Below are 115,343 nucleotides of genomic sequence, written 5' to 3'. Positions count from 1 at the left end.
GGTTTGAGGTTAAAGGAATTACATCCTGTAAAATGGATTGCTGATTTCCGTGACCCGTGGACAACAATTGGCTACCATAAAGAATTGAAACTTAGTGCTTCTGCCGAAAAGAAACACAAAGACCTTGAAAAGAAAGTGCTTACCGGTGCTGATAGTATTTTAGTTACGAGTCCAACAACAAAGTCTGAATTTCAGCTACTTACCGATAAACCGATTGATGTTATTACGAATGGCTACGATACAGAAATAGTAGCCAAACAACCTTTGGATGAGAAGTTTACACTAGCGCACATTGGTTCATTCCTTTCAGAGCGCAATCCGCAAATGCTGTGGAATGCGCTTGTAGAATTACTAGCCGAAATACCCGATTTCCACACTTATTTTGAACTGAAACTGATAGGTGCTGTTAGTGCTGAAGTACTACAATCTATTGATATAGCAGGGCTTTCGGGTTATGTAAACAGTCTTGGGTACGTTCCTCACAGCGTTGCCGTAGCAGAACAGAGAAAGTCTCAGGTGTTACTCTTAATTGAGATCGATTCGGAAGATACAAAATGCATAATTCCGGGCAAGTTATTTGAATATATGGTTTCTGAAAGGCCAATTTTAGCAATTGGTCCTGAGGGAGCGGATTTTGCATCAATAATTAAAACTACAAATACTGGAGTGTTTTCGTTATACTCTGATAAAGAATTAATTAAAAAGACAATTCTTAGTTATTTTAACCAATATAAAGAAGGTAATCTGAAGTCATATGCTATAGGTTTACAGGAGTTTTCTCGTAAAAACCTTACTTCTCAGTTAGCCAGTATTTTACGAAAATAATATTACGCTTTTTGCTCTCAAAACGTCATTTTTGTGCGTAATATTAGATTGTCTAATAGTCTGATATCTAATAATCTAAAATATTATATTGCACTTTTTGTTTTTAAAAAAAAGGTGTTTTTTGAAAGCTTTTGGTAGCTGATTTTTAGATTTTCCAATTTATAAATCTTCAATTTGGCCTAAAAAGTAAATCCCGCCATTCTTGTGAGAATGACGGGACTTAACAAACCAACCAACCAATTATTAACAAACCTCAAATCTTATGATTGTGAGATTTATAATGACAAAGATACAATTAATGTGCCAAACTCAAAATATATTGTAATTTTTTTTATGTCAGTTGGTTACAATTTTCTTTGAAAGAATTTCATTAATAGTATGTCAAAGTCAATAAATACGCACTATGCGTGCATATTAATACAGTTTAATTCCGAATATGAAAAATGTAATTTGTACTGATTCTATATAATTACGTATTGAAAATCATCTTTTTAATAAGGACTATCTGCCCCAGGTGATAATGAGTGTGTTCAATAATTCCAACAAGATTCCTAAAATAGATACCATATTTGCCATCTATAAATTCCTTGTAAATAATTTCTTCAGGGAGTTTTTCAATCAGGGTTGCAAATCTTTCTGCTTCTGTCCAGATTTTTCCCTGCAATAGCAGCCAGTCTGCCTCTGAAGCAACAACCGGATGATCAAAACTGAACTTGTCGTGGGCATCCAGTAGGCCACCTTCCAGTACTTTAAGCACTGCAGTCACGTAATACCCAATATGATAGGTTAGGGCTGTAATAGTATTAAATGTAGATATCTCAGTGTTGGCCTGTTCCCAGGTTATATCCTGTAAAGTGTCTTTTAGGTTTACGGTACACCAGTTCCCGCCAAAGATAACTTCACGAAAATGCTTTGCTATTTGTGTTGGAGCGTTCATGTACTACTTATTAAACTCCCCGAAATGCCATAATATCCCTGAAGGATCATGTACAAAGCATTCCTTTCCCCAGTCCAGCGTACGAACAGGGACAAGTTTTACGGAAGGATATTTATCGGTGAGATTTAGGGCGGTAAGCTCATTCCAGAAACGGACAGTATCATCTACTTCCATAAAGATCATGGTATTGTCTACCCAATCCTTTACATAGGCATCCTGCAAATAGAAAGCCATTGCTCCCGATGTAAAAACCGACATATTTGTACTTAAAACTGTCTCTTCAAAGCCCAGGTCACGATAAAAGCTTCGTGATGTTTCAAAGTGTTTTGCACCTATAAAAGGGCGTATGGATTTGGCGTTGTGGTTCATGGTCTTACTAGTTTTTTGTAGGGCCTTTTCTTCCTGAGCCAGTTGACATAGAAGAAAAAGAATATTAGCCACGGAAGTAATAATGTTAACAACATGGTGGTTTGGATTTGGATTGCCTAAATATATAAAATATTATAAAACAAAGCTTTATTTACTGTAAGTAGAATAAATCCCGATAGCAAACAGCAAAAGAATCAAAACAAAAAGAAGTACGGTTGTTAGTGGCGGCATCTCTTCATTATCCTGTACGGTAGTTTTTGAGGCTTTTGGGATATCGTGATTTTCAGGAGTATTCAGGGTTTCAATCCTGCTGAGCATGCGGTTATTGCCATCTGCCAGCTTTTTCAGTTTGGGTTGTATGGCGGTTTTGTCGTCCTGGGTGAGGAAAATGCAGCAGGTAATAAGCTCGTCTACGATAAGACTGTTTACGGCTGTATCCCTTTCATAAAGCAGGAAATTGATATTTTCGTTGGTTAACAACTCATCCAGCACTTTAAAAAGCGCCCTTTTATTCATATGGCCGTTGGTATTCAATACGGCATCCTTGATCTTTTTAAAGTGTATCAGGTATTTTATAGGTGTCGGCTTACCATTATCGGTTTTATGCCTGAAACCCGGTTTTGCGCCCCTTATGTAGTCATATTCGGCGCGGGTATCGGTATCGCTGAGTACGATATACGATTCCAGTATCTTCTTAAAGAGTTCCTCGCTATCACTGTTTCCGCTGTTCTTGTCGGGATGGTGCTGTAAAGCCAGCTGCCGATACGCCTTTTTTATGTCAGCCTGTGAACAGTTGGGCGCAACACCCAGTATTTGATAGTGGTTCTTCATGTAAGCAATCGTTCGGACTGTAAATGTAAGGAATAAATGGGTTATCGGGTTATTGAGTTTCGGGTTTGGGGTTACTTGCTTTATACGTTCTGTCATTGACTCCGTCGAACCACTTTGTTAGGTTTGCGAGCGAAGTGAAACGGAGTGTGGCAATCCCAGATTGCTTCGTTCCTTGCCTATGCCGGCAGGCTGGCTCGCAATGACGGAACAGTATTTAATGAATTGTAACTTTTTAGCAGTATTAATACCAAACCTCTAAATCCCCCGTTATCCTATCACATTCCTTACTTACAATGCTTTTCAGGATTACCGCTTTACTTATTACATTTATTGTATGCCAAAATGCATTAGCCCAATCGGCTGTTGATACAGCCTACATAGCGCAATACCCTCAAAAGATGATGGTAAAGGCTTTTGTTTCCCAAAGCGGGATAGAGATAGAGCATAACAAAAAAGGCTATTCTCCCAATAATCCTACCCGTTTGGGCGTTGGATTTTCCCTAAAGAATACCGTTATAAACCTGAGTTCGAGTTTTGGTGTGTTTCCTGTCGAGAAAGATTTGGGAAAAACCAGGTCGGTTGATTTCCAGATCCATAATTACGGGCGGAAATTCCTTGTCGACCTGTTCTATCAAAAATACAAAGGCTTTTATAACGACGATGATAATGATAATGTAACGTTATACCCTGATACCTCGGCACAACTGATAGGGGGAGAGCTGACCTACGTTTTTAACCACGATCGCTTTTCGACAAAAGCAGCTTTGGAGCAAACAGAAAAGCAACTGAAGTCTGCCGGGAGCTTTCTGATTGGAGGTGGTGCCTATCATTATAAATTACGCCTTGAAGATGCTTTAGGAGCAACAAAAAATAGCGTAAACAACTTCCAGTTGGGTGTTAATGCCGGTTATGGTTATTCGTGGGTCATTGACAAACACTGGCTACTCTCCGGTATGGCGACTGTAGGTGTCAATGCCGGAAATGAGGTTAACGTACTCGAAGATGGCAAGATAAAATTGTACCCCACAGCCTTTGCCCGTGGCGGTGCCGGATACCATAAAGACAGTTGGGGCATTGGTATGTCATTTATCGTAAATAACAAGCTGGTGTACTATACCTCCGATAGCTTTAGCCTTACCTCCGTAAATTTACAGATTACCTATGTAAAGCATTTTGATAAGTTTTTTTAAGCACGGATTGCAAATCCGCCTTTACTTTGTTTTAGATAAAAAAGTATTATTTGTGTTTCAAATTCAACCTACTACCAAATTGTTTTTCTAGTCGTCTGAGATGTTCATCAGTGCCTTTTCTTTGAGAGTCAAATTCAAATATATTAAGTATTGGTTTTGTATCTATCTTAATATTGTCAAATGTCTTTCCTATAACTTTAACTAGTTTATGTTTATTGTTAAGATTAAGTTCAATAATGTTCTCATAAACTTTGTTGTAGGATATAAGTATGTCTTCTCTATATTCGTGTAGGAGATTTTCATATATTTTCATTTGTGCAAATACTTTTGGCTCTTTTTTTGATCGTATATCCGAATTTTTAAAATGTTTTGCTTCATGAAAAACCAATTTAGTGCTACCATTAATATTTTCAATAGTGACGTAATCAATATATGCACGTGGTTTTCCAAATCCAACTTCAATATCTAAGATACATATGTCTTCATTATCCAAAGCATGTTTTTTTACTTGTTCTTTTTCCTCTAGTTTGTATTTTTCAGCATTTAATTTTAATTCTTCAATTTTCTCTAAGTAAATTCCCGTGTTTAAATATCCATTTTCGTTTATTCCGAAATATTTTTTATGTGATATCCACTTTATTTCTCTATTTTTTTTATTAAATGATATTTTACAAATACTTTGGCCATAATAGTAAACATTAATATACTCCTTACGAATAGCAATAAATAAATCTTTATCTCGAACCATATTCTGAAAATGCTGATTTTTATTTAATGCTGTAATGAAATCGGGATTTTTGATGCCTCTTTGGAATTTATACATTATATATTTTTCTATAAATTTAAAAAACAAACTTTCTCTTACAAACAAAAAAAATCCCCATTCAGTACGAACGGGGATTCATATTTTACTTTTTGCTTTGCTCTAAAACAAACATGGTGGGTGTTCCGGTGTTGATGACGATCCTGTGTATCGAACTCATTTCACATAATTGAAGCACATCTTTTGAAGCCAGCATTTTGTAAGGCATGGGTTTTTTAGCCCAGTCAGATAAAGTCTCTTCATCTGTAAATACGCATAGTGTACGAATGCCTTCGTGATTAAATACACTGCTTAGCTTTAGGGTTTTGGTATGCCCGGCTTCAGCAAGGGCTTTTTGCTCTTCGGGTGTGTCATTGGCAGAAGGCAGCAACAACATCGAATTGCCGTTTATAAGCTCCTGTATTACATTCATGTAATTGTCTTTATTTTCTTCCTGCTTGTGGTAGGTATTTATTAGATCTAAAAGTTTAGTGTTGTTTGGGTTCATAGGTTTTAATTTATTGAATAGCCCCATTCGGTAAGAACAGGGCTTGTTTGTATTTATAAGAAGTTTTTCGTCATTGCGAGCCTGCCTGCCGGCATAGGCAGGGAGGTACGACGAAGCAATCTAAATGAGATTACCTCGTCCATTCTGCTTCAGCGTCAGATTGCCACGCTTCGTTACACTACGCTCGCAATGACAAAACGTAAGAGTAAGTCACTCGCAACTCGAAACCCTAAACTCTATAACTTTTCTCGAAGATATTCCCCCGTAATCGATTTAGGGTTCTTAACGACTTCCTCCGGCGTACCGAAAGCTACTAAATGGCCACCGTTCTCGCCGCCTTCAGGGCCTATGTCGATGATGTAGTCAGCGCACTTGATAAGGTCAAGGTTGTGTTCGATTACGATAATTGAGTGGCCTTTATCCAACAGTGCTTCAAACGAAGCCAGTAGCTTTTTAATATCGTGGAAATGCAGACCCGTTGTAGGCTCATCAAATACAAACAGGGCTTTCTCTTTCGTAGCTCCTTTTACAAGGAATGACGCCAGCTTGATACGTTGCGCCTCACCACCGGAAAGGGTAGAAGAGGACTGCCCTAATTGTACATAACCCAAACCAACATCCTGTAGCGGCTGTAGTTTGGTCATAATTTTCGTTTGCTTATGCTCACTGAAGAATGCCACAGCATCGTCAATGGTCATGGTCAGGATATCATCAATGTTTTTGCCCTCAAAAGTCACTTCAAGCACCTCTTTTTTGAAACGTTTACCGTTACAGGTTTCGCATTCCAAATGCACATCGGCCATAAACTGCATCTCTATGGTTACTTCGCCTTCACCTTTACAGGTTTCGCAGCGTCCGCCATCTACGTTAAACGAGAAATGCTTGCTCTGGTAACCGCGAATCGATGAAAGCTTTTGCTTCGCAAACAAGTCACGGATATCGTCATACGCTTTAATATACGTCACCGGATTAGAACGCGAGCTACGCCCAATCGGATTCTGATCTACGTATTCAATATGCTTGATGTGTCCGTAGCTGCCCTGTAGTTCGGTAAATTGTCCTGCCTTTTCACCCACACCCTCAAGCTGTTTCTGCATGGCAGGGAATAATATCTTTTTTACGAGCGTACTCTTTCCGCTACCCGAAACTCCCGTAATCACGGTAAGGCAGTCCAGCGGGAATGTTACGTCGATGTTCTTCAGGTTGTTTTCGCGCGCGCCTATAACATCCACATGATTCTTGAACTTGCGGCGTTTCTTAGGAACACTTATTTCAAGTTCCCCGTTCAGGTATTTGGCAGTAAGCGAGTCTGATTTCAGTATCTCGTCATACGTACCCTGGGCCACCAGTTCACCGCCATACGTACCTGCTTCGGGACCAATATCAATGATCATGTCGGCCATTTTCATAATGTCCTCATCGTGTTCAACCACGATAACGGTATTCCCCAGATTACGAAGTCCTTCCAATACTTTGATAAGCCTTTCGGTATCTTTAGGGTGAAGCCCGATACTCGGTTCATCTAGAATATACATCGAACCCACAAGGCTACTTCCCATAGAGGTCGCCAAGTTAATACGCTGCGACTCACCACCCGAAAGCGTCGCCGAACGACGGTTCAGTGTCAGATAATCCAATCCAACCTCCTGAAGGAATTTCACGCGGTTGTTGATCTCTATCAAAAGGCGTTTTGCTACTTTTTGCTCAAACTCTGTTAGTTCTAATGCAAGGAAGAAATCCGCCAGGTTTTTGATAGGCAGGTCAACCAGGTCAGAGATGGTATGGTTGCCTACTTTAATATAGTTTGCCTCCGGTCTCAGGCGTTTGCCTTTACAGGTAGGACATTTTGTCTTTCCGCGGTAGCGTGACAGCATCACGCGGTTTTGTATCTTATAGTTTTTCTCTTCCAGTTCGGCAAAGAAATCGTTCAGTCCGGTAAAGTATTTGTTACCTGTCCAAATCAACTGCCTGTCGCTTTCCGATAGCTGGAAATACGGCTTATGGATAGGGAAGTCAAATTTATGGCTGTTCTTAACGAGTTCGTCACGGTACCAGCCCATGCTCTCACCACGCCAAGGGTAAATAGCATTCTCATACACCGAAAGCGCGGTGTTAGGCACTACCAATTCCTCATCAATGCCTATGATGCTGCCGTAGCCTTCGCAGGCAGGACACGCCCCATACGGGTTATTAAAACTGAATAGGTGTACGTTAGGTTCAGGGAAGGTTATGCCATCCAGTTCAAAATTATTGCTGAATGAAAGTCGGTTGCCGGTTGCCACATCCTGAAGATACAGTTCGCCCTTGCCTTCGTAAAAAGCCGTCTGAACAGCATCTGCAAGACGGTTGTAAAATTCCTCTTCGTCTTTTACTACCAAACGGTCAACGATCAATAATACTTCTTTGTTTGCCAAATCAGCACCAGGAAGTTCGTCAAGACGTTTGGTTTCGTTATCTACAAGCACACGGGCAAAACCCTGTTGCAGTAATACACCAAGCTTTTCATCTAGCGTACGGCCTTTCTCGATATGCACGGGAGATAATAGTAGCCAACGGCTATCAGGCTCGAAAGCTTTAACCTCGTCCATCACATCAGTAACGGTATGCTTTTTTACCTCACGGCCTGAAACTGGTGAGAAAGTACGCCCAATACGGGCAAAAAGCAGTTTCATGTAATCGTAGATCTCGGTACTCGTACCTACGGTAGAGCGGGCATTGGTAGTGTTTACCTTTTGCTCAATGGCAATGGCGGGTGCAATACCTTTGATGTATTCCACCTTTGGTTTATCCAAACGGCCAAGGAACTGGCGTGCGTACGATGACAAACTCTCTACATAGCGGCGCTGGCCTTCGGCATAGAGGGTATCGAACGCAAGGCTCGATTTACCCGAACCCGACAGCCCCGTTACCACCACCAGTTTATTGCGGGGTATGGCAACGTCTATGTTCTTGAGGTTGTGCAGCTGTGCACCTTTTATAAGTATGTTTTTCTTAGGTTCTAATTTAGAAAAATCGGTCTTTATCATGGCAAAAATTGAATAGGCAAAGATACGGATTTACAGGCAGATTTTTGTTAAGGGAAATGAAAGGGATTTTTATTTGTGAAGAGAGAGATTTCTTATATTTGGATATGACTAAGAAAGAACAATATGGACTGAGCTTCCTGAATTGGGAGAATGAGGATAAAACAATTGTAAAAATTTGCAGAAGAGAAATTGTTGATGAATATAGTGAACTTCAGGTTTTAAACAGATTCAATATTACGTTGAGCAAATCACTTATTGATCAAATTGATAGAGTGTTAAATAATGAATACTTTGAAGAAATATTTTCTTCAGATGCTATAGATGATAACTCTATTGAAATCCATCCGCCATTTATAATTATAAATAATATACTTCAAATGAGAATCGTGGATATGAAGGCACTCCTTGGTGAGTGGATTGCTTTTTTAAGTTTGAGTGAAGCTAGTTCCCCTCTTGAGAGGGGCTAGGGGTGTGTTACTGAATAATCTATGAAACGAAAAATAATACCATACAATCCTAATCTGAAAGAACTGGCAAGGCAGCTTCGTAACGGAAGTACTAAAGCTGAAATTGTTCTTTGGCAGAAATTAAAACGAAAGCAGATGTATGGATATGATTTTGACAGACAAAAGCCTGTAGATAATTATATCCTGGATTTCTTTTGTCATGATCTGATGTTGGGGATTGAAGTTGATGGTTTGGTATTACGGTTCTTCGGTTTAGTGATTATCAGATTATGAAAGATACTGAGAATGTTATAAGAGCAATTGAGCAGTATATCTTGGAATTTGAAGAACGTACAAAACAAGAAGATTGAGTTTCAAATGTATATCTTTGGATAAATCAATAAATATAACACACCCCTAGCCCCTCTCAAGAGGGGAGCCAGCTTCACTCATACTCTTTAGCATCGTTTTAATCGGCAAGAGTGGAGTTCTCTCCGCAGTGGTGGAAGAGGCTAGGGGTGTGTAAAAGAGTTAACAATGACACCACCATACCTTTCACCCGGCGATAAGGTCGGGATAGTGAGTACCGCAAAACGTTGCGAACCACATGAAATAAACGATGCTCTTGGCATACTTAACAACTGGGGACTAGCGCCTGTAATTGGGCGCAATGCGTTCTCATCCGATGGCTATCTTGCCGGTACGGATGAAGAACGCCTGTCTGACCTTCAGCAGATGCTGGATGATACCGAGATTAAAGCTGTTTTCTTTACCAAAGGCGGCTATGGTACACTGCGCATTATTGACAGTATCGACTGGACAGCGTTTAAAGCCAATCCAAAATGGCTTGTAGGTTATAGCGATATTACGCTGCTGCATTGCCATGTTCATAACTTTGGGATTCAGACACTACATGCGGTAATGCTACAGGGCATGCCCGGGAGTACGCCGGAATCATCCGAAAGTATCCGAAAGGCACTCTTTGGCGAAAGCCTTAGCTATGAAATCCCTGCATTGCCTGAAAACAGGAGCGTAGATGCTATTGAAGGCACGCTGGTAGGGGGTAACCTGTCGATGTTGTATTCTGTGTTGGGCTCTGTAACCGATATTGATACGACAGATAAAATCCTTTTTATAGAAGAGATCGACGAATACCTATACCATTACGAACGCATGCTTCTTGCGCTAAAAAGGGCAGGGAAGCTGTCAGGGCTTAAAGCAGTGATCGTTGGCAGTATGGTCGACATCAAAGAAGCTACCTTGCCTTTTGGCAGGAATGATAGGCAGATCACGCTGGAACATTTTGACTGTCCGGTGTACTTTGGTTTCCCTTCAGGGCATATAAGCGATAACAGGGCACTTATTTTGGGCAGGGAGATTAGGATAAGTGATAAAGGAGATACAGTTAAATATGAATTCATTTAACCACAAAGGCAGCAAAGGTTACACGGTGTTCACAAAGCTTTGTGTGCCTTGTGAACCATTTTTGTGAACCCTGTGGTAAAAAATAAAATATGGACGAACTTTTAACCGATAAAGAATACCAACTAGAACGCTTTCCGGGAAAGGGAGGGTGGACGTATGTTTTGTTGCCGGAGATTCCCAAAGACCCTGAGGCTGCTTTTGGAGTCGTAAAAGTAAAAGGGACTATTGATGATTATGAGTTCAGCGACGTGTCGTTAATGTCTTTTCAGGGTGTACTTATGATGGCGGTTAAAGCTGAGATACGCAAAGCAATAGGCAAGGAGGAAGGCGATACTGTGCATATTACTTTATACAGGGACACTGGTGTTTTTCAGATTCCTGAAGATTTTAAGCAACGATTAATGGAAGAAAGTGTGTTTGAAATCTTTAAAGGATACAGAAAATGGGAACAGCGCATGTGCATAAAGTGGATTTTTTCTGCAAAGCGTGAGGAAACTGTTAAGGAAAGGATTGTTAAAACAATTTTTAAGCTAAAACGCAGGGAACGAATAATTTAACAATTGTTTTGCTATAAGTCTAAAACACTGAATTTTCTCTTGTATTTTGAAAATTATTGTGCTAATTATGTTAAAATTTACATTAACTATTGCATTTTAAATTTTATTTATATTATATTTGGCTTATAATTAATTCAAAATTAACACAGCCTATACAAAAAATTACTTTTTAAAGAACCCAGTTCTGTTTTACCGAAACCAAATTCAAAAAAACAATTAAAAAGTATTTGCTATGGCTAATGTTGTAATCCCCGACGCTGTTCTGGTTAAAAACTATGTAGATGGAGACGAAAACGCTCTTGCTACACTAATCAGCAGACACCAATCAAAAATTTACGGTTTTATCTATTCTAAGGTAACTGACAGGGATATTGCTGATGATATCTTTCAGGATACTTTTATCAAGGTAATCAAGACACTGAAATCTAACTCGTATAATGAGGAGGGTAAATTCCTGCCATGGGTAATGCGTATTTCGCACAACCTTATCGTTGACCATTTCAGGAGGAACAAAAAAATGCCAATGTTCCGTGAAACAGAAGAGTTCTCTATTTTCTCTATTATGACAGATAACAGTCCTAACATCGAGAACAGGATTATTACAGAACAGGTGGAAAACGACCTGCAACGCCTTATCGAGGAACTTCCTGACGATCAGAAAGAAGTCCTTCAAATGCGTATTTACCAGGATTTAAGTTTTAAGGAAATAGCTGATTTAACTGGGGTTAGCATCAATACTGCCCTTGGAAGGATGAGGTATGCGCTTATGAACTTAAGAAAGGTTATCGAAAAAAATAAAATAATTTTAACCAATTAAACAATATAAGGAGCTTCTTTGCGTTCTATAGGGAAACATAACAACCTATACATGGCAAAACTTTACTCTAAAAAGAAATTAGCGGAAGCTCCAAAAATGTTACCTAAACAAGAAACGATCGATTTTATACTTAATTATTCAAAGGCTTTAAAAGTAGTTAAGACGTCAAACGGTACATACGAGAATATCGCTAATTAAGAAAAACCTCCCGCAGATTAACGGGAGGTTTTTTTGTTTTTAGCGGCTTCGTATTCTTCTAAAACCGACTTGCGGCCTATGGTTGCTGTGATGATATCTTTCTTTAAATCCCACCCACGCGCGGGTGAATATTCACGTCCGTACCAGATGATCTGCAGGTGCAGTTCGTTCCATTTTTCTTCAGGGAAAAGGCGTTTGGCATCTTTTTCTGTCTGAACTACGTTTTTACCATTGGTAAATCCCCAGCGGTACATCAGTCGGTGTATATGAGTATCTACAGGAAAAGCGGGTACGTTAAACGCCTGGCTCATAACCACGCTTGCAGTTTTATGCCCTACGGCAGGTAATTCTTCCAGCGCTTCAAAACTTTGCGGCACCTCTCCGTTGTGTTTGTCTATCAATATTTGCGAAAGTCCGTGTATCCCTTTGGCCTTCATTGGCGAAAGCCCAACAGGTTTTATGATCTCCCTAATCTCATCCACGGTTAGCTTAACCATATCATACGGATTGTCAGCTTTGGCAAATAATAGCGGCGTAATCTGGTTCACACGAACGTCAGTGCTTTGTGCGCTCATCAGTACCGCGATAAGCAGGGTATAAGGGTCTTTATGGTCTAACGGGATAGGTATTGTTGGGTATATTTCGTCAAGGGTGTCCATTACGAACTGTACCTTTTGCGCTTTGGTCATTTTTAATGTATTTTAGCTTTACAAATATATGTATTAAGCATTATTTTGAAATGTCAAAAGATTTACGTTTTTACTATATAGATAAGTATTCTATTTTAATAATGGGATTGTTATTTGTTTTAACAGTAGCCATAAGTGTATTCTTTTTTTTCTTAGGAAGCTTTTGTTATGTGATTGGCTCGTTGTATTTTATATTATTTGTTTCACGGATTAATCATATTGTTTTGCTTAATAACAAATTCTTATTGGTTAAATATCTTATTCACTTTAGATGGATATCAATACAGGATGTGCAACTTATAAAATGTGAACTTACGGGCTTTGGCAGAAGTAGAGATGTCGTTATTTATGTTTATTATATTGATGAAGGTAACAAATTAAAAAAAGCGCTCTTTTTGCATTTTAGGGTTTTAGGGTATAAAAATATAGTTAGTTTTTTAAACAACATTCAGTCCATAGTTGATATTGATGAAGAAAGTTTTGGGATTGTTGGTATAACCAAAAGAGATGGGGTTTATAAAAACTGAATTTTGGAAAGAATTTAATCTTTTTGAGATAACTTAGCTATACAAAATATACACTTATGACAACACTTACAAAAGGAGATAAAGCGCCTGATTTTTCGGGCGTTGACCAGGATGGTAAAACACATACATTAGCCGATTATAAAGGAAAGAAACTCGTGGTTTTCTTTTACCCTAAAGCAAGCACGCCGGGCTGTACCGCTGAAGCCTGCGATCTTCGGGATAATTACCACCGTTTTCAGGCGCAGAATTACGAGCTTTTGGGTGTGAGTGCTGACAGTGCCAAAAGACAAAAAAGTTTTCAGGATAAATACCAACTGCCATTTCCATTACTTGCTGATGAAGACAAAAGCGTTATCAATGCGTTTGGTGTATGGGGCCCTAAAAAGTTTATGGGCAGGCTGTTTGACGGCATCAACCGTACCACATTCGTAATCGATGAGAACGGAATTATTGATGAGGTGATCACAGCCGTGAAGACTAAAGAGCACGCTGGGCAGATATTGAAGTAAAAAATATGCTTAAGTTTTAGTTTAGGGAGTGAGTGAAGCTTTTCCCCTCTTGAGAGTCCCGATAGCTATCGGGAAGGGGTGTGTTTTTATTATTGAGATTTCTCGGCTACACTACGTTTCGCTCGAAATGACAAAACAGATTAAATACAAAAAGGGAAGCAATTGCTTCCCTTTATTTTTTCGTGTTTTACTGGTTTAAAGATTAAAAAAAGAACAAACGCTTCATTCGTCCGCCGTGTTTGCCGGTAAAGGCAATCATTCCTGAGCCATTTTGCTCTGGGTTGTTCTTGTTGGTTACTTTAAAGGCGACATAACCGCTTTCGGCGGCACTGCCCACTCTGCCATGAATGGTCAGGACAGCATTGCCCGAATTGTTGGTTATAGCTGTTACTGCCGGGATGGATAACCATTCCGGGTGTTTGTCTACGGTGAAAATAATCTCTTCACCCTGAGCGACTGATCCTTTGGCGTCTCTTACGTTTACAGTAATCGAAAGCGAGAATTCGCCTTTCGAAGAGACTGTAGATAAATCAATCGATGGATTGGCAGGTCCAAATCTAAAACTGCCATTCTTCATTGTGCCGTATTGTCTTGTAATGCCCATGGGGGGTATGGTATTAAATATTACAAATATCTGAAAATAGCGAGTGCTGATAGCAGGTAAAAATACCTGTTTTAAAGGTTCAACATATGTTAATATTTCTTACTTCTAATGTACAAAAAAAAACAATAGGTAAAACATCCCCATAAATAGGGATTTTCCCATTGATATGTATTTAGACGGATTTTAAATTTGTTTCGTCGGATTTAATCATTGTTTTATCGATGAAATGTTAAGATTACATTTTAAATTTTAACAAGAATTATTTAATTTTAACCAACTTAACTAACCTAAATTATGGAACTGGATATGTACAATGAACTGCAAAAGATATGGGGGACCATACCTACTGATGAGAATGCTAAGAATGAAGATTTTGATTTGCAGTTGCAAAAGAAAATTCTTGATGTTTTTCATGTTGGGGATTACTACTTTTTTACGATGAATGTTCGTAAATCCCTGATGGAGAATGTCAGTTCGGAAGTTGAAAAGGTGCTTGGGTACCCTTCAGAAAAGATCACACTTGCCTTTTTAGGAAGTATCATGCATCCCGATGATTTGCCATATTTCCTGAATTTTGAGGTAGCAATCACTAACTTTTTTAATGGTATGTCAGGGGCGAAGCTCTTTAGGTATAAGGTACAGTATGACTTTAGGTTAAAAAAAGCGAATGGTGAGTATATTCGTTTACTTAATCAGTTTGTAATAATAGAACACGACGAAGAAAATGTACGCACTTTTGTTATCAACACTGATATTTCACATCTTAAGAAAGAAACCAAACCTTTACTGTCATTTATAGGAATGGAAGGGGAGCCCTCTTATTATAATGTAGATGTTCAGAATATCTTTAAACCCACCAAACCATTCTTTACCAATAGGGAAAAGGATATACTTCGCGCCCTTGCTAAAGGAATGAACAGCGTAGAGATAAGCGAGGCATTTTGTATCAGTAAGCATACTGTCGATTCCCACCGCAAGAATATGCTACAAAAAACCAATGCCAAATCGACCTCAGAGATATTGGGAATAGCTTATAATAATGGGTGGGTGTAGGTTATGATGTTGTAGAGGTTGCAAAAAAATAGATTAGGATAGGAACAAAAATTATTAAAATAGGCAACAAAATATTGAGTATTGCTTTACCAATAGAAAAACGCTGTACCTGGGCTAATCCAATAACCAACAATGCAAGCGCCCAAAAAGACAATACTATTTCAGTAAACAATACAACATAATATACCACAAATTTTATATCAAAAACTATTGGTTCAAAACCTATAGCGTATCTCACTATTAATAGAGGTATTGTTGCTATTGTAGGTATGGCAGCATAGGATATTACAGGTAATATAGTATCAGTTTTTCCTTCGCCTCCAAGCCAACGACCGGTAAGACTTAGAATTCCAGAGAATATATAATAACCGATCCAACCGAAAAGTCCTCCAATAATTGTATAGATTAATGCAGATATGATACCTGAGTCACCAGCCATGGTTTTTTCAACTGCTTTATCAAGCCCGCTGGTCATTCCGGCAAGAACTAAAAGCTGTACCATATGCTTTTCATATTGATGGTCTGCTATAAATCTGAAGGCTTCCTTTGGTGCTGTTATGATCTTTTTGAAAAGATTTTCTTCGATTTCTGCATTTTGTGTGTATTCTTCAAATTCATTCAATTCCATACTATAAGGGTTTGTTGGTATGCAATACTACAAAATATAAGATAATTCTATTAAACCGAAGCCGGTTTATTACAGTTAAACCGGAAAATCCTTTAAATCTTTAAAGAACGGTTTGTTGTGAAATGTACTGTCTTTAATCGCCCATTCGCCCATTGCATATAACACAGGTCCTAATGCCTGTCCCATTTCGGTAAGCGTATAGGTTACATGTGGAGGTACAACGGGTAATGCTGTACGCAGCACAAGGTCATCGGTCTCCAGTTGTTTCAGGTGCTGTATGAGCATTTTTTCGGTTATATGCGGAATGGCCTTGCGCAATTCTCCGTATCTTTTCGCCCCGGTAAGAAGATGGTACAAAATGATAGGTTTCCAATACCCGCCTATCTTTTCCATAACATAGGTTACGGGGCATTCCTGATGGGCAAAACGTTTGTTTTCCTGTATGGTCGAGCTTTCTTTAATCTGTGTCATGGATACATACTTTAGGGTAAGTACTTGTATAAAAGTAAGTACAAATATACATTTGTTCCATCATTAATTAAAAATTAAACAAATGAAAATAACAGTTACAGGTTCCCTTGGGAACATAAGCAAAAGACTTACGGAACAATTAGTAAAAAAAGGACATGATGTTACCGTGATAAGCCATAATGCCGACAAGGCTGCTGCTATTGAGGGGCTGGGTGCTACACCTGCCATTGGTTCAGTAGAGGATGAAGCATTCCTGAAAGAGGCTTTTACTGGTGCTGATGCCGTGTATGTAATGATTCCGCCAAACGCTCAGGCAGAAAACCTGAAAGAGACCATGAAAGACCTTTCAGATAAATATGCCAAAGCTATAGAGGCTACAGGTGTAAAGTATGTTGCTAACCTGAGTGGGATAGGTGCCCAAAGTCCGGAGGGTAACGGACCTTCTAGTGCATTTTATTTCTCTGAAGGCAGGCTAAATCAGCTTGAGGGAGTAAACGTGCTGCACCTGCGTCCGGGAATGTTTTATACCAATCATCACGGAAGTGTAGGTATGATTCAGCGTATGGGCTTTATGGGGAATAATTTTAGTGCCGATACTATCATTATGATGTCGCATCCGTATGATATTGCCGATGCTGCTGCTGAAGCTTTTGATACTCTTTCTTTCAACGGAAAACAGGTGCAGTATGTTATAAGTGATGAATTTACAGGTGGCGAACTTGCCGCAACGCTTGGCGAAGCTTTCGGTAAACCGGAACTTCCCTGGGTTGTTATGACTGATGATCAGTTAAAACAGGGAATCATGCAGGGTGGTTTCTCCGCGCATATGGCTGAAAACTTTGCCGAAATGGGTAGGGCAATAGGTGATGGGGCTATATGGGAACCTTACCTTGCTGATAAAGCCAATAATTTTGGCAGCCGAAAATTTGCTCCATTTGCCAAAGAACTGGCAGCGATATATAACAGATAATTCTTTATTACCTGTAAGGCTTCCAAAACCTTGTAGGTATTAATTATATCGTTTTGAAGAGGCGTAGCACTGCTACGTCTCTACTCTCTATAAAATAAGAAGAGCAGCCTGAGCTGCTCTTTTTTGTTATACTGTAGTACTGTTAGGTGTATTATTTTGTTCCGATAGTAGTTTCTTAGGGTCATAACCAAACAGGTGATTCTTTTTGATAAGTTCTGCAATACCAGGAGGCAGCATATCTTCCCATCCCGTTTTACCTTTATTGATCATCTTAAGTACCTCTCTCGAGAAGATATCCAGATTATCTGGATCTACATTGGCAATATCAATTACTTTTCCGTTGAATTTAAAGAACTTGAAGAGTTCTTTCATTCGTGGGTGAACTTTAAGCGTTTCAGAGTCAATCACATTACCGTCCTCATCTTTCATAGGGTATAAGAATACCTTAAGGTCACGATAGAATAATTTACCGAAAGCCTCTAATATACCTCCACTCAGGTGACGATAGTATTTCTCATCAAAGATATCTACAAGATTGCTCACACCCATGGCAAGTCCCATACGGGCTTTGGTGTAAGAAGAGAAGTATTCAACCACTTTGTAATACTCCTGAAAGTTTGATATCATTACCGTTTGTCCAAGTGAGCAAAGCAACTCGGCACGGTCCATAAAGTCACGCTCATCAATTTCTCCTTCAGAACGAAGGTTAGATAGTGTAATTTCGAAAACCACAAGGGTTTTATCTTTATCTACTTTATTCTCTTCAAGGAACATTTTGTATGACTTCTCATACATGTCCATGTTTACCTTGGTTACAGGACGGAAACTTCCGCGAAGCGCAAGAATGTTCTTTTTGTATAACACGGCAGCTGGCAATACGTTATGTCCATTAGGATCGAACATTACCGCATCGGTCATACCGTTTTTAACCAACTGAAGGCTCATTAGCCTGTTGTCTACATCGGCAAAGCGTGGCCCTGAGAAATTGATCGTATCGATCTCAAGTTGATCTTTGTCTAAGTGATCGTACAGGTAACGAAGCAGTTTTTTAGGGTCATTGTATTTATAAAATGCACCATAAATAAGGTTAACGCCCAAAATCCCGAGTGTTTCCTGCTGAAGTCTGGCATCGGTTTCCTTAAAGCGTATGTGCAGTGTAATTTCGTTATAATCTTCGTCCGGTTCTACCTGGTATTTAATACCTACCCAGCCATGACCTTTAAATTGTTTGGCGAAGTCAATAGTAGCAACCGTATTGGCATAACTGAAAAAAACCTTGTTAGGGTGTTTGTCGCGTTTTAGGCGGCTTTCGATGATCTTAACCTCATGACTAAGCATTTTTTTAAGGCGGCTTTCGGTAACATAACGTCCATCTTCCTCAACACCATAAATAGCGTCGCTAAAGTCTTTGTCATAAGCCGACATCGCTTTTGCAATAGTTCCTGAAGAACCTCCTGATCGGAAAAAATGGCGGACAGTTTCCTGACCGGCGCCAATTTCAGAAAAGGTTCCGTAAATATGTTCGTTAAGATTGATGCGAAGTGCTTTATCCTTTATTGAAGGTACGTGTGCAATTACCCTGTCGCCTTTCAGGGTTATGTCTTCATCCGTTAATTTCATAGCAGAAAAATGATATATGGCAAAGTTAGGAAAACACTACGTGTTATAAAACAAATATGCTATTTTTGTGAAAAAATAACCCTATTTTGAAAGTTTGGTTTTTAGGTACCGGAACATCGCAGGGCATACCGGTTATAGGAAGTAACCATCCGGTTTGCCTGAGCAGCGACCCCCGCGATAAACGCCTCCGTGTGTCCGTTTGGATGCAGTGGGATGATGCCTCGTATGTGATTGACTGTGGTCCCGACTTTCGCCAGCAGATGCTTACCAGCAAATGTGTTAAGCTGGATGGCATACTCTTTACCCATGAACATTCCGATCACACTGCCGGTATAGATGATATCAGGCCTTTTGTATTTATGCAGGGGGACATGCCAATTTATGCCGAAGATCGTATAATAGAAAGCCTGAAAAAACGTTTTGAATACATATTTGAGGAAGAAAATCGTTATCCTGGAGCACCTTCGGTTGCTATTCATGAGATTGATCATAATACTTCATTCTCACTGGCAGGAAAAAGGGTTCTGCCGATTAGGGTAATGCACGGCAACCTCCCGATTTTAGGTTACAGAATTGGTGATTTTGCTTATCTGACTGATGCTAAAACGGTTGCTCCTGAAGAAATTGAAAAACTCAAAGGGATAAAAGTACTGGTTGTTAGTGCATTGCGTGAAGCACCCCACGAAACACATTTTAACCTTCAGGAAGCTCTCGATTTTATTGATAAAGTAAAGCCGGAACGTACCTATTTAACTCATATCAGCAGTCTTATGGGATTTCATGCTGAAGTACAGGAAAAATTGCCGGAAAACGTATTTTTGGCTTACGATAATTTACAAATAGACATTTAAACCAATACCATGAAAAAGAACCTTTTCTTATACCTGTTCATCTTCGCATTGCTTATCAATGTATTTACCTACATGTATTTTACAAGCCAGCAGAAATTTGAAAACGAACGTATAGAAAAAATGAAGGCCGATGTTAAGGCTTCACAAAAACAAGTTGATGCTGAAAAAGAGAAAATGGCAGCAGAAAACTACTTCTCTCTTGAAAATAATACTAATGCTCAGGAATATTTTAAAGGGCAGGATCCTAAAGCTATTGTTATGGCTATAACGGATGCTATTTTCAAACAAAATACCAATCCTAATGGTAACCCTTTAATTGGTTATCCTCCAATGGATGGAGGTAAGCCATTTACTATTGCAAAAATTAAAGTGCTTAACCACAGATGGATTATTGCTGATTTCTATAACGGACTTCGTTGGGGAGAAGTATTGATAAAATATTTTGTTGAAGAAAATGGTACTGTAACTTTTGAAAGGATAGACAATACGCTTTACGAATTTAAGCCGTATTAATATTTTTTTGTACATTAGTTACCCTTTAAAAAATCGATTATGAAAAAACTGATAATGCTTCCGGCATTGGCTTTTCTTATTTTTTCGTGTGACGGCATACTAAAAGACCGTAGCAAGGACGACACAGGGACTATTACCGATAAAAATGTTGTTTTAGGCACCGATAAGGACAAACACGGTTGTGTACATTCGGCAGGCTACAGTTGGTCTAAGTTAAGAGAAGAGTGCATCAGGGTTTTTGAAGAAGGGTATCGCCTGAATCGTATTGATGAACTAAAAGGCGAAAGCATGAACAAAAGTGCTTTTGTAGTTTTTGAAGATGATGGGGACAAGGCAGAATTATTCCTTCCGGACGTTACTGATTCAGTAATGCTTGAAAGAGAGAAAGAGGGTACGCCTTATAAAGGGGGTGAATGGTCTCTGGAACTTCAAAAGAAGTATAGTCTCAAGAAAAATGGACAGTTGCAGTATGCAGGAGCAGAAATACTCGAAGGGCAAATAACCGGTGACGATAAAGCAGAAACATACTAGTTTACGGCTGACAGTTCTAAGTTAACAGTTTCATTTCGTCCGAAGTGAAACGAAGCTAAGAAATCTACATAATAAAGAACATAAAAAAATCCCATCTGTAATGGCAGGTGGGATTTTTTATTGATAAGATGCATTTGTAATAAATCACAAAAAAAAGAGGGTCCTTGCAAAACCCTCTTTTATGAACTAACCCAACAACGAGAATGATCAATTCGCGTATACTCTTACATAATCTATAATGTATTCCTGGGGGAATATGCTGTCATCTACATCCGGACCGCCAAAGTTGCCTCCAACGGCGGTATTTAGTATAAAATAGAAGGGCTGGTCATAAGGCCATACCTCCTCGCTTTTATTCTCCGGTACATAAGTATAAACTGATTTGTCATCAATAAAAAATTCCATTTGTTCCGGTGTCCATTTCACACCATAGGTATGGAATCCCTTCTCGATATCAGCTATAGGTGTTTTTTTAGAGCTTGCCTTATCACCATGATGTGCCTGTGTATGCAGGGTAGTGTAGGCAGTATGAGGCTCACGGCCTATATATTCTAAAATGTCAATTTCTCCGGCTAATGGCCAACCTACTTTAGAAATATTAGAGCCAAGCATCCAGAATGCCGGCCAGATGCCGTGTCCAACAGGAAGTTTAGCTCTTGCCTCCATGTAGCCGTATTTAAACTCTTTTTTGCCTGCAGTGGTAATACGGGTTGAGGTATATTTATCACCCTCTTTTTTTGTTGTGATGACAAGTTTACCGTCTTCCAGCCTGTGATTGGTTTTGGTATATATCTGGCGCTCGTTGTTACCCCATCCGCATACGTTGGGGCATCCGTCGCCAAGCTCAAAGTTCCATACTTTTTCGTTCAGGGTTTTGCCGTTAAAGGTTTCTTCCCATACCAATTTTCCTTTTTTTACCTGAGCCGAAGCTACTGTACCGGCCAAAAGCAGTATAAGTGATATTTTTTTCATAGTCTGTCTTATTTTGAATAGCTAAACGGAGCCTGAAGCTTTGTTACAGAACTTCCACCTACAAATACTTTAAAATCGCCAGCTTCCGCTTCCCATTTTCCATTTGCAGTATAGAATTCAATAGTCTTTTCGTCAATGGTAAATGTTACGGTTTTGGTCTGACCGGCTTTAATTTCAGTCATTTCAAAACCTTTCAATTCTTTTACAGGTCGTGTTACTGAACCTACCATGTCCCTAATGTACAACTGTACTACTTCTTTACCGTCTATATTGCTTGAGTTCTTAACGTCTACGCTCACTGTGATATGTCCATTTTGTCCAAATGAATTAGCGCTTAATTTCAGGTTTGAATATTCAAACGTAGAGTAGCTCAAACCATGTCCGAAAGGATAAACCGGAGCGTTTTGCATATCGCCATAATGCGACCAGAATACGCTTTCTGTAGGTTCATCACCACCAGGTCTTCCGGTAGACTTATGATTGTAGTAAAGCGGTAATTGCCCTACTGCTTTAGGGAAACTCATAGGTAGTTTACCACTTGGGTTATAATCACCATACAGAACCTGAGCAATTGCGTGGCCGTTTTCAGTACCCAGATGCCATGCTTCTACAATGGCAGGGATGTTTTGAGCTGCCCAGGGGATGGTTAACGGTCTTCCATTGGTAAGTACTAAAACAATGTTAGGGTTTGCTTTGTAAATAGTTTCTAATAGTTCCTGCTGAACTCCGGGAAGTCCAAGCTCGGCGCGGCTACGGCCTTCACCTGTCTGTAGTCCGTGCTCACCCAATACCATAATAACTACATCGGAACCTTTGGCAGTAGCTACAGCCTCATCAAAACCGCTTTTGTCGGTCATGTTTATTTTGGTTTCAACCACAAACTGTGGATTGCCTAAAGCCACATCGGCACCTTTGGCATACTTAACAGTGTTGCCGGTATATTTAGCAAGTCCTTCAAGTACTGATACCGCAGTACCGTCATCAGCACCAATTCTCCAGCTGCCAAGAGGGCTGGTTTTATCATTTGCTAAAGCTCCGATAACTGCAATCTTTTGTCCCTGTTTCTTTAATGGAAGCAGGTTCTTTTCGTTCTTAAGTAATACAATCGATTTTTTGGCTACATCAAGCACTCCGTCATGGAACTCTTTTTTGCCAACTGTAGCTGCCTCACGAGCTTCGTCGCAGTATTTGTAAGGGTTGTCAAATAACCCTAATTGAAATTTTACTCTAAGGATACGTCTTACCGCATCGTTTATTTTGTCTTCAGATACTTTGCCTTCGCGAACCAAAGCAGCAAGATGCTCAACATAGCCGGATGATTCCATGTCCATGTCGCTTCCTGCGTTTGCAGCCTGTTCTGCAGCCTGCTTAAGGTCTTTAGCGTAGCCATGGGCAACCATTTCGCCCATAGAGCCCCAATCGCTCACTACAAAGCCCTGAAAGTTCCAGTCTTTTTTAAGAATTTCCCTCTGTAGGTAGGCGTTTCCTGTAGCAGGTATGCCATCTACATCATTAAATGAGTTCATAAAAGTAAGCGCACCGGCATCGGCGGCTGCCTTAAAAGGAGGGAGAATAACATTGTGAAGCGTATTACGGTTCACATCTACTGTGTTATAATCTTTACCTGCTTCTGCAAATGAATAGCCTGCAAAGTGTTTTACGCAGGCAGCAAGATTAAATTCGCTCAGGTTACCCTGAAAGCCTTTTACCCGTGCCACAGCAATAACACTGTTAAGGTACGGATCTTCTCCTGCACCTTCCATTACGCGACCCCAGCGGGCATCGCGCGAAACATCTACCATTGGGGCAAATGTCCAGTTCAGACCTGATGCTGCCGATTCTGCAGCGGCAATCTCAGCCGATTTTTGAATAGCATCCATATCCCAGCTTGCAGCTTCAGCAAGAGGAATCGGGCTGATGGTTTTGTATCCGTGGATAACGTCGTAACCAAAGATAACGGGTATGCCAAGACGTGTTTCTTCTACAGCAATTTTTTGCAGTGCCTTAACGTCTTTTACACCTTTTACATTTAGCATGGAACCTACCCAGCCTTTTTTAAGGTGTTCATACTTTTTTGCGGCCGAGCCATCTTTTGGAGCCGGACCGGTTACATTCCAGAAACCGTTGTACTGATTCATCTGACCCACTTTCTCTTCGAGGGTCATAAGGTTCATTAACGAATCGACTCTTCGGTCAATGGGTGATTTTTTTTTTGGAGATTGTGCAATATCCTGTTTTGCAGAACTGCAGCCAAGTGCCAGTGCCAGCAAAGCAGGCAAGATGAATTTTGGTAAATTATATTTCATTATAATTTTTTAAAAGCCAATAGGAGAGAACCCTGCCTTTGCAGGGCTCTTTACTATTGGGTAACTGTGAATATAGAATAGATAGAATATTTTTTATTGGAAGACTTTTATATAGTCAACCTCCATTGTTGACGATACAAAGCCCGGTGCGATCGGTCCGCCAAGGTTACCACCCATTGCAACGTTCATGATCATGAAGAAATCAGCATTGAATGGAGTAGAAGCAGTGTTGTTGTATGAATGAAACTCTACGCCATCAACTTTCCATGTGATTTTTGTAGCACTCCAAATCAACTCATAAACGTGGAAATCTGTCGAAGCACCTGTTACTGTTGTTCCTGCACTAATGCCATCACCGCCTGAATTTCCAGGTAAGTGTAATGTACCAAGTACATGATCCTGATCGTTACCTACATGCTCCATTATGTCGATTTCACCGCATGCAGGCCATGCATTGGTCTGATAATTTGCGCCAAGCATCCATAGCGCAGGCCATGTTCCGCTTCCGCTAGGCAGTTTGGCACGTATTTCAACTCGTCCATAAGTGAAATCATACAGGCCTTCGGTTTTAAGACGGGCAGATGTATAATCTTTACCACCAAAACTTTCAGCTTTTGCAGTAATTTTAAGTGAACCTCCTTCAACTACTGCATTTTCAGCTCTGTAGTACTGCTGCTCATTATTACCCCATCCATTATCACCTGTTCCTATGTCGTATGTCCATTTGCTGGCATCTGGAGCACCATCGGTATCAAATTCGTCTGACCAAACAAGATCGGTAAAATCGTCATCTCCACCGCCTGTGTTTTGCTGTTCGGCAATAGTTTTAGTTGTAAATATGTGATACCATGCTAATGCAGGATTGCCTTCCATAACGGCTCTTACATAAAGCTCGGTATCAGTGATTTTCATAATTTCATAGGTCATTGTTGTTCCTATGTAATATCCCATTGTTGCGCCGTTAAGACTCATCGATGTACCTGTAGTCTGGTCAGCCGGTACATTAGAGTTTGTAGGCATAAGGTTTACATTGAATTCTTGTGACGTATCGTATGCAAGACACTGATCATCCGGAGCTGTACTACCACCTACACTGTTAAAAGTAGCATTGAAAAATATACTACCGTTGGTGTTAAGCTTGTATTTCAGCTCATTTTCACCTGTTTTAGTAAATACAAGTGATTCCTGATAGAAACAAGCAGCTGCACCCGAAGATTTATCAAATGGAGGGGCGGCGTAATATTGAGGTATAAAGCCATTAGGTGTTGTATCATTAGGACCTACGCCAAGATGTCCTTGTTTTGCTGCAAACCAATACCATGTTTTACTTGCTCCTCCGGTTAGTTTTTGTAGTGTTTCAGGATCAGAGAAGCTACTATATACCGTAACATCAATAGATTTAGTTGTAGGTGAGCCACCACTACCATAAGCTATTGCTGTTATCACATAAGTGTGAACACCAGGAGATGTAAATTGTTTTTTAAGCTTACCTGACGGAGTAGCTTCGCTTTGCGTACCATCGCTAAATTTAAACTGATATGTCATAGCTCCTTTTGCGGTGGCAGTAATATTTACAATTCCTGTACCATCGCCATTAGGAGTTTCAGGAGTTACACCCACAATTTCGGCAGTTACCTCAAGCTCGGTTGGTGCTGCAATGTCACCAAAGCTTAAATCGTCTTCCTGACAGCTGCTTACCAGTATAAGTACAAACAGGAATTTTATAAAGTTATTTAAAGTCTTTTTCATAATCTTAGTTCGATTGTTTTATATCATCAAAATAATAGATGGAACCGTCGCCGGTTGCACCGAAGTTGAAAAATACCACTGGTGTCTGATAAGGTACAGAACTATCAATGACATCAGAATAGTCATAAGTAAGTTCTTCCCAAGCATTGGCTACGGTAGTATTTTGTGTTTTCTCTATGAAAACCTGATTGTCGTCTCCTTTTTCAAATTTTAGAAGTACAGGTATTCCTGCCTGAGGTGACCATACTTTTATTTTAACTTTCTTCATAACGCTAAAATCAAGTGGAAGGTTTTGAGGGAAAGCAACACCAGCCCATGTTTCAGCGCCGTTAGGTTTTTCAAACTTACCAACGCCAGCGCTGGTGTTAATGCCTGTTTGATCAGGATTAACTTCTACAGTCGTAATTGCGTTGCCAAAGCTAGACATATTTACAGCGCTTTCAAAAGTTATAGAAAGCGGACTTACAGTTTGCTCTATATCATCAAAGTAGTATGATTCGCCAGAACCACTAGTACCAAGGTTAAAGAAAATAACCAGTTTTGAGAATTCTTGTGATGCATCTATTGCGCTGTAATCAAAAACTAGTGTTTCCCAGGCATTAGCTACAGTTGTAAATTGCTGGTTTTCGAAGTTGATTCCAGAATCAGCAGCATTTTCAACTTTTAGCGTTACAGGAATACCAGCAGTTGGCGACCAAACTTTCATTTTTACGGCTTTGTAAGTAGTAAAGTCAATAACTTCTTCAAGCTGAATTGCAGTTCCTGCCCATACTTCGCCAGCATTTTTAACCATGTGGGCTACTTTAGTACTTGTATTAACACCTGTAGCATCCGGATTGTCAGCAAGGCTTGTAGCGCAACCTCCAAAATCGATAAACGAATAGGTTAGGGTAGCGCTTTCAAAATCAAGAGGTAGTTTAAGCGGGTCAAGAATAGTAACTTCTTTAGTAGCTGTACTCGTAGCTACACCACCACTATATGCCACTACTGTTATGGTATAAGTACCAATTGCACTATAAACATGGTTTACAGTCTGGCCTTCATTAAATGGAATTGGAGTTTCTCCTGCCTCACCAAAAGTAACCTCAAAGAAAGTTTCATAATCGGCTTTTGCAGTAACATCGATACCAAAAGAGTTTCCGGCTACCGGTATAGCTATAATCTCAATATTTTCAGGAGCTCTAAAGGTTACAGTAAGTTCCTGAGTAGCTTCACTGCTTTTGCCTGTAATGTCGTAAGCTACGATTTTTACAGGATAAACACCCTCAGCATAAATGTGTTGCATGTTTTGTCCCGGAAGCAGTTCTACAGGTTCTGTAGCACCATCACCGTCATACACTTCAAAGCGAACAGCTCCTTCGGCGTTAGGTGTAATGGTTACTAATCCCGTATTGTCCTGTGTAATAGTAAAAAGTGCAGAAATATTACCTGCCGGATTAGCGTTTGTTACGCTGCCCAGGCTGGTTTCGTCATCTGAACAGCTAATTGCAAAAGCCGTCAGCATAAACAACATAAGTATCTTTATATTTTTCATGATATATTAGTTTGTATATCCCGGATTTTGCGTCCAGAGGTTATTAGAAAAACGGATTTCTTCATTTGGAATAGGGAATAGCTCATTCTTACCAGTGCTAAAGCCAGGTATAAGGCTACCTTGTCCTGTTCTTACAAGGTCGAAGAAACGGTGCCCTTCTCCAAATAGTTCTTTTCTTCTTTCTTTCAGGATATCCTGAGTAAGAGCAGTACCGCTTGATGTAATATCGTGATCCTGATTACCATAAGCTCTTCTTACCACTTCATTTAGATACTGCTGTGCTTTAGCTGTATTTCCTGTATGGCTATACGCCTCAGCGGCCATTAACAGTACATCGGCATAACGTATAGCACGGTAGTTGTTAGGGTTAGTAAGGTTTTTATCCCCGGCAGCTTCAGTTCTTCTGGTTCTCGGTATGTATTTTCTATTAAAGAAACCTGTATCCTCATGAGCAGGTGCATAGCTACAACCGCAGTCAGACATGTCAAGGATAGTTACTGCAAGGCGATTATCACCTTCTTCAAATAATCCTGCTGCTTCGGGAACAGGAATGTTAAAGCTGAAGCCAGAAGTAAATAATGGACCTTCATAGCTTCTAGGGCCACTGAAACCAACTGCTACATTTCCTTCACTACATTGAAGACAACCAAAACCTGCTCCTTCAACATCGGTATATTGTACTTCAAATACTGATTCAGAACTGTTTTCCTGAGCTTCTTCAAACAGGTTTAAATAATCAGCGCCCTGCTTTAAGGAAAATTTACCACTGCCTATTACTTGCTCGAGCATTGAGGCAGCTTCAGCATATTTTTCTGAATGCCCCTGGCCAACGGTTGCATGATATAAATAAACCTTACCAAGCAATGCCTGCGCTGCACCTTTTGTTACTCTTCCTACCTGTGGTGCGTTTACATTAAGATCAGGAATAGCTAGTAATAAATCATTTTCAATTGCTTCATATACTTCTTCGGCTGTTGAACGCGGTATTACAAGTTCATCACCAAGTGTAAATCGAGCATCGCCTTTCATTGGAATACCACCAAACCATTTTACAAGTTCAAACTGGTAGTAAGCACGTAAAAAGCGTGCTTCAGCAATTATTTGCGCTTTACCTTCAAATTCGGTTTTATCCTTGAACTCAAGAATGTAGCTTGCACGGTTAACTCCTGAAAACATCCAGTTCCAAACATCTCTGATATTTGAATTTACAGAGTTATGTGTCATATCATCAACCTGTTGCCAACCCACAACGTCGTTAGCATCAGCTCCTCCTGCAAAAGTATTATCAGAAGCTATCTCGCCAAGAATAACGTTTACATAGGTAGATTGCAGTATATCATAAGCTGCAATTAAAGCCTTATTGTATTCCTCTTCAGAATTAAAGTAATTATCAGAACCTATTGAATAAGGAATCTCTCTATCAACAAAGTCGTCAGTACACGATACAGATACTATAGTTATAAGGCTAAAAGCCAGTATGGCTGTTATTATTTTTCTTTTCATTTTTTAGAAGTTTAGATTTAAACCTAAAAGGTAAGTTCTCGGTACAGGGTAGAAACCAAAATCGATTCCTGATGATAGTGGAGCACCACTACTTGCTCCCGGGTCATAACCTCTATATTTAGTGAAAGTATACAGGTTATTAGCTCCCACGTACAATCTAAGTTTAGTAATACCTGATTTTTGGGTAAAATTGTTATTTATAGTATAGCCAAGCTGCACATTTTGTATTCTGCAGTATGATGCATCTTCAACAAAATAGTCTGAGAATACATTATTAGCTGTATTACCGGTGGTAACTCTTGGAACAGAATTACTTGTTCCTTCGCCATGCCATCTTCCTAATAAATAGTTTGAACGGTTAACATCAGCAGCATCTCTTTCATAATTTCTTACCATGTCATTACCCAAAGAAGCAAATGCGTAAGCTGCAAGGTCGAAACCTTTATAATTAAGCTGGATATTAAAGCCCATAGTAGCATCAGGAATAGGATCTCCAACATTAGTTTTATCCTTAACATCTACTACGCCATCACCGTTAAGATCTGCATAACGGATATCTCCCGGAGCTGGTACTGAACCATTTATTGTAGTTTGATCTGCATGTGCATCTATTTCAGCTTGATTTTGGAAGATTCCGTCCGTTTTATAACCATAGAAGTAACCAAGTGGCATACCTACTTCCATTCTTGTCATTGCCGGCTGGCCTACACCAAAACCACCACCTTCAAGAATACCTGTACCATTCTTTACCTCTAGTACCTCGTTTTTAAGGAAAGTTACATTATAGCTGGTACGGAAACTAAAGTCATCGCCAATTTTGTCGCTATAAGTTAAAGCAAGTTCCAGACCTTTGTTCTCTACCTTACCTGCATTGATAGAAGGATTTTGTCCTCCAGGGCCATAAGTGCCTATAATACCTGAAACAGGGATTCCGGGAATAATAAGGTCTTTTCGGGTATCTATAAAGTAATCAGCAGTAAACTCTAATTTATCATTGATAAATCGTAAATCGGCACCTACGTCAAATTTACGAGCTTCTTCCCATTTAATGTTAGGGTTTGCAAGACCTCCAATAGCAGTACCCTGTACCAGTTGGCCATCAAATATATAGCTAGCCTCTCCATCTAATAAACCAATATATTTGTTATCACCAAATCCAACATCATTACCAAGAGAACCGTAACTCGCTCTTAATTTTGCAAAGCTCACGGCTTTAGATTGTTTGTAGAATGGTTCATCAGAGATTATCCATCCCCCCGTTACTGACGGAAAATAGGCTACTTGATTTCCGGGGCCAAATCGGGTTGATAAATCCCTCCTTATCATACCGGAAAGCAGATATCGTCCTTTATAATCATACTGTAAACGTGCAAAATGTGACAACCTTCTGTTGTCATACTTGTAAGAACTTGCAGTTTTAGATTCTGAAAATCCTGTTGTAAGACTGATGTCAGCGTTACGTATATCATTGTTAGGTACGTCGAACCCGGTTGCATATAAACCTTCTCCCCATTCTTTATACGCTGTCATACCAAGGGTAATGGTAAAGTTATGAGCCTCAGCAAACGATTTTTTATAGTTAGCATAAAGGTCAAAGCTATAGTTGTTATCCTGGAATGCATTCTGGTTTACACTGCTTCTCGGGTTATCGAACACTTTACCACCGTAGCTGACCATTTTATTGAATACTTTTTGTCTTGCATTTTGTGTATTGAAACCTACACGGCCGGTAACAACAAGATCTTTGATAAGTTCATAATCAAGACCAATAGTACCGTTCAGTTTTTTAAGATTGTAATAATTGTAGGTGTTTTCAATCTGTGCAAGCGGATTGATGATCTCAATCCCCAGATTGCTACCAGGTGCAGCTCCTCCGGAAGGCAGTACGGTTAAATCGCCGTTCGCATCGTAAGGAGTGTAGATAGATGGTGTATTAATTGCGTTGAACAATACGGAGCCAAGTACATTTTCGTTAAGATTTTTTCTATCAAATGAAGTATATGTGGCATTTGTATTTAGCTTTAACTTATCGGTAAGATCAGCCGTTAACGAAAGACGCCCAGTATTTCTTTCAAAGCTTGATTTATTACCACCAATAATACCTTCCTGGTCAAGGTGTGAACCGCTTACGCTATAGGTTATTTTTTCACCACCACCAGAAATAGTAAGATCATGATTAACTAAAGGCACCCCTTTGTTAAATACTTCATCCTGCCAATCTGTACCTACGCCAATGCCCGAAACATCAGGGAAAGGCAATGCTTTACCTCCGTTAGCATATCTTTCGTTTTGCAACAAAGCATACTCAGTAGCATTAAGAAGGTTCATTTTTTTAGAAGTCTCCTGGAAACCTGTGTAAGTATTAAAAGAGAATGTAGTTTTACTGTTTTTTCTACCTTTTTTGGTAGTTACCAGTATGATACCGTTTGCTGCAATAGTACCATATATGGCAGCCTGCGCATCTTTTAATACAGTGATACTCTCAATATCATTAGGGTTTAGCAGGTTGATGTCACCCAGGTAACCATCAATGATTACAGCAGGGTCATTAGTACCGTTTGTACCGATACCTCTGATACGAATTGAAAGATTTGCACCCGGTGCTCCTGACGTTGTGGTAACGTTTACACCCGAAACCGTTCCCTGTAAAGCCTGCTCAACTTTTACTGGCTTTAACTGGTCAATTGTCTTGCTGTCTACAAAACCCACGGCTCCGGTAACCTCTTTCTTCTTTTGGGTACCGTAACCAATAACAACTACCTCTTCAAGAGTTTTAGCATCTTCCTGAAGGCTTACTGTTACATTTGGGCCTGTAACAGTTGCTTCGAGACTTTTAAAGCCCACAAAGCTGAAGACAAGGACAGCTCCCTTGGGGGCTGAAATGGTATAATTACCATCCATGTCAGTAACCGTTCCTACTGTTGAATTTTTTACAGTGACATTAACACCGGGCATAGGTAATCCGGTTGCCACTTCGTTTACTTTTCCACTAACTTCTATGTTTTGGGCAAAGCCAAATGTTGAAATCAGCAAAAAAGCAATCAAGAATAGTTTTGACTTCATATAAAATTGTTTTTTGTGATTATCTAAAATTATATCACAATTAATTAGAAAGAATAAAATTAACCCCTACAAAAAATATACATTTCGAAATTAATTTAGTTTTCTAACACAATTATGCCTTAAAGCCACTATTAACAGCGTTTTAACTAATTATAAAATGAATTAGGATTTCTACGAAAACCTTGTAAATACCCACTTTGTATAGGTGATGTATAGGTGATTTCGCTTTATGTTGTGGTTGACTATATTGAAAGAATGTACTCAACAAGCCCTAATTCATGAGATAATTCCATTTTTTTTCGCAAACGATATCGTTTAATCTCAACACTCCTTACTGAAATGTTAAGCAATGGAGCGATTTCTTTTGAAGAAAGGTTTAGTCTCAGATAAGCACATAATCTAAGATCGTTAGGGGTGAGCGAAGGATGGGCACTTTTCACTTTTTTAAGGAAGTCTTTATCGGCATTATTAAAGGCCTCTTTAAACATATCCCAGGTGTCATCTTCATTTATGTTCTTGTTGATGGTGCTTATTACCGATTTGACATTCCTTTCGCTACCTTCGGCATTTTTCTTGAGGTCGTCTTTAATCATGGATAACAGCTCATTCTTTTTGATGAGGTTCATTGTAGATACGGCAAGTTCCCTGTTTTTGCTTTCAAAGTCCTGTTCGAGCTGTTGGTTCTTTATTTTCATAAGTTCCTGCTCATTTTCAAGTTCTTTTATCTCAAGAAGCCTGTTATTTTCTTCAATAAGCTTTTCTCTTTGCCTCTGGTAATAATTCTTGTAGGTACGGTTTATCATGTAGGCGGCAATAATTACCAGTATCAGGTAAATGAATAGTGCAAGATTGGTAGCATACCAGGGTTTTAGTATGGTAAATTCATATGCTGCGATGTTGCCCGATATAGAGTTGCCGGTTTTTGCCCTTATCCTGAACACATAATGCCCCGAAGGTAGGTTTTTGAAGTTTGCGGAGGGTTTGCCACTCCATTCGCTCCATTCGTCCTGCATGCCCTCAAGCATATACTGGAACTGTGCATTTACATATTTACCATATTCAGGAACTGTATAGGAAAACGTAAGGTTGTTTTCTTTGTATTTAAAACTTCCTTTATTGTTAATACTATGAAGTATTCCGCTTTGGTTAAGCCTGTTTGAAGTAACATTGGTAATACTTACATTATAAGTATTAAAATTAAGGTCGTTTATGTTTATAGTGTAATAGCCATCAGTGGTACCAATAAGATATGTACTTGGACTTATTTGCGTGATGTTTTCAAATCCCAACATCGAGTTGGTAAGCGAAGAGGGAATAGGTATTATATTGTGTTTTAGTTCAGCATTGAGCTTACCTGCCGAAAAATAATTAATATAGTCTCTGGTAAAGAACCATAGTTTGGCCGAATTGTCAGGGGTTAGTTTTCCTGAGGTGTATTCATCTTTAGTAAATACTTTAGAAAGCTCGGGTTGTTTTATAAAGGCTTTTGTTTTAGGGTCAACTTTAAAAAAACCATCTTTTGATGCATAATAAACATCATTATTAAATTTGCTAAGGCTGGCATTTTTACCTTTTGCTGGAGATTTATAGGCGACTGACTGTACTACTCTTGTATAATCTTTGTCTGTTACTATTCTGAATACTCCCTTATATTCGTGGCTGATATAAATATCATTTTCACCCAGTGTTTCAAAATAGCGACTCGAATAGTCGAAGCCTTTTATCCAGTTCCTGAATTTCCATCCGCCACTGATTCTTTCTAACACTGATATACCGTGATAATTCCCCTGAAGCAGCATATTGGGGTTTGAGGGGTGTTTTTCGAACTTCCATGTTCCGGATTTATCAAATATTCTTGTGGCTTTACTTGAATTAATTATATATGTTCCTGAATCATGTCCGCAAAAAAGAGTATTGTCGTAAGTGTATAAAGACCATACCTGGCCTTTAGTGCCGGGAATGAATTTAAAATCTTCGTTGGCCGAATAGCTCCTGTAAAATAATCCCTGATTCGTTCCTATATACAACAGCCCATTGTGAAGTATAGAGGTGTATACTGTTCCTAAAAAGCCTGTGTCGTCAACGAAACTTCGCACAGCCGACTGTAAATTAATACAGTTTATACCATTATCAAGACCAATCCATAAATTCCGGTCGCGGTCTTCATATAGAGACAGCGCGGTGTTATTGCTAAGTCCCTTATTTTGGGTAATGTGGTATTTTATCTTACCTGCAGGATTCAGAATATATATACCATTAGATACTGATCCCAGAGCTAAGCTACCGTTGCTAAGCATCTGGCCACTGTATATGCTGCTGTTTTGCAATTCTGTATCGGCCTGAGTTGCCCATTTGGTTACGTTATTGTTCTTTAGTTCGTAAAAACCGTTAAGCTGCGTTTGTATCAGAAGGGCTTCATTACGGTCATAAACACTGACAATCTTATTGCCGGTTATGACCGGATTAGCCGAGACAAGTTTGCTTTTTCCGTTTTCAATTTCATATAATCCGGTACCAAAGGTTTGATAGAGAATTTTATTGTTAACGCTAAAAATCTTGTTTACTCCGGTTTCGGGTTTTATAATATTAAAAGATTTGTTTTTTGAGTCATAAATAAATATCTGGCTTAACGATTGAAAAATAACCCAATGATCATACTGGGTAATGTTCCAGAATTGTTCATCGTCAACTATTTTATTTTTTATCGATTGGCTTAATGAGAAGTATTTTAATTTTCCGTCCTGTTGTCTTTCCCAATAACCAAATTCCATATAACAGCCCGTGTATATCCTTTTTTCAATTACCTTCACCGAACGCACTATAGTTTCATTGGGTGATGGATACAAGGTCCATTCAGTACCGTTATATTCCAAAAGGCCTTCGTTATTGGCAAAATACATAAAGCGGCTTTTATCCTGGGATATCATCCAGTTTTGATTTCCTGCATTATAATTCGATGCACTGAATTTTACGATAGGTGGCAGCTCCTGAGCATTTGTAAACAATGCAAGTAGGATAATATACAGTGAAAGTAATTTTTTGATCAAGGCTGAAGGTTTTTATAATACTTATACGAATATACAATTACTACTAAAGAATTGGAAGTGGTAAGAAATAAACTGATACAGATTCATTGTTTTTTCGATGGAATCATACGCTAATTATTGTTTTGGTGGCTTATTGTGTGGGATGTTGTTAAAAATCCAGTTAAATTTTAATGTTAAAGTCTGTTTAAGGCTTTTTTTTGAAAAAACAGCAAAACACTTGTAGGGTAAAGAATTACGCTTGTTTTTGGAGTAATGAGTAAGTTAAAGTAAGTTTAAATAATGGTTTTTAAAATATTATTAAGAATGTTCAGGGATAGATTTGTCTCACTAACATTCACTTAATTTAATTTTAAAAGACATGAAAAAGATCAATTTATTTGTGAGCATGCTTGCAGTTGCGGGCTTAGGATTTACGTCGTGTAGTGATGATGACAACAACAGCACTAGCGAAAATGTAAAGATTGAAGGAACGTATAACCTTAAAGAGGTAAATACAGCTGCTGAAACTGATTTCGACCAGGATAACGATTCACATATCAATCAGATGGAAGAATCAGATTGCTACAACAACGGAAGAATCGTTTTAAATTCAGACAATACATTTGAATATAAAATTACTGGTATTCTGGTAAGTGGTGGTGAAGCAGGATGTGCAGAAACAAAAACAGTAACCGGTGTGTATACTTCGCAACCGGCAGCCGATCCAAACAATGCACTAATTACGTTAACTTATGACGATAACGGGCAGACAGCAACACGCCAGTTTACTAAAATTGGTACAGAGCTTAGCTGGTCTGATAACACTATATTGTCTACATACCCGGACAGGAATGACGAAGGTGCAGCCGTACTTGTACCGGGAGCAACTGAGTATGTTTACAAAAAATAATTGCTAAACAATTGCTATGAAAAAAAACGGATGCTTTTAGCATCCGTTTTTTTATATGATCTCAGCACTAAGGCCAGCTTCCAGCAACAAAGTACACTGAGGCTTTAAATCCTTTAATTCGCCGGTCTTAACAGTGCATTTTCCATTGTAATGCACTATCAGAGAGCATTGTTCGGCCTGTTCTGCCGTATGCTTGCATACTCTCATTAAGGTGTCGATAACATGGTCAAAAGTATTTACATCATCATTATACAACACTATCTCGTTATTATTGCCAACTGCTTCTTCAACGAGTACCTCTTCTAATACTTTTTCTCTTGTGCTCATCTTCAAATACTTAATCTAAAATGCTAATTTACATATTTTAGCGAAACCCAATTGTTCCTGCTGAATTTTTTTGCAAAGGTAAGCCCTTTTTCTGTACACGAAGCATCAATTGCCGGAATGTCTTCTTCATAAAAGCCGCTTAACAGTAAAATACCACCTTTGTTCAGGCAGTCAACATACTGCTGCATATCGTTTAATAATATGTTACGGTTGATGTTAGCAATAATAACGTCATACTGTTTGCCTTCTAGCAAGGCGGCATCACCTTCATATACACTAATATGGTGACAATTATTGCGCTCGGCATTTTCTATAGAGTTCAGGTAACACCAGTTATCAATATCTATAGCATCAATAGGCTGGGCGCCACGCATTTCGGCAAGAATAGCAAGAATAGCAGTGCCACAACCCATATCCAGGGTCTTTTTGCCTTCAAGTTCTGTTTCAAGCAGGTGCTGAATCATCATGAAGGTAGTTTCGTGATGCCCGGTGCCGAAGCTCATTTTAGGCTCGATCACGATATCATACTTAGCGCTTGTCTTTTCGTGAAAAGGCGCACGCACGCGGCAGGTGTCATCTACATCAATCGGTTCAAAATTCTTTTCCCATTCTTCATTCCAGTTAACCTGTTCGATTTCTTCAAAAGTATATTCGATTTTAAAATCGGGAGAGCTTAAAATGAATATATCTTCCAGGATATTTTCGTTCCAGAACTGTTTTTGGATGTAAGCCGAAAGCCCATTTTCAGTTTCAATGAAACTTTCAAAAGGTGTTTCGCCTAACTCGGCAATCAATATTTCAGAGCCTAACTCTTTGGGTTCTACCGTAAAATGGTATCCAATATATATGTTTGACATAACTTTAATTTTCCGCAAAGGTAACATTTAGGTAACATTGCGTAGTAATAATTAATATTAAGTTTGCGCAAACTTTACAGTGCCTCCGTATGAGAAGAAAGTCTTACTAAAATCGACTCGGGAACAATGAAAAGTAAACACGAAATAACATATAATTTTTTGAAACACTCTTAAATGAAAAACATTTTTACGTTATTAATTATCCTTGTTGGTTTTAGTGCAATGGCACAGGATCCTATCATTAAGAAGACCACTACCGATAATGACCTTAAACTATCTGCGCTTCCATATTATAATTATGGAAAAGGAGTAGGGCTTACCTCACCGGATAGTATCTTTCAGTTCAACATCCGTTTCAGGATGCAGAACCGTGCTACGTATATACAAAATGAAGATGAAGATGGGGCAATTTCAGCAGAGATACGTCGTTTAAGGCTACGTTTTGATGGTTACGTAGGTAACCCTAAATTCATTTATGCGATCCAGTTATCTTTTGCTCCGGGCGATGTCGGGCCGGCACAGGATGGAGAAAATATTAATATAATTCGTGATGCGATTGTGTTCTATAGGCCTAACAAACACTGGAGTTTTGGTTTCGGACAGACGAAACTTCCGGGTAACCGCCAGCGTGTAAACTCATCGGGTGGTCTTGAGCTTACTGACAGAAGTATTAATAATGCAAGATTTACCATAGACAGGGACTTTGGTTTCCAGGTACACAATCAACGTGAGGAAATGGATAAATTCTCTTATGCAGCAAGGGGGGCAATAACCACCGGTGAAGGAAGAAATTCAACAGACAAACCCGATAACGGACTTGCCTATACAGGTAAATTAGAATTATATCCGTTAGGAGCTTTTACTAAAGATGGTGCTTTCTTTGAAGGGGATATCAAGAGAGAACCTAAGCCTAAATTCATGGTTTCGGGCGCGTATCAGTACAATGACCTTGCAAGAAGAACAGGCGGACAGCTTGGCTTGGATCTTTTTGAAAAAAGAGATATGCAGACATTACTTTTAGACGGTATGTTTAAATACAACGGATGGGCTTTTATGACAGCTTATATGCAACGTATGGCCAATGACCCAATTACGGTGAATCCTGATGATGCAACTGATACTCGTTTCATTTATACAGGTCATGGTTATGACTATGAGCTAAGTTACGTTTTCCCTTCCCACTACCAGATTATTGGTCGTTTTTCAACACAAAAGGCACATAAAGATATCGCTGCCATAGCTCCGGACGCTAATCAGTATACATTAGGTCTTACCAAATATGTATGGGAGCACGCTTTTAAAGCACAGCTTGAATTTACTTATGATGAGCTAAACTATTTTGATAATTCTTCTAAACATAATTTTTACGTACGTTTTCAGGTAGAGATAGGTATATAATCAGGGTTTAATTTCTGATTTAGCAGTCCGGTTTTGTTTCCCAAAGCCGGGCTGTTTTGTTTTGTAAAATACCCATTGATGGGGATGTTTTATAAGTGAAAAAGCACTTGTTTTGTAGCTTAATTAACCAATTTATTTATGAAACACAAATTAAAAATTAGCTTGTTATTTTCCGCATTGCTAATTGTCTTATTTTCCGCTTGTCAAAGTGACGAATTAAATGTGAACAAACAATCGCAAGAAATTGATAAAGTTAGTGCTTCCGAACTTTTAATGTTATTAAAAAATCCGGATATTAAGAAATCAATATTGAAAAACAATGAAAAGAGGATTGATGGTTCAGTTACTATAGATTCATATTTTGAGAAACTAGATTTTGCAGATTATGATAATTATACCTTACTTTTTTCTAATTATTCAGTAGAATCCCCTTTTTATAAAACTTTGGTTGTAACCATAGATAATTATGGTGTTGAAAATGGTTTCTACGTACAATATACTCCAACAGAAGAAAATTATTCAGCAACACAACCCTTTAATGTTAAAAAATTTATGGGGCAGGTCGACGTAACAGATTTAGAAGGGAATCCTCGAGCTTCATGGATGATGTATAATGGTTTTGTATCTGATGTTTTTGAGATTAATGATTGTGAAACTACAATATCGATTACTGTTATACCTTGCTCTCATGGTGGCTTACATGCTCCGGGAGAAACATGTGAAGGCGATTTTGCTAATGATGCTTATTATCAAATTACTATACATGTTAGTTGTGGGCCTCAATATATTTTTGCTGGTGGTTATGCAGGTAGTAATGGGGATAGTAGCAATGGCGGTGGTACAGGTACAGCTCCTTCATCATCTGAAGTATTTTATGGAAAACTTTCTTTAGAACAACAACAGTTTTTGGATAATAATCCTAAAGTAAAGAGTAATATACAAGATTTTTTCAGTAAATTTAGTTATGCTAATCAAATTGCATCGGATTATGCCAAAAAGATGATTGATGAAATGATAGAAACAGGATTAATTTTTGATGTTGGTCGCTCATTCAAATCACCAGTTAATATTGATGTAACTAATATAGATAATTCTCCCGAAGGGATGAAGTTTAAAAAAGTATATGATAAGTTGACAGACATACCTAAATTTAAAGAGTTATTTGTGAAACTCTTTGCAGAGAATAGTTCTGTTAATACTATATTTAAAATTGACAACCTTCCTGTTGATGGTACAACGCAATTAGTGGCATCTCCTCAAGGTGTTATAACAAATCAGATAACAATAGATAGAAATACATTGTTAACTAGTTCGGACATTAGGATTGCAAGGATTATTATTCATGAATGTATACATGCTTTTTTGAATGTTAAATTGAAACATCCAAATATTGGAATGAGTATTCCTGATATAAATAATATGGACTTTACGGAAGTTATTAATACACTATATAATGGTTTACAGGGCAATCCTGCTCAACACAATTTTTTTGTGGATCATATGATACCGGTAATGACTGAGGTTTTAAGTCAGGGCAAACAAGTGTTATTAACTCAAGAACAAATCGCAAAAGTTGATAATCCAGAAGAAAGTGGTAGTTTTATATTTGCACCTACCAATTCAATACCACCTACTAATTCTGGTATTCCTACGACTTGGATTTGGAGTGATTTTTTTAAATATTTTAGTTTAGAAGGATTACATATGGCAGACTCATTTGATACAGTTTATCCTATTAATTCAGTTGAGCGTTACTATTTTGAGCAATATACAACAAGAGCAATTATAGCGTTTGCACCATAAATTTATGAAAACATTCTTTATTTTATTTTTGTCATTCAATCTTTACAGTCAGAATATCGATTATTTAAAATCACAGGATACTTTATATTTATTATTAGAAGAGTCTGATGCTGATTTAAATTTAAAAAAAGATAATATTGATTTCCGTGTCTATGGAAACGGTTTTGATAATACATATCGATTTATTGATGATCAAAAAAGGATGATATCTTTTATAACATTTAATAGTAATCAAATACCTGGTAAGGATAATTTAGAAGTTAAAAGAAAAGATTTCTTAAAAAAGAATAAAGATAAAATCATTGATTTTTATTTTATTGCGAAACATGGCCTAGGTATTGTCTTTATAGATATTTTAAGAGGGTCAAAAAGAAAAATTGTATATGTAATAGATTCAAAAGACATCAAACAAAGAAAGATCGTATTAAAAAAAACACTTATTAATGACGGTTCTTTTTTTATTGACAATTAAGTTACAAAATCCTGCTTCGGCAGGATTTTTTGTTAATAAGGCGGTATAGATTAGTTGCGATGAAAAATATCCAGTTATATCGTTTTAATTTTAATAAATTTGCAATGTTTAATAGCTAATTCATCATGTTACAGGCAACAGATAATACCCTAACGGGTACATTAGAGCAGTATTTCCAGAAATTCAGGAATAATATTGTAGGTATAGGGCAGGAATTCGTTTCGCCATTTGGCAAAAAAGAGATCGTTTATACCGACTGGACTGCCAGCGGAAGGCTATATCGCCCTATTGAAGAAAAACTATTGAACGACTTTGGTCCGTTCGTGGCTAATACCCATACTGAAACCACTGTTTCGGGTACGGCTATGACCAATGCGTACCACGAAGCACGCCACATTATAAAGCACCACGTTAACGCGAGCGAAGACGATGTGCTTATTACCGATGGTAGCGGTATGACTGGGGTGGTAAATAAATTCCAGAGGATATTAGGGCTTAAAGTACCTGAGAACCTGAAGGCATTTACGAATGTTCCTGAAGAGAAAAAGCCTGTGGTTTTCGTTTCTCACATGGAACACCACTCTAACCAGACTTCATGGCTGGAAACTATTGCTAAAGTAGTGCTTATACCGGCTTGTTCTGAAGGGCTTATTTGTCTTGACAGTTTTAAACAATTGCTTGAAGAACATAAAGATCATACATTAAAGATAGCCTCGGTAACGGCTTGTTCTAACGTAACAGGGATTAAAACACCTTATCACGAAATCGCTAAACTGGTACACCAGTACAATGGTGTGTGTTTTGTAGACTTTGCCTGTTCAGCACCTTATGTAAAAATTGATATGCATCCTGCTGACAGTGAATCTTATCTTGATGCTATATTCTTCTCTCCGCACAAGTTCCTTGGCGGCCCTGGTACATCAGGTGTGCTGATATTCAACAAAAAGCTATACAAAAACATGGTGCCTGATCATCCGGGTGGAGGGACAGTAAGCTGGACCAATCCTTGGGGTGAGCACAAATACCTTGATAATATTGAGGAGCGTGAAGATGGTGGTACGCCGGGCTTCCTTCAGGTTATAAAAACAGCTCTGGCTGTTAAGCTTAAAGAGCAGATGGGAGTTGATAATATCCTTAAAAGAGAAGAGGAGATCGTTGATTACGTTTTCGATTATCTGGGTAATATTCCTAATCTTAATATTCTTGCGCCTCAGCATAAAAACAGGTTGGGTGTAATTTCGTTCTATATCGACGGACTACACTTTAATCTGGGTGTAAAATTGCTTAACGATCGTTTTGGTATACAAACACGTGGCGGATGCAGTTGCGCCGGTACTTACGGACATTACCTTCTTCACGTAGACCAGGAGCAGTCAAATTATCTTACAGAGAAAATCACTTCGGGTGATCTGATACAAAAACCGGGATGGATAAGGATGTCTATCCACCCAACAACTACCAATGCTGAGATACAATACGTTTGCGAAAGCATTAAGGCTGTTGCTGAGAATTTTGGCGAATGGTCTAAGGATTACAATTACAACAGGTCAAGCAATGAATTTAGCCACATTAACGCTTCAAATTCTGAAAACGACAGGATAAAAGAGTGGTTTACACTTTAGTAGTTTTAAAGGATATTCTGAATTCAGTCCCGGAGGGACGTCATATTTATAGAAAATTTTATTCCGATGATAAAGAGCTCCGGAAGAGCGGTATAAAAATATGCCGCTCCTCCGGAGCTCTTTTGTTAGGTCTTTTACTTTCTATAAATATATCGCTCCTCCGGAGCTAATAAATTAAAGAGTGATTAAGCCGGATCGTTTTTTCGGTGTTTAAAACGTTTGTGTGTCCACAGGTAATATTCAGGAGCTTCGAGTATCTGCTGCTCAAGCATCCTTAGAAATCCATCGGTAACTTTATAATCGGGAATTTCCTTTATGTTTTCAACAGCCACAAAAGCAGCGGAATAATGTCCTCTTGAAAGCTTGCTCACTTTGGCGTAAGCCATATTCATATCCTGTTTTTTGGCAAGCATTTCACCTCCTGTAAAAACAGGAACTTCCATGCCAAAAAACATAGCCCAGTGCAGTGCTTTGCCAAGTTTAGGAGATTGATCGGCTACAAAGCCATAGATACCCTTTACTCCCTTGCGTTCGTTTTGGCGTATTACAGGAATTGTTTCTCTTGTTCCTATAAGCTCAGTATTGAATTTGCCACGAATTTTACGGACAAGACTATCAAAATACTTGTTCTTTATTACTTTATATACACCATAGCCTTTGTAAGTGGTAAGGCGTCTGTTCATGATAATAAGCCATTCGTAGCTTGCATAATGTCCTAATAAAAGAATTATGCTTTTACCCTTAGCTTCAAGATCTTCGATTACCTCATAATTCTCAAAAACATAGCGTTTTTGCAACTCTTTATCGCTAATGGTAAGGGTTTTTGCCATCTCAAAGAAACTGTCGGTAAAATGGCTGTAAAACCTTTTCTCAATTGCTTTGAGCTCTTTGGGGCTTAAATGACCCAGTGTAAGGCGAAGGTTTTCACGGACGGTTTTTTTACGATAGCCTATGATACGGTATATGATGAAACAAACGATATCCGAAAAAAAGTATAAAATCCTGAATGGTAATATAGAAATAAACCAGATGAATGGATATAGCAGTAAGTAGGCGAGAAGCTGCATTCTTATTTTTTTACAAATATACGATATAAGTTTGTTAAGGTGTTTCCTATAGAATCAGGATTGACTAAATTTACACATAAAACTTAAATCTATGAATTTGCCCCTTGTTCTTATCGCAATGATTGTGATAAACGCTATTGTGAGCTATAAAGGCTTTAATGATATCTCTTTTTTCAGGAAATATGAATTTCATATAGGAAGCATCAGGGCTGGAGAACAGTACCGCATGTTTACATCGGCTTTCCTGCATGCCGACTGGATGCACCTTGGTTTTAATATGCTTACGCTTTACTTTTTTGCTCCGGTGGTAATATATAATATGGGAATACTGGGTTTTCTGCTGGTTTATTTTGCGAGTCTTATATGCGGCAGCCTGCTTACACTGAGTTTTCATAAAAACGAACCGTCTTATAGGGCTATAGGTGCTTCGGGTGCTGTTATGGGAGTATTATTTTCTTCAATACTAATCTATCCTGATATGCAGGTTAATTTTATGCCGGGTTATATTTTTGGTATAGTTTACCTGTTATTTACTATTTATGGTATGAAAACAAGAGCTGGCAACATAGGTCACACTGCCCACTTTGGTGGTGCTATTGGTGGATTTATAATTACGCTTATTCGTATACCGGATATTCTTTTTCATAACACCATGGTAGTGATTTTGTTAGCTGTTCCGGTAGTGGTTATGTTGATCATGGCGAAAGCAGGAAAACTGTGATGTCGCCAAAACTGGCACGTAATTTGAAAATCTAAAAGAAAAATAAATCAATCATTATGAAGAGAATTGCATTAGTACTATTATTTGTTACCTCTTTGGCGGGTGCTCAGGTAACACAACAAAACCAGCAGCCATTGATTAACGTATCAGGTGAAGGAAAGATTATGGTAACTCCTGACAGGGCTGATATTACCGTAGGTGTGGAAAATGTTGGTGCCGATGCCAACGATGTGAAGAAAAAAAATGACGCCACCGTAGATGCGGTAATAAAGTATCTGAAAAGTATCAAACTGCCTGCTGAAGATTACCAGACACAAAGGGTAAATCTTTACAGGAATTACGATTACAACAAAAAGAAATACAGCTATACAGCTTCGCAAACCATTACTATACATCTGAAAGATCTTTCTAAGTATGACAGTATGATGATGGGGCTTGTAGATGCCGGAGTAAACAATATTCAGGGGGTGGAGTTTAAAACTTCCAAACAGGCACAATATGAGTCGGAAGCCCGCGTTAAAGCTGTAGCAGCAGCCAAACAAAAAGCAGCAGATTATGCCGGAGCACTGAATCAGAAAATAGGGAAGGCGGTTACTGTAACCGATAATACGCAAACCTATTATCCAAGAATGATGGCAGCAATGAAATTTAATGATGCGGAAAGTGCTGATATTCCAAAAGAAACGCTGGCGATAGGTGAGATAACCGTTACTGCTAACGTAAACATTAGTTTCGAGTTGAATTAATCTTTAGTTATATTTAAATTGACTAAGCCCTGTGCATTGCACAGGGCTTTTGTTTTGTTAAAGTTTATAAAAACACTGATGTAGTAAAAAAAATTGCCTGTTATCTCATTTCAAAGTATATTTGTAGTATATATGGCAATGATGTCTGCCTTGAACCGCTTACAAATCAATTTGAAGCTGATGACGTCTGTTAATGGCTAATGCCGGTATAGATGTATTTAATTAATTCAAGGTATGAAAATTTACAACTTCAAAAATTACATTGCCCGTATCTCTCAAAGTTTTTATTTATTATATGTCATCAAATGGCTGTTGCTGTCAATTGTTATTGGACTGTTAATTGGTTCGGCCTCTGCTTTTTTTCTTGTCTCCTTGGACTGGGTAACCAATTGGCGTGAAAGCCATGTATGGATCATTGCGCTTCTGCCATTGGGAGGGCTGGCAATTGGTTTAATGTATCATTATTGGGGTAACAGTGTAGTAAAGGGAAATAACTTGCTTTTAGAGGAATTTCATTCTCCTAAGCAGATAATTCCTTTCAGGATGGCACCGTTGGTGCTGCTTGGAACCCTATTAACACACCTTTTTGGAGGATCGGCAGGCAGAGAAGGTACGGCAGTTCAGATGGGAGGTGCTATTGCAGACCAGTTTACCCATTTTTTTAAGCTTAAACAGGAGGATAGGGGTATAATCCTTATAATGGGTATCAGTGCAGGGTTTGCGTCCGTTTTTGGAACACCGCTCGCAGGGGCTGTTTTCGCGTTGGAAGTTATGGTACTCAGCCGTATAAAGTATGATGCTTTGCTACCAAGCCTAATAGTTGCTCTTATTGCAGATTATACCTGTACAGCGTGGCATGTAAAACATACACATTATGCTATTGATGTGGTGCCTGGATTAGCTCCCGATACTCTATTATGGGCGATTATAGCAGGAATTTTGTTTGGGCTTGCTGCTATGCTTTTTTCAAAGGGAGTACATTTTTTTACTAAAATTTTCAGGGAGAAAATTAGCTACCCTCCATTAAGGCCTTTGATTGGTGGTGTTTTTATAGCGTTATCAGTTTACTTGATGGGTACTACCGAATATATAGGGTTGGGTGTTCCCCTAATAGTAAGATCGTTTGGAGAGAATTTGCCGGTTTATGCTTTTATGATAAAATTGCTCTTAACCACTTTTACTATCGGAGCCGGTTTTAAAGGTGGGGAAGTAACACCCCTGTTTTTTATTGGGGCCACTTTAGGAAATGCCTTGTTCCTGATTTTACCTTTACCAATGGCACTTTTGGCAGGAATAGGATTTGTGGCTGTTTTTTCAGGTGCAACTAATACTCCTATTGCCTGTACAATAATGGGTATCGAACTTTTTGGTATAGAGGCTGGTGTTTATATAGCGTTGGCCTGTTTTGTGGCTTATCTTTTTTCAGGACATACAGGAATATATAGTTCTCAGAATCGAGGAGGTGTTAAGTATGTGTTATACCAAAGACTAAAACAAAGAAGTTTTAGAGAGTATTTTAAATAACCGAAATAGTATCTGTGTTAAAATTACCTATTTACGGGTATTGGTTCAGGTTTTAAAATAGGTATATTTACTTACATTTTGTTTTGCAAATAATTTTAAGTTTACCCGTACAATAAAAACCTGAAGACCAATCATGAGAAAAATCGCATTATTACTGCTGGCATTAATGGCTGTTAGCTGTACACAGAATAAACAGGAAATTAAAACTATAGATATGCAGGGGCATTGGAAAACCTTGCAAACTAAGGTGAGTAAGAAAACACCAATACATGATGTGAACTGTGAAGATGGTAAAGCAAAATGGAATGGAAGTGTTTATACTTTTAATACTGATGGTAGCTTTTCTGCAAAGGACATCTGTACAGGGAAATCTGATTCGGATTCCCAAAAATGTAAGTGGAAGTACGAAGATCATGTTTTAATCCTGGAAAGTATTTACAAGGGTAAAGACATGAGGCAGGTATATTCTGTTTCTGATATTGGCGATGGTAAGACAAAATGGAAAATAATATATACCAGGTATGACCAGGTTTATAATATGGAAGATTCCGGATATTATCTTATAATGCAAAAGCAATAAAAAATGATATTTATAAAACAGCCAGCAATTTTTTTGCGGGCTGTTTTGTTTTAGGGCTGAAGTTTTTTTTAAAATAAAAAACCCGAACCATTTCTGATTCGGGTTGTGGGGAGAGCAGGATTCGAACCTGCGAAGGTTTCCCAACGGATTTACAGTCCGTCCTCGTTGGCCGCTTGAGTATCTCCCCATGCGTTCAGATCACATTTAAGTTCTCTGCCATTGCGGTGCAAATATAGTACTGTTTTTGTAGTAAACAAACATATTTGCTGGTATTTTAATAACTATTTTTTAAAGCACTGGAAGTTAATTATATAAAATGTGATTTTTATAATGAATTTATAAAATTAGCTGCTGCATTCAATGTTTCTTCGGGTTTTTCCTTGTGTGGAGTGTGTCCGCAATCGTCAATTAATACTTTTTTTGATCTGGAAACACCATATAAAATTCCTTCCACCTGCTTAAAGCTGCCAAATTCATCATTAAGTCCCTGTATTGTCAGGAGAGGACAGGTGATTTGAGGCAGATAATCTTCAATGTTCCAGTTTCTGAAGTCAGGTCTGGTCCAGGTTTCTGTCCATGCCCTGAAAAGAATATCAGTATTATCTCCGTGGTATTTTTCCAGTCTTTCTTTTAGGTTCGTGGTTTTGTAGGCCTCCATGGCTTCGTTGATGCCATTTAGTGTAATTTCTTCTACAAATATATGTGCAGCTTCGGCAATTACGGCTTTTATCTTTTCAGGATATTTAGCGGCTGTAAGGAGCGCAATAGAGGCTCCGTCACTATGTCCAAACAGAATGGGATTTACAATAAAAAGACCGTCTAGCATATTTATTAGTGTATCGGCTTCTGCTTCCATGTAATTAATAGGACGGGGCTCATCGGGCATGGCATCAGACTTGCCATAACCCAATCTGTCATATATCAGTATATTGCTTTGGGTAAGCTGCCCAAGCTTTTCAGGAAAATCCCGCCATAGCGCAACGCATCCCAGCGAATCGTGAAGAAAGACAATTGTTGTGTCGTGGTAATTATCGTAATGAAAGATGTATATTTCCTTTTCGTCAGGAGAGTAGGTATATTCTCTGGTCATAAAACAAAGCTAAGGATATGTGATGCTATAAATAAAAAAAATCTCCCGAAGGAGATTTTTATGTATGATTTGAAATCTTATTTAAGAAGTTCAGCAACTTTGGCTTTTAGTTCAGCACCTCTAAGGTCTTTAGCCACGATTTTTCCATTGGCGTCAAGAATAAAAGTAGCAGGAATAGACTCTACACCATACTGTTTTGCGATAGGCTCATCCCAAAATTTAAGGTTAGAAACATGGTTCCATGTAAGCTTGTCGTCAGCTATGGCTTTTTTCCAGCTTGTAGCTTCTTTATCTAAAGATACACCTATTATGTTAAGTCCTTTAGAGTGGTATTCATTGTATAAAGCAACAACGTTAGGGTTTTCCATACGGCATGGTTTACACCACGATGCCCAAAAATCAATAATTGTAACTTTACCCATAGCTTCTTTTAATGAAAGCGATTTTCCGGCAGGAGTGTTAGCGCTGAATGCAGGGGCCGTGCTACCTACTTCAGCATTACTCTTTCCCGGCGCTGCAGCTTGCTCTGTAGGCATTGCAGGGGCAGCTGGAGTGTCAGAAAAGGCTTTTATAAGCTCTTTACCTTTTTCTGTCTTTTTAAGGTCAGGGTGTAGTCCGTTTACTATTGCTTTCGCTTCCTCTCGGGCTGTAGGAATTGGCTCCTGAGCTTTAGCGCTGGCCTTTTGTCCAATTAAGAAGATGTTGATATATGCTTTAGGATTTTCTTTTATAAAGTCATTGTCGATCTTCTCTCTTTTTTCTTTTATTTTTTTGTACTCATCATTAAGCTTATCCATTGCCGCCTGATCCTGTTTTTGGTAAGCAGCCATGTACACGTCTCTGTTTTTTTCTCTGAAATCTTTATCTTCTTTATCTATTTTCTTAGTGTTTTCAAGATATTTAGAGAACATGTCGTTGTTGTAAGTCCCCGATCTTTTTGATTTTACTGCACTGTCTTTATCCATTTCCAGTTCTATTGAACCTTCTTCAAGGATAAATTGTAATTTTTTTGCAGGACTTGGGTCATCCTGTATTCCAATAAAATATACTTCAGGTTCTTTGGCAGTTCCTTTAAATTCAAATTTGCCATTCTCTACTTTAGCAGTATCGACTGCTTTAAATCCTATTGTAGGGTCTGGTTTTTCAAGGAAAAGCATTTTACCGTTCATTGAAGGGTCTACCGTACCTGTAATTTCAAATTCGTTCTCTGCCAGGTTTTTGCAAGACATCACGAAAGCTGAAGCTGCAAGCACTAAAAGAATTTTTTTCATATTTGTTTCTGGGTTTTATAAAGTGTAAAAGTATTTAAAAAAAGGGTGCATCAATGAGCACCCTAATAATTTATTTTAATGTTAGTTTTTTGAGCAGGTTGTCGGTTCGCCAATGGTAGTGCATACCGATGTGTTCTTAATGCCACCAAAGCCTTTTTCAACATTTATCATATTATGGTATCCTCTGGCTTTAAGAATAGAAGCCATGATTACTGATCGGTAACCTCCAGCACAATGCAGATAGAAATCCTCGTTTCTTGGTACTTCTGTAAGCTGTTCATTTACAAAGTCAAGAGGGATGTTTATAGCATCTGTAACATGTCCACCGGCAAATTCTCCCGGTTTTCTTGAATCCACAACTATTTTTGGTGTAGCTGCCAGGCCTTCTGCAAAAGCTTCAGGAGAAATAGAAACAATACTATCGGTTTCAAATCCTGCTGCTTTCCATGCATCTATGCCGCCTTTCAGATAGCCAAGTGTTGCATCAAAACCTACACGAGCTAGCCTTGTAATGGTTTCGGTTTCTTTCCCTTCAGGAGTTACAAGTAGCAGTGGCTGGTTTACATCTCTGATAAGTGCGCCTACCCATGGGGCAAAACCGCCATGAAGCCCAATAAATATAGAACCGGGAATGTGCTCTTTTACAAAATCATTCTCGTGTCTTACGTCAAGTATAATAGCTTCGGTTTCGCTAGCTTTTGCTTTAAATTCTTCAGGTGAAAGAGCCGTTTGCCCTTTTGAAAGAACGCTGTCAAGGCTTTCATATCCCTGAATATTAAGCATAACGTTTTGTGGGAAATATGCAGGAGGTGCTCCAAGACCGTCAAGAAGTTCTTTGATGAATTCCTCTTTTGTCATGTCGGCTCTCAGAGCATAATTTACTTTCTTTTGGTTACCCAGTGTGTCAGTGGTTTCTTTACTCATGTTCTTTCCGCAGGCACTTCCGGCACCGTGGCTAGGATATACCGTGATATTGTCCGGTAGAGGCATGATTTTGTTACGTAAAGAATCATATAAATGCGAAGCAAGAACATTCTGGGTTAATTCTTCTGTAAGCGCCTGAGCAAGATCAGGTCGTCCCACGTCGCCAATGAATAATGTATCTCCGGTAATAATTCCGTGTATGTTTCCGTCTTCTTCAATAAGAAGGTAGCAGGTGCTCTCCAGTGTGTGTCCAGGGGTGTGAATGGCTTTAATAGTGTAACTGCCAACTTTAAACTCCTGTCCGTCGGTTGCTATAAGAGCATCAAACTTAGGGGCGGCTGTTGGTCCATATACAATTTGTGCTCCCGTTTTCTTAGCAAGGTCTAGGTGCCCTGAAACGAAATCGGCATGGAAATGGGTTTCAAAAATGTATTTAATAGAAGCGTTATCTTTTGTAGCCTTGTCTATATAAGGCTGAACTTCTCTTAGCGGATCAAAGATAGCGGCTTCGCCATTGCTTTCTAAATAGTAAGCTGCCTGTGCAATACAGCCTGTATATATCTGTTCTATTTTCATAATTAAGTTGTTAAAGCTTACTGCAGTGAATTAAACAGCGAAAAGTTACCAGCCAATGATTTCTTTTGAAAGGATAAAAGCCGCCATAACCAATATAAACCAGCCAAATCCATGTCTTAGCTGTTTTTCGTTTACAAACTTTTGCAGATAAGTTCCTGCAAATATACCAAAAACAGATACGATGGTAAAGGATAATAAAAATTGCCAGTTAATATCTGTAGTTTGTACGTCACCAAGGAACCCAATAAGTGAATTTATGGCAATGATTAGCAAAGAAGTACCAACCGCTTTTTTCATCGGTAGCCCGCCAAAGAATACAAGCATTGGGATGATAAGGAAACCGCCTCCGGCACCTACGAGTCCCATTAAAAGACCTATCAGTCCTACAACAGGAAGTAAAACGGCGTAATTTAATGTTTTTACTTTGTTTTCATCGTTGCTAACTTTTCGTGTAAGCATAGAAAGTGATGCTAAAAGCATTATTATGCCAAATACTGTCATGATAAAGCCTTCTTTTGTAACATAAAAGTTACCTATGCTATATATAACGTCGGGTAAGGCAGGTAGTATGAAGCTTCTTGTTGTGTATACTCCGATAAATGATGGAATTGCAATTATAAGTCCTGTTTTTACAGCGATGCTTTTTTTGACATAATGCTGAGCGCTGCCAAAGACAGCAGTAGTACCTACTATAAAGAGTGAATAGGCTGTTGCGATCAGGGGATTAATACCAAAAATATATACCAAAAACGGAACAGTGAGGATAGAGCCGCCTCCGCCCATAATGCCCAATATTAAACCGATTATGAAAGCACCTGTAAATTCTGTAACTGACTCCATTTTAATTTTTTAGCCTGCAACAGATGTTTAAATTACCTGTCCGGATGGCAGAGTTTTTGTATTTGTTTGGTTTTTAATGGTTTGAAGCTTTATTTTCAAATTAATATTTATGATATGTTCAGTTTGGTAGGCTTTTTGATAGCTTAATTCTAAACAAATGCAATTTTACGATTTAATTTTTGTAAAATTATTAATTCAAACGTTTAAGTTATCACAAACTTCATATATATTTGTGATGCTTTTTGAAAAGCTTAGTTATAATATAATAGTTGTAAGTTAAAATTTATGGCAACAGCAATAAAGCCCCGAGTGGGCATGTATGAAAACGTAAAGAATCAGTTCGAGAAGGCGGCTGCCGTTATGGGACTGGATGAAAGCGTTAAAAAGATCTTATCTATTACTAATAATGAGATCGTAGTGCATTTTCCTGTGAAAATGGACAATGGTTCTGTAGAAGTGTTTACAGGATACAGGGTGCAGCATAACAATGCATTGGGCCCATACAAAGGAGGTCTAAGATATCACCCAACAGTTGATATTGATGCTGCAAGAGCTCTTGCTACCTGGATGACCTGGAAAACATCACTTGCCGGACTTCCATATGGAGGTGGTAAAGGTGGTATTCAAATCGATCCTAAAAAGTATTCTCAGGGCGAACTTGAAAGAATTACGCGTCGTTTCACATTTGCATTAGGTGATAACATTGGTCCTGAGCACGATATTCCTGCTCCGGATGTTAACACAAATGCTCAGATGATGGCTTGGATTGCAGATACATACATGTCTACAAAATCTCCGGCTGAGCGTTCTAAAAACCAACACGTTGTTACCGGTAAGCCGGTGGGTTCGGGTGGTCTTGAAGGTCGTGACCGTGCTACAGGTTTTGGTGTTGTTGTAACACTTGAATCTTGGGCTAAAGTAAAAGGTACTTCACTTGAAGGTAAAAAATATATCGTTCAGGGCTTTGGTAACGTAGGTTACTGGGCCGCTCACTTTATGAACAAAAACGGTGCTATCCTTGTAGGTGTTCAGGATGCTACAGGTACTATTTACAATCCTGAGGGTATCGATCCTGAGGCACTACTTAGATACCAGGCAGACAATGCTACTATTACAGGATACAAAGGGACTCAGAACTATAAGTCTGACGAGTTCTTTGGTATCGAATGTGATATTATTATCCCTGCCGCTCTTGGTAATCAGATTACCGATGAAAATGCAGCTTCAATCAAAGCTAAAGTTATTGCTGAAGGCGCTAATGGACCAACAGATACAGATGCTGAGGCTATACTTCTTGCTAATGGTGTAGATATTATCCCGGATATTCTTTGTAATTCAGGTGGTGTTATCGGTAGCTACTTCGAGTGGCTTCAAAACCGTAATGGTGAGATATGGACAATGGATGATGTTATCATTAAATTGAGAAAGAAACTTGAAGAGGCTTTTGGTAAAGTGATCACTTCTTCTGTTCAGTACAAAACTGATTGGAGAACAGCTGCTTATATCGTTGCGCTTACAAGAATCGAAATGGCATACAAACAAAGAGGTATTTTCCCTTAATAGGGTAGAACCAATTATTATAAAAAGGCACCTTAGGGTGCCTTTTGTCGTTTATTATCATTATATTTGATTGAAATGTAGCTTAATACCTATGAAACAAATATGTTTTTGCCTAGCAATACTGTCTTCCCTGACAGGATATAGTCAGGAAAAAGATAATAAAATATCTACTGTGTTTACACTTGCTGTTAAAGAAGCGCAGGGATGGGATATCTATAGGCCAACTACGCCGGATTTTACTTTTTATAACAGAAATTTTAGTAGTTTGTTCAGGCAAAGTAATCTAACATCGGATATTCTGGACAGGCGTATGAATATGCTGTATGTTGATAACGACAGGCTGTATTCTAATACTTATGTGCCTATTACATTGCAACAGCACCATAGCAATCTTGCAGTAGATAATTTTTACCGTAACGAAAAAATGTATGCACTACCTGATAAGGTGCCGGGTTCGAAATAAAACTCCATTAGTATGAAAAGCATATTTATAACTTCAGCATTTATTATTTGTTCAGTAGCCTATGGGCAGTCTGTTCAGCCGCTGAATTATAGGGCTCAGTTTGCGACACCCGATAGTCAGTTGCCGTTAAAAGTTGATTTTTCTTATTATGCTAAAAACTACGATAAGGTTTTTGGGGAATTCAATTTTACAAATAATGCTAATAATGTCTCACCAAGGAATGTTTATGTAGGTTATGGAGGTAATTTCTATTATCAGCGTAATTCCACTTATATAATGGAAATGCCAACTAATATACATACGTATAACTTTTCCGGGAATCAGGATGTTATCGGAGGATTGAAAAACCTCATGTCGTTGTTTACCTCAGAAAAAGATTATTCAGTTAAGAAATAAAAAAGCGGGCTTTAAGCCCGCTTTGTGTTTTTATCCTCCCATGTATTCTTCTCCACCACCGTCTTGCTGCTGTCTTTGCTGCTGTTGCTTATCATTTTTGTTCATGTTGAAACGATAAGTGAACGATAATGTTACCTGGCGTTGTCTCCATTGCATTTCGCTATAAGAGCTTGATTCGCCATTTATAAACGTTTCAAATTTCATTTTTCTTGAGTTGAAGATATCCTGAATGCTAAGGCCTATTGTTCCTTTGTCTTTCAGTACGTCTTTGCTGAATGATGTATTTGCGCTTGCCACACCAACTCTGCGTCCCTGTGATGTGTTTTGCGGAGCTTCATAGTTACCATTAAGCTGCCAGTCTATTTTGTATGGAAGCGAAATCTTAGAGTTTATTCTCGTTGTCCATGATGCACCTGAGCTGTTCAGGTCAAGGTAAGCATTTACCGTTTGCTGTGTTTTCTGATCAAAATAGCTATAGCTGTAATCGCCATCAGTCTGGTTTCTGTAGAAATTAAAGTTACTGTTTATTCTCCACCATTTGAAAGGATTGTAGTTTACGTTGAATTCAAACCCGAAACGGAACTCTTTTCCTATATTGGTAGGAGAAGTGATTATTACCGGAGTGTCTTCTACATAAAGGCCATTTAATCTTCTGATAAACTGGAATGGAGCATCCGTAAGGTTAACATAAGCAGAAGAGCTTAGTGTAAGTTGCGACCATTTTTTTAGGAAGCCCAGGTCAATCGCGTTAGTGTATGATGGATTTAGATCCGGATTACCTTTAAAGATGTTAATGTTACTTTCTAATCCTGAAAAAGGATTAAGGAAACGTCCTCTCGGACGATTAATTCTTCGGCTATAGTTAATACTTGCATTAGTGTTTTGGTTAAACTCATAAGTCAGGAAAGCACTAGGGAAGAAGTTGTTGTACTTCTTATTGTTATACTCACCTGTGCTAAGAAGGTTAACATCAATATTTGAGTCTTCCCAGCGAAGTCCTAATAAATAAGAGAATTTACCTGCTTTAGATCCAAACTGGGTGTAAAGCGCGTTTACCTTTTCTTTGTATTCAAGGTAGTTAGAGTAGTTAGGGTCGTTTGCCCAGTTTCCGTCAACCAGGTTTTCAGCTCTTGCATCATTATCAAGAGTAGAGAAACTACCTCTATATCCTGCTTCAAACTTACTGTTTTGTCCTATTGGTAAAACATAGTCAGCTTGTAGCAGCGATCTGTTTTCTTCCTGATTATTAAGGGTTCTTTGGTATGTTGTTGTATCGCTCCCCAAGGTTGTATTGCTTATTCCTGAAAGATTATCGTCCTTGCTCATCGATATCGAACCATCAATTTTTAGTTCATGTCCCTTATCATTGAATTTATGGATAAGGTTAGTAGAGTAATTAACGTTTGTTTCGTCTGTATCTTCGTTATTATTACGGTAACGTGTGCTTGTAAATACATGATCAGCATCATAGTTTTGATAGTAGGTATCAGTATCGTTGCCTCCTGTATTTCTTCTGATGTTAACCGAGTTTGTCCAGGTTGTTTTTTTAGTCAGGAAATATTCAAGTCCAAAGCTGGCATTATATCCTTCGCGCTCACGAACATTTTCCCTTTTTTCATCCGTATAGCTTTTAGCGCTATTGTCTTCGTTCAGGTATTTTGTATTGTTCATTGAATTACCCGGATTTTTCCTGTAATTGTAACCAATATTTGAAAAAATATTAAAGTTCTCGCTTCTGAAGTTGAGGTTGGTTGATACCCCATGATTGGCAGGGTCACCCGTTGTAGCAACTACAGAGCCATTAAAGCCATCAGCTTTACCTTTTTTAAGAACGATATTAATGATACCGCCTCCACCTTCAGCATCATAACGCGCTGATGGGTTAGTGATAACTTCGACTTTATCAACAGAATCGGCAGGCAATAGTCTTAATACTTCTGCTACATTGCTTCCAGCCATCGTAGATGGTCTTCCGTCTATTAATATGGTCACGCTCTGGTTTCCTCTAAGGGCTACATTTCCTTCAGCGTCAACTGATACAGAAGGTACGTTGTCTAAAACGTCGCTTACTGTACCTCCTTTAACCATCATATCATTACCTACAGTATAAACCCTTTTATCAAGTTTAATTTCTACTGTAGAGCGCTCTGCGGTTATAGAGACCTCACTTAGCTGAGTAGCGTCAGAAGCCATTGCGGTAGTACCAAGATTTGTATCTTCAGTTATGATTTTGTTTGAAATGACAACAGTTTTAAAAGAGATGAAGTCGTATTTAATGTTATAAGTTCCGGCTGGAACTTCAAGGCTAAATTCACCTTTCGCATCAGTAAGTCCTCCGTTTACGGTTACATTCGATGTTGTCTGGATAATTACGTTGGCAAATTCAAGAGGTTGTTTAGTATCCTGTTCAATAAGTTTACCTGTTACTTTTACTTTTGGGCCTCCCTGACCTCCGGGTCTTTGGGCAAATGCCGTGACTGCAAAAAATAAGAATAACAGTAACAGCGATGATTGAAGTTTTTTCATAGCAAAAATTAGAAATGCCGCCCTAAAGCAGCTTAATAGTGATGTTTTTTTGGTTAAAGTATTTCTTTTATCCTCTCCGCAGGGCGCGCTATAACAGCTTTATTCCCATTCACTACTATCGGACGCTCAATCAGGTTCGGATATTCCACCATTATATCAATAACCTTGCCATCACTAAGATCCTTGTCTTTATAATTTTTAACCCAAATGTCTTCCTTTTGCCTTACAAGATCTATTGGCTTTATATTCAGCTTGTTGATTATCTCAGTAAGTTCCTCTTTGGTCAGAGGCTCATTAAGGTATTTTACAGTGGTAAAAGGTTTTCCTTCAAGCTCTAACAGCTGAAGGCCTTCGCGCGACTTACTGCAGCGCGGATTATGGTATATGGTTATCATTTTATTCTTTTTGCAAAGGTCGTTATTATAAACCAAATTTTGAAGTACCTTAGTGCAAACAAAACCTTAATTTATTATGTTTATTGAACAGGCCTACACCAAAAAGTTTGATATTATAAAATACCTTCCTATTCCTATTGTCTTTCTATTTCTTATGCTTCTAAACTATGTTGCCATAGTAGTAATGGACATTGATGTGGATACACTTATGCAACAACAAATTGCACTTAAAGGAGCTAACGAGGTACTGTTCGAGAGCCTGTTGCCTTTAGCGATATTCCTTGTAATACTTTTGTTATGGGTGAAATTTGTCAATAAACAAAGTATCAGAAGCCTTACCACTGCAAGGGCCAAAGTAGACTGGAGCCGCATTTTTACGGCTTTTGGTATCTGGGCTGTTTTTAGTGTTGCAACTACGGCAATGGCTTATTTTTCGACTCCTGAGAGCTTTGAGATTAATTTCAGGCCGGTACCGTTTGCTATTCTGGCTTGTATTTCCATAATAATGATACCAATGCAAACCAGTTTTGAGGAATATCTTTTCAGGGGATATCTTATGCAGGGCATAGGCATTGCAACACGAAGTAAGCTAACTGCATTAATAGTCACTTCGCTTATGTTTGGGCTTATGCATATTGCCAATCCGGAAATTGAGAAGATGGGGTACATATTGTTACTCTATTACATAGGGACAGGATTACTTTTAGGTATAATAACCTTAATGGATGACGGTGTGGAACTTGCCCTTGGATTTCATGCAGCCAATAACCTGATTGCAGCCTTATTGGTAACTTCAGACTGGACGGCATTACAAACCGATTCGATTTTGAAAGATAAATCTGAACCTAGTGCCGGTTTCGATATTTTGTTGCCGCTGATCATTATTTATCCAATTCTTTTGCTTATTTTTAGTAGAATATACAAATGGACCAACTGGAAAGAAAAACTGACAGGAAGAGTACATTTGAAGCCCCTAAACGAAATAACAATCAACCAAATAGGAGAGGGCCATGAATAATATCGACTACCACTTTGTACACCCTGCGTTTAAACTTAATGGATTCCATCTTAATGAAGATGATCTTAACCGTATTGCATATAGCTTTATTAAAGAGGGCGATTTACCTTTTGAAAAAGCGGTGGGTGACTTTATACTCGACTGGTTTGATCAACGGGATTATATCGAAATGCAGACATCAGGAACAACCGGTGTGCCAAAACTTATAAAGGTTGACAAACAGGCAATGATACACTCTGCGATGGCTACAGGCGAATTTTTCGACCTGCCAGCAGGTATAAGGGTATTGCATTGCCTTCCTACACAGTTTGTAGCCGGTAAAATGATGCTGGTACGCGCCTTTATACTTGGATGGGATTTAGATTTGGTAGCACCAACATCTATGCCTATACCCTCTGACCAAAATTATGATTTTGCGGCTATGGTTCCGCTTCAGGCGCAGCATTCGCTGGAAAGACTGCATCAGGTTAAAAAAGTGATTTTAGGAGGGGCAAAGGTAAGCCAGGCGTTGTCTGAACAATTGCAGGCATTGCCTACCAAAATATATGAGACCTATGGCATGACCGAAACCATAACCCATATCGCTGCCAAACGTGTAGGTGATGAAGCCTTTACCGTTTTGCCAAACGTAAGGATAAGCGAAGATGACAGGCATTGTCTTGTAATCGATCCTTATGTGATATGTGATGAACCTGTAGTGACTAACGACGTAGTAAAGGTGCTTGATGAAACTCATTTCATCTGGTTAGGGCGTTATGATAATGTAATAAACAGCGGAGGAGTAAAGCTCTTCCCTGAACAGATAGAAGAGAAGCTTTCTGGAAAAATCAGTCAGCGTTTCTTTGTAAAGGGTGTTCCTGATGAAGAATTGGGCGAAAAACTGGTACTGGTTATAGAGGGGGAACCTATTACAATTGATGAAGAGGTGTTTAAAAAATTAAGCAAGTTCGAGAAGCCTAAAGAAATACTGTTCGTGCCTAAATTCGCAGAAACAGTATCAGGTAAAATTATAAGGGATAAAACACTCGAAGAGGCATAAGTATTTTATGTAATCTACGCATACGCTTTGTCATTGCGAGCGTAATGCAATGGAGCGTGGCAATCTCAATTAGATTGCTTCGTCGTGCGCCTCCTCGCAATGACGGGATATAAATCAAAAAAGACAGCTATTAGCTGTCTTTTATATTTTATGATTATGAGTGAAGCTAGTTCCCCTCTTGAGAGGGGTTAGGGGTGTGTTTATTGAAAATCCTAAGCAAATTTACATCTTCTCCATTTTTACATAGTACTTATTCTTCTCTAACTCTATGGCATTTATATCTGCGGCTTCAACCTTTACAATTTGCCATTCATTGGTCGCATTTAGTCGGGCAGGTATACCGTTAATCGTTATTCCTACAGGCATAGCAAAGTGTTGCACATCTGTTACCCAGCGAAATTGCAATGATTTCTTATCGAGTTTTATTTCCAGTTTGGGAATATTTTTATAGCGCAGATACTGGTCAAAAATAGGAGTGAGGTTCATGCCGGTTTGCTTGTTAAAGTAATTTACCACCGTTTCAGTATCGATAATACCTTTTTTATGCGTTTCAGAATAATTATAAATGATTTCCCACCATTTTTTGTCATCGTTTACAACATGGCGTAAGGTGTTTAGCATAGCGGCACCCTTATAATACATATCGCCTGAACCTTCTTTGTTTACGCCAAAAACGCCTATTACAGGTTTTCTGTTCTCAGAATTCTTTTGCTGCCCGCCTATGTATTGCATGGCTTTGTCATATCCGTACAGACATTCTACATATACGGTTTCGCTATAGGTGGTAAAGCCCTCATGTATCCACATATCGGCAATATCTTTAGAGGTGATGCTGTTGCCAAACCATTCATGCCCCGTTTCGTGAATGATGATGTAATCAAACAGCATACCTACACCGGTGCCGGTCATGTCATAGCCCATGTAACCTCTGGTATATTTGTTGCCGTAAGCCACTGCACTTTGGTGTTCCATTCCCAGGTAAGGTGTTTCCACCAGTTTGTAACCATCTTCTTCAAACGGATATTTGCCAAACTTCGATTGAAAGCATTCCAGCATTGGTTTTACCTGATCAAACTGTTTGCGGGCTTTCTGTTCGTTATCTCTTAATACATAATAGTCAAGATCAAGGTCATTCAGCTTATCATGAATATGCACATAATCAGCAACATTTACCGTAATGTCATAGTTGTTAATAGGGTTTTTTACTTCCCAGTCCCAACGCGTGTAGCCGTTCTTTAGATCCTGGCTTCCAATAAAGCGTCCGTTAGAGACATTCATCAGTCCGTTTGGTACTGCTACTTTTATGGTGGCTCCTTTGTCCGGTTCGTCCGTTTGGTGGTCTTTTACCGGATACCAAAGGCTGGAACCTGTCCCCTGAACTGCAACGCCTATCCACGGTTTGCCTGCGGCATCTTTTTTAAATACAAATCCGCCATCCCATGGGGCATTTTTTGCTACAGTTGGATTTCCTGAATAATAAAAACGAAGTTTTTCTTCATAGCCTTTCTTTAATGGTTTCCCAAAACTTATGAATACTGCATCATTATCCCTTTTGTAAGTTGTTTTGTTTCCTTTTACCACAATACTGTCAATCTTCATGTTTTCGAAAAGATCCAGTTGAATTTTGGATGTATTCTCAACAACCTTAAAGGTAATATCGTTGTATCCGGAGATGAATTTTTTATCAGGGTCAATCGTAATATTCAGGTCATAACGCTGCACATCAAAATTAGTACGCTCCGGGCGAAGGCCGCCCTGAAGGCTGTCTCGCCTGGTGTAGGTTTGTGCAGAGGCAGTATAGATGCCTGATAGTAGTATTGCAGTAATAAAGGCTTTTTTCATAGTAATAGTGGTTGGTTGAACTATTAGTGTCGGAATGTAAGAAATGTTACAGCTCTAAACAGACTTTTTAGCTGTCAGTATCACATATTCTCTTTCAATCTGTTCTCCGCTGTTGCTCATAACCATTTCGGTATCAGTATTAGCATAAATAACATTTAGCCCGGCAGATTCCATAACGTCAGTAGCGGTTTCAATAGTGTAAAGGGTAAAGCCATATTTAGCAAACGGAATCTTTCGCATGGTGCTTTCGGGGATAAACCCAATTGTAACTAATCCATTTGGTTTAAGCACTCTTGCTATCTCGCTGGCGTATTGCGGAGGGTTTTTCCAGAAATAGATAGTATTGCAGGTAAATATTTTATCAAACTGGCTTTCGCTAAAAGGGATATGATCGCCATCAGTCAGGCTGAAGGATACATTTTCAAAATCTGCATTAAGCTTAGAAGCTTCGGTAATCATGGTTTCAGAGATGTCTATCCCATAGTAGTCTAAATTCGAAGCAACATTAAGTATGTCTTTCACATGAATACCATTCCCGGGGCCAATTTCTAAAATTGTATCATTGTTGTTAAGATAAAGACTGTCAATCGCCTTATGGATAATATTACTGTTGGTAAAGTTCATCATTTCGGCTACTTTCAGTCCGTTGTTGCCATCGGGGCAGCGTAGCTGGCGGGCGAGTTCCTGTAATTCAGTTTCAGATAATTTCATAGCACTAAAATACAAATTATACCTCATGTAAATAAAGAGCCGGACAATTGTCCGGCTCTTTGTATTAACTCTTTTTAGATGTCTTTTCCTTGGTAACTGTTTTTGCCTTTTTGTTATCTGATTTGAATAAGAAAAACAATACCTGGTCAAAACGTTTCTGCCATGCCTTTTCCACATGGGCTTCACCTTCAAATTTTTTGGTCGTCCAGTTGTCAGTAGTATAACCTTTGTTTTTCATCATGTTGTCTACACCTCGTTGATGCACACCATAGTACTGGTCAAGCGTTTTTGTACCATAGTCAAAATAAATTCGATGGTTTTCAGGTGAGGGCAGGTGCTCGTATAAATATTTCTTGAATGCTTCAGACATTTGTGAACGCGGAGCATCGGGTAACAGTGTCCAATGGGTGGAAAGGCAGGCTGCCTGACCAAAAATTTCGGGATATTCGCAAATGGCATATAATGAGATAAGAGCTCCCATAGAACTTCCGCAAATTGCCGTGCTTGCAGCTTCAGGTTTGGTTCTGTATTGCTTATCTATATATGGTTTTAATTCCTGAGTAATGAATTTCAGGTATTCGTCGCCTAAAAAATCAACACCATTAGGGTTTACGTCTTTTGTTGCCTTAGGAAATACAGCTTGGTCATTCTGAACAAAATTAAGAGAAGCCTTTTCGGGGAAATACTCCATATAACGGTTGTTTGTATTCCAGATGGCTACAATAATTACGGGTTGAATTTGATGGATAGCAGTAAGTCTTTCGGCAGTAACATCGGCTTCCCATGCGGTCTTATGAATAGATGTCTCGGGATTAAATACATTTTGTCCGTCCTGCATGTAAAGCACAGGATACCTTGTTTTGGTATTGGTGTCATAGCCATTAGGCAGCCAGATCTCTATGTTTCTGGACTGCACAAATTTTGACTTAAAGCTGTCAATCTTAACTATTTTTCCTTTGGGTTGGGACCAACAGCTAATGACCGCCAGCATAAGCAGCAGTTTAGTTAATAAAGCTTTCATTTAGTAGTTTAGTTTAAGACCCTAAATATAAAATAAATCCCGGTCATAAAGATTAATTTATAACCGGGATTATGTATTTATAACAGACTAATGCTTGAAAACTAAAATTATAACAGATTAAACCTGTATCACACCAAGGTTAAATGGTTTTTCGATAGGAGCGTGGTTAGCAGCTTCAATACCCATTGAGATCCATTTTCGGGTATCAAGCGGGTCGATTATGGCGTCTGTCCAAAGTCTTGATGCAGCATAGTATGGTGATACCTGAGCATCATATTTTGCTTTGATTTTGTCAAAAAGTTCAGCTTCTTTTTCAGGAGTTATCTCTTCTCCTCTTGCTTTAAGTGATGAAGCCTCTATCTGAAGTAATACTTTTGCTGCCTGAGTTCCACCCATTACGGCAAGTTCAGCACTTGGCCATGCAAAAATAAGTCTTGGGTCATAAGCTTTACCGCACATGGCGTAGTTTCCGGCACCGTAAGAGTTACCTACAACTACGGTAAACTTAGGTACTACCGAATTACTTACTGCATTTACCATTTTGGCACCATCTTTAATGATACCGCCATGCTCTGATTTAGAGCCTACCATAAATCCGGTAACATCCTGAAGGAATACTAGCGGAATTTTCTTCTGGTTACAATTGGCAATAAAACGGGTAGCCTTATCAGCACTGTCGGAATAGATTACGCCGCCAAATTGCATTTCGCCTTTTTTCGATTTTACCACCTTACGCTGGTTTGCTACTATTCCCACTGCCCAACCGTCTATACGCGCATAACCGGTAATAATGGTTTGACCGTATCCGGCTTTGTATTCTTCAAATTCGCTGTTGTCAACAAGGCGTTTGATGATTTCCATCATGTCGTACTGCTCCGAACGTAGTTTAGGCAGTACTCCATAGATTTCTTTTTCTTCTAATGCAGGTTTTTCCGCTTTTATACGGTTATAGCCAGCTTTGTCATAATCACCAATTTTGTCAACAATGTTCTTGATGGTATCAAGAGCGTCTTTATCATCTTTGGCTTTATAGTCGGTAACACCTGATATTTCGCAGTGTGTAGTAGCTCCTCCAAGGGTTTCATTGTCTATGCTTTCGCCAATGGCGGCCTTAACAAGGTAGCTTCCTGCAAGGAAGATGCTTCCTGTCTTGTCAACAATAAGGGCTTCATCACTCATTATCGGAAGGTAGGCACCGCCTGCAACACAGCTTCCCATAACGGCAGCGATCTGTGTAATTCCCATGCTGCTCATTATAGCATTGTTACGGAAAATACGGCCGAAATGTTCTTTGTCAGGAAAGATCTCATCCTGCATTGGCAAATATACACCGGCACTGTCTACAAGGTAGATGATTGGCAGGCGGTTCTCCATTGCAATTTCCTGGGCACGAAGGTTTTTCTTTCCTGTAATAGGAAACCATGCCCCCGCTTTAACGGTAGCGTCATTGGCTACTACGATACATTGTTTTCCACGGATGTAGCCTATTTTTATTACGACACCGCCGGATGGACATCCGCCATGTTCTTCATACATGCCGTCGCCTACAAATGCACCTATCTCTATGCTTTTACTGTCTTTGTCTAAAAGGTATTCAATTCGCTCGCGGGCTGTCATTTTGCCTTCGCTGTGTAGTTTTGCGATTCGTTTCTCACCGCCTCCAAGTTTTACTTTGGCAAGCTTCTGTTTGAATTCTGATAAAAGAAGTTTATTGTGGTCTTCGTTCTTATTGAAGTTAATATCCATAGTAATATGTATATTTGTGCGTTGTTTGTTATTTTTGAGGTGCTAAAATACGAAAACGTTTGATATTACAAGGAATTATTGAGAATCTGTTTAATTCTATATGTTAATAGATTCTTAAGATTAATAATCTCATGTTCATAATGGCTTAACGATTTCTTAACATTGGAAAAGTACATTTGCACCAGAAAAAAAACACGATATGGCATCTTTAAACAGTATCTTTCAATTTCTTGTACCAAAAGATAAGAAATTTTTCCCGCTTTTTGAGCAGGCAACATCAAACCTAGTAATTCTTGCTGAGACGCTTCATGAAGCTGTTAACGCTCCAAAAGAGCAAAGAGAAACTTATTTCAGGAAAATTGAAGAACTTGAAGCAATTATTGAAGAAATCGCTCACCAGACTAACCTTGAACTTAGCCGTAACTTTATCACTCCTTTTGACAGGGAAGATATCCACGCGCTAATCAGTGCAATTGACAATGTGGCTGACTACCTTTATGGTGCTGCTAACAGAATGAGATTGTATCAGGTTGATAAGATTACCAAGTCTATCCGTAAAATGACCGAGATTACCCTTGAGGGCTCTCAACTAATACATACTGCTGTTGCTGATCTTAAGGATATGAAAAACCTTAAAGGTATTTCTGATGCTTGTAAAAGGATAAATAAGCTTGAGAATAAGTCGGATAACGTATTTGATAAAGCTGTTGCCGATATTTTTGAGAACGAAACTGATGCTAAAAACATCATTAAATATAAAGAAGTGCTTTCTGCTCTTGAGTCTGCTTCAGACAAATGTAAAGGAGTAGCGAATGTATTAGAATCTATCGTTGTTAAGCATTCATAAGCTAACCACTTAAAAGCATTTCTAAAAATGGTATTACTTATAGTAATTATTGTATTGGCATTAGTCTTTGATTATATCAACGGATTTCACGATGCCGCAAACTCAATAGCTACCATCGTTGCTACTAAGGTGCTTACACCTTTTCAGGCCGTACTTTGGGCAGCTTTCTTTAACTTCCTGGCCTACTTTATTTCAAGGTATTGGGTAGGAGAGTTTAAAATTGGTAATACGATAGCTAAAACCGTTAGTGTTGATTTTATCACACTTGAGGTTATCCTTGCAGGACTTATAGCGGCTATTACCTGGAACCTTCTAACATGGAAACTTGGTATTCCATCGTCTTCTTCGCATACGCTTATCGGAGGATTTATGGGTGCTGCACTAGCGCACGCTTTTACAGTACCGGGAGCTGATATGAATACTGTAGTAAACTACGCTAAAGTTATTCCTATTATCCTTTTCATATTTGCTGCACCACTTATTGGTATGCTGGTAGCTTATCTTCTGACTATCATTATCCTCAATATATGCCGTAAAGCTGTACCATCTAAAGCAGAGAAATGGTTCAAGAGGTTACAATTGGTATCATCAGCATTATTCAGCCTTGGACATGGTGCAAACGATGCACAAAAGGTTATGGGTATCATTGGTGCTGCGGTAATTTATTATCATACTAAAATTGATATAGAAACGGCATATCTTACGGCTGAAGATCCTTTCAAATATTTTGTTTCTCACTACGAGTGGGTACCGCTAACGAGTTTCTTAATGATAGGTCTTGGTACTATGAGTGGTGGTTGGAAAATTGTTAAGACCATGGGGTCAAAAATTACTAAAGTAAATTCACTGGAAGGTGTTGCTGCCGAAACTGCCGGAGCGATTACACTTTATACTGCTGAGCATTTGGGTATTCCGGTATCAACAACACATACTATTACGGGTTCTATTATCGGGGTAGGTGTTACTAAAAGGGTGTCTGCAGTACGTTGGGGTGTAACCATCAGTCTTCTTTGGGCATGGATACTAACCATACCTGTATCGGCTGTACTTGCTGCAATTGTATATTATATCGTTTCGCTTTTTACATAACAGCAACGATTTACAGATAAAAAAGGCGGGCATAGAGTAATCTATGCCCGCCTTTTTCGTGTATAATTATGATATTCATATAATTACAAATCTGTTTTTGATGACTGTTTAATTTTTAGTTTTTAAAAATAGTAATCTGTCATTTTTGTGCTATCGATTGGTTGATTTATGCTATACTCTAACGTTTTAGTGAGTTAATTTTGAAATACAACAAATAAACGAAACACTATGAGTATAGCAAAACGTCCTGAATTTAAGGACAAATATGACAATTTTATCGGGGGTAAATTTGTGCCTCCTGTTAAAGGCGAGTACTTTGACAATGTATCTCCAATTGATGGTAAAGTGTTTGCTAAAGCGGCACGTTCTACTAAAGAAGATGTCGAACTGGCTCTTGATGCTGCCCACGAAGCATTTGAAACCTGGGGTAAAACATCTCCAGCGTACAGAAGCAGTGTTTTAAATAAGATTGCCGATGTTATGGAGGCTAATCTGGAATATCTTGCTACAGTTGAAGCTATTGATAACGGTAAGGCGATACGCGAAACCCTTGCAGCTGATTTACCGCTATGTATAGATCACTTCCGCTACTTTGCAGGTGTTATCCGTGCTGAAGAAGGTACGATTGCTGAACATGATGAAAATACTGTTAGTATTGTTCTTCATGAGCCAATAGGTGTAGTAGGGCAAATCATTCCCTGGAATTTTCCATTATTAATGGCTACCTGGAAAATTGCGCCGGCTATAGCTGCGGGTAACTGTACCGTAGTTAAAGCTGCCGAACAGACTCCTGTATCTATTATTGTACTAATGGAATTGCTTAAAGATATAATTCCTGCGGGTGTGGTAAATATAGTTAACGGTTTTGGGGTAGAAGCAGGTAAACCGCTTGCGACTTCGCCAAGAATTTCTAAAGTATCATTTACAGGTGAAACCACAACTGGCCGATTGATCATGCAGTATGCTGCTGAAAATATTATTCCCTCAACAATGGAGCTTGGTGGCAAGTCTCCAAACATTTTCTTTAAGTCGGTTGGCGATGCCGACGATGCGTTTTTTGATAAAGCAGTAGAAGGGGCGGTTATGTTTGCCCTTAATCAGGGTGAAGTATGTACCTGCCCTTCCCGTATGCTTGTTCATGAGGATATTTACGATAAGTTCATTGCCCGTGTGATTGAGCGTACAAAAGCTATTAAAACAGGTAATCCTCTTGATAAGACTGTAGCTATGGGAGCACAGGCTTCTAATGACCAGTACGAAAAAATTAGATCATACCTGAAGATAGGTAAGGAAGAAGGAGCCGAAGTACTAACCGGAGGAGATGTAAACAATCTTGGAGGTGAGCTTGAGGGTGGTTTCTATATTCAGCCAACCATCTTTAAGGGACATAATAAAATGAGGATTTTCCAGGAAGAAATCTTTGGTCCTGTGGTATGCGTTACGACCTTTAAAACGACCGAAGAAGCTCTTGAAATCGCTAACGATACACTTTACGGACTTGGTGCCGGAGTATGGACACGTGATGCACACGAGCTATATCAGGTGCCAAGAGCGATTAAAGCAGGTAGGGTGTGGGTAAATAATTATCATGCTTATCCGGCACATGCGCCGTTTGGAGGTTACAAGAAATCGGGCTTTGGCCGTGAGAACCACAAAATGATGCTGGAGCATTACAGACAAACCAAAAACATGCTTATCTCTTATGATAAAAATAAGTTAGGCTTCTTTTAGAATTTAAATTGTTTGGTGCAGGGCTGCTACATGGCAGCCCTGATTATTGTTAACGCTATTCTAAATCTAATATAATGTCAAATACAATGAAAGCGGCACGCTGGCATGCTGCAAATGATATCAGGGTCGAACAGACTGAGATACCTGTTGCCGGAAAAAAACAAGTTAAAATTGAAGTTCAGTTTACAGGAATATGTGGGTCAGATCTGCATGAATATACACATGGCCCTATGCTTATTCCTTTTGATAAACCCTATCCATTAAACGGGCATCAGGGGGTAACCACCCTTGGTCATGAGTTTTCAGGAATAGTAAGTGAAGTGGGAGAGGGTGTTACTAATGTAAAACCCGGAGACAGGGTTGTGGTAGAGCCTTTGTTTAAAAACCCTGAAAGTCCTTTTATCGCCAATGGTGAATATAATTTGTCTGAACCTCTTGGGTTTGTTGGATTAACTTCGAATGGTGGTTTTGCTAAATATACTGTTGTGGAAGACTACATGGTGCATAAAATTCCTGACACGATGAGTTTTGAACAGGGTGCATTAGTAGAGCCTGCCGCTGTAGCGGTTTATGCAGTACTACAAAGCGGATTAAAATTAGGAGATTCATGTGTTATTTTTGGTGCGGGCCCTATAGGTTTACTATGTGTTCAGGCAGCTATAGCAGCAGGTTCGCCTAATGTAATTGTAGTTGATGTGGCTGATAAACGCCTGGAGAAAGCAAAAGAAGTAGGAGCTACGCATATTATTAATGGTAAAAGCAAAGATATTCCTGCGCAGATAAAGAAACTAACCAATGGCGGAGCCGATGTGTTTTTAGATGCTGCAGGTGTACAGGCTACTTATGACAACGGGATAAAGAGTCTTAGAAACGGTGGAACCGCTGTGCTTGTTGCTTTGTTCGGTAAGCCTGTTACACATGATGCATTTGATCAGGTGGTAAGAGAGATTACGGTTAAGGGTATTATTGCTTACAGAAATATTTTTCCACAGGTAATACAGCTTATTGACTCAGGCAGGATGCCTGTTGAAAAACTGGTAACCCAAAAAATCAAACTTGATAATATTGTTGCCGATGGATTTGAAGCTTTGGTGTCAAACCCATCTCAGGTTAAAATACTTGTAGATATAAATGGATAACCAATAGCAGGGTCTCTAAATGGTCCTGCTTTAATTTTTTGTTCTATGTATAAAAGAATTGATTGTACGCCTCAGGCAGCAATGCTTATTGCAGAATTAAAAGGACGTTATGGGGCAATTATGTTTCATCAGAGTGGTGGTTGTTGCGATGGCTCACAGCCTATGTGTTTTGAGAAAGGTGACTTTAAGCTTGGATATAGCGATGTTTGTCTTGGTGTGATTGAAGATTGTGAGTTCTGGATGAGCAAAGACCAGTTTGAATACTGGAAACATACACATTTAACATTAAATGCTGTGGAAGGCAGAGGTGCCAGCTTTTCGCTTGAAATACCTTTAGGGAAAAGATTTATAATAGAATCAAGACTTTTTACAGAAGAAGAAGCAAAAGACCTTGAGCCTTTAAAATATCTTGAAGATTAGCCTACCTGTAACAGCTGGTATTGTTTAGGTGTAATGCCCTCGTATTTCTTAAACAATCGGATAAAATAGTTGCAGTCATCAAAGCCTGCCATATAACATACCTCGTTAATCTGGATACCCGGATTTTTAAGCAGTTTCTTAGCCTGCTTAATTTTTTCATTCAATATAAATTCTATTGGGCTCATGCCCAGTTCCCTTTTAAAATAACGATAAAAACTCGTTGTGCTCATACAAGCCTTTTCGCTTAGTTCTTTAAGGCTGATGTTGGAGGTTATGTTCTTACGGATATAATCGGTAATGGCATAAATGGCACTATCGGTGTCAATTGTGGTTGGGCTGTCAATACGTTGTGCGGTTTGTGTCTGAATAATGCGGATAAGCAATTCCTGAAGAGCAAGGTCGGCAAGTGCATCTTTAGTTACCGAAAAGCTCATGCATTCGCGGATAAGCTTGTTTATGGTTGTGGCGAGTTCGGTGTTATTATAAAAGAAATAATTTTCATGGTTAAGCTTCCATAACTCATCTTCTTTAGGGTATCGTTCGTTAAGGAAATCAAGCGTATCGCTTATTTTATGATGGTCTATGGCAAGAGCCAGGCATTGTGTAGGATTAGCTGTTGATGCTTCAGGAAAGTCAATTTTCATCTCTACATTGCCGGGAACAATTACCGTTTCACCGGGAAGATAGTCAAACCCCGGATTATCGAACAGATGCATTACTTTTTTGCCTCTAAGCATACTGGTAACTACAAGGTCGTTGAACTTTAAAGGTACCAGCAATGATTCCTGATAGGTTTCAAACAAGTTTAGTTCGCAATTTTCAAGCGAATATACAGTTCTGTTTTCTACAAGGGTCTTTAGCGATTTTTCAACAGTTAAAGACGGTGTTTGAAGCAATGTCCTGCGGTTATTCATATCTGGTATTCTTAAGGAGCCCTTAAGTTACGGATATAAAATGATTTGACGAAATTTTAGGAGTTTAATTCTGCTACGGCTTCAATGTCGGTTACGGTACGGTATTTAAGAGGGATAGATACTATAAATGTAGTTCCTTTGTCTTTACCCGGGCTCATGGCATAAATGTTTCCTCGGTGCAGTTCGACAAATGATTTCGTGATCGATAGTCCTAAACCATTAGAGGTTTCTCTTCCCGTAGGCTTAGAACTCAATTTGGCAAACTTGGTGAACAGTTTCTGGATATCTTCAAAATTTAGTCCTTGTCCTTCGTCTTTTACCTCAATATGCAAATAGTTTCCGGCTTCGCGGGCGGCAACTCTTATTGTGGTATCGTAATAAGAATATTTGATGGCGTTGCTCAGTAGGTTGTGTAGTACATCCGACATTTTAGATCGGTCGCCTTCTACAATCAGGTTTTCATCACAGTTGAGTTCAATAACTTGTCTTTTACGGTTGGCTAAAAGCTCAAAATTGTTAAGCAATCGTACAAACATCTCCTTAATATTGATTTCTTCAATATTAAGCACAAGGTCTTTTTCTTCTAACTCTGATTGAGTAAGCAGGTTGGCAAGCCTTTTTTGCATCATTTGAACCGATGATTTTATCATATCGGTCATGCGTTCAGCGCTGTTTATATCCTTTCGGATGATATCATTGGCAAGATTTATGGAGGCTAACGGGTTTTTAATCTCATGAAGCGCAATGTTCATCAGGTTGATTTGCGATTCAATTGATTTTCGGTAGCGGAGCCTGTTTTCAAGTTTGTCAACAATCAGTTTAGATAATGTTTTTAGCATATCTAACTGTAGGTTTGTTGCTTCACGCGGAACTTCGTCGGTTACCGATATTACACCTACTGTATAACCTTCTGGCGATTTTATAGGAACACCTGCATAAAAACGTACGCCATTATCCGGTTTTACATAAGTATGGTTGCGAAGCTCTGAATGCTTTTTTGTATCATTAAATACCGTTACCGAATCGTTTAGCAGGGTAGTATAAGAAAGAGTACCTTCTTTTGGAACTTCGTTTATATCCAGTGAGCTTAGGTTAGATTTAAGAAAAGCCCTCCTGTCATCTATAAAGGTAATAAAAGCGTTGGGACAGCTAAAAACCTGAGAAGCCATAAGGGATATCTTATCAAAAGTATCTTCGGAATGTGTATCCATTATCTGATAATCCCTAAGCTTTTCGAGTCTAAGGTCTTCGGTGTTTGGTGTGTAATAAACAGGCTTTTTTAAGCTCATAGGTGTGAGTAACCAAAATTTTAGGTTAGCGTTCTTCTTTTTTGGTACTGTGAAAGTACAACTAAATCTTCCCAATAAAGTGTTAAAAGCTAATCTTGTAACAAATCCTGCACTATTTCATAAACTCAAAGGACACTAAAAAGAAAAACCCCTGATATTATATCAAGGGTTTGTGTGTAAAAAGTTTCAAAGTTCCAAAGTCACAAAGCTTTAATTTTGAACACTGAACACTGAACACTGAACACTGAAGTTCTTTAGCTCTTCTCTTCTTCTTTTTGTCCCATCATCATCAGATAGGCTTTCAGGAATTCGTCGATTTCGCCATTCATTACACCGTCGACATCGCTGGTTTCATATTGTGTACGAACGTCTTTTACCAGTTTATAAGGGTGCATTACGTAGTTACGAATTTGCGAGCCCCATTCAATCTTCATTTTATTGGCCTCGATTTCATCACGCATTGCCTGACGTTTTTTAAGCTCGATTTCGTATAACTGAGACTTTAAGAGCTGCATGGCTTTAGTCTTGTTGTCAAGCTGCGAACGCGTTTCGGAGTTTTCAATAATAATTCCGGTAGGGTGGTGGCGTAGTCGTACCGCTGTTTCTACCTTGTTTACATTTTGCCCTCCTGCACCGCTCGAACGCATGGTTTCCCATGAAATATCGGAAGGGCTAATCTCAATCTCAATAGTATCATCGGCAAGAGGATACACATATACGGATGCAAATGATGTATGGCGTTTGGCATTACTGTCAAAAGGAGAGATACGCACCAGTCTGTGAACGCCGTTTTCACCTTTCAGGTAACCAAAAGAGTAGTCGCCTTCAAACTCAAGGGTTACGGTTTTAATACCGGCAACCTCGCCTTCCTGATAGTTAAGCTCCTTGACCTTGTAGCCTTCTTTTTCGCCCCACATAATATACATACGCATAAGCATCGACGCCCAGTCGCAGCTTTCGGTACCACCGGCACCGGCAGTAATTTGCAGCACGGCACTCATGGCATCACCTTCGTCAGAAAGCATGTTCTTAAACTCAAGGTTCTCTATATGAGTAAGGGTAAGCGCATACTGGTTGTCGAGTTCTTCCTCGGTAGCATCGCCATCCTTAAAAAATTCGTAGATGATCTGAAGTTCTTCGGCCATGGCATTGCCTTTTTCGTAGTCTTCTACCCACTTTTTCTTAGAACGCAGGTTTTTTACAATGATTTCGGCTTCTTTGGCGTTATTCCAAAAATCAGGGGCAAAGGTCTTCTCTTCTTCGTTGGTTATCTCAATTAACTTCCTGTCGATGTCAAAGATACCTCCTCAGCGCACCAAGGCGCTCTATAATACCTTTAATTTGTTCGGTATTTGTCATAAATAATGTAGTTTTGTATTAAGCAAAAATAAGCTATCCTTTTCAATAATATGGAAATAAATTTAGTAAGTGACACGGTAACCCGTCCGGGACATGAAATGCTTCAGCAAATGTTCAGGGCAAAAGTGGGCGATGATGTTTATAAGCAGGATCCTACCGTTGTACAGCTTGAGGAAACCGTAGCCGACCTTTTTGGTATGGAGGCTGCATTGTTTTTTCCTTCGGGCACCATGGCCAATCAGACAGCAATAAAACTACATACAAACCCTGGCGATGAACTTATCTGTGATAAATGGTCGCACGTTTTTAATTACGAAGGTGGCGGTATAGCCTTTAATAGTGGCGTTTCGAGCCAACTTATAGATGGCGACAGGGGCATGATCACTGCAAATCAGGTGCTTGATGCGATCAATCCGCCTGATTTTTACCACAGCCCACTAACAAGCCTTGTGTGTATTGAAAATACCACCAACAAAGGCGGAGGTGCCTGTTATGACCTGCAAACGCTTATGGAGATCAGCGAGGTTTGTAAAACGAATAAATTGGGCTATCACCTAGATGGTGCCCGTTTGTGGAATGCTTTGGTAGCCAAAAAGCAACATCCTAAACAATTTGGAAGTATGTTTGATACTATTTCTGTTTGTTTGTCTAAAGGATTAGGTGCGCCGGTGGGTTCGTTACTTTTAGGTAAGCAGGAGCATATCAATAAAGCAATACGTATACGTAAAGTATTTGGCGGAGGAATGCGCCAGGCGGGATATCTTGCTGCAGCAGGACTGTATGCATTGCAAAATAACGTTAGCCGTCTTGAAGAAGACCATCGCAGGGCACGACAGCTGGGGAATTTCCTTCAGCAATTACCATGGGTAGATAAAGTAGAACCGGTAGAAACCAATATACTGATCTTTTCTCTTAAACCACAATACAGCGAAGCTGCCCTTATGGAAAAGCTAAAGCAAAAAAGCATATTCATCAGTTCATTAGGTAAAGGAAAACTGCGAATTGTTACACATCTTGACTATAAAGAGGTAATGCATAACTATGTTATTGAGACCTTGCAGAAGCTTACTTTTTAAGTTATTATTTCTGTCATTCCGGTCGAAATGACAATGTGAACTAAGAAAGTCTTAAAGTTTGGGAGGCTAAACTTTAAGACTTTTATTTTATTTATCAGGTTCAGATAGTTTTCTTTCAGCTGATGAGCTAATTATTTGATTCCGATATTTTTCCTGAAAAACTTCCAGATTAGTAACAGGATTGGTTTTACTGAAATCAAGTGTATATCGTCCTGCAAGTTCTCCAAGTTTATCTGCAATTTCGGAAACATAAATATTTACGACTCCATTCTGTGGTATTCGTTTTATAAAAACCTTATTGGTGAAATCCCAGGCAACTTTTTCAATAGAATAAAAATATTTGATGTTGAGTGTTTTGTCAATTTTAAAATATCTGTAAACTATAGCATCGTATATTTTATCGCTGCTGATGGCTTCTTTAATTGCTATTTCAGGATTTCCGTCATTGTTAATATCTTCTGTTAACATTGAATGGAACATAACAGAATTTAGATTTGAGCTGTGGGTAACACTCATGTTCTCAATAAGGCTTCTTCTGAAATGGTATAAATTGGTGCTACCTGCATTACCTAGTGTGCAAAAACCTATATAATTATAGGGGTGTGTCCTGGGACGTTGTACCATAATAAATATATTTATCCCGTTTTTTGTAGTTATTTTAATTTTATCGTCGCTATTTGCATAAATAGAGTCGGTGTTAAGTGTTATTGTTGGGATAGCTGTTGTTTTTTTTGAAACCTTTTTTTGTCCGAGACAGGAATACTGGCTAATTACAAGTATAATTATTAGTACTCGTAACTTTGTGTTGGTTGGCTGCATCTAGTAAAGTCAATTGATATTTTTCAAAAATAAATAAAAAAGCACGGACTTACTCCGTGCTCACTATTTAAATCTTTCAATTTTAAATCATTAAATAAGCCTTCGGCTTATTTAAACATTCCGTCAAGTCCTGGAATATTCGGCATGCCGTCTTTGGCAACAGCACCAAGCTCGGCTTCGTTTACGTTCGTGGCTTTTGCAATGGCTTTGTTCATAACCAATACAAGGTAATCTTCAAGTTGTTCTTTATCTTCCAAAAGAGAATCGTCAACAGTAACCGATTTAAGCGTACGATTAGCCGTCATAGTCACTTTTAGCAGTCCATCATTGCTTTGCTCGTCGATAAGGACAGTATCAAGCCTTTTTTTAGTCTCTTCAATTTTTTGCTGGGTTTCTTTAAGTTTACCCATCATTCCCATGATATCTCCAAACATTTTTGTGAATTTTATTATATGATTATATTGCAAAAGTATTAAATTGCAGAGTTATATGCTAACCAAAAAATCAAATGAAAAAACACTTACTTATAAGTTGTGTTTGTCTTACTTTTGCAGCGAATGCGCAATCTAATAAAACTAAAATGACTGAGACCATTTCTCCCCCTTTGGCAGCTGTTAAACCGAAGACACTTGAAAAGCATGGGGATGTAAGAACTGATAACTATTACTGGCTTAATGAAAGGGAAAACCCCGAAGTGATAGATTATCTGAATAAAGAGAACGCCTATTATAATGCAATGACCGCCGATCAGAAACAGTTCCAGAAGGATTTGTTCGAAGAAATGAAAGGTAGGATCAAAGAAGACGATTCATCAGTACCTTATTTCTACAACGGCTATTACTACATTACCCGTTACGAAAAAGGAAAAGATTACCCTATTTATACCCGTAAGAAAGGTAGCCTTGAGGCTAAGGAAGAACTACTTTTTGACTGTAATGAAATGGCAAAAGGACATTCTTACTTTCAGTTGGGTGGACTTAACATTAGTGAGGATAACAAATGGGTAGCCTTTGGTGTAGATACTGTTTCGAGAAGGCAGTATACCATTCAGGTGAAGAATCTTGTAACGAACGAGATACTTCCGTTTAAAATTGAGAATACTACAGGCGGTTCTACATGGGCCGGCGATAACAATACGCTTTTCTATACCAGAAAAGATCCTACTACACTTCGTTCAGATAAGATCTATAAGCACAAGCTTAACGGAGATGTAAACGACGATGTACTGGTGTATCATGAAAAAGATGACACCTACAGTACTTTCATCTACAAAGAGAAATCTAAAAAATACCTTGTTATAGGTTCAAGCAGCACGCTTACAACCGAATACCGCACGCTGGATGCCAAAAAGCCTGATGGCGAATTTGTAATCTTCCAGAAAAGAACGCGTGAGCTGGAGTACAGCATTTCGCATTACGGAGACAAATGGTACATTGTTACCAATAAGGATAAGGCAACCAACTTTAAGCTGATGACTACGCCGGAAGGTAAAACCGGTAAAGAGAACTGGAAAGACCTTATACCACATCGTAAAGACGTGCTTCTTGAAGACATTGAGATATTTAAAAACTTCCTGGTTATCGGGGAGCGTGAAAACGGACTGAATACTATCAGGATTCGTCCGTGGGATGGAAAAGGGGAGTACTACCTACCGTTCAACAGCGAAACCTACACTGCAGGTATCTCAACCAATCCTGATTTTGATACTGATATAGTTCGTTACAGCTACCAGTCGATGGCTACACCTTCTTCTGTAATTGACTTTAACATGAAGACCAAAGAGAAAACCGTGCTTAAAGAGCAGGCGGTTCTTGGCGGTAAATTCGATAAAAATAATTATACCGAAGAAAGGGTATGGGCTACGGCCGCCGATGGTACTAAAGTGCCTATCTCTATGGTATACCGCAAGGGTATCGTAAAAGATGGGAAAAACCCATTGTTGCTTTATGCTTACGGTTCGTATGGTTCTTCTATGGATCCGTATTTCTCTTCAATAAGGCTTAGTCTTTTAGACCGCGGTTTTATTTATGCAATCGCTCATATAAGGGGTGGGGAAGATCTTGGTCGAGAGTGGTATGAAGATGGAAAACTACTTAAGAAAAAGAATACGTTTACTGATTTTGTAGACTGCTCTAAATATGTGATTGACCAGAAATATACATCTGAAGCGCATTTGTATGCCGAGGGTGGTTCTGCCGGAGGGTTGCTTATGGGGGCTATTATAAACATGGCGCCACAACTGTACCATGGTGTTATTGCCCAAGTACCTTTTGTAGATGTGGTAACAACCATGCTTGATGACAGTATTCCGCTTACAACAGGGGAATATGACGAATGGGGTAACCCGAACGACAAAGAGTACTACGATTACATGAAATCATACTCTCCTTACGATAATATCACAGCCCAAAACTACCCGAATATGCTTGTAACTACAGGTCTTCACGATTCTCAGGTGCAATACTGGGAACCGGCTAAATGGGTAGCAAAACTTAGGGTTACCAAAACAGGAAACAACCTTTTATATCTGGATACCAATATGGAAGCCGGTCACGGTGGGGCTTCCGGAAGATTTGAGGCACTTAAAGAGGTTGCCAAAGAATACAGTTTTTTACTAGATTTAGAAGGAATTAAAAAGTAATTAAATTTTTTTTGTTAGATTTGCAAGGTTTTGAGGTCAATAAACTTTGTAGCAGTTTACCTTACTAACTTAATTTTTATGAAAGACGAGATAAAAGCCTATAATAATGTGTTGGAATTGATTGGGAACACACCACTAATTAAACTCAACAAAGTTACTGAAGGATTACAAGGAAATTTTTACGCCAAAGTAGAAGCTTTTAATCCGGGCCATTCCACAAAAGACAGGATTGCACTATACATCATCGAGGAAGCAGAGCGAAAAGGTATCCTTAAACCGGGAGACACCATAATCGAAACTACTTCGGGAAATACAGGCTTCAGTCTGGCAATGGTAAGCATTATTAAAGGATATGACTGTATATTGGCAGTAAGTTCTAAATCATCAAAAGATAAAATTGATATGCTTCGTGCAATGGGCGCAAAAGTATATGTTTGTCCTGCAAACGTATCTGCCGATGATGCACGTTCATACTACAGCGTAGCAAAAAGGCTTCACGAAGAAATAAAAGGTTCGGTGTACATCAACCAGTATTTCAATGACCTTAACGTAGACGCACACTACAATAGCACGGGACCTGAAATATGGGAACAAACAAACGGTAAGATTACACACCTTATCGCGTGCAGCGGAACAGGAGGTACTATTTCAGGTGCAGCACGTTTCCTAAAAGAAAAAAATCCAAACATTAAGATATTAGGTGTAGATGCTTACGGTTCGGTACTTAAAAAGTATCATGAAACCAGAGAGTTCGACAGCGAGGAGATCTATCCATACAGAATAGAAGGACTTGGTAAGAACCTTATACCAACGGCTACTGACTTTGATGTTATCGATAAGTTCATAAAAGTATCAGACGAAGACAGTGCACATTCAGCAAGGCATATTGCCAAAACAGAAGGCCTTTTTGTAGGATACACCAGCGGAGCTACTTTCCAGGCAGCAAAACAATATGATGAGGCAGGAGAGTTTGACGAGAACAGCAACATCGTTCTTATCTTCCCTGACCACGGATCTCGTTACATGAGTAAAGTATTCAGTGATGAGTGGATGAATGAGCAGGGCTTCTTTGACAGTGTTAATGCTGAAGAAGCACAAAAAATAGAATTCATTAAATAATCCAAAGATTATTGTAGATATAAAAAGCCTCCGGTACTGCCGGAGGTTTTTGTTTTATGGTAAATCTTCATTAACCTGAACAGACACACCCTGGCCCCTTCCGCCCCGGCAGAGGGAACTAGTTTCACTCGGTTGTCAGTAACAGAGGAGAGCATGAGCAAGAGTTCCCCTCTTGAGAGGAGTGTGTTAATATCAAAAGTAAATGTTTAAGTCTGCAAGGTATTAAACAACCCAACCCTTAAGCCTGGCTTTAGCTATGTTTATCCTATGTTACTACATATAAAAAACATATGTTATATATTGCTGATTATCAATGTGTAAATTATAAAGCAATGTTTTTTTTGCTTAACCATTTGCTTAACTAAAAATGCTAATATACACTTTATCAGCAAGATATGGTTTTAAGGTTTAAAAGCACTTAGTACTCTTTCTGCCAGTCGTACCTCATTACCTTTTGCCTGATTTGCTGATGTCTTTCAACTGTTTTTGGTTTTGTAGTACGACCTATATAAAGATATTCTAACTAATATCTACTAATTAGGTTTCCCAAAAAGAAAATTAAATAAGTCTCCAAGAAAAAATTACCCAAAAAAGTCCAACATAAGTGTTGGAGACATTTTGGTTTGATTTTTCTTTTCTCTTTTTTCTTTTTTTTGAGAGGTTTAATGGGAATGCTGAAAACGGAAAACGGCTCACTCCTGCACAGGCACACCCGGGGGGCGCGGCAAAGTCAAAAAAAAGTCCCGGCTTGTAGCTCCGGGACTCGTTTTGTTTTGAACTAACTCAAATTATGTGAAGACTTTACAAAGTTAGATTCACAGTTTTACAGAAGCAATACCTATAAATGGGGATTTTGATATAAAAAAAACCTCCGCTGCCCGGCGGAGGTTTTACCCAAAATTAACAACCTAAACCAATTCATTCCCAACTGAAGCTCCCATTGCCCATGTACTTCAGGTCGGTTTCTTGCGGCTGGCCGGCAAAAGCAATTGTTCCATTGCCCGCTATTCTGCCTTTAAGGGCATAAGAGCTGTTTACTTTAGCATCTCCCGATCCTGAGATTGCTGCCGTTACCTGCCTTGCCGATAGGTCGTATGCGTTTACCGTGCCGGCTCCTACAATTTTGCATTCAAATTGTTTTGCCGTACCATCAATTTTTATGTCTCCCGAGCCCAATACCCAGGCAATAAGTTCATTTTGATCTGTTGTAATGTCTATGTGCCCCGGTCCGTCAAGCATTACTTTAAGTTTGTGTCCTTTAAGCGTACCTTTCGAAGTAATCGTGCCACAACCGTTCAGTGCTATATTATCCAGTAATTTATAAGGTACCTTTATTGTCACTTTGTTATTACGGCTCGGTTTTATGGTCTTGTTACTATGTGTTGCGATAATGAGCGTGCCATTATTTACTTGGGTGTCAATAATCTGAAGTATATTTTCGTCGCCTTCAAGGCTTATTTTTCCGGTATCTCCCGAAGTGAGGGATACCTGGAATGATCCTGTTACCGATATCTTCGAAAAATCGCTGATATCGCGTTTCTGTTTAACTATTTTTCCATTCCCTACTACAGTAATCTTATTTTCCTGTGCAGTTAGTGTAAGGGCAAAAAATAGTCCTGCTACAAGTAATGCGGCTTTTTTCATGGTGATTCGTTTTTTGATTTCCACAGACGTGGAATGATTGATTTTTGATGATTGATATTCCTGCCCGGCAGCAGGGTTTAATAACTGTTTTAAAACCTGTGATGAGCAGGCTGCCTGATGAGGGCGATTGGTTTTTTTATCCGCCAATGGCGAGACAAGTTGATGATTGAACTCCTGCCTGATTAGGGCAGTGTGCCTTTCTGTGATGAGCAGTTGGGCTTTTTATATATAGACGACAGCAACCAATAAATGGTTGCATGCCTCTAAAACTTTTTTAATTTTTTCCGAGATTTATATCGCCGTACTCTGATTTTATATACATACGGTTTACACCCTGAGCTTTGTTGTAGCCTTTGTAGCGGGCACTATAATCACCTTCTCTCTTTTCGGTAAATTTAAGTCCTGATGCTCCTCTTACTCCGGCATATTCTACACTAAACTCAAAGTCGAAGGGTACGCTCTCAGTATAGTTCAGGCTAACATTGCTATAAGCAGCATTTATGGTGACATTTTTGGAGTCTTTGCCCAATGCACCTATTTTGATGTCACCATAACCGGTTGTGCAGTTGAAGTCACCGGAAACCAAACCAAATCGAAGTGCAGAATATTCTCCGGTTCCTACGGCAGTATCTACAATATTAACACTCAGGTCGCCATATTCAGTTCTGTAGTTAAGCATGTTTACTTCGCTTACTCTCATGTCACTATATTGGCCTACAAGCTTAATATTGTCTGTCTTTACAATGTTTAATGATGAATATTGTACATTAACATTCCCGCTTTTAATATAATTCAGTTTGCTGCTGTCACAATACTGTATCGTAATCTTATTGGAGTCGGCATTAAGTTCATCTACAGTTATCCTTCCATACTGGCAGTCAATATTGGCTTTGCCGTATATTTTTCCGGTAGTAATGCCTCCATATTGGTTGCTAAGGTTAATTCCGCCTCTTTTGGGGATTTTTATAGTGTAATTGATTTCCATAGAAAGGTTATTTCCTCCGCTCATATTTCCTATGCTTGTGCTCGCTTTTACAAGGGCTACAGTAGCATTTAGATCTATATTAATACTTTCTATCCTTTTAATTACTCTTTCTTCGTTATTGCCGCTAACTTTAATGGCAACCTCTATCTGTGTTTTATTTTCATCCCAGGTGGTTACATAAATGTTTCCAAACTGGTTGTTTACCTGCAATCCGCAATCGGCATTAACAATGTAAGCCTTAGCGATTCTTTTCTCTTTGGTGTATTTTCCTCCTTTAACACCATTTCCGGCCAATGCAAGACATGGCAGCATTAAAAGGAGCAGTGTAAGTTTATGCATTATTGTCTTCATGGTAGTTTTCTTTAATCTTTTTGATGTTTTCAATTTTTACAAGCACGTCTTCCAAAAATGATATCCTTGTCTGCAGATTGGTTATCATAGCATGGATTAATTGTTTGTTTTCGCCTTTTTTAGCCAGATCATGAGTTATTTTGTCATAATCAGCTTCAAGCTGTTGCATGTGTTTCATGGCATCAGCCACAAGCGTTTTTGTTTCAGGGGTATTCTCTTTTTGTACTTTTTCCAGCTCCTGATTTATTATCGAAGCAAAGTACATCTGCGTTTTTTCTGTTTTAGGCGATAGTTTAGCCATTGTTTTGTCGTTTCCATCAGGAGAGAAGGTAAACAGCATTGTAAGCAGTATAGCAATAGCAGCCGCTGCCGGCACAGCTAACCAGTAAATAAGTCCTTTTCCTTTTGGTTTTTTCCTGTTGTGCTTGTCAAGCCTGTCAAGGAAACGGTCTTCATGCCCTGCGGCAGGTTCTTCCATATCCCATTGGCTATCAAAGCGGCTAAATATCTCGTCCATTTTGTTTTCTTCTGTCTTCATTATCCTTTCAGTTTTTTGAGCAGGCTTTCCTTCGCCCTGCTTATGGTTGTACGGGTATTTCCGGCGGTAATGCCCATAATTTCACTAATCTCTTCCTGGTCGTAGCCCTCAATGTATAACAGGGTCAGCGCTATCCTGTAATTTTCCTTGAGGGAGTTTATAGCAGTGGCCACCTGCTGTATCTTAACTTCCCGGAAGTCTATTGCGGCTTCTTCGTTGCTGCCGTCATCATCAGCCACCTTATACAGCACATTGTCAATCGGGTCAAGGCTACTTTTGTTTATTTTTTTGTAGTTGTCAATACTATGGTTCACTACAATCTTTTTTAGCCATGCTCCAAAGGTCACTTCTCCTTTAAACGAATCCAGTTTTGTAAAGGCCTTTAAAAACGATTCCTGCATAATATCTTCGGCCCAATGGCTATCCTTTACTATCCGAAGGGCAGTATTGTACATAGGCTTATAATACCTGTTATAAACCTCGAACTGTGCGTTACGGCTGCCCGTTTTGCACTGTTCAAGTAATGAATCGATATCCTGGTTTGCGTTTGCCAATTGGTTGATTGATGATTTTATATAATGACTTTGGGTGTTACTGTATTGTTACACTTTTGTAGAATTATTTTTAATGTATAAATATACTAATGTAGCGATTATCTCTGTAAAGCCTTGAAAATATTGAGGTTTGAGCTAATAAAAAAAGCACCCCGAAAGGTGCTTAAGTTTTATATAATATATGCAAAGATTACTCCTGCATAGTATGGTATACGTTCATAACGTCGTCATCTTCTTCAATTTTTTCAAGAAGTTTCTCAACGTCTGCCACCTGATCTTCGGTTAGCTCTTTTGTAATTTGCGGTATTCTTTCAAAACCTGAAGAAAGTATCTCGATACCTCTGTTCTCAAGCTCTTTCTGAATTGCTCCGAAGCTTTCGAAAGGTGCATACATAACGATTCCGTCCTCATCAGCGAAGATTTCCTCAACGCCAAAGTCAATCATTTCAAGCTCAAGTTCTTCAACATCGCGTCCCTCAGCAGGTATACGGAAGTTACAGGTGTGGTCGAACATAAATTCAACTGAACCCTGTGTACCCATGGTACCGTTACATTTATTAAAGTAGCTACGGATGTTAGCCACAGTGCGGTTATTGTTATCAGTAGCAGTTTCTATAAGTATGGCAATACCGTGAGGCGCATAGCCTTCAAACAATACCTCTTTAAAGTTTGCTGTATCTTTATCAGATGCTTTTTTGATAGCCCTTTCAACGTTGTCTTTAGGCATGTTTGCCGCTTTGGCATTTTGTATAACAGCTCTAAGACGCGAGTTGGTTTCAGGGTTTGGTCCGCCTTCTTTAACGGCCATTACTATGTCTTTACCAATTCTTGTAAACGTTTTGGCCATTGCCGACCAACGTTTCATTTTTCTGGCTTTCCTAAATTCAAACGCTCTTCCCATAATTTATTTGTTTGCAGCACAAAAATAAACTTATTCCCTGTTTTTGCAAAAACAAATTAAGGTTTATATCGGTTATGCTTTTTGAGTATGAATTACACTAATGTCTTAATTTATAAAAAAAAACTTTTTTCCCTTATAAATTTGTTTCAGTTTACTGGTTATTAAATTTGTTCATATCGGTTAATATGTTAATGGCTTCTTTTATGTAAACGTCTGTTTTTGCTGTTTTTATCTTAAAGTCGTTAGCACTTTTCATGTATTCATCAAAATTCATTACATCTGAAGCGTATTTGGTGTTACTCACTTTAAAATCCTGTTCTTTTTCTGATGCCTCTTTAATATCTTTCCAAATGTCATCCATGCTGTGAACATCTGCAAAAACTGAATCGAAAGTAACGGGAACCGGAGCTTTATTACCCTCATAAAGCCAGTTTACGCGGGTATTTACAGCATTTATAAGTCTGAAATCATCATTTTCTTCAACCCTTGTCCTGCTATGGGCAATCACTTCTTCTTTATATTTTTCAGGAAGCCTTGCAAAAGAAATATTCAGGTCAATGCTGTCATTTTTAATGGCTGTTGGCATACTGCTTTCGCGCGGTAAAAGATCATCAAAGAAAGTAGGCAGCGGTACGTCCGGAACTATGCCAATATATTGGCTGCTTTTTCCTGTTACCCTGTAAAACTTATCTAAGGTTACTTTTATAAAATCTTCGGCTTTGTCGCTATCTTCAAGAGGAAGTATTGTTTGCATGGTCGCTTTGCCAAGGGTAGTGCTGCCTACAATAAGAGCGCGGTTATAATCCTGCATAACACCGGCAAAGAATTCACTGGCTGATGCCGATAGGCCATTTACCAAAATTACCATAGGCCCAGTATACAGCATGCCTCTGTTGTAGTCTTTTACCACATTATAGCTCCTGTCCTTATCGGTAACGATGGCTATAGGTCCAAAGTTTATAAACATACCCGCCATACGGATTACCTCATCCATAGAGCCTCCGCCGTTGTATTGAAGGTCTATGATAAGTCCCTGTATATTTTCCTGTTTAAGTTTTACGATCTCTTTGGCAACATCATCGGCACAACCCTGATTGTTATCATTGTCAAAGGCAGAATAAAAACTAGGTACTTTGATATAACCTACAGGGCGTTCATCACCCAAAATAAAGCTATATACACTATGGTCATCGGCCTTCATAACTGTTTTTTCCAGATTTACAGTATATACAGTACCGTCTTTTTTTCGGAGTGTCATCTGTACTTTTTTGTAGCTGTCAGAATATACAATATCGGTAATAGTCTGTAGTGAGGTACAGGTAACCGAGTATTCCGTTTTGTTTACCATCAGTTTTACGATCTGGTCGCCTTTGTCTATCTTTTGGGTTTTATAGGCCGGTCCTCCGGGTATAAGTTCATCTACAATAATTTCATCATCATCGTTCAGGCTAACGTACATGCCTAACGAATAGTTTTCGGATGAAATAGATGATACGAACGACGATTTTTCGCTGTAATTGAAATAGGTAGAATGTGGGTCGAAATAACCGCAAAAAGCCGAAAAGAACTTGTTGTAAATGCTATGGTCAAAGCCTTCGGGCGGAGAAAGCAGGTTGTCAAGCCTACACAGGTAGCTTTCAAATACTTTGTTTCGGGCAACTTCTCCAAGCTTGTCAAGGTTTTGCCTAAGCGAGTCTTTGTTTTTACTTAGTTTAGCTATGTCCTCAAGTATATCGTATGTTATCTTCTTACGAAGGAACTTTTTTGTCTTATCGGGGTCTGTATGATAAGGGAAAGTTTTCTTGGAATAGAAAATAGTGTCTTTAGTGTTGTAAGAAAGCGGTTCCTTACGGATTTGCTCTACATAATCCCTGTTGCGTTTCAGGGCTGTTTTATATGATGATATAAAATCACTGAAAAACGAACAGTTCTTGTTCAGTACATAATCGTCTATCATAAGCCTGTGTACTGCCAGCTTATCATATTCCTGTTGCAGGAAAAGTGTTTTGCTGTCATCAAGCTCTTCCATTACAGTATTAAAAACATAAACCGACAGACTATCGTCTACCGGTTTAGGTTTATAGTGCCTCGTCTGGAGGACATCGTTTATTTTAGAAAAAACTGTACACGCTTTATCATGTCGTTGTGCCTGTAATGTACAGGTTATCAAAAGTGCCAGTGCCAGTATTTTCTTCATAAGCTATTATTTTTTGTAGAAAGGCAGCTTCACCACTTGCGCAGGAATGTCATTTTTCCTGATACGGATGAAGATCTGGCTGCCCTCAGCTGCATACTCAGCAGGAACATAACCAAGACCGATGCCTTTGTTAAGCGACGGTGCCATAGTACCAGAAGTTACGATACCAATAACGTTTCCGTCTTTGTCTGTTATTTCATAATCATGTCTTGGTATACCTCTTTCTGTAAGTTCAAAACCTACAAGTTTACGGGTAACACCTTCTTCTTTTTGCTTTTTAAGCGCCTCAGAGTTAGTAAACTCTTTAGTGAACTTAGTAATCCAGCCAAGGCCTGCTTCAAGCGGAGACGTAGTATCGTTAATATCGTTTCCGTAAAGGCAGAAGCCCATTTCTAAACGAAGCGTATCGCGTGCAGCAAGACCAATTGGCTTAATACCAAAAGCAGCTCCTGCTTCGAATACTTTGTTCCAAAGTGCTTCAACCTGGTCGTTTTTAACGTAGATCTCAAAACCACCGCTACCTGTATAACCGGTTGCAGAGATGATAACATCACTAACACCTGCAAATTCACCCACTTCAAAGTGGTAGTATTTTATAGCGGAAAGGTCAACAGAAGTAAGCGATTGCATAGCTTCCATTGCTTTAGGCCCTTGTATTGCAAGAAGTGAATATTCTTCAGAAGCATTGTACATTTCTGCACCAACATCATTTTTTGAAGAGATCCAATTCCAGTCTTTTTCAATGTTAGAAGCATTTACCACTAAAAGGTATTTTTCTTCGCCCATTTTATAAACGATAAGGTCGTCTACAATACCTCCATTATCGTTAGGAAGGCAAGAGTACTGCGCTCTCCCTATAGTAAGGGTAGAAGCATCGTTGGTAGTTACTTTCTGGATAAGTGCAAGAGCGTTAGGTCCGGTGATAAAAAATTCACCCATGTGCGAAACGTCAAAAACACCTACACCGTTCCTTACGGTTTCGTGCTCTATATTTACTCCTTCATACTGAACAGGCATGTTATAACCTGCAAAAGGTACCATTTTGGCTCCAAGTCCTTCGTGAACGTGCGTAAGCGCTGTATTTTTCATTTTGTTTGTTGTAAATGGATTGAAGCCGCAAAATTATTGAAATTTACAAATTATGATGCAGATATTTTTAATAATTATTATTTATTTCACAACAAAAGGTAATCTTTCAGGTCTGTATAACTTTTTATGGCAATTGCCTGTTTTTCTACTGTAAGCAACGATGCCAACGAATCAGGTACAGGTATTGTAATTCCTAATTCTTTTTCTATGCTCTGCGGAAATTTAACGGGATGTGCGGTTTCCAGAAACACACCTGTATATCCGGCATTTTGTTCCATAAATTGTTTTAGCCCCAGATAACCCACAGCCCCATGAGGATCGGCTAAATAATTATGTTTATTGTATAAATGGTTAATAGCCTTTAGTGTTTCTGTATCATCAAAAGGATAGGAGGAAAGGTCTTTCTTCAGGCTGCCAAAGTTGCTCTCAAACAATTCCAGTATGCGTACAAAATTACTCGGACTGCTCACATCCATAGCATTAGAGAGGGTTTCTGTCGTAGTCCCGGGCTTATATTGCTGCGACTGCATAAAGCGGGGCACGGTATCATTTACATTTGTAGAAGCAATAAAATGGCCAACTGGCAGGCCGATTTTTTTTGCCATCAGCCCGGCGCATATATTGCCAAAGTTACCGCTGGGTACTGATATGGCCAGGGGTTTACCTAAATGCTTTAGTTGTTTATAGGCAAAAAAGTAGTAAAACATTTGTGGCAGCCAGCGTGCTACATTAATCGAATTGGCCGATGTCAGGTTGATATGTTTAAGCTCTTCATCTAAAAAGGCGTGTTTTACCATATCCTGACAATCGTCAAAGCTGCCGTTTACTTCAAGGGCTGTAATATTATTTCCCAAAGCCGTAAGTTGCTTTTCCTGTACATTGCTCACTTTACCAGAAGGATAAAGTATTACTACATTGATACCTTCAACTCCCAAAAAGCCGTTGGCTACAGCACCCCCTGTATCGCCCGAAGTAGCCACGAGTATGGTTGTTTTTTTGTTATCTCCTTTTGAAAAATAATTCAGGCAACGCGACATAAAGCGTGCACCAACATCTTTAAAAGCAAGGGTAGGGCCATGGTATAATTCAAGGGAATAGATGCCGTTTTCTACTTCTACCGTTGGAAAATCAAAGGAGAGGGTTTCTTCAACGATATTTCTTAAGATGTCCTGCGGAATCTCATCCCCTATAAACGGAGTAATGGCTTTAAGGGCTATTTCTACATCACTGTACTTTTCTATGTTGTTTATAAAATCTGATTCCAGCTGAGGTACGTTTTCAGGAAAGTATAATCCTTTATCGGGGGCAATGCCGGTTATGGCTGCTGCTGCAAAGCTTGTTTTTATATTGTGGTTATTCAGGCTGTAGTATTTCATGATATAATTTTTATCCCATCGGGGTTTATAGGAGATATGTGTATTTCAAAAGGAATATCGGTGGCTTCGAGTATTGCCGACATGGAGCGTGCGGTTTCATGAGCAGTTTCCTGTCCTTGGGATAAGGCAAATACCGATGGTCCCGATCCGGCAATTCCACTGCCAAGTGCACCGCTATTGGCTGCTGCCAGTTTAAGTTCGTTAAAATAAGGTATAAGTATAGAGCGTACAGGTTCTACGAGTTCATCGTGTAGCGAACGCCCTATAAGTCCATAATCGTTAGTGTACAGCCCACTTATTAATCCGCCCAGATTACCACACTGTATGGTTGCTTTTTTTAGCGATATGTTTTCTTTTAGTACCGATCGGGCATCTTTGGTCTTTAATTCTATCTGTGGATGCATTACAGTTACAAACAGTTCTGATGGAGAGGGCAGTGGTACAATGTCAAGCGGATCATAGCTTCGGACTAAAGTAAAACCACCTAAAAGCGCAGGAGCAACATTATCGGCATGAGGAGCACCGCTTGCAAGGGCTTCACCCTGCATGGCATAATATACCAGCTCTTTGTTCGATAACGGATATCCGCATAACGCGTTAATACCAAATACCGCACCGGCTGCGCTGGCGGCACTACTGCCTATGCCACTACCGGCCCTAATGCTTTTATCGATACTAATTTCAAAACCGAAATCTGGATTTAACCTTTCAATCAGGGCAAGTCCTGCCACACCAGCTACATTTTGTTTTATATCCAGAGGTAAGTCTGCTCCGGTAATTTCTTTTATACTAATACCTTTTTGCGAAGTTTTTGTAATTGTCATAACATCGCCAAAATCCAGGCATAACCCAAGGACATCAAATCCGCAGGAAACATTAGCAATGGTTGCCGGGCAAAATAGTTTTATTGTTTCCATAATTATTTGTTTCCTATCCTGATTACGTCAGCAAAAATTCCCGATGCAGTTACGTCGGCACCTGCACCTGCACCTTTTATCAGTAAAGGCTGATCCACATACCTGTCAGTATAAAACAGAACTATATTATCTTTCCCTTCAAGGTTATAGAACGGATGGTCTTTGGGGATGAACTGCAGGCCTACATTGGCTTTTTCATTTTCAAAAGAAGCTACAAACTTTAAACGGTCTCCCTGAGAAGCAGCTTTAGCATACAGCTCGTTAAAATGGGAAGCATGTGTTCTAAGCGATTCAAAAAAAGCATCAACACTTTCTGTATCCAGACACTCCTGAGGTAAAAACGAATGGTTTTCTATGTCTTCAATCTCCATTTCATATCCGCTTTCACGTATCAGGATTACCATTTTTCGCTTAACATCAATACCGCTAAGGTCAATTTTTGGATCAGGTTCGGTGTAACCTTCTGCCTGTGCCTGTTTTACCACATCATAAAATGAAGTGTGCTCATTAAAGTTATTGAAAATAAAATTAAGACTTCCGCTGAGCACGGCCTGTATTTTATGTACTCTGTCGCCCGAAGCAATAAGGTTTTTTAGTGTGTCTATAATAGGTAATCCGGCACCTACATTGGTTTCAAACAAAAAGGGAGCGTTGTACTGGCGTGAAATATCTTTTAATTCTTTGTAATTGCTGTAGGCAGATGAGCAGGCTACCTTGTTGCAGGTAACAACCGCAATGTTGTGGGCAAGATATTCGGCATAAGAGGCAGAAACAACGTCGCTGGCAGTATTGTCTACAAATATGCTATTACGGAGGTTGTATTTTTTAATGTTCTGAATAAAGGCCTTCGCATCGAGATGTTCTCCTGCTTCCAGTATTTCTTTACGTTGGTAAAGATCAATACCGTCTTCATCAAAATGCATCTTTCTGGAATTAGCAATACCTATAACCCTTACATTCATTCGTAAGTGATCTTTTAGGTATTTTTTTTGTGAAGCGATTTGCTCTAAAAACTTATCGCCCACATTTCCCACACCCATAACGTACAGGTTAAGCTGAACAGTATTGTCGTCAAAAAAAGTTTCGTGCAACGTGTTCAGGGCTTTTTTTACATCTTTCCTGTCAATTACTGCCGAGATGTTACGTTCAGATGCTCCCTGGGCAATAGCCCTTATATTTATATTGTTTCGTCCAAGGGTACTAAACATTTTACCGCTCAGTCCCTGATGGTTTTTCATGTTTTCGCCTACCACGGCAATAATAGACAAATCGTTTTCAAGTATGGCAGGTTTTATTTTTTGCTGTTTTATCTCAAAGTTAAACTCGTTGTCAATTGCTTTTTTTGCCTTCTTCGCATCACTTTCGGCTATACCAAGACAAATAGAATGCTCCGATGATGCCTGTGTTATGAATATTACACTGATGTTTTCTTTGGATATTACTTCAAAAAGCCTTTTAGAGAACCCTGCAACGCCCACCATTCCCGAACCTTCAAGGGTAACAAGTGTAATATTGTCGATATTGCTTATACCGCGTATTGAATTGGAGCTTTTTGCTTTAAAATGATTGTTGATTATGCTGCCATGTGCCTCTGGATCGAAAGTGTTTTTAATATGAAGCGTAATGTCTTTGTTAAGTATGGGCTGTATGGTAGGCGGGTAGAGTACTTTGGCACCAAAGTGAGATAACTCCATGGCTTCTTCAAAAGTAATGTGTTCTATGGGTACTGCCTGTTTAACCAACTTAGGATTGGCAGTATAAATTCCGTTAACATCGGTCCATATTTCTAATGAGGGTACATCAAGAGCCGCTGCAATAATAGCTGCAGTATAGTCCGATCCGCCTCTGCCAAGTGTTGTTACATGACCATCCTCGGATTGTGCAATGAATCCGGGGAGTATAGTAATCGCGGCTTTGTTTTTATCGAAGTAGTGTTGAATCAACAGGTTACTAATCTCAAAATTAACTACGGCTTTGCTAAAATGACTGTTGGTTTTAATAAGTTCCCTACTGTCTGCAAGGCTGCAATTATCTTCCTGCGCCTTAAGTACTTCAGAAATGATATACGAAGACAGTACTTCACCAAATGACATGATGAGATCTTTGGTACGTTCCGATAGTTCGCCCAGCAAATAGCAGCCGTCGAGTAGGGTTTCCAATTGGTTCAGTTCGCGTTTAACATGGCTAAGAACAGCACTTTGACCAGTGGCCGGAATTAGGCTTTTTACAACTTCAATATGCCTGTTTTCTATTTGCTGGAGTAGCTGTTGGTAATCCGTTTCTTTGTTTGAAGCGTGTTTTGCAGACTGAAGCAGCATATCGGTAACACCCCCAAAAGCGGATACTATTACGGCTACGGAATTATTTTGTTTTTTATTTTTAATAATGCTGATGCATTGGGCTATATTTTGGGCGTTGGCAACAGAGGAGCCTCCGAATTTCAGGATATTCATATAGATTGTTTTTCATTAAAATAAATGTGGAAATAAAACAGGTTGTTCCTGTCATTTAGCTTAAATGACCGCGAACGGGGCTATATGAAATGATTATACCCCTGACGGGGTAGTAGTTGTTGTAGTAGTAGAGGTAACAGCAGTAAACCCAACAGTTGCCGGGTTAAGTGAAGTTAAATATTTCTTGCTGTTTACTAACATATACTTACAAATGTAATAAATTTACGTAGCTGTAATACAAAGCGTAAGCGTTTTACGGATTTTTTATAAATGCATCCAAAAAACTAGAATATGAAGATTTTTAGTGCTCAACAGATAAGACAGGCTGACGAAACTACAATTTTGAGTCAGAATATAACTTCAACAGAACTTATGGAACGTGCAGCCGGTAAAGCTTTTGAATGGATTAGAACCAGATTTCCTGATAAGGCTACTCCTTTTTATATTTATTGCGGTCAGGGTAATAATGGAGGAGACGGACTTGCTATTGCCCGTATGCTTTTGCATGAAGGTTATGGCAATATAAAAGTTGAGATTGTAGAGAATACCGGCAGCCCGACTAAAGATTTTTCTATCAATAAACAGAGAATGGAGCAGGCAGGCATTTCCTTTGAAAAGATTAATGGTAATAGTGTTGGTGGTCTGGTTATTATAGATGCGCTTTTTGGTATAGGACTTAACCGCGAGTTGAGTGATGAGGTAAGACAGGCAATCAGGACCATAAATGCTAAAGAAGCTACCGTAATTTCTATCGATGTGCCATCAGGGATGTTTATGGACAGGAAAACCGACCTAGCCGTAAAGGCAGATGTCGTGCTTACATTCCAGTCACCTAAGCTACCTTTTTTCTTTGCCGGCAATAAAGACTTTGTAAACGATTTTGAAGTACTGGATATAGGTTTAGACAACGAATTCATAACCGCGACAAAAGTTAACCATCATTATATCGATGCCGATATTATACTAAACTATTACAAACCTGTTGCTAAGCATGCTCACAAAGGTACCCAGGGGCATGCTGTTATTATTGGAGGCAGCTATGGCAAAATAGGGGCGGTATGCCTTTCGGCGAAAGCGGCCTTAAAAAGCGGCTGCGGACTCATAACGGCATATATTCCGCAGTGTGGTTATGATATCCTGCAGTCTTCATTTCCCGAAGCAATGGTACTTACCAGCGGACTGGAGCATATTGATACCATTCATTTTGAATTTGAACCCCGTGCAATTGGTTTAGGTCCCGGCTTAGGCCAGCATGCCTATACACAAAAAGAAATAGGAGATTTTCTGAGTAAAAACAAGATACCTCTGGTTATTGATGCTGATGCGCTTAATATCCTTTCACAGAATAAGGAATGGCTTAAGCTGCCTCCGGAAAACACCATACTTACCCCACATCCTAAAGAACTTGAAAGACTTATGGGCAGTTGGAATGATGATTTTGATAAGCTCGAAAAGATGAAGGCTTTCTCTAGAGAGAACGACATTATTCTTGTATCTAAAGATGCTTGTACAATGATTGTGCATAATGATAAAGTATACGTAAATTCTACAGGAAATGCAGGACTGGCAACAGGTGGGAGCGGCGATGTGCTAACGGGGATCATTACCGGACTGCTTGCTCAGGGATATAAACCTATTGATGCAGCAATATTTGGGGTATATCTGCATGGACTCTCAGCAGATATTGGTGTAAAAGAAACTTCCAGGCAGGCATTTATAGCGTCAGATATTTTGAAGTATATGGGTAGGGCGTATCTGGAGATAGATGGGGGACGTTAACCACAAGGAACACAAAGAGTTTTCACTGAGGGCACAAAGCTTAGTGAACATAGTGTCTGCTTAGTGATCTTTGTGGTAAAATACCAAAGTCTGGTTTGTTTGTTTATTTAAAAACACCACCCCAAAATGAAAAGTTATCAAAAATCTTGTTTTTTAATTATGGTTTAATGAATTTTGGCATCTCAAATAAACCATAACGATGGAAACAATACATTATATAAGCAGCGACCTTTTATCGCTTGAAATCGTAAACGATATCATTAGTCAGGATAAAAAACTGGCACTTTCTGAAGAGGCAAGGGTAAACATAGAAAAATGCCGTACTTACCTTGATGAGAAGATGAAATCTCATAGCGACCCGATTTACGGTATCAATACAGGTTTTGGTTCACTTTATAATGTAAAGATATCTAATGAGAACCTTTCGCAGCTTCAGGAAAATCTTGTGAAATCGCATGCTTGCGGTACAGGAGAGGAAGTGCCTGAGGCGATCGTTAAGATCATGCTGCTTTTAAAAATCCAGTCGTTAAGCTATGGTCATTCAGGGGTACAGCTTGAAACTGTAGAAAGGCTTATCGATTTTTATAACAACGACATACTTCCTGTAATATACAATCAGGGTTCGTTGGGCGCTTCGGGCGATCTTGCTCCGTTAGCACACCTGTCACTTCCTTTATTAGGAGAGGGAGAGGTTTATATGGACGGTTTCCGTCAGCCTGCAGCCAAAGTTCTTGATAAAATGGGGTGGAAGCCTATCGTGCTGAAATCTAAAGAAGGTCTTGCGTTGCTTAACGGTACGCAGTTTATGAGTGCTTATGGTGTATATGTATTGCTAAAGTCGGTTAAGCTGTCATACCTTGCTGATGTTATTGCAGCGGTTTCTCTTGAAGGTTTTGACGGACGTATAGAGCCTTTCAATGAATTGATACACATGGTTCGCCCTCACAAAGGGCAGATTGTTACTGCAAAACGTTTTAACGAACTACTTGAAGATAGCGAGATCATTATACAGGCAAAACAACACGTACAGGATCCATATTCATTCCGTTGTATCCCTCAGGTACACGGAGCCACAAAAGACACTATTGATTACGTTAAGAAGGTTTTCCGTACCGAGATCAACTCAGTTACTGATAACCCGAATATCTTTATAGAAAGTGACCAGATAATTTCAGGTGGTAACTTTCACGGACAGCCACTGGCACTTACACTTGATTTCTTAGGGATAGCGCTTTCTGAACTTGGCAGTATTTCTGAACGAAGAACATACCAGCTTATCTCAGGGCTTCGCGGATTGCCACCATTCCTTGTAAGCAATCCGGGACTTAACTCAGGATTTATGATTCCGCAGTACACTGCTGCGAGTATTGCCAGCCAGAACAAGCAATTGTGTACGCCGGCAAGTGCCGACAGTATTGTATCATCAAACGGGCAGGAAGACCATGTAAGTATGGGGTCTAATGCTGCGACTAAAGCACTTAGGATTGTTGATAACCTTGAGCGTATCCTTGCTATTGAGTTGATGAATGCTTCTCAGGCTATTGAGTTCAGAAGGCCACTTAAATCGAGTGAATTCCTTGAGGCTTTCGTGAAATCTTACCGTGAAGAGGTGCCGTTAGTAACCGAAGACCGAATACTGCATTACGATATAGAGAACACTATAGCGTTTCTTCATAACCTTCAACTTGACGAAACCGTATTTGAATAATAAACAAAAAGCTCCCACGAAAGTGGGAGCTTATTGTTTTAATCAGTAAGTGTCATTTCAACCACAATTCTGCCATAACCTCTTTCGGTTTTCGGGTTTTGCTGCCATTTACCTTCTTTATATGCCCATCCTAATGGTACATCGGTCATTTCGCAAACAAATCCTGGACCGTAGGCATAAAGATGAGCCGGAAATTTGTCATCGTTTGTATCACCTAGTCTGTTTTGTTTTATGGTAATAATTTCCATTACTACAAATAAGCCTTCCTCGGGAATTCTTATCAGGCTTTTTGAGAAATCAACAATAGCGCTTTTTTGTTTAGGCTTTACGTTTACAAGAATGTTCTTGTTGTAAAGATAATCTCCCGGGCTGCCATCTTCATTAGCACTGTATATTCTCATGTTAAATGTGTTCTCCTTAAGTGTCTCCAGTTTAAATTGAATTTTGTCTAGAAACGGCGTGGCTTCATATTCAGGTTTGTAAGGGATATAGCTTGCCATCATCAGGATTGCACTACTGCCTCCGGCATGGCCTGTCCAGGTGTTTTTTGCTTTTTTTATAGGGTTAACTACAATTGAATGTTCACCTTTTTTATTTCCTATTGTTACTTCGTTAAGTTCAATGGGTTGAGGTGTTAAAAACACTGTTTCTTTAATTTCAGAGGTTTTTAATGATACATCTCCAAAGCCTACAGCGCTAAAGAAAATATCGGTTGTAGCACTAATATCATCAGGAAGATTGAAATTGCCGTTTTCATCAGCACTTAATGCGATGTTTTTTTCTCCTTTTACAGAGATATTCACATAAGGGATGGGGTCTTTAGTAGTGTTGTCCAGTATAGTGCCTTTGATTTGAGCAAAAGATGTAAATGAGATCATTGACAGCAAGAGCAGGCAAAAGGATTTATGCATAGGTTTTATTGGTTTGGTTGCCAATAATAACTACAATTGATAAGATTTATTTTATAGAAAAGTCTTTTATCTAAATCTGTTATCTAAAATCTACAAAGCAGTTATTTCTTTTCTCACTTTTGCAGGAAGTTTATCATGTATCAATTGGTAAGCAGTTTTAGCATAGTATTCCCATTCCTTTTTGCTCAGGCGACTGATGTTGTCAATGTGAACCCATTTGTAACGTGCCATGTATGGAGCAGGGATAAAACCTTCGCGTTGCGTAAGGGTTTCAAAATCTTCATCGGTAGCTTTAATTGAAGCGCTCACAGGAACCGAGTCAGGCGCAGTTACGATGAACATCTTCCCGCCAACATTAAAGCACAGGTGATTGTCCCATTTAATATCTTCAGTCATTCCGGGGAATTGTTTGCAGATATGTTGAAGCTCTTCTATTGTCATGTTTTTAAAATCTAAATTCGGGTTTCAATAATGAATAAGCAACAGAATCTTCGGGGATATCATTTACAACATAATGCTGTCGCAATACACCTTCTTTCTGAAAACCAAATTTCGTAAGCAGTTTTACGGATGCCGTGTTCCACTCGGCTACCAATGCTTCAATACGGTGCAGGTTCATTTCGTTAAAACCATACTTAAGAATAGCATATAAAGCCTCACTCATCAGGCCTTTCTGTTTGTAGGCATCATTATCTAGCGCATAACCAATTTCAGCTCTTCTATGGTCAGGAACCCAGGTATGAAAACCGCATGCGCCTATATGCTTACCTGTTTCCTTATCTATCATCTGAAAATTGGCAAACGACCTGTTGTAGGTGGCAATGCCAAGGCTGAATTTTTCTTTTTCCTTTGCGAGTGCCTCTGTAGAGTCGAGGCCTAAAAAAGCCATCAATTCATCATCACTCATTGTGGTAAATACATGCTTTGCTACCTCAGGCGTATATAATCTGAGTAGCATTCTTTCGGTGTGAAGTTCTTTAAATTGCAATGTTATTACTTTTTCTCCTCGGCAACAAATACCTCGTCAAGCCTTGAGAATTTAGGGTCGGTGGCTATGGTAACCTTTTGGATATAGGAATCTTTTTTGGTCTTCGTGATCTTAACTGTCATAACTCCCGGTTTTGTTACATCCGGTTTTCGCTGCGCCGTAGCGGGAGTAGGAGTTACGGTATAGGTACAGTCGTCTATCCATACAATTTCAAAATCATAGGTCTCATCGCTTTTCTCCATTCTTTCCGTCTGAATGTTGTCTTTGCGGGTTATTATACAAACCTCTTTGCTTTTAGGGTCGGTAAACTTAAATGTACCATTTTTGAATTTTGCACATTCCTGGCTATAGCCAATACAAGACAACAATAGTGTAGTGGCGGATAGTATGATTTTGCGTTTCATAACTTATTTATTTAAAAAGTCGTTATTTTTCCTTTCAGATATGACTTTGGCTGCCAGCAGTACTAATGAGATGAATTGCCCACCCATGCCAATAATTAGCATCAGGGAAGCTCCAGGCCAGTGCATCAATTTAAAAAGAGCGCCAACAACCATAAGAGCCGTAGCCAGAATAAATATAACAAGTATATGTAAGTATTTCATGTGTTTTAACTTTATAGTAAGAAAATAGCTAATAATCCAAGTGTAGCAGGAACGCCCTGTACATAAAAGATTTTCTTTTGTACCGTAGCTGCACCATATAATCCTGCAACCAATACGCAGCCTAAAAAGAAGGTAGCAACATGAGCAGCCCACTCAGCATTGCATATTAATAGCGACCAGATAAGTCCTGCCGCTAAAAATCCGTTATACAATCCCTGATTGGCAGCCATAGATTTGGTTGGTAAAAACAACTCCTGTGGTAGTGTCCTGAATACTTTACGGGCTCTGGTGAGCCATGCGAACATTTCGAGCCAAAGTATGTAAATGTGGATCAGGGCTACAAACGCAATTATAATCTTGGCAGCTATATGCATAGATATTGGTTTTAAAGTTTGAAACTTTTCTCGATGGCACGGATCATCTCTCCGGCAATGTCTTTGCTTGTAGCACCTTCTATACCTTCAAGTCCCGGCGATGAGTTTACTTCAAGCAATAACGGACCTTTAGTTGAACGGATAATATCCACACCGGCTACCTTAAGGTTCATGGCTTTAGCAGCTTTAATTGCGATACGTTTTTCTTCAGCAGTTGGCTTTATAACTGATGCTGTTCCACCAAGGTGTATATTTGCCCTGAATTCTCCCGGAAGCGCCTCACGCTGAATGGCCGCTACCACTTTGCCATCAATCACAAAAAGGCGAAGGTCTTTACCATTAGCCTCCTTTATAAATTCCTGAACTAATATATTCGCGTTAAGACTCTTGAAAGCATTGATAACACTCTCCGCAGCCTTTTTGGTTTCGGCTAATACAACGCCTTTACCCTGAGTGCCTTCAAGCAGTTTTACGATAAGCGGAGGTCCGCCCACCATTTGGATAAGGTCGTTTGTATCAAGAGGTGAGTTGGCAAATCCTGTAGTAGGAATGTCAACGCCACTGTTAAGCAACAGTTGTAGCGAGAACAGTTTGTCTCTCGATTGTGTTATTGCAGATGATGAGTTAAGCGAATACACTTTAAGCGCCTCGAAATGACGTGTTATGGCACAGCCATAAAATGTCATGCTCGGGCGTATACGCGGAATAACGGCATCAAAGTCGTTTAATATCCTTCCGCCACGATAGTGGATCTCAGGCGTATGCGCATCCAGTTTCATGTAACAGTACTTCAGGTTCAGGAAATGCATTTCGTGACCACGCATTTCACCGGCTTCCATAATACGGCGGTTACTGTATAGCTCAGGGTTACTGGCAAGGAGCCCAATACGAAGCCCTTTTTTTTCTTCGTTGCTGTTGTTGTAATATTCTTTTAATTTTTCCTGTGTAGGCTGACCTAAAAGGTATTTTTGTTCAGGGTCAACCAATATGCGTCCGCTCATGGCTTCACGTCCTAAAAGCATACGAAAACCCATAGAGTCACGGTTAGTAAGCGTAACTTCAACTTCCCAGTTGGTTTCGCCTACTTTAATGCCTGTTTTTATAACATAACGCTGTTCGCGGTAACCGCTGGAGCTTTTTACCACACGTTTATCTACCAAACGTGCCTGGCAGTGTATGATGGTTTTTGAATTGTTCTGTATCGGGTTAATGTCAAATTTTACCCAATTGTCGCCATCTTTTTGAAAAGGGGCGATGTTAATGGCGTGAAGTGCAGAGGTTTTGGCACCAGAATCTACACGGGCCTTTATGGTAGGTATACCAAGCTCGGGGAATGCACACCACTCTTCACTACCTACAATTACTTTGTCCAGCATTTTAATACGATTTGTAATCTAAATTACTACTTTTTTTTATTGTGAAAAGTATTGGTTTCGATTTTAGTCAAATTTAATGATATCGTAATGCCGAAAAATTGTAAGTTGAGGTTATGTTTTTTATATTGAGTGGTTTAGGTGTTTTTTAGATTGAGTATAAATTTGTTAATTGTTTATTGTCTCAAATCTATCATCTCCTGTCTAAATAAAAAATATCCCCGAAGATCAATGACCTTCGGGGATGCTATTTAAAATGAAAGATAGTCTCTTTTAACTTGCCGGATTCTCAGCTTTTCTGATGGTTACGGCAAGTTCTGTACCGTTCTCATCAAGATCCATAAAGATCTCATCACCACCAGCTATTTTGTTGGTAATAATCTCTTCTGCAAGCGTGTCTTCAACATATTTCTGGATGGCACGTTTCAGTGGCCTTGCTCCATACTGCTTGTCGAAGCCTTTCTCGGCAATAAAGTCTTTGGCTTTTTCTGACAGTGAAATATTGTAACCAAGGTCTTTAATTCTTGCATAAAGTTTGTCAAGCTCGATGTCGATGATAAGGTCGATATGCTCTTTTTCAAGAGGGTTAAATACGATAATATCATCTATCCTGTTAATGAACTCAGGGGCGAAAGTTTTCTTAAGTGCCGCTTCAATAACACCTTTAGTATGCTCGTCGGCTTGTGCTTTTTTGGCAGCCGTTCCGAAACCAACACCCTGTCCGAAATCTTTCAGCTGGCGTGCACCAACGTTAGATGTCATAATGATGATAGTGTTTTTAAAGTCAATTTTACGGCCTAAGCTGTCAGTAAGGTAACCGTCGTCAAGTACCTGAAGCAACATATTGAATACGTCAGGATGTGCTTTCTCAATCTCGTCAAGAAGCACCACACAGTATGGTTTTCTGCGTACTTTTTCAGTAAGCTGACCACCTTCTTCATAACCAACATATCCCGGAGGTGCACCTACAAGTCTTGAGATGGCAAATTTCTCCATATATTCACTCATGTCGATACGTACAAGGGCATCTTCAGAGTCAAAAAGCTCTTTAGCGATTACTTTAGCCAACTGTGTTTTACCAACACCTGTCTGTCCAAGGAAAATGAATGAGCCTATTGGTTTGTTAGGGTCTTTAAGACCTGCACGGTTACGTTGTATTGATTTGGCAATTTTTGCAACAGCCTCATCCTGACCGATAACCTTACCTTTAATAAGATCAGGTAATTTAGCAAGTTTGTTGCTTTCGGTTTGGGCGATACGGTTTACAGGGATGCCTGTCATCATCGATACTACATCGGCAACATTGTCTTCGGTAACAGTAACGCGATTGTTTTTAGAATCTTCTTCCCATTGCTCCTGGGCAATAGCAAGGTCTTTCTCTATACGTTTCTCGTCATCACGAAGTTTGGCTGCTTCCTCATATTTCTGTTTTTTGACAACAGAATTTTTAAGTTCTCGAACTTCTTCAAGCTGTCTTTCAAGATCAAGGATCTGTTTAGGAACATCAATGTTAGTGATGTGAACGCGTGATCCTGCCTCGTCAAGGGCATCAATAGCCTTGTCCGGAAGGAAACGCTCGCTCATATACCTGTCTGTAAGCTTAACACAGGCTTCAATAGCTTCCGGTGTATAGATTACGTTATGGTGATCTTCGTATTTGTTCTTGATGTTGTTCAGGATAGTAATAGTTTCCGGTACGCTTGTAGGGTCAACGATCACTTTCTGGAAACGACGCTCAAGGGCACCGTCTTTCTCTATATACTGTCTGTACTCGTCAAGGGTAGTGGCGCCAATACATTGGATTTCACCTCTTGCAAGAGCAGGTTTGAACATGTTGCTGGCGTCCAGTGAACCCGTAGCACCACCTGCACCTACAATAGTATGTATCTCGTCAATGAAAAGTATGATGTCGTCATTCTTTTCAAGTTCGTTCATAACCGCTTTCATACGTTCCTCAAACTGTCCGCGGTATTTTGTACCTGCTACTAAACTGGCAAGGTCAAGGGTTACAACACGTTTATTGAAAAGGATGCGCGATACTTTTTTCTGGATGATGCGTAATGCAAGACCTTCAGCAATGGCTGATTTACCCACACCCGGCTCACCGATAAGCAGCGGATTGTTTTTCTTTCTACGACTTAATATTTGTGATACACGTTCAATTTCCTTTTCACGGCCCACTACGGGGTCAAGTTTGCCCTCTTCGGCAAGTTCGGTTAAATCACGTCCAAAATTGTCAAGAACAGGTGTTTTTGACTTTTTGTTGGTTTTAGCACCGGAAGAAGGGTTGTTGAAGTTGCTTTCACGCATACTGTCATCTTGTCCTGCATCGTCATTATATGACTCTGCCTTAGGAAGGTTTTCTAGGTATTCTTCTTCGTTTGATGTCATATTGATAAATTGTTCTTTAACGGTTTCGTAATCAATTTTTAGTTTGTTAAGCAATTTTGTGGTAGGATCGTTTTCATTGCGCAAAATACATAACAATAAATGGGCTGTACTTATAGAAGTACTCTGGAAAACCTTTGCTTCAAGGAACGTAGTCCTTAAAGCACGTTCTGCCTGACGCGTTAAATGAAGGTTTTTCTTCTCATTATTGCGGTCGGCATTGGGGTTAGCCGGGCTTAATATCTCTACTTTTCTGCGTAAATGATCCAGGTCAACAGATATGTTATTTAAAATGGAAATGGCTTTTCCGTTGCCGTCTCTCAAAATCCCTAACATTAAGTGCTCTGTACCAATAAAGTCGTGCCCTAATCGTAAAGCCTCTTCTTTACTGTAGGTTATCACATCTTTGACTCTTGGTGAAAAATTATCATCCATAATGTTATTCTTTGATACTTGTAAATTTAAGTATTTATAAAAGATTTTACAAAAACTATACCTAATAAATTATACTGACATTACTGACAATGCCGGTTATGCTAATTGACGAAAAAAAAGCCGAAAATAAAAGCAAAAGCACAAATGTTTATTAACTTTTGGCTATTTTTTATGTGTTAATAAAACGTGTAAATAATTAGAATTATTGGTTTTCAGTCCTGATAAAAATACGTATATTGGCACGTTTTGTAACAATTATAATTTTTTAATATAACTACTTATGTCTGAAGGAGAAAAGTTAATTCCTATTAACATAGAAGACGAAATGAAGTCAGCCTACATTGATTATTCAATGTCGGTTATTGTGTCAAGGGCGCTTCCGGATGTTAGAGATGGCTTGAAACCCGTACACCGAAGAGTACTTTTTGGAATGTATGAATTAGGGGTACTATCAAACAGAGCACATAAAAAATCAGCGAGGATCGTAGGAGAGGTACTTGGTAAGTATCACCCGCATGGTGACTCATCAGTATATGATGCCATGGTACGTATGGCGCAGGAATGGAGTCTTCGTTATCTTTTAGTAGATGGTCAGGGTAACTTCGGATCGGTAGATGGTGACAGCCCGGCAGCGATGCGTTATACAGAGGCAAGGATGCGTAAGATCTCTGAAGAGATTATGGCCGATCTTGATAAAGAAACAGTAGATTTTCAGCTTAACTTCGACGATACTTTAGAAGAGCCAACTGTAATGCCTACAAGGGTACCTACACTTTTAGTGAATGGTGCATCGGGTATTGCCGTAGGTATGGCTACTAACATGGCACCACACAACCTTACAGAGGTTATCGACGGTACGCTTGCTTATATAGATAACAATGATATTGAAATCGATGAGCTTGTAACATATATTAAGGCGCCGGATTTCCCTACAGGAGGTACAATTTATGGTTATGAAGGTGTGCGTGAGGCATTCAAAACGGGTCGTGGCCGTATCGTCATGCGTGCAAAAACCAGCTTTGAAGAAGTAGAAGGCCGTGAGTGCATTATTGTAACTGAAATTCCTTATCAGGTAAATAAGGCAGACATGATCAAAAAGACTGCTGACCTGGTTAATGAAAAGAAAATTGATGGTATTGCCAACATCCGCGATGAGTCGGATAGAAATGGTATGCGTATCGTTTATATCCTTAAACGTGACGCTGTGCCAAATGTGGTGCTTAATACCTTATTTAAATATACACAGCTTCAGTCGTCTTTTAGTGTAAACAACATTGCGCTTGTAAACGGAAGGCCACAATTACTTAACCTGAAGGAGCTTATCCACTATTTTGTTGAGCACAGGCATGAGGTTGTTGTAAGAAGAACTCAGTATGAACTTCGTAAAGCAGAAGAGCGTGCACATATATTAGAAGGTCTTATCATTGCTTCTGATAATATTGATGAGGTAATTGCTATTATCCGTGGCTCTAAAGATGGTGAAGAAGCGCGTGGTAAATTAATGGAGCGTTTCAGCCTGTCAGAAATTCAGGCACGTGCTATCGTTGAGATGCGTCTGAGACAGCTTACCGGTCTGGAGCAGGATAAACTTCGTGCAGAATATGAAGATATCATGAAGTTGATAGCTGAATTAAAAGCTCTTTTGGAAAGCAAAGAACTGAGAATGGAGCTTATCAAAACTGAACTTATCGAAATCAGAGATAAGTATGGTGACGAAAGACGTTCCAGAATAGAATATTCTGGTGGCGATGTGAGTATTGAAGACCTTATCGCTGATGAGAATGTAGTTATCACTATTTCTCACGCTGGTTATATCAAACGTACACCGCTTAGCGAATACAAAACGCAAAACAGGGGAGGAGTAGGACAGAAAGGTGTGGCTACACGCGATCAGGATTTCCTTGAGCACCTGTTCGTGGCTACTAACCACAACTACATGTTGTTCTTTACCCAAAAAGGTAAGTGTTTCTGGATGCGCGTTTACGAAATTCCGGAAGGAAATAAAACAAGTAAAGGGCGTGCAATTCAAAATCTTATCAATATAGAGAATGATGACAAGGTAAAAGCATTTATCTGTACTCAGGATCTTAAGAACGAAGAGTATATCAACAATCATTACGTAATCATGGCTACCAAGAAAGGTATCGTTAAGAAAACCCTTCTTGAGCAATACTCACGTCCAAGACTTAATGGTATTGCTGCGATTACAATCCGTGAGGATGATGAGCTGTTAGAAGCTAAACTGACTACAGGTGAAAGCCAGGTGCTTATCGCTGTGAAGTCGGGTAAACTGGTTCGTTTTGAAGAGGGTAAAACACGTCCGATGGGCCGAAGTGCTTCCGGGGTTCGTGGTATCACGCTACAGGATGAGCAGGATGAGGTAATCGGAATGGTATCTGTAAACGACATGAACAGTGAAATACTTGTGGTGTCTGAGAACGGATACGGTAAACGTTCAAGCCTTGAAGATTACAGGATTACAAACCGTGGAGGTAAAGGTGTGAAAACGCTTAATATTACTGATAAAACAGGTAAGCTTGTGTCTATTAATAGCGTTACTGATGCCGATGATCTTATGATTATCAATAAATCAGGACTTACTATACGTATGATGGTTTCAGACCTTAGGGTTATGGGGCGTGCTACGCAGGGAGTTAGACTTATTAATATTAAAGGAAACGACTCTATTGCTGCCGTAACGAAAGTTATGCGTGAAGAAGAGGCTGAAGAAAGCCTTGAAGGAATGGTGGAAGGAGCTGAAAACGGAGTAGAGGGTTACATTGAACCTGATACTGACGGTCCGGAAGAACAAACTGAAGAATAATAAAAATAACTACTATGAAAATCCAGTATGCAATTGCTGCGTCGCTTTTACTTTCTGTAGGCGCGTTTGCTCAAAAAGATGAGCTTAAAGCTCTAAAAAAGCTAACTGATAAACAACAGCCTGCTCCTGCAGATGTTCAGGAAATGGCAAATCTTTTGTCTCAGGTTGAGCCAAAAATGAGTGCTGCCACACCTGAGCAGCAAGTTGACTATAATTATTATAAAGGAATGTATGGTGTAGCTCAGCTAATGGCTAGCAGTAATAAGTCGCAAGCTGTTTTTGAGAGTACTCTTGAAAGCTTTAATAAGGTTATAGAGCTTGAGAAAAATGGTAAGAAGAAATATACTTCTACTATACAGCAGCAAATTTTTCCCAGCATGAAAAATGTTGCGCTTAAAGGTGCTCAGGAATTAAGTAAAGCTAAAATGTTTAAGGAAGCAGCTTTGTACTATGCTGCTGCTTACAGACTTGATACTAAAGATGGTTTTAATCTTTATAATGCTGCTGCTTCATCAATTAATGCGCAGGATTATGACAGAGCTCTTGAGTATTACCTTGAACTTGAAAAAACGGGTTTTACAGGAGAGACTACTACTTATTTAGCTAAGGATAAAGCAACAGGTCAGGTACAGGCATTCCCGGATAAAAACACAAGGGATATAGCTGTTAAAACAGGACAGTATGATACACCAAGTGTTGAAAAAACTCCTTCTGTTAGAGCTGATATAGTGCGTAACATTGCTCTTATCTATGATAATAAAGGTGAATCTGAAAAAGCTAAAGAGGCATTTGTAAATGCAAGAAAAGCTAACCCGGATGATATAACGCTGATTATTTCTGAAGCTAACCTGTACTACAAGGCTAATAATATGACCAAGTACAAAGAGTTAATCTCTGAAGCAATTGCGAAGAATCCTAACGATGCAGATTTATACTTTAACCTTGGTGTAACTACTACTGATACAAGTGCGGAAGAAGCTGCTAAATATTTTACTAAAGCGCTTGAGATTAAACCTGACCACTTACAGGCTAACATGGCAATGGGATCATTGATGCTAAAAGACGATCAGAAAATCGTAAACCAGATGAATAGTCTTGGAACTAGTGCTGCTGATAACAAAAAATATGATGCGCTTAAAATGCAGCGTACAGCTTCTTTTAACAAAGCCCTTCCTTATTTTGAAAAAGCACACAAAATAGATCCTTCAAATCAGGAGGTGATTTCTATGCTTGCGTCTATTTACCAGGCATTAGAGCGTACAAACGATTATAAAGCAATGAAAGCTAAGCTTAAATCGTAGTTTTATATTGCTATAAATTAAAAATCCCGCCATTGGCGGGATTTTTTTATGCTTATAAAGAAAGGGAATTATCTCAATTGGGCTCCTGTTTCTTTTTCAAGATTCTGTCTTATCTTGTACATTATCTTGTCGATTTGCTCGTCGGTAAGCGTTTTAGAGCTATCCTGAAGTGTAAAGCTTACAGCGTATGATTTTTTACCTTCCGGAAGGTTTTGACCTTCATATACGTCAAAAAGGCTTACGTCTTTAAGTAACGATTTTTCAGTTTGTTTAGCGATGCTGTATACAGATTCAAAAGAAACTTCCTGATCGACAAGAAGAGCTAAATCTCTTCTTACTTCAGGGAATTTAGATATTTCTACATACTTGATTTTACCTGTTACCAGTTTAATGATGGCGCCCCAGTTAAAGTCGGCAAAGAAAACATCCTGTTTAATGTCAAAATGTTTCAGTATCGATTTTTTTATGGTGCCAAACTCAACGATAGTTTCCGTTCCTACTGCAATTGCTATGCCTTCAGCAAAAACGTCATTAGTTATAGGTTGTGTTTGTGTTTTGTTTATGCCCAGTCTTGTCAGTATAAGGTTAATATAACCTTTAAACATAAAGAAATCAACAGGCTTTTGAGTATAAGACCAACTTTCAGCTAAACGGCTTCCTGTTACCGTAAGGGTAAGATGTTTGTTTTCATCATAGCCTGAAGGTAGTTTGTGGTATGTTTTACCGAATTCGAATAATTTAAGATCTGCTCTCTTGCGGTTTATGTTGAATGATACAGCCTCAAGTGCACTGAAAAGCAATGATTGCCTCATGGCTGAAAGATCACTGCTCAATGGGTTAAGCATCATTACGTTAAACTCTTCCTTCAGATTTTCTGACAGCTTTACATAATCAGGTGTAGTAAGAGAGTTGGCCATCATTTCGTTAAAGCCAAGTGACACCATCTGTGCACCTATAATGTTCTGAAGTTTGTAATCTTCATTGCGCGCAGAGTTAGATATAGAAGCATTAAGTTTTTGAGTAAAAGATATGTTATTGTATCCGTATACTCTCAGGATTTCTTCAATAACGTCAATTTCACGTGTTACATCAACACGGTAAGCAGGAACTACAAGTCCTAAACCTGCGTCAGACATCGTATTGATTTTGATATCCAGTGATACCAGTATTTTTTTGATAGTTTCTTTCGAAAGCTCCTGACCTATAACACGTGTTACATTGGCAAAGTTTACAACTACCTGATTGTCTTCGATCTTTTTAGGGTAGATGTCTGTGATGTCAGAAGTTATCTCTCCACCGGCAGTTTCCTGTATAAGCAGTGCAGCTCTTTTAAGGGCATATTCTGTAATAGTAGGATCTATACCTCTTTCAAAACGAAAAGAAGCGTCTGTACTAAGGCCGTGACGTTTAGCTGTTTTTCTGATAGATACCGGGTTAAAGTAAGCACTCTCAAGGAATATTGAAGAAGTGCCTTCAGTTACGCCGGAATTCTTACCGCCAAATACACCTGCAATACACATTGGACCTGCCTCATCGCAAATCATCAGGTCTTCTTCATGCAGTGTTCTTTCTACATCATCAAGAGTAGTGAATTTTGTTCCGGCAGTAACTGTTTTAACGATAACTTTGTTACCCTTTATTTTAGCAGCATCAAATGCGTGTAATGGCTGTCCTAATTCGTGAAGTACATAGTTTGTAACGTCAACGATATTGTTTTTTGGTGTAAGGCCAATAGCTTTAAGCCTGTTTTGAAGCCAGGCAGGAGAAGGTTTTACCGTAATACCTGTAATGGTAACACCACAGTATCTTGGAGCAAGCTTATTATCTTCAACTTTAACATCCATTTTAAGGGTACGTTTGTCTACCCTGAAGTTACTTACAGACGGTGTTATGAGTTCGGTATGTACATTTTTTTGAGAAAGTCCTGCACGCAGGTCACGGGCAACACCCCAGTGGCTCATTGCATCGGCACGGTTAGGTGTAAGTCCTATCTCGAAAACTTCATCACTTTCTATGTTGAATATTTTAGAAGCAGGAGTTCCCGGCTTAAGGTCTTCATGTAGTACAAGTATACCGTCATGTCCTTCACCAAGACCAAGCTCGTCTTCGGCACATATCATACCGTGGCTTTCTTCGCCGCGTATTTTTCCTTTTTTAATCTGGAAGGCATTACCTTCTTTATCGTATAATGTAGTACCTATTGTAGCTACAGGAACTTTTTGCCCGGCAGCCACGTTTGGTGCACCGCATACTATCTGTACAGGTATGCCATCGCCCAAATCTACAGTGGTAATTCTTAATCTGTCAGCGTTAGGATGCTGAGCACAGGTAAGCACATGGCCAACCACAACACCTTCAAGTCCGCCTTTAAGCGACTCAAATTTGTCAACGCCTTCCACTTCAAGACCAAGGTCGGTAAGCAGGGCAGCCGTTTCTTCAGATTTCCAGTCTAATTTTATGAATTGTTTTAACCAGTTATAGGATATACGCATTGTAGTTTATTTTAAAAGCATGCAAAGATAATGATTGTTAGGTAAAAACCCTGACACAATTTGCGCTGAATTTAAAGCAAAATAAATTTTAATTATAATCTAAATGCTGCAATTAAGTTTGTTAATCAAACACTCATAAATTCCTTACATTTGATTTTCGAAATATTGTCTCCATGAAATACCTTATAACCGCTGTAGCACTATTGCTAAGCCTGTCTATAACCGCCCAGATTAAAAGCCCTTCCGAATTTTTGCCTAACTATGGCAAGAATGTAAGTTACTACCATCAGGTGGAAGATTATTTTGAGCACCTGACCCAGAATTCGGACATGATCCAGAAAAAGAATTATGGTCAGACGACTCAGGAACGTAATCTTAATGTATACTATATTTCATCAGCCGAAAACCTTAGGAATATCGAGAATATCAGGGTAAGTAACCTTAGTCAGATTGGGATGAGTGATGCTAAGATCAGTAACATAAATGATAAGGCTATCGTTTGGCTTAGCTTTAATGTACATGGCAATGAACCTGCTGCTACCGAAAGTGCTATGTCAGTGGCCTATCAGCTTTTGAATCCTGATAACAAAGAAACCAAAGAATGGCTGAGAAATACTCTTGTTATTTTGGACCCATGCCTTAATCCCGACGGTTTTTCGCGTTATGGTAACTGGCTTAGGGATGTTTCAGGAAAAAATACGCATCCGGGTATTTATGACAGAGAGCATATGGAACCGTGGCCGGGAGGGAGGCAAAATCACTATGATTATGACCTGAACCGTGACTGGGCGTGGCAAACGCAGATAGAAACACGCCAACGTATGGCACTTTATAACGAATGGATGCCGATGGTGCATGTTGATGTACACGAAATGGGATTCAATGAGCCTTATTTCTTTCCACCGGCAGCTGAACCGGTGCACGATTTCATTACTAAAGCACAGCGTGATTTCCATAATACCATTGGTGAGATGACCGCCAAAAAATTTGATGCAAAAGGCTGGAATTACTATACCCGTGAGCGTTTCGACCTTTTTTATCCCAGCTATGGCGACACCTACCCAAGTTTTAACGGAGCTGTAGGTATGACCTATGAGCAGGGAGGTATAGGTGCAGGACGCGCCGTGATGATGACTAACGGGAATGTTTTAACGTTACAGGACAGGATCGATCATCATATTGCCGCTGTGCTAACTGCTGTAGAGACGGCTTCATGGAAAAAGGATAAACTCGTTAAGGATTTCAGGGCATATTTTAAAGACAGTCGTGAAAACCTTAAAGGTAAATATAAAACATATGTAGTTAAGAACTCAGGTAAGACAGAACAGTTGGCAAAATTGCTGAAGCGCAATAAGATTCAGTATTCATATGCCGCTGAGTCTAAAAAGACGTCGGGTTATCATTATCAAAGCGATAAGGATAAAGATTTTACTATTGAGCCTAACGATCTTATTGTAAAGGCAGATCAGCCTAAAGCCGTGCTTACCCAGGTTTTGTTTGAGCCGTCACAACGACTTACAGACAGCCTTTCGTATGATATAACTGCCTGGGCGCTGCCGCATGCGTATGGTGTAGACAGTTACGCGCTTAAAGGCAATCTTTCCATCGATACCAAAGTCGAAATTACACGCAAAGGGAAGTTTGAATATGAAGGCGTTTATGCGTATTATGTGCCGTGGAACGGAAGGGAATCTGCTAAAGTTTTAGGTTTATTGCTAAATAGTGGGGTAAAGGTGCGTTCGTCAAGAAAGGCATCGGCATTCAGGGGAATAAAAGTAAGCCCAGGTGATTTGGTAATCCTGAAAGGGGATAATCCGCAACTTGTCGATTTCAAGAACATGATGGATGCTTTTGTAGACAAAAAGTCGGATTATGAAGTGATTGAGAGTGGATATTCACTTAACGGCGGTGATCTTGGAGGGGAGAATTATCCGCTTCTTGAGACACCGAGAGTGTTGCTGTTATCGGGTAACGGAGTGAGTGCTACCGACTTTGGGCAGGTTTGGTTTTATATGGATGAGATTATCAATTATCCGGTAAGTATTGTTGATATCCAGAATTTTGGGCGTGTAAACATGAGTGAATTCAATACGCTGGTATTGACTGATGGCTGGTATGATCTTTCGGATAACCAGAAAAGCAAAATAGACGATTTTATTATTGATGGCGGTAAGGTAATAGCCATTGCAGGTGCACTGAATATTTTTGAAGACAGGCCGGGTTACAGCCTGACCAAATTTGCTTCTGCTTCTGCAAAAGAACAGGAAACTACCGAACACGACGAAGAGATACTTAAAGCCCGTTATAATGATTATCAAAATGCAGAAAGGCGTGCATTATCTGGATCTGTTCCTGGTGCTATTGTTGAAAACGTAATAGATAAAAGCCATCCGCTTTCATTTGGTCTTGGTGATAAGTATTTCAGCTTAAAAACAAGCGATAGCCGTTATCAATTGCTTAAGAATGCATGGAATGTTGCTTATGTTCCTGCAGGATATAAAAACTTTGGTTTTATTGGCAGGAGCCTGAAAAAGAAACTTGAAAATACTGTAACATTTGCCGTAGAGCAAAAGGGCAGAGGAAGTGTAATTTATATGGTTGATAATCCCTTGTTCCGTGGTTTTTGGGAAAACGGGAATCTGTTGTTTAGCAATGCATTGTTTTTAGTAGATTAAGTTTAAAACCGGAAATTTCCCAATTCTTTCCAGATTCATATTTCACATTTGTAGTGCAAAACATAAATGTGATGATAATGAACACCCGATTTTTAGCCCTGATATTTTGTTTTCTATTTACTATAGCGGCTTTTGCCCAGCTTACTCCTCCCGGACTTGGTGAGACTAATACCGCCTTTTGGTCGGCAATCGGAGTGTCGCAAAAGCTGAATGAAAAGAATAGTTCCAAAACTTATTTTGGTGCGGGTTATATAAGCGGTACAGAGGCAGAAGATCCATTTAATGCACCTTCTATAATTGTGCTAAACCAGGAATTTTATCATAAGCTAAATTCGAAATGGCAGTATAGCTATGCATTAAGTTATCGCAGACAACATGAGTATGATGAACAATTTGATAAGCCGGAGGAAGCAGACATTAGGCAGGAATTCAGGGTATATGGCAGGTTTAGTTATACAACTTATATAGGTAGTCTAAAATGGTCGACAACGGTAAGGCAGGAGGTTCGTAAGTTCTTTTCTGATGATTTTGCTCAGGTAGAGAATAGCCTGCAACTGCGTACACGTCTTAAAACACAGTTATTTGTTCCCTTAGATCATGATTCTCATAATAGCTTTATGGGAAGTGCCGAGGCCTTGTTTGCAGTTGCCAATGACCATAATGAAGGATGGGACAGCCCTGAATATAAAGAAGTGCGTTTTTGCCTGTATTATTCCTACTCGCCCGAAAGTATGCCTGTTACTTTTGATATTGGTTATATGAACGATCTAATTGGTAACGGCCATGACACAGCTGATGCTAGTTATATTGCTATGGATATAATCATTAAAGATCCATTTTCACATTCATAGAGCTGATGTAAAATAAAAGTGCTTATTTAGGGTTTATAATTAAAAGGCATTTTTATGAGAGTATTGATTTTTTTGGTCGTGATAACTCTATTTACAGGTTGTGATAGTAGCGATTCTGATTCTGGAAACAACAATAATGAAAACCGAGATTACAAGCAGGACATGCGTGATCTGGTTATTGGTATTAGCCAAAAAGCCAAAGCAATGCATTCAGGATTTGCAATAATACCTCAAAACGGTATCGAACTGGTAACAACGACAGGAGAGGCTTCGGGCAGTCCTGCAACAGAATATCTCGACGCTATAGACGGAAACGGCCAGGAAGATTTTCTGTATGGCTACGATAATGATGATGAAACCACTCCTGCCAGTGTCACTTCGTATCTTAAAGGTTTCCTAGATATATCTAAAAATGCCGGGAATACCATTTTAGCAATTGACTACTGCTCTTCACCTTCAAAAACAACTCATTCATACGAAGCCAACAATGCTTTTGGTTATGTGTCATTTGCGGCACCGGAACGCAGCCTGAATATAATTCCTGCATCAGCGCCTGTTTATGAAAATGCTAGTGTTATTACAGCACTCTCACAGGCTAAGAATTTCCTGTATCTCATCAATCCTGAAAATTTTGCTTCTAAAACAGACTTTATCAATGCAGTGACAGCTACCAATTATGATGCTGTTATCATGGATCTATTTCTAAACGATGAAGCTTTTACCGCTTCAGAAATAAGCCAGCTGAAAAATAAAGCTAACGGTGGCAAGCGTTTGGTTATTTGCTATATGTCAATAGGGGAGGCTGAAGATTACAGGTATTACTGGCAATCATCGTGGAATGGCAATAAGCCCGACTGGATCGCTGCCGAAAACCCGGACTGGCCTGGTAACTTTAAGGTAAAATACTGGAATGACGACTGGCAGGGAATCATTTACAGGAATAACGATTCTTATCTCAATAAAATAATATTAGCAGGATTTGATGGAGTATATCTGGATATCATTGATGCTTTTGAATACTTTGAGTAATAGCGATGTCAGTTGAAATTTGGCATAAAACTGTCATATGTTCTTTAGGAGCAGGATTTTAATTTTGGTTCTGGTGTCAACTTGTCATATAGGAATGCATAATATTTTATTGGCACAAAGATTGACTATATGAAAACGTCTACTTAAATAATAAGAATCAAAAACAAAATAATAAAACGAAAAGAAGATGAGTAAAATAATCGGAATTGACTTAGGAACAACAAACTCGTGTGTTTCCGTAATGGAAGGGAACGAACCGGTAGTTATTCCTAATGCTGAAGGAAAAAGAACAACCCCGTCAGTAATTGCATTTGTTGAAGGCGGAGAGATCAAGGTTGGTGATCCTGCAAAGAGACAGGCAGTGACCAATCCCACAAAAACCATCGCTTCTATCAAACGTTTCATGGGTAATAAATTCTCTGAAAGCGCTAAAGAAGCAAGCAATGTGCCATACAGCGTAGTAAAAGGTGACAACGATACACCACGTGTAGATATCGACGGTCGTCTTTACACTCCACAAGAGTTGTCTGCAATGACACTGCAAAAAATGAAAAAAACTGCCGAAGATTATCTTGGGCAAACAGTAACCGAAGCGGTTATTACAGTTCCTGCTTACTTTAACGATGCACAACGTCAGGCTACTAAAGAGGCTGGTGAAATTGCAGGTCTTAAAGTTAGAAGGATCATCAACGAGCCTACTGCGGCTGCTCTTGCTTACGGGCTTGACAAAGCAGGTAAAGATCAAAAGATTGCTGTATATGACCTTGGTGGTGGTACATTCGATATCTCTATCCTTGAGTTAGGTGACGGTGTATTTGAAGTACTTTCTACTAATGGTGATACTCACCTTGGTGGTGATGACTTCGATCAGGTAATCATCGATTGGTTAGCAAATGAGTTCAACAGCGAAGAAGGAGTAGATTTACGTAAAGACCCAATGGCACTTCAGCGTCTTAAAGAAGCTGCTGAAAAAGCTAAAATTGAGCTTTCTGCTTCTGCACAAACTGAAATAAACCTGCCATACGTTACTGCAACGGCTTCAGGTCCTAAACACTTAGTGAAAACGCTTACAAGAGCTAAATTTGAGCAACTTGCTGACAGCCTTGTACAACGTTCTATGCAACCGGTAGCTAAAGCGCTTAAAGATGCAGGTCTTTCTACATCTGATATCGATGAGGTTATCCTTGTAGGTGGTTCTACACGTATACCACGTATCCAGGAAGAAGTTGAGAAATTCTTCGGTAAAAAGCCTTCAAAAGGTGTTAACCCGGATGAGGTTGTAGCTATCGGAGCTGCTATCCAGGGAGGTGTACTTACAGGAGACGTTAAAGACGTACTACTTCTTGACGTAACTCCACTTTCACTTGGTATCGAGACTATGGGTGGTGTAATGACGAAACTTATCGACGCTAACACTACAATCCCTACTAAAAAATCTCAGGTGTTCTCTACTGCTGCTGACAACCAGCCGTCTGTTGAGATTCACGTACTTCAGGGTGAGAGACCAATGGCTACAGATAACAAAACTATCGGTCGTTTCCACTTAGATGGTATCCCACCAGCACAAAGAGGTGTGCCTCAAATCGAGGTTACTTTCGATATCGATGCTAATGGTATCATCAAAGTATCGGCTACTGATAAAGGAACAGGTAAATCGCACGATATCC

General features: G+C 39.2%; 100 protein-coding genes, 1 tRNA gene and 1 riboswitch (2 of these 102 cut by a window edge). Of the genes, 45 read left to right on the top strand and 56 right to left on the bottom strand.

The annotated features are described in order from the left end of the window. Positions 1-825: the 3' portion of a glycosyltransferase family 4 protein gene (locus ACFSR3_RS16850; protein WP_379822677.1), read on the top strand. It extends 453 nt beyond the left edge of the window; only the last 825 of its 1,278 coding nucleotides appear in the window; the start codon falls outside the window, past its left edge; the stop codon is at positions 823-825. 469 nt (positions 826-1,294) lie between these two features. Here the strand turns inward: ACFSR3_RS16850 and ACFSR3_RS16845 are convergent, their stop codons facing one another. The 3 genes from ACFSR3_RS16845 to ACFSR3_RS16835 form a co-directional block, all read right to left on the bottom strand. After that, positions 1,295-1,762, bottom strand: a complete 468-nt coding sequence (locus ACFSR3_RS16845; protein WP_379822675.1) for a DUF1572 domain-containing protein — start codon at positions 1,760-1,762, stop codon at positions 1,295-1,297. A 3-nt stretch (positions 1,763-1,765) separates the two neighbouring features. Further along, positions 1,766-2,131 (bottom strand): glyoxalase, encoded by a 366-nt coding sequence (locus ACFSR3_RS16840; RefSeq protein ID WP_379822673.1) that lies wholly within the window; start codon positions 2,129-2,131, stop codon positions 1,766-1,768. 147 nt (positions 2,132-2,278) lie between these two features. After that, on the bottom strand, positions 2,279-3,058 hold the full coding sequence (locus ACFSR3_RS16835; protein WP_379822671.1) for a J domain-containing protein: 780 nt from the start codon (positions 3,056-3,058) through the stop codon (positions 2,279-2,281). A 197-nt stretch (positions 3,059-3,255) separates the two neighbouring features. Here ACFSR3_RS16835 and ACFSR3_RS16830 point away from each other — a divergent pair, with 197 nt between their 5' ends. Further along, positions 3,256-4,152 (top strand): DUF4421 family protein, encoded by an 897-nt coding sequence (locus tag ACFSR3_RS16830; protein ID WP_379822669.1) that lies wholly within the window; start codon positions 3,256-3,258, stop codon positions 4,150-4,152. A gap of 46 nt (positions 4,153-4,198) precedes the next feature. Here the strand turns inward: ACFSR3_RS16830 and ACFSR3_RS16825 are convergent, their stop codons facing one another. The 3 genes from ACFSR3_RS16825 to uvrA all read right to left on the bottom strand — a co-directional run bounded on the left by ACFSR3_RS16825 (position 4,199) and on the right by uvrA (position 8,488). Further along, a complete protein-coding gene (locus ACFSR3_RS16825; protein WP_379822668.1) occupies positions 4,199-4,975 on the bottom strand; it encodes a hypothetical protein in 777 nt (258 codons plus the stop codon). 85 nt (positions 4,976-5,060) lie between these two features. Beyond that, on the bottom strand, positions 5,061-5,462 hold the full coding sequence (locus ACFSR3_RS16820; RefSeq protein ID WP_379822667.1) for an SseB family protein: 402 nt from the start codon (positions 5,460-5,462) through the stop codon (positions 5,061-5,063). A 236-nt stretch (positions 5,463-5,698) separates the two neighbouring features. Further along, positions 5,699-8,488, bottom strand: coding sequence for an excinuclease ABC subunit UvrA (gene uvrA, locus ACFSR3_RS16815; protein ID WP_379822665.1), 2,790 nt, complete (start codon positions 8,486-8,488; stop codon positions 5,699-5,701). An 8-nt stretch (positions 8,489-8,496) separates the two neighbouring features. Between uvrA and ACFSR3_RS16810 the strand changes: the two genes are divergently transcribed. The 6 genes from ACFSR3_RS16810 (at position 8,497) to ACFSR3_RS16785 (ending at position 11,931) form a co-directional block, all read left to right on the top strand. Further along, on the top strand, positions 8,497-8,955 hold the full coding sequence (locus ACFSR3_RS16810; protein WP_379822662.1) for a hypothetical protein: 459 nt from the start codon (positions 8,497-8,499) through the stop codon (positions 8,953-8,955). A gap of 21 nt (positions 8,956-8,976) precedes the next feature. Beyond that, positions 8,977-9,228, top strand: coding sequence for an endonuclease domain-containing protein (locus ACFSR3_RS16805; protein WP_379822660.1), 252 nt, complete (start codon positions 8,977-8,979; stop codon positions 9,226-9,228). A gap of 243 nt (positions 9,229-9,471) precedes the next feature. Continuing rightward, positions 9,472-10,359 carry a S66 peptidase family protein gene (locus ACFSR3_RS16800; RefSeq protein WP_379822658.1) on the top strand — a complete coding sequence of 296 codons (888 nt, stop codon included), beginning with the start codon at positions 9,472-9,474 and terminating at the stop codon, positions 10,357-10,359. Positions 10,360-10,448: 89 nt separating this feature from the next. Beyond that, positions 10,449-10,916, top strand: coding sequence for a YdeI/OmpD-associated family protein (locus ACFSR3_RS16795; protein WP_379822656.1), 468 nt, complete (start codon positions 10,449-10,451; stop codon positions 10,914-10,916). Positions 10,917-11,148: 232 nt separating this feature from the next. Beyond that, positions 11,149-11,733 carry an RNA polymerase sigma factor gene (locus ACFSR3_RS16790; protein WP_114757114.1) on the top strand — a complete coding sequence of 195 codons (585 nt, stop codon included), beginning with the start codon at positions 11,149-11,151 and terminating at the stop codon, positions 11,731-11,733. Between the two features lie 51 nt (positions 11,734-11,784). Then, on the top strand, positions 11,785-11,931 hold the full coding sequence (locus tag ACFSR3_RS16785; protein WP_169520437.1) for a hypothetical protein: 147 nt from the start codon (positions 11,785-11,787) through the stop codon (positions 11,929-11,931). Positions 11,932-11,948: 17 nt separating this feature from the next. Here ACFSR3_RS16785 and ACFSR3_RS16780 read toward each other — a convergent pair whose 3' ends face one another. Further along, on the bottom strand, positions 11,949-12,620 hold the full coding sequence (locus tag ACFSR3_RS16780; RefSeq protein WP_379822654.1) for an endonuclease III domain-containing protein: 672 nt from the start codon (positions 12,618-12,620) through the stop codon (positions 11,949-11,951). Positions 12,621-12,670: 50 nt separating this feature from the next. Between ACFSR3_RS16780 and ACFSR3_RS16775 the strand changes: the two genes are divergently transcribed. Then, entirely contained in the window at positions 12,671-13,147 is a 477-nt protein-coding gene (locus ACFSR3_RS16775) for a hypothetical protein (protein WP_379822653.1), read from the top strand. 56 nt (positions 13,148-13,203) lie between these two features. After that, positions 13,204-13,656 (top strand): thioredoxin-dependent thiol peroxidase, encoded by a 453-nt coding sequence (gene bcp, locus ACFSR3_RS16770; protein ID WP_114757117.1) that lies wholly within the window; start codon positions 13,204-13,206, stop codon positions 13,654-13,656. Between the two features lie 202 nt (positions 13,657-13,858). Here bcp and ACFSR3_RS16765 read toward each other — a convergent pair whose 3' ends face one another. Next, positions 13,859-14,260 (bottom strand): hypothetical protein, encoded by a 402-nt coding sequence (locus ACFSR3_RS16765; RefSeq protein ID WP_379822650.1) that lies wholly within the window; start codon positions 14,258-14,260, stop codon positions 13,859-13,861. Positions 14,261-14,554: 294 nt separating this feature from the next. On the opposite strand from ACFSR3_RS16765, the gene ACFSR3_RS16760 reads away from it, so the two are divergent. Further along, positions 14,555-15,313 carry a LuxR C-terminal-related transcriptional regulator gene (locus ACFSR3_RS16760; RefSeq protein WP_379822648.1) on the top strand — a complete coding sequence of 253 codons (759 nt, stop codon included), beginning with the start codon at positions 14,555-14,557 and terminating at the stop codon, positions 15,311-15,313. A 1-nt stretch (position 15,314) separates the two neighbouring features. Here the strand turns inward: ACFSR3_RS16760 and ACFSR3_RS16755 are convergent, their stop codons facing one another. Further along, positions 15,315-15,941, bottom strand: a complete 627-nt coding sequence (locus ACFSR3_RS16755) for a YIP1 family protein (RefSeq protein WP_379822646.1) — start codon at positions 15,939-15,941, stop codon at positions 15,315-15,317. Positions 15,942-16,016: 75 nt separating this feature from the next. After that, entirely contained in the window at positions 16,017-16,412 is a 396-nt protein-coding gene (locus ACFSR3_RS16750; RefSeq protein WP_114757121.1) for a winged helix-turn-helix transcriptional regulator, read from the bottom strand. A gap of 82 nt (positions 16,413-16,494) precedes the next feature. On the opposite strand from ACFSR3_RS16750, the gene ACFSR3_RS16745 reads away from it, so the two are divergent. Beyond that, on the top strand, positions 16,495-17,382 hold the full coding sequence (locus ACFSR3_RS16745) for an NAD(P)H-binding protein (RefSeq protein ID WP_379822643.1): 888 nt from the start codon (positions 16,495-16,497) through the stop codon (positions 17,380-17,382). A 126-nt stretch (positions 17,383-17,508) separates the two neighbouring features. Here ACFSR3_RS16745 and ACFSR3_RS16740 read toward each other — a convergent pair whose 3' ends face one another. After that, positions 17,509-19,002, bottom strand: coding sequence for a TonB-dependent receptor (locus ACFSR3_RS16740; protein WP_379822640.1), 1,494 nt, complete (start codon positions 19,000-19,002; stop codon positions 17,509-17,511). Between the two features lie 86 nt (positions 19,003-19,088). Here ACFSR3_RS16740 and ACFSR3_RS16735 point away from each other — a divergent pair, with 86 nt between their 5' ends. From ACFSR3_RS16735 to ACFSR3_RS16725, 3 genes are read left to right on the top strand one after another with little or no spacing between them, the layout of a single operon-like run. Continuing rightward, on the top strand, positions 19,089-19,853 hold the full coding sequence (locus tag ACFSR3_RS16735) for an MBL fold metallo-hydrolase (RefSeq protein ID WP_379822637.1): 765 nt from the start codon (positions 19,089-19,091) through the stop codon (positions 19,851-19,853). A gap of 9 nt (positions 19,854-19,862) precedes the next feature. Continuing rightward, positions 19,863-20,366, top strand: a complete 504-nt coding sequence (locus ACFSR3_RS16730; RefSeq protein WP_379822634.1) for a hypothetical protein — start codon at positions 19,863-19,865, stop codon at positions 20,364-20,366. A 39-nt stretch (positions 20,367-20,405) separates the two neighbouring features. Further along, complete coding sequence (locus ACFSR3_RS16725; protein ID WP_379822633.1) at positions 20,406-20,897, top strand: hypothetical protein; 492 nt, start codon at positions 20,406-20,408, stop codon at positions 20,895-20,897. A 207-nt stretch (positions 20,898-21,104) separates the two neighbouring features. Here the strand turns inward: ACFSR3_RS16725 and ACFSR3_RS16720 are convergent, their stop codons facing one another. The 7 genes from ACFSR3_RS16720 to ACFSR3_RS16690 form a co-directional block, all read right to left on the bottom strand. Beyond that, positions 21,105-21,869, bottom strand: coding sequence for a glycoside hydrolase family 16 protein (locus ACFSR3_RS16720; protein WP_379822632.1), 765 nt, complete (start codon positions 21,867-21,869; stop codon positions 21,105-21,107). Positions 21,870-21,877: 8 nt separating this feature from the next. After that, positions 21,878-24,175, bottom strand: a complete 2,298-nt coding sequence (gene bglX, locus ACFSR3_RS16715) for a beta-glucosidase BglX (RefSeq protein WP_379822630.1) — start codon at positions 24,173-24,175, stop codon at positions 21,878-21,880. A 93-nt stretch (positions 24,176-24,268) separates the two neighbouring features. Further along, positions 24,269-25,924, bottom strand: coding sequence for a glycoside hydrolase family 16 protein (locus ACFSR3_RS16710; RefSeq protein ID WP_379822629.1), 1,656 nt, complete (start codon positions 25,922-25,924; stop codon positions 24,269-24,271). 4 nt (positions 25,925-25,928) lie between these two features. Beyond that, positions 25,929-27,458: a PKD domain-containing protein gene (locus ACFSR3_RS16705; RefSeq protein ID WP_379822628.1), complete on the bottom strand. Its 1,530-nt coding sequence runs from the start codon at positions 27,456-27,458 to the stop codon at positions 25,929-25,931. Between the two features lie 6 nt (positions 27,459-27,464). Beyond that, positions 27,465-28,961 carry a RagB/SusD family nutrient uptake outer membrane protein gene (locus ACFSR3_RS16700; RefSeq protein ID WP_379822626.1) on the bottom strand — a complete coding sequence of 499 codons (1,497 nt, stop codon included), beginning with the start codon at positions 28,959-28,961 and terminating at the stop codon, positions 27,465-27,467. A gap of 3 nt (positions 28,962-28,964) precedes the next feature. Next, entirely contained in the window at positions 28,965-32,024 is a 3,060-nt protein-coding gene (locus tag ACFSR3_RS16695; protein ID WP_379822625.1) for a SusC/RagA family TonB-linked outer membrane protein, read from the bottom strand. Between the two features lie 242 nt (positions 32,025-32,266). Then, entirely contained in the window at positions 32,267-35,071 is a 2,805-nt protein-coding gene (locus tag ACFSR3_RS16690; protein ID WP_379822623.1) for a triple tyrosine motif-containing protein, read from the bottom strand. Positions 35,072-35,429: 358 nt separating this feature from the next. Here ACFSR3_RS16690 and ACFSR3_RS16685 point away from each other — a divergent pair, with 358 nt between their 5' ends. Continuing rightward, the gene (locus ACFSR3_RS16685; RefSeq protein ID WP_114757133.1) at positions 35,430-35,960 is read left to right on the top strand and encodes a hypothetical protein; all 531 of its coding nucleotides are present in this window, start codon (positions 35,430-35,432) and stop codon (positions 35,958-35,960) included. A 51-nt stretch (positions 35,961-36,011) separates the two neighbouring features. Here ACFSR3_RS16685 and ACFSR3_RS16680 read toward each other — a convergent pair whose 3' ends face one another. Together ACFSR3_RS16680 and prmA are read right to left on the bottom strand one after the other, a co-directional pair. Next, on the bottom strand, positions 36,012-36,287 hold the full coding sequence (locus ACFSR3_RS16680) for an ATP-dependent Clp protease adaptor ClpS (protein WP_114757134.1): 276 nt from the start codon (positions 36,285-36,287) through the stop codon (positions 36,012-36,014). Positions 36,288-36,310: 23 nt separating this feature from the next. Continuing rightward, positions 36,311-37,144, bottom strand: coding sequence for a 50S ribosomal protein L11 methyltransferase (gene prmA / locus ACFSR3_RS16675; protein WP_379822620.1), 834 nt, complete (start codon positions 37,142-37,144; stop codon positions 36,311-36,313). Positions 37,145-37,318: 174 nt separating this feature from the next. Here prmA and ACFSR3_RS16670 point away from each other — a divergent pair, with 174 nt between their 5' ends. The 4 genes from ACFSR3_RS16670 (at position 37,319) to ACFSR3_RS16655 (ending at position 42,439) form a co-directional block, all read left to right on the top strand. Further along, positions 37,319-38,542, top strand: a complete 1,224-nt coding sequence (locus tag ACFSR3_RS16670) for a porin (protein ID WP_379822617.1) — start codon at positions 37,319-37,321, stop codon at positions 38,540-38,542. A gap of 138 nt (positions 38,543-38,680) precedes the next feature. Beyond that, positions 38,681-40,345, top strand: a complete 1,665-nt coding sequence (locus ACFSR3_RS16665; RefSeq protein ID WP_379822615.1) for a hypothetical protein — start codon at positions 38,681-38,683, stop codon at positions 40,343-40,345. 4 nt (positions 40,346-40,349) lie between these two features. After that, positions 40,350-40,817: a hypothetical protein gene (locus tag ACFSR3_RS16660; RefSeq protein WP_379822612.1), complete on the top strand. Its 468-nt coding sequence runs from the start codon at positions 40,350-40,352 to the stop codon at positions 40,815-40,817. Between the two features lie 125 nt (positions 40,818-40,942). Continuing rightward, positions 40,943-42,439 (top strand): aminotransferase class V-fold PLP-dependent enzyme, encoded by a 1,497-nt coding sequence (locus ACFSR3_RS16655; protein WP_379822609.1) that lies wholly within the window; start codon positions 40,943-40,945, stop codon positions 42,437-42,439. Positions 42,440-42,624: 185 nt separating this feature from the next. Here the strand turns inward: ACFSR3_RS16655 and ACFSR3_RS16650 are convergent, their stop codons facing one another. After that, a complete protein-coding gene (locus tag ACFSR3_RS16650) occupies positions 42,625-43,506 on the bottom strand; it encodes a lysophospholipid acyltransferase family protein (protein ID WP_379822608.1) in 882 nt (293 codons plus the stop codon). 91 nt (positions 43,507-43,597) lie between these two features. Between ACFSR3_RS16650 and ACFSR3_RS16645 the strand changes: the two genes are divergently transcribed. The 4 genes from ACFSR3_RS16645 (at position 43,598) to ACFSR3_RS16630 (ending at position 47,077) form a co-directional block, all read left to right on the top strand. Beyond that, positions 43,598-44,227, top strand: coding sequence for a rhomboid family intramembrane serine protease (locus ACFSR3_RS16645; protein ID WP_379822605.1), 630 nt, complete (start codon positions 43,598-43,600; stop codon positions 44,225-44,227). Between the two features lie 56 nt (positions 44,228-44,283). Continuing rightward, entirely contained in the window at positions 44,284-44,973 is a 690-nt protein-coding gene (locus ACFSR3_RS16640) for an SIMPL domain-containing protein (RefSeq protein ID WP_379822603.1), read from the top strand. Positions 44,974-45,098: 125 nt separating this feature from the next. Further along, positions 45,099-45,170, top strand: a riboswitch (Fluoride riboswitch). A gap of 37 nt (positions 45,171-45,207) precedes the next feature. Beyond that, the gene (locus tag ACFSR3_RS16635) at positions 45,208-46,497 is read left to right on the top strand and encodes a voltage-gated chloride channel family protein (protein WP_379822601.1); all 1,290 of its coding nucleotides are present in this window, start codon (positions 45,208-45,210) and stop codon (positions 46,495-46,497) included. A 133-nt stretch (positions 46,498-46,630) separates the two neighbouring features. Next, positions 46,631-47,077, top strand: coding sequence for a hypothetical protein (locus tag ACFSR3_RS16630; RefSeq protein WP_379822598.1), 447 nt, complete (start codon positions 46,631-46,633; stop codon positions 47,075-47,077). 106 nt (positions 47,078-47,183) lie between these two features. On the opposite strand, the gene ACFSR3_RS16625 is transcribed toward ACFSR3_RS16630, so the two are convergent. The 5 genes from ACFSR3_RS16625 to ACFSR3_RS16605 form a co-directional block, all read right to left on the bottom strand. Beyond that, positions 47,184-47,264 (bottom strand) — tRNA-Tyr (locus ACFSR3_RS16625). Between the two features lie 138 nt (positions 47,265-47,402). Beyond that, entirely contained in the window at positions 47,403-48,167 is a 765-nt protein-coding gene (locus ACFSR3_RS16620) for an alpha/beta fold hydrolase (RefSeq protein WP_379822597.1), read from the bottom strand. 77 nt (positions 48,168-48,244) lie between these two features. After that, the gene (locus tag ACFSR3_RS16615) at positions 48,245-49,438 is read right to left on the bottom strand and encodes a redoxin domain-containing protein (RefSeq protein ID WP_379822594.1); all 1,194 of its coding nucleotides are present in this window, start codon (positions 49,436-49,438) and stop codon (positions 48,245-48,247) included. A gap of 81 nt (positions 49,439-49,519) precedes the next feature. Further along, positions 49,520-50,938, bottom strand: a complete 1,419-nt coding sequence (locus ACFSR3_RS16610; protein ID WP_379822592.1) for an MBL fold metallo-hydrolase — start codon at positions 50,936-50,938, stop codon at positions 49,520-49,522. A 45-nt stretch (positions 50,939-50,983) separates the two neighbouring features. Beyond that, entirely contained in the window at positions 50,984-51,778 is a 795-nt protein-coding gene (locus ACFSR3_RS16605; RefSeq protein WP_379822590.1) for a sulfite exporter TauE/SafE family protein, read from the bottom strand. A gap of 285 nt (positions 51,779-52,063) precedes the next feature. Between ACFSR3_RS16605 and ACFSR3_RS16600 the strand changes: the two genes are divergently transcribed. From ACFSR3_RS16600 to ACFSR3_RS16590, 3 genes are all read left to right on the top strand, one after another. Beyond that, entirely contained in the window at positions 52,064-53,338 is a 1,275-nt protein-coding gene (locus ACFSR3_RS16600) for a Glu/Leu/Phe/Val family dehydrogenase (protein ID WP_379822588.1), read from the top strand. 91 nt (positions 53,339-53,429) lie between these two features. Continuing rightward, the gene (locus ACFSR3_RS16595) at positions 53,430-53,801 is read left to right on the top strand and encodes a hypothetical protein (RefSeq protein ID WP_114757162.1); all 372 of its coding nucleotides are present in this window, start codon (positions 53,430-53,432) and stop codon (positions 53,799-53,801) included. A gap of 12 nt (positions 53,802-53,813) precedes the next feature. Beyond that, positions 53,814-54,197, top strand: coding sequence for a hypothetical protein (locus ACFSR3_RS16590; RefSeq protein ID WP_114757163.1), 384 nt, complete (start codon positions 53,814-53,816; stop codon positions 54,195-54,197). Between the two features lie 30 nt (positions 54,198-54,227). On the opposite strand, the gene ACFSR3_RS16585 is transcribed toward ACFSR3_RS16590, so the two are convergent. After that, complete coding sequence (locus tag ACFSR3_RS16585; protein ID WP_379822586.1) at positions 54,228-56,723, bottom strand: TonB-dependent receptor domain-containing protein; 2,496 nt, start codon at positions 56,721-56,723, stop codon at positions 54,228-54,230. Positions 56,724-56,776: 53 nt separating this feature from the next. Continuing rightward, on the bottom strand, positions 56,777-57,118 hold the full coding sequence (gene arsC, locus ACFSR3_RS16580) for an arsenate reductase (glutaredoxin) (RefSeq protein WP_379822584.1): 342 nt from the start codon (positions 57,116-57,118) through the stop codon (positions 56,777-56,779). A gap of 76 nt (positions 57,119-57,194) precedes the next feature. Here arsC and ACFSR3_RS16575 point away from each other — a divergent pair, with 76 nt between their 5' ends. Then, positions 57,195-58,136: a CPBP family intramembrane glutamic endopeptidase gene (locus ACFSR3_RS16575; RefSeq protein ID WP_379822583.1), complete on the top strand. Its 942-nt coding sequence runs from the start codon at positions 57,195-57,197 to the stop codon at positions 58,134-58,136. Next, positions 58,129-59,175: an AMP-binding protein gene (locus ACFSR3_RS16570; RefSeq protein ID WP_379822582.1), complete on the top strand. Its 1,047-nt coding sequence runs from the start codon at positions 58,129-58,131 to the stop codon at positions 59,173-59,175. Before ACFSR3_RS16575 ends, ACFSR3_RS16570 begins: the two co-directional genes overlap by 8 nt. A gap of 222 nt (positions 59,176-59,397) precedes the next feature. On the opposite strand, the gene ACFSR3_RS16565 is transcribed toward ACFSR3_RS16570, so the two are convergent. From ACFSR3_RS16565 to ACFSR3_RS16550, 4 genes are all read right to left on the bottom strand, one after another. Continuing rightward, complete coding sequence (locus ACFSR3_RS16565) at positions 59,398-61,017, bottom strand: M1 family metallopeptidase (protein WP_379822580.1); 1,620 nt, start codon at positions 61,015-61,017, stop codon at positions 59,398-59,400. Between the two features lie 54 nt (positions 61,018-61,071). Further along, positions 61,072-61,728, bottom strand: coding sequence for a class I SAM-dependent methyltransferase (locus ACFSR3_RS16560; protein WP_379822579.1), 657 nt, complete (start codon positions 61,726-61,728; stop codon positions 61,072-61,074). Between the two features lie 64 nt (positions 61,729-61,792). Next, positions 61,793-62,749: an alpha/beta hydrolase gene (locus ACFSR3_RS16555; RefSeq protein ID WP_379822577.1), complete on the bottom strand. Its 957-nt coding sequence runs from the start codon at positions 62,747-62,749 to the stop codon at positions 61,793-61,795. Positions 62,750-62,866: 117 nt separating this feature from the next. Further along, complete coding sequence (locus ACFSR3_RS16550; RefSeq protein WP_379822576.1) at positions 62,867-64,495, bottom strand: acyl-CoA carboxylase subunit beta; 1,629 nt, start codon at positions 64,493-64,495, stop codon at positions 62,867-62,869. Between the two features lie 199 nt (positions 64,496-64,694). On the opposite strand from ACFSR3_RS16550, the gene ACFSR3_RS16545 reads away from it, so the two are divergent. The 5 genes from ACFSR3_RS16545 to ACFSR3_RS16525 all read left to right on the top strand — a co-directional run bounded on the left by ACFSR3_RS16545 (position 64,695) and on the right by ACFSR3_RS16525 (position 69,721). Next, positions 64,695-65,342, top strand: coding sequence for a DUF47 domain-containing protein (locus ACFSR3_RS16545; protein WP_379822574.1), 648 nt, complete (start codon positions 64,695-64,697; stop codon positions 65,340-65,342). Positions 65,343-65,369: 27 nt separating this feature from the next. Continuing rightward, the gene (locus tag ACFSR3_RS16540) at positions 65,370-66,431 is read left to right on the top strand and encodes an inorganic phosphate transporter (RefSeq protein ID WP_379822572.1); all 1,062 of its coding nucleotides are present in this window, start codon (positions 65,370-65,372) and stop codon (positions 66,429-66,431) included. 228 nt (positions 66,432-66,659) lie between these two features. Beyond that, the gene (locus ACFSR3_RS16535; RefSeq protein ID WP_379822570.1) at positions 66,660-68,162 is read left to right on the top strand and encodes an aldehyde dehydrogenase family protein; all 1,503 of its coding nucleotides are present in this window, start codon (positions 66,660-66,662) and stop codon (positions 68,160-68,162) included. A gap of 74 nt (positions 68,163-68,236) precedes the next feature. Next, on the top strand, positions 68,237-69,301 hold the full coding sequence (locus ACFSR3_RS16530; protein ID WP_379822569.1) for a 2,3-butanediol dehydrogenase: 1,065 nt from the start codon (positions 68,237-68,239) through the stop codon (positions 69,299-69,301). A 45-nt stretch (positions 69,302-69,346) separates the two neighbouring features. Next, positions 69,347-69,721: a DUF779 domain-containing protein gene (locus tag ACFSR3_RS16525; protein WP_379822567.1), complete on the top strand. Its 375-nt coding sequence runs from the start codon at positions 69,347-69,349 to the stop codon at positions 69,719-69,721. Here ACFSR3_RS16525 and ACFSR3_RS16520 read toward each other — a convergent pair. The 3 genes from ACFSR3_RS16520 to prfB form a co-directional block, all read right to left on the bottom strand. Continuing rightward, positions 69,718-70,635, bottom strand: coding sequence for an AraC family transcriptional regulator (locus tag ACFSR3_RS16520; protein ID WP_379822566.1), 918 nt, complete (start codon positions 70,633-70,635; stop codon positions 69,718-69,720). The two genes, ACFSR3_RS16525 and ACFSR3_RS16520, sit on opposite strands and share 4 nt — an antisense overlap. A gap of 56 nt (positions 70,636-70,691) precedes the next feature. Beyond that, positions 70,692-71,924 (bottom strand): GAF domain-containing sensor histidine kinase, encoded by a 1,233-nt coding sequence (locus ACFSR3_RS16515; RefSeq protein WP_379822565.1) that lies wholly within the window; start codon positions 71,922-71,924, stop codon positions 70,692-70,694. 254 nt (positions 71,925-72,178) lie between these two features. Beyond that, a protein-coding gene (gene prfB / locus ACFSR3_RS16510; RefSeq protein WP_379822563.1) for a peptide chain release factor 2 occupies positions 72,179-73,283 on the bottom strand; the annotation gives its coding sequence in 2 pieces (ribosomal slippage) (positions 72,179-73,219 and positions 73,221-73,283; 1,104 coding nt in all). A 50-nt stretch (positions 73,284-73,333) separates the two neighbouring features. Between prfB and ACFSR3_RS16505 the strand changes: the two genes are divergently transcribed. Beyond that, positions 73,334-74,359 carry a threonine aldolase family protein gene (locus ACFSR3_RS16505; RefSeq protein WP_169520487.1) on the top strand — a complete coding sequence of 342 codons (1,026 nt, stop codon included), beginning with the start codon at positions 73,334-73,336 and terminating at the stop codon, positions 74,357-74,359. Between the two features lie 87 nt (positions 74,360-74,446). Here the strand turns inward: ACFSR3_RS16505 and ACFSR3_RS16500 are convergent, their stop codons facing one another. Continuing rightward, the gene (locus tag ACFSR3_RS16500; RefSeq protein ID WP_379822561.1) at positions 74,447-74,983 is read right to left on the bottom strand and encodes a hypothetical protein; all 537 of its coding nucleotides are present in this window, start codon (positions 74,981-74,983) and stop codon (positions 74,447-74,449) included. 302 nt (positions 74,984-75,285) lie between these two features. Continuing rightward, entirely contained in the window at positions 75,286-75,612 is a 327-nt protein-coding gene (locus ACFSR3_RS16495) for a YbaB/EbfC family nucleoid-associated protein (protein ID WP_169520491.1), read from the bottom strand. A gap of 74 nt (positions 75,613-75,686) precedes the next feature. On the opposite strand from ACFSR3_RS16495, the gene ACFSR3_RS16490 reads away from it, so the two are divergent. Further along, the gene (locus tag ACFSR3_RS16490; RefSeq protein ID WP_379822559.1) at positions 75,687-77,819 is read left to right on the top strand and encodes a S9 family peptidase; all 2,133 of its coding nucleotides are present in this window, start codon (positions 75,687-75,689) and stop codon (positions 77,817-77,819) included. Positions 77,820-77,897: 78 nt separating this feature from the next. Then, entirely contained in the window at positions 77,898-78,938 is a 1,041-nt protein-coding gene (locus ACFSR3_RS16485) for a PLP-dependent cysteine synthase family protein (RefSeq protein ID WP_379822558.1), read from the top strand. A gap of 918 nt (positions 78,939-79,856) precedes the next feature. Here ACFSR3_RS16485 and ACFSR3_RS16480 read toward each other — a convergent pair. The 10 genes from ACFSR3_RS16480 to thrA all read right to left on the bottom strand — a co-directional run bounded on the left by ACFSR3_RS16480 (position 79,857) and on the right by thrA (position 91,943). Beyond that, positions 79,857-80,729, bottom strand: coding sequence for a head GIN domain-containing protein (locus ACFSR3_RS16480; protein WP_379822557.1), 873 nt, complete (start codon positions 80,727-80,729; stop codon positions 79,857-79,859). 127 nt (positions 80,730-80,856) lie between these two features. Further along, on the bottom strand, positions 80,857-81,918 hold the full coding sequence (locus ACFSR3_RS16475) for a hypothetical protein (RefSeq protein ID WP_379822555.1): 1,062 nt from the start codon (positions 81,916-81,918) through the stop codon (positions 80,857-80,859). Beyond that, positions 81,899-82,456 carry a hypothetical protein gene (locus ACFSR3_RS16470; RefSeq protein WP_379822554.1) on the bottom strand — a complete coding sequence of 186 codons (558 nt, stop codon included), beginning with the start codon at positions 82,454-82,456 and terminating at the stop codon, positions 81,899-81,901. Before ACFSR3_RS16470 ends, ACFSR3_RS16475 begins: the two co-directional genes overlap by 20 nt. After that, positions 82,456-83,010, bottom strand: coding sequence for an RNA polymerase sigma factor (locus tag ACFSR3_RS16465; RefSeq protein WP_379822553.1), 555 nt, complete (start codon positions 83,008-83,010; stop codon positions 82,456-82,458). The genes ACFSR3_RS16470 and ACFSR3_RS16465 overlap by 1 nt, the downstream gene beginning before the upstream one ends. A gap of 190 nt (positions 83,011-83,200) precedes the next feature. Beyond that, positions 83,201-83,911 (bottom strand): YebC/PmpR family DNA-binding transcriptional regulator, encoded by a 711-nt coding sequence (locus ACFSR3_RS16460; protein ID WP_114757190.1) that lies wholly within the window; start codon positions 83,909-83,911, stop codon positions 83,201-83,203. 151 nt (positions 83,912-84,062) lie between these two features. After that, positions 84,063-86,108: a S41 family peptidase gene (locus tag ACFSR3_RS16455; protein WP_379822551.1), complete on the bottom strand. Its 2,046-nt coding sequence runs from the start codon at positions 86,106-86,108 to the stop codon at positions 84,063-84,065. Positions 86,109-86,114: 6 nt separating this feature from the next. After that, positions 86,115-87,197, bottom strand: a complete 1,083-nt coding sequence (gene gcvT / locus ACFSR3_RS16450; RefSeq protein ID WP_114757192.1) for a glycine cleavage system aminomethyltransferase GcvT — start codon at positions 87,195-87,197, stop codon at positions 86,115-86,117. Between the two features lie 86 nt (positions 87,198-87,283). Next, the gene (gene thrC, locus ACFSR3_RS16445) at positions 87,284-88,573 is read right to left on the bottom strand and encodes a threonine synthase (RefSeq protein WP_379822550.1); all 1,290 of its coding nucleotides are present in this window, start codon (positions 88,571-88,573) and stop codon (positions 87,284-87,286) included. Further along, positions 88,570-89,490: a homoserine kinase gene (locus ACFSR3_RS16440; protein WP_379822548.1), complete on the bottom strand. Its 921-nt coding sequence runs from the start codon at positions 89,488-89,490 to the stop codon at positions 88,570-88,572. Before ACFSR3_RS16440 ends, thrC begins: the two co-directional genes overlap by 4 nt. Positions 89,491-89,492: 2 nt before the next feature. Further along, positions 89,493-91,943, bottom strand: a complete 2,451-nt coding sequence (thrA, locus tag ACFSR3_RS16435) for a bifunctional aspartate kinase/homoserine dehydrogenase I (protein ID WP_379822546.1) — start codon at positions 91,941-91,943, stop codon at positions 89,493-89,495. A gap of 291 nt (positions 91,944-92,234) precedes the next feature. Here thrA and ACFSR3_RS16430 point away from each other — a divergent pair, with 291 nt between their 5' ends. Together ACFSR3_RS16430 and hutH are read left to right on the top strand one after the other, a co-directional pair. Continuing rightward, a complete protein-coding gene (locus ACFSR3_RS16430; RefSeq protein ID WP_379822544.1) occupies positions 92,235-93,722 on the top strand; it encodes an NAD(P)H-hydrate dehydratase in 1,488 nt (495 codons plus the stop codon). 199 nt (positions 93,723-93,921) lie between these two features. Next, positions 93,922-95,430 carry a histidine ammonia-lyase gene (gene hutH, locus ACFSR3_RS16425; protein WP_379822543.1) on the top strand — a complete coding sequence of 503 codons (1,509 nt, stop codon included), beginning with the start codon at positions 93,922-93,924 and terminating at the stop codon, positions 95,428-95,430. Between the two features lie 38 nt (positions 95,431-95,468). Here hutH and ACFSR3_RS16420 read toward each other — a convergent pair whose 3' ends face one another. The 8 genes from ACFSR3_RS16420 to ACFSR3_RS16385 form a co-directional block, all read right to left on the bottom strand. Further along, complete coding sequence (locus ACFSR3_RS16420; RefSeq protein ID WP_379822542.1) at positions 95,469-96,341, bottom strand: carboxypeptidase-like regulatory domain-containing protein; 873 nt, start codon at positions 96,339-96,341, stop codon at positions 95,469-95,471. Between the two features lie 90 nt (positions 96,342-96,431). Continuing rightward, positions 96,432-96,782: an MmcQ/YjbR family DNA-binding protein gene (locus ACFSR3_RS16415; protein ID WP_379822541.1), complete on the bottom strand. Its 351-nt coding sequence runs from the start codon at positions 96,780-96,782 to the stop codon at positions 96,432-96,434. A gap of 4 nt (positions 96,783-96,786) precedes the next feature. Then, complete coding sequence (locus ACFSR3_RS16410) at positions 96,787-97,299, bottom strand: GNAT family N-acetyltransferase (RefSeq protein WP_379822539.1); 513 nt, start codon at positions 97,297-97,299, stop codon at positions 96,787-96,789. A 35-nt stretch (positions 97,300-97,334) separates the two neighbouring features. Continuing rightward, a complete protein-coding gene (locus tag ACFSR3_RS16405; protein WP_379822537.1) occupies positions 97,335-97,733 on the bottom strand; it encodes a hypothetical protein in 399 nt (132 codons plus the stop codon). Positions 97,734-97,736: 3 nt separating this feature from the next. Further along, the gene (locus tag ACFSR3_RS16400) at positions 97,737-97,934 is read right to left on the bottom strand and encodes a GldL-related protein (RefSeq protein WP_379822536.1); all 198 of its coding nucleotides are present in this window, start codon (positions 97,932-97,934) and stop codon (positions 97,737-97,739) included. Between the two features lie 11 nt (positions 97,935-97,945). Continuing rightward, positions 97,946-98,308, bottom strand: coding sequence for a DUF1304 domain-containing protein (locus ACFSR3_RS16395; protein WP_379822535.1), 363 nt, complete (start codon positions 98,306-98,308; stop codon positions 97,946-97,948). An 11-nt stretch (positions 98,309-98,319) separates the two neighbouring features. Beyond that, positions 98,320-99,684: a 30S ribosomal protein S6--L-glutamate ligase gene (rimK, locus tag ACFSR3_RS16390; protein WP_379822534.1), complete on the bottom strand. Its 1,365-nt coding sequence runs from the start codon at positions 99,682-99,684 to the stop codon at positions 98,320-98,322. 270 nt (positions 99,685-99,954) lie between these two features. Then, entirely contained in the window at positions 99,955-102,504 is a 2,550-nt protein-coding gene (locus tag ACFSR3_RS16385) for an ATP-dependent Clp protease ATP-binding subunit (protein ID WP_379822532.1), read from the bottom strand. Positions 102,505-102,784: 280 nt separating this feature from the next. On the opposite strand from ACFSR3_RS16385, the gene gyrA reads away from it, so the two are divergent. Continuing rightward, the gene (gene gyrA, locus ACFSR3_RS16380) at positions 102,785-105,328 is read left to right on the top strand and encodes a DNA gyrase subunit A (RefSeq protein ID WP_114757204.1); all 2,544 of its coding nucleotides are present in this window, start codon (positions 102,785-102,787) and stop codon (positions 105,326-105,328) included. Between the two features lie 14 nt (positions 105,329-105,342). Continuing rightward, entirely contained in the window at positions 105,343-106,629 is a 1,287-nt protein-coding gene (locus ACFSR3_RS16375) for a tetratricopeptide repeat protein (protein ID WP_379822529.1), read from the top strand. A gap of 68 nt (positions 106,630-106,697) precedes the next feature. Here ACFSR3_RS16375 and pheT read toward each other — a convergent pair whose 3' ends face one another. After that, positions 106,698-109,121 (bottom strand): phenylalanine--tRNA ligase subunit beta, encoded by a 2,424-nt coding sequence (gene pheT / locus ACFSR3_RS16370; RefSeq protein WP_379822527.1) that lies wholly within the window; start codon positions 109,119-109,121, stop codon positions 106,698-106,700. Between the two features lie 173 nt (positions 109,122-109,294). On the opposite strand from pheT, the gene ACFSR3_RS16365 reads away from it, so the two are divergent. The 4 genes from ACFSR3_RS16365 to dnaK form a co-directional block, all read left to right on the top strand. Continuing rightward, on the top strand, positions 109,295-111,796 hold the full coding sequence (locus ACFSR3_RS16365; RefSeq protein WP_379822525.1) for a M14 family metallopeptidase: 2,502 nt from the start codon (positions 109,295-109,297) through the stop codon (positions 111,794-111,796). A gap of 71 nt (positions 111,797-111,867) precedes the next feature. After that, the gene (locus ACFSR3_RS16360; protein WP_379822523.1) at positions 111,868-112,647 is read left to right on the top strand and encodes a DUF2490 domain-containing protein; all 780 of its coding nucleotides are present in this window, start codon (positions 111,868-111,870) and stop codon (positions 112,645-112,647) included. A gap of 54 nt (positions 112,648-112,701) precedes the next feature. Beyond that, the gene (locus ACFSR3_RS16355; RefSeq protein ID WP_379822521.1) at positions 112,702-113,676 is read left to right on the top strand and encodes an endo alpha-1,4 polygalactosaminidase; all 975 of its coding nucleotides are present in this window, start codon (positions 112,702-112,704) and stop codon (positions 113,674-113,676) included. Positions 113,677-113,863: 187 nt separating this feature from the next. Then, positions 113,864-115,343: the 5' portion of a molecular chaperone DnaK gene (gene dnaK, locus ACFSR3_RS16350; RefSeq protein ID WP_379822519.1), read on the top strand. The gene runs 407 nt beyond the window's last position; the window shows 1,480 of its 1,887 coding nt (coding positions 1-1,480); its start codon is at positions 113,864-113,866; its stop codon lies off the right edge, out of view.

It is taken from the genome of Flavobacterium suzhouense (assembly GCF_042684765.1).
Classification (GTDB): domain Bacteria; phylum Bacteroidota; class Bacteroidia; order Flavobacteriales; family Flavobacteriaceae; genus Flavobacterium; species Flavobacterium suzhouense.
Note: the sequence above shows the minus strand (reverse complement) of the source record. Positions and strands in the feature narration are given on the sequence as shown.

Bases quoted from the DNA above. Each gene is read 5' to 3' on its own strand.
- ACFSR3_RS16375 (WP_379822529.1), top strand. From the start codon at position 105,343: ATGAAAATCCAGTATGCAATTGCTGCGTCGCTTTTACTTTCTGTAGGC.
- ACFSR3_RS16550 (WP_379822576.1), bottom strand. From the start codon at position 64,495: ATGGATATTAACTTCAATAAGAACGAAGACCACAATAAACTTCTTTTA.
- ACFSR3_RS16585 (WP_379822586.1), bottom strand. From the start codon at position 56,723: ATGAAAAAACTTCAATCATCGCTGTTACTGTTATTCTTATTTTTTGCA.
- ACFSR3_RS16545 (WP_379822574.1), top strand. From the start codon at position 64,695: ATGGCATCTTTAAACAGTATCTTTCAATTTCTTGTACCAAAAGATAAG.
- ACFSR3_RS16400 (WP_379822536.1), bottom strand. From the start codon at position 97,934: ATGAAATACTTACATATACTTGTTATATTTATTCTGGCTACGGCTCTT.
- ACFSR3_RS16440 (WP_379822548.1), bottom strand. From the start codon at position 89,490: ATGGAAACAATAAAACTATTTTGCCCGGCAACCATTGCTAATGTTTCC.
- ACFSR3_RS16500 (WP_379822561.1), bottom strand. From the start codon at position 74,983: ATGGTACAACGTCCCAGGACACACCCCTATAATTATATAGGTTTTTGC.
- ACFSR3_RS16415 (WP_379822541.1), bottom strand. From the start codon at position 96,782: ATGACAATAGAAGAGCTTCAACATATCTGCAAACAATTCCCCGGAATG.
- ACFSR3_RS16805 (WP_379822660.1), top strand. From the start codon at position 8,977: ATGAAACGAAAAATAATACCATACAATCCTAATCTGAAAGAACTGGCA.
- ACFSR3_RS16360 (WP_379822523.1), top strand. From the start codon at position 111,868: ATGATAATGAACACCCGATTTTTAGCCCTGATATTTTGTTTTCTATTT.
- ACFSR3_RS16660 (WP_379822612.1), top strand. From the start codon at position 40,350: ATGAAAACATTCTTTATTTTATTTTTGTCATTCAATCTTTACAGTCAG.
- ACFSR3_RS16740 (WP_379822640.1), bottom strand. From the start codon at position 19,002: ATGAAATTAACGGATGAAGACATAACCCTGAAAGGCGACAGGGTAATT.
- ACFSR3_RS16685 (WP_114757133.1), top strand. From the start codon at position 35,430: ATGAAAAAGATCAATTTATTTGTGAGCATGCTTGCAGTTGCGGGCTTA.
- pheT (WP_379822527.1), bottom strand. From the start codon at position 109,121: ATGCGTATATCCTATAACTGGTTAAAACAATTCATAAAATTAGACTGG.
- bglX (WP_379822630.1), bottom strand. From the start codon at position 24,175: ATGAAATATAATTTACCAAAATTCATCTTGCCTGCTTTGCTGGCACTG.
- ACFSR3_RS16750 (WP_114757121.1), bottom strand. From the start codon at position 16,412: ATGACACAGATTAAAGAAAGCTCGACCATACAGGAAAACAAACGTTTT.
- ACFSR3_RS16490 (WP_379822559.1), top strand. From the start codon at position 75,687: ATGAAAAAACACTTACTTATAAGTTGTGTTTGTCTTACTTTTGCAGCG.
- ACFSR3_RS16565 (WP_379822580.1), bottom strand. From the start codon at position 61,017: ATGAAAAAAGCCTTTATTACTGCAATACTACTATCAGGCATCTATACT.
- ACFSR3_RS16605 (WP_379822590.1), bottom strand. From the start codon at position 51,778: ATGGAGTCAGTTACAGAATTTACAGGTGCTTTCATAATCGGTTTAATA.
- ACFSR3_RS16650 (WP_379822608.1), bottom strand. From the start codon at position 43,506: ATGCAGCTTCTCGCCTACTTACTGCTATATCCATTCATCTGGTTTATT.
- ACFSR3_RS16485 (WP_379822558.1), top strand. From the start codon at position 77,898: ATGAAAGACGAGATAAAAGCCTATAATAATGTGTTGGAATTGATTGGG.
- ACFSR3_RS16540 (WP_379822572.1), top strand. From the start codon at position 65,370: ATGGTATTACTTATAGTAATTATTGTATTGGCATTAGTCTTTGATTAT.
- ACFSR3_RS16620 (WP_379822597.1), bottom strand. From the start codon at position 48,167: ATGACCAGAGAATATACCTACTCTCCTGACGAAAAGGAAATATACATC.
- ACFSR3_RS16460 (WP_114757190.1), bottom strand. From the start codon at position 83,911: ATGGGAAGAGCGTTTGAATTTAGGAAAGCCAGAAAAATGAAACGTTGG.
- bcp (WP_114757117.1), top strand. From the start codon at position 13,204: ATGACAACACTTACAAAAGGAGATAAAGCGCCTGATTTTTCGGGCGTT.
- ACFSR3_RS16820 (WP_379822667.1), bottom strand. From the start codon at position 5,462: ATGAACCCAAACAACACTAAACTTTTAGATCTAATAAATACCTACCAC.
- arsC (WP_379822584.1), bottom strand. From the start codon at position 57,118: ATGATAACCATATACCATAATCCGCGCTGCAGTAAGTCGCGCGAAGGC.
- ACFSR3_RS16525 (WP_379822567.1), top strand. From the start codon at position 69,347: ATGTATAAAAGAATTGATTGTACGCCTCAGGCAGCAATGCTTATTGCA.
- ACFSR3_RS16720 (WP_379822632.1), bottom strand. From the start codon at position 21,869: ATGAAAAAAATATCACTTATACTGCTTTTGGCCGGTACAGTAGCTTCG.
- prmA (WP_379822620.1), bottom strand. From the start codon at position 37,144: ATGTCAAACATATATATTGGATACCATTTTACGGTAGAACCCAAAGAG.
- ACFSR3_RS16830 (WP_379822669.1), top strand. From the start codon at position 3,256: ATGCTTTTCAGGATTACCGCTTTACTTATTACATTTATTGTATGCCAA.
- ACFSR3_RS16590 (WP_114757163.1), top strand. From the start codon at position 53,814: ATGAAAAGCATATTTATAACTTCAGCATTTATTATTTGTTCAGTAGCC.
- ACFSR3_RS16455 (WP_379822551.1), bottom strand. From the start codon at position 86,108: ATGAAGAAAATACTGGCACTGGCACTTTTGATAACCTGTACATTACAG.
- ACFSR3_RS16575 (WP_379822583.1), top strand. From the start codon at position 57,195: ATGTTTATTGAACAGGCCTACACCAAAAAGTTTGATATTATAAAATAC.
- ACFSR3_RS16825 (WP_379822668.1), bottom strand. From the start codon at position 4,975: ATGTATAAATTCCAAAGAGGCATCAAAAATCCCGATTTCATTACAGCA.
- ACFSR3_RS16420 (WP_379822542.1), bottom strand. From the start codon at position 96,341: ATGCATAAATCCTTTTGCCTGCTCTTGCTGTCAATGATCTCATTTACA.
- ACFSR3_RS16780 (WP_379822654.1), bottom strand. From the start codon at position 12,620: ATGACCAAAGCGCAAAAGGTACAGTTCGTAATGGACACCCTTGACGAA.
- ACFSR3_RS16610 (WP_379822592.1), bottom strand. From the start codon at position 50,938: ATGAAAATAGAACAGATATATACAGGCTGTATTGCACAGGCAGCTTAC.
- ACFSR3_RS16680 (WP_114757134.1), bottom strand. From the start codon at position 36,287: ATGAGCACAAGAGAAAAAGTATTAGAAGAGGTACTCGTTGAAGAAGCA.
- ACFSR3_RS16800 (WP_379822658.1), top strand. From the start codon at position 9,472: ATGACACCACCATACCTTTCACCCGGCGATAAGGTCGGGATAGTGAGT.
- ACFSR3_RS16665 (WP_379822615.1), top strand. From the start codon at position 38,681: ATGAAACACAAATTAAAAATTAGCTTGTTATTTTCCGCATTGCTAATT.
- thrC (WP_379822550.1), bottom strand. From the start codon at position 88,573: ATGAAATACTACAGCCTGAATAACCACAATATAAAAACAAGCTTTGCA.
- ACFSR3_RS16505 (WP_169520487.1), top strand. From the start codon at position 73,334: ATGGAAATAAATTTAGTAAGTGACACGGTAACCCGTCCGGGACATGAA.
- ACFSR3_RS16655 (WP_379822609.1), top strand. From the start codon at position 40,943: ATGTTACAGGCAACAGATAATACCCTAACGGGTACATTAGAGCAGTAT.
- rimK (WP_379822534.1), bottom strand. From the start codon at position 99,684: ATGCTGGACAAAGTAATTGTAGGTAGTGAAGAGTGGTGTGCATTCCCC.
- ACFSR3_RS16515 (WP_379822565.1), bottom strand. From the start codon at position 71,924: ATGAGCTTAAAAAAGCCTGTTTATTACACACCAAACACCGAAGACCTT.
- ACFSR3_RS16520 (WP_379822566.1), bottom strand. From the start codon at position 70,635: ATGAATAACCGCAGGACATTGCTTCAAACACCGTCTTTAACTGTTGAA.
- ACFSR3_RS16385 (WP_379822532.1), bottom strand. From the start codon at position 102,504: ATGGATGATAATTTTTCACCAAGAGTCAAAGATGTGATAACCTACAGT.
- ACFSR3_RS16640 (WP_379822603.1), top strand. From the start codon at position 44,284: ATGAAGAGAATTGCATTAGTACTATTATTTGTTACCTCTTTGGCGGGT.
- gyrA (WP_114757204.1), top strand. From the start codon at position 102,785: ATGTCTGAAGGAGAAAAGTTAATTCCTATTAACATAGAAGACGAAATG.
- ACFSR3_RS16765 (WP_379822650.1), bottom strand. From the start codon at position 14,260: ATGGGCATTACAAGACAATACGGCACAATGAAGAATGGCAGTTTTAGA.
- ACFSR3_RS16570 (WP_379822582.1), top strand. From the start codon at position 58,129: ATGAATAATATCGACTACCACTTTGTACACCCTGCGTTTAAACTTAAT.
- ACFSR3_RS16600 (WP_379822588.1), top strand. From the start codon at position 52,064: ATGGCAACAGCAATAAAGCCCCGAGTGGGCATGTATGAAAACGTAAAG.
- ACFSR3_RS16555 (WP_379822577.1), bottom strand. From the start codon at position 62,749: ATGAAAGCTTTATTAACTAAACTGCTGCTTATGCTGGCGGTCATTAGC.
- ACFSR3_RS16775 (WP_379822653.1), top strand. From the start codon at position 12,671: ATGTCAAAAGATTTACGTTTTTACTATATAGATAAGTATTCTATTTTA.
- uvrA (WP_379822665.1), bottom strand. From the start codon at position 8,488: ATGATAAAGACCGATTTTTCTAAATTAGAACCTAAGAAAAACATACTT.
- ACFSR3_RS16835 (WP_379822671.1), bottom strand. From the start codon at position 3,058: ATGACAGAACGTATAAAGCAAGTAACCCCAAACCCGAAACTCAATAAC.
- ACFSR3_RS16760 (WP_379822648.1), top strand. From the start codon at position 14,555: ATGGAACTGGATATGTACAATGAACTGCAAAAGATATGGGGGACCATA.
- thrA (WP_379822546.1), bottom strand. From the start codon at position 91,943: ATGAATATCCTGAAATTCGGAGGCTCCTCTGTTGCCAACGCCCAAAAT.
- ACFSR3_RS16365 (WP_379822525.1), top strand. From the start codon at position 109,295: ATGAAATACCTTATAACCGCTGTAGCACTATTGCTAAGCCTGTCTATA.
- ACFSR3_RS16355 (WP_379822521.1), top strand. From the start codon at position 112,702: ATGAGAGTATTGATTTTTTTGGTCGTGATAACTCTATTTACAGGTTGT.
- ACFSR3_RS16535 (WP_379822570.1), top strand. From the start codon at position 66,660: ATGAGTATAGCAAAACGTCCTGAATTTAAGGACAAATATGACAATTTT.
- ACFSR3_RS16670 (WP_379822617.1), top strand. From the start codon at position 37,319: ATGAAAAACATTTTTACGTTATTAATTATCCTTGTTGGTTTTAGTGCA.
- ACFSR3_RS16645 (WP_379822605.1), top strand. From the start codon at position 43,598: ATGAATTTGCCCCTTGTTCTTATCGCAATGATTGTGATAAACGCTATT.
- ACFSR3_RS16595 (WP_114757162.1), top strand. From the start codon at position 53,430: ATGAAACAAATATGTTTTTGCCTAGCAATACTGTCTTCCCTGACAGGA.
- ACFSR3_RS16705 (WP_379822628.1), bottom strand. From the start codon at position 27,458: ATGAAAAATATAAAGATACTTATGTTGTTTATGCTGACGGCTTTTGCA.
- ACFSR3_RS16430 (WP_379822544.1), top strand. From the start codon at position 92,235: ATGAAGATTTTTAGTGCTCAACAGATAAGACAGGCTGACGAAACTACA.
- ACFSR3_RS16635 (WP_379822601.1), top strand. From the start codon at position 45,208: ATGAAAATTTACAACTTCAAAAATTACATTGCCCGTATCTCTCAAAGT.
- ACFSR3_RS16755 (WP_379822646.1), bottom strand. From the start codon at position 15,941: ATGGAATTGAATGAATTTGAAGAATACACACAAAATGCAGAAATCGAA.
- ACFSR3_RS16730 (WP_379822634.1), top strand. From the start codon at position 19,863: ATGAAAAAGAACCTTTTCTTATACCTGTTCATCTTCGCATTGCTTATC.
- ACFSR3_RS16530 (WP_379822569.1), top strand. From the start codon at position 68,237: ATGTCAAATACAATGAAAGCGGCACGCTGGCATGCTGCAAATGATATC.
- ACFSR3_RS16745 (WP_379822643.1), top strand. From the start codon at position 16,495: ATGAAAATAACAGTTACAGGTTCCCTTGGGAACATAAGCAAAAGACTT.
- ACFSR3_RS16615 (WP_379822594.1), bottom strand. From the start codon at position 49,438: ATGAAAAAAATTCTTTTAGTGCTTGCAGCTTCAGCTTTCGTGATGTCT.
- ACFSR3_RS16560 (WP_379822579.1), bottom strand. From the start codon at position 61,728: ATGAAATTATCTGAAACTGAATTACAGGAACTCGCCCGCCAGCTACGC.
- ACFSR3_RS16630 (WP_379822598.1), top strand. From the start codon at position 46,631: ATGAGAAAAATCGCATTATTACTGCTGGCATTAATGGCTGTTAGCTGT.
- ACFSR3_RS16840 (WP_379822673.1), bottom strand. From the start codon at position 2,131: ATGAACCACAACGCCAAATCCATACGCCCTTTTATAGGTGCAAAACAC.
- ACFSR3_RS16410 (WP_379822539.1), bottom strand. From the start codon at position 97,299: ATGCTACTCAGATTATATACGCCTGAGGTAGCAAAGCATGTATTTACC.
- ACFSR3_RS16470 (WP_379822554.1), bottom strand. From the start codon at position 82,456: ATGAAGACAGAAGAAAACAAAATGGACGAGATATTTAGCCGCTTTGAT.
- ACFSR3_RS16475 (WP_379822555.1), bottom strand. From the start codon at position 81,918: ATGAAGACAATAATGCATAAACTTACACTGCTCCTTTTAATGCTGCCA.
- ACFSR3_RS16405 (WP_379822537.1), bottom strand. From the start codon at position 97,733: ATGAAACGCAAAATCATACTATCCGCCACTACACTATTGTTGTCTTGT.
- ACFSR3_RS16395 (WP_379822535.1), bottom strand. From the start codon at position 98,308: ATGCATATAGCTGCCAAGATTATAATTGCGTTTGTAGCCCTGATCCAC.
- ACFSR3_RS16495 (WP_169520491.1), bottom strand. From the start codon at position 75,612: ATGTTTGGAGATATCATGGGAATGATGGGTAAACTTAAAGAAACCCAG.
- ACFSR3_RS16710 (WP_379822629.1), bottom strand. From the start codon at position 25,924: ATGAAAAAGACTTTAAATAACTTTATAAAATTCCTGTTTGTACTTATA.
- ACFSR3_RS16695 (WP_379822625.1), bottom strand. From the start codon at position 32,024: ATGAAGTCAAAACTATTCTTGATTGCTTTTTTGCTGATTTCAACATTT.
- ACFSR3_RS16785 (WP_169520437.1), top strand. From the start codon at position 11,785: ATGGCAAAACTTTACTCTAAAAAGAAATTAGCGGAAGCTCCAAAAATG.
- ACFSR3_RS16725 (WP_379822633.1), top strand. From the start codon at position 20,406: ATGAAAAAACTGATAATGCTTCCGGCATTGGCTTTTCTTATTTTTTCG.
- ACFSR3_RS16795 (WP_379822656.1), top strand. From the start codon at position 10,449: ATGGACGAACTTTTAACCGATAAAGAATACCAACTAGAACGCTTTCCG.
- ACFSR3_RS16790 (WP_114757114.1), top strand. From the start codon at position 11,149: ATGGCTAATGTTGTAATCCCCGACGCTGTTCTGGTTAAAAACTATGTA.
- hutH (WP_379822543.1), top strand. From the start codon at position 93,922: ATGGAAACAATACATTATATAAGCAGCGACCTTTTATCGCTTGAAATC.
- ACFSR3_RS16845 (WP_379822675.1), bottom strand. From the start codon at position 1,762: ATGAACGCTCCAACACAAATAGCAAAGCATTTTCGTGAAGTTATCTTT.
- gcvT (WP_114757192.1), bottom strand. From the start codon at position 87,197: ATGAAAAATACAGCGCTTACGCACGTTCACGAAGGACTTGGAGCCAAA.
- ACFSR3_RS16700 (WP_379822626.1), bottom strand. From the start codon at position 28,961: ATGAAAAGAAAAATAATAACAGCCATACTGGCTTTTAGCCTTATAACT.